This window comes from Paraburkholderia fungorum, assembly GCF_003610895.1.
In the GTDB taxonomy this organism is placed as follows: Bacteria; Pseudomonadota; Gammaproteobacteria; order Burkholderiales; family Burkholderiaceae; genus Paraburkholderia; species Paraburkholderia fungorum_B.
In genome coordinates this window covers 113,263-220,942 of record NZ_MCAS01000005.1, presented here as the reverse complement: position 1 = coordinate 220,942, position 107,680 = coordinate 113,263, and the positions used below count along the sequence as shown (strand labels likewise).

97 protein-coding genes and 2 tRNA genes (1 of these 99 cut by a window edge) are annotated in these 107,680 nt (G+C 61.9%); 49 read left to right on the top strand and 50 right to left on the bottom strand.

The window, feature by feature from the left end:
• The 11 genes from BCY88_RS07250 to BCY88_RS07200 form a co-directional block, all read right to left on the bottom strand.
• A partial coding sequence (locus tag BCY88_RS07250) for a hypothetical protein (protein WP_183081305.1) occupies positions 1–566 on the bottom strand: 566 nt, incomplete at its 3' end.
• A 442-nt stretch (positions 567–1,008) separates the two neighbouring features.
• Positions 1,009–3,168, bottom strand: coding sequence for an ABC transporter ATP-binding protein (locus tag BCY88_RS07245; protein WP_120343592.1), 2,160 nt, complete (start codon positions 3,166–3,168; stop codon positions 1,009–1,011).
• The gene (locus BCY88_RS07240; protein WP_120343591.1) at positions 3,165–4,043 is read right to left on the bottom strand and encodes an ABC transporter permease; all 879 of its coding nucleotides are present in this window, start codon (positions 4,041–4,043) and stop codon (positions 3,165–3,167) included. The genes BCY88_RS07245 and BCY88_RS07240 overlap by 4 nt, the downstream gene beginning before the upstream one ends.
• Positions 4,040–5,050 carry an ABC transporter permease gene (locus tag BCY88_RS07235; RefSeq protein WP_120343590.1) on the bottom strand — a complete coding sequence of 337 codons (1,011 nt, stop codon included), beginning with the start codon at positions 5,048–5,050 and terminating at the stop codon, positions 4,040–4,042. Before BCY88_RS07235 ends, BCY88_RS07240 begins: the two co-directional genes overlap by 4 nt.
• 61 nt (positions 5,051–5,111) lie before the next feature.
• A complete protein-coding gene (locus tag BCY88_RS07230) occupies positions 5,112–6,776 on the bottom strand; it encodes an ABC transporter substrate-binding protein (protein ID WP_120343589.1) in 1,665 nt (554 codons plus the stop codon).
• Between the two features lie 334 nt (positions 6,777–7,110).
• Positions 7,111–8,130 (bottom strand): HoxN/HupN/NixA family nickel/cobalt transporter, encoded by a 1,020-nt coding sequence (locus tag BCY88_RS07225; protein ID WP_120343588.1) that lies wholly within the window; start codon positions 8,128–8,130, stop codon positions 7,111–7,113.
• Positions 8,131–8,148: 18 nt separating this feature from the next.
• Positions 8,149–8,664 (bottom strand): cupin domain-containing protein, encoded by a 516-nt coding sequence (locus tag BCY88_RS07220; protein ID WP_120343587.1) that lies wholly within the window; start codon positions 8,662–8,664, stop codon positions 8,149–8,151.
• Positions 8,665–8,869: 205 nt separating this feature from the next.
• The gene (gene fusA / locus BCY88_RS07215) at positions 8,870–10,975 is read right to left on the bottom strand and encodes an elongation factor G (RefSeq protein ID WP_120343586.1); all 2,106 of its coding nucleotides are present in this window, start codon (positions 10,973–10,975) and stop codon (positions 8,870–8,872) included.
• 310 nt (positions 10,976–11,285) lie between these two features.
• Entirely contained in the window at positions 11,286–11,792 is a 507-nt protein-coding gene (locus tag BCY88_RS07210; protein ID WP_028197905.1) for a DUF192 domain-containing protein, read from the bottom strand.
• 145 nt (positions 11,793–11,937) lie between these two features.
• Positions 11,938–12,135 (bottom strand): hypothetical protein, encoded by a 198-nt coding sequence (locus BCY88_RS07205; protein WP_120343585.1) that lies wholly within the window; start codon positions 12,133–12,135, stop codon positions 11,938–11,940.
• Between the two features lie 454 nt (positions 12,136–12,589).
• A complete protein-coding gene (locus tag BCY88_RS07200) occupies positions 12,590–13,159 on the bottom strand; it encodes a pseudouridine synthase (protein WP_120343584.1) in 570 nt (189 codons plus the stop codon).
• 340 nt (positions 13,160–13,499) lie between these two features.
• Here BCY88_RS07200 and icd point away from each other — a divergent pair, with 340 nt between their 5' ends.
• Positions 13,500–14,756, top strand: a complete 1,257-nt coding sequence (gene icd / locus BCY88_RS07195) for an NADP-dependent isocitrate dehydrogenase (protein WP_120343583.1) — start codon at positions 13,500–13,502, stop codon at positions 14,754–14,756.
• Between the two features lie 260 nt (positions 14,757–15,016).
• Here the strand turns inward: icd and BCY88_RS07190 are convergent, their stop codons facing one another.
• Positions 15,017–15,223 (bottom strand): cold-shock protein, encoded by a 207-nt coding sequence (locus tag BCY88_RS07190; protein WP_007180614.1) that lies wholly within the window; start codon positions 15,221–15,223, stop codon positions 15,017–15,019.
• 558 nt (positions 15,224–15,781) lie between these two features.
• Between BCY88_RS07190 and clpS the strand changes: the two genes are divergently transcribed.
• Entirely contained in the window at positions 15,782–16,096 is a 315-nt protein-coding gene (gene clpS, locus BCY88_RS07185; protein ID WP_028197902.1) for an ATP-dependent Clp protease adapter ClpS, read from the top strand.
• Entirely contained in the window at positions 16,093–18,390 is a 2,298-nt protein-coding gene (clpA, locus tag BCY88_RS07180) for an ATP-dependent Clp protease ATP-binding subunit ClpA (RefSeq protein ID WP_120289911.1), read from the top strand. Before clpS ends, clpA begins: the two co-directional genes overlap by 4 nt.
• A gap of 130 nt (positions 18,391–18,520) precedes the next feature.
• Here the strand turns inward: clpA and dut are convergent, their stop codons facing one another.
• From dut to BCY88_RS07150, 6 genes are all read right to left on the bottom strand, one after another.
• On the bottom strand, positions 18,521–18,967 hold the full coding sequence (gene dut / locus BCY88_RS07175; RefSeq protein ID WP_120343582.1) for a dUTP diphosphatase: 447 nt from the start codon (positions 18,965–18,967) through the stop codon (positions 18,521–18,523).
• 14 nt (positions 18,968–18,981) lie between these two features.
• Positions 18,982–20,001: an LLM class flavin-dependent oxidoreductase gene (locus BCY88_RS07170; RefSeq protein ID WP_120343581.1), complete on the bottom strand. Its 1,020-nt coding sequence runs from the start codon at positions 19,999–20,001 to the stop codon at positions 18,982–18,984.
• Between the two features lie 78 nt (positions 20,002–20,079).
• Positions 20,080–21,294, bottom strand: coding sequence for a bifunctional phosphopantothenoylcysteine decarboxylase/phosphopantothenate--cysteine ligase CoaBC (coaBC, locus tag BCY88_RS07165; protein WP_120343580.1), 1,215 nt, complete (start codon positions 21,292–21,294; stop codon positions 20,080–20,082).
• An 84-nt stretch (positions 21,295–21,378) separates the two neighbouring features.
• Positions 21,379–21,885: a signal peptidase II gene (gene lspA / locus BCY88_RS07160; protein WP_028197898.1), complete on the bottom strand. Its 507-nt coding sequence runs from the start codon at positions 21,883–21,885 to the stop codon at positions 21,379–21,381.
• A complete protein-coding gene (ileS, locus tag BCY88_RS07155; RefSeq protein ID WP_120343579.1) occupies positions 21,885–24,722 on the bottom strand; it encodes an isoleucine--tRNA ligase in 2,838 nt (945 codons plus the stop codon). Before ileS ends, lspA begins: the two co-directional genes overlap by 1 nt.
• Before the next feature lie 169 nt (positions 24,723–24,891).
• Positions 24,892–25,887, bottom strand: coding sequence for a bifunctional riboflavin kinase/FAD synthetase (locus tag BCY88_RS07150; protein ID WP_120343578.1), 996 nt, complete (start codon positions 25,885–25,887; stop codon positions 24,892–24,894).
• 118 nt (positions 25,888–26,005) lie between these two features.
• Here BCY88_RS07150 and purN point away from each other — a divergent pair, with 118 nt between their 5' ends.
• From purN to nadC, 6 genes are all read left to right on the top strand, one after another.
• A complete protein-coding gene (purN, locus tag BCY88_RS07140; RefSeq protein ID WP_120343577.1) occupies positions 26,006–26,659 on the top strand; it encodes a phosphoribosylglycinamide formyltransferase in 654 nt (217 codons plus the stop codon).
• Positions 26,656–27,915: an RsmB/NOP family class I SAM-dependent RNA methyltransferase gene (locus BCY88_RS07135; RefSeq protein WP_120343576.1), complete on the top strand. Its 1,260-nt coding sequence runs from the start codon at positions 26,656–26,658 to the stop codon at positions 27,913–27,915. The genes purN and BCY88_RS07135 overlap by 4 nt, the downstream gene beginning before the upstream one ends.
• A 73-nt stretch (positions 27,916–27,988) precedes the next feature.
• A complete protein-coding gene (locus BCY88_RS07130) occupies positions 27,989–29,344 on the top strand; it encodes a mechanosensitive ion channel family protein (RefSeq protein WP_120343575.1) in 1,356 nt (451 codons plus the stop codon).
• Positions 29,345–29,547: 203 nt separating this feature from the next.
• Positions 29,548–30,744, top strand: a complete 1,197-nt coding sequence (locus BCY88_RS07125; RefSeq protein WP_120343574.1) for a DesA family fatty acid desaturase — start codon at positions 29,548–29,550, stop codon at positions 30,742–30,744.
• Positions 30,745–30,886: 142 nt separating this feature from the next.
• Positions 30,887–32,026 carry a quinolinate synthase NadA gene (gene nadA, locus BCY88_RS07120; RefSeq protein WP_120343573.1) on the top strand — a complete coding sequence of 380 codons (1,140 nt, stop codon included), beginning with the start codon at positions 30,887–30,889 and terminating at the stop codon, positions 32,024–32,026.
• Positions 32,026–32,925 (top strand): carboxylating nicotinate-nucleotide diphosphorylase, encoded by a 900-nt coding sequence (gene nadC, locus BCY88_RS07115; RefSeq protein WP_120343572.1) that lies wholly within the window; start codon positions 32,026–32,028, stop codon positions 32,923–32,925. The genes nadA and nadC overlap by 1 nt, the downstream gene beginning before the upstream one ends.
• A gap of 83 nt (positions 32,926–33,008) precedes the next feature.
• Here the strand turns inward: nadC and nadB are convergent, their stop codons facing one another.
• The 4 genes from nadB to radC form a co-directional block, all read right to left on the bottom strand.
• Positions 33,009–34,607: an L-aspartate oxidase gene (gene nadB / locus BCY88_RS07110; protein ID WP_120343571.1), complete on the bottom strand. Its 1,599-nt coding sequence runs from the start codon at positions 34,605–34,607 to the stop codon at positions 33,009–33,011.
• 259 nt (positions 34,608–34,866) lie between these two features.
• A complete protein-coding gene (rpmG, locus tag BCY88_RS07105) occupies positions 34,867–35,034 on the bottom strand; it encodes a 50S ribosomal protein L33 (protein ID WP_006050116.1) in 168 nt (55 codons plus the stop codon).
• 10 nt (positions 35,035–35,044) lie between these two features.
• A complete protein-coding gene (rpmB, locus tag BCY88_RS07100) occupies positions 35,045–35,278 on the bottom strand; it encodes a 50S ribosomal protein L28 (RefSeq protein WP_007180631.1) in 234 nt (77 codons plus the stop codon).
• A gap of 255 nt (positions 35,279–35,533) precedes the next feature.
• On the bottom strand, positions 35,534–36,286 hold the full coding sequence (radC, locus tag BCY88_RS07095) for a RadC family protein (RefSeq protein WP_310796110.1): 753 nt from the start codon (positions 36,284–36,286) through the stop codon (positions 35,534–35,536).
• 314 nt (positions 36,287–36,600) lie between these two features.
• On the opposite strand from radC, the gene BCY88_RS07090 reads away from it, so the two are divergent.
• The 7 genes from BCY88_RS07090 to BCY88_RS07060 all read left to right on the top strand — a co-directional run bounded on the left by BCY88_RS07090 (position 36,601) and on the right by BCY88_RS07060 (position 43,632).
• A complete protein-coding gene (locus BCY88_RS07090) occupies positions 36,601–37,056 on the top strand; it encodes an FKBP-type peptidyl-prolyl cis-trans isomerase (protein WP_063497119.1) in 456 nt (151 codons plus the stop codon).
• A 2-nt stretch (positions 37,057–37,058) separates the two neighbouring features.
• Positions 37,059–38,018: a 4-hydroxy-3-methylbut-2-enyl diphosphate reductase gene (gene ispH / locus BCY88_RS07085; protein ID WP_120343570.1), complete on the top strand. Its 960-nt coding sequence runs from the start codon at positions 37,059–37,061 to the stop codon at positions 38,016–38,018.
• Positions 38,019–38,560: 542 nt separating this feature from the next.
• Positions 38,561–39,760: a branched-chain amino acid ABC transporter substrate-binding protein gene (locus tag BCY88_RS07080; RefSeq protein ID WP_120343569.1), complete on the top strand. Its 1,200-nt coding sequence runs from the start codon at positions 38,561–38,563 to the stop codon at positions 39,758–39,760.
• 230 nt (positions 39,761–39,990) lie between these two features.
• Positions 39,991–40,941: a branched-chain amino acid ABC transporter permease gene (locus BCY88_RS07075; protein ID WP_120343568.1), complete on the top strand. Its 951-nt coding sequence runs from the start codon at positions 39,991–39,993 to the stop codon at positions 40,939–40,941.
• A 13-nt stretch (positions 40,942–40,954) separates the two neighbouring features.
• The gene (locus BCY88_RS07070) at positions 40,955–42,124 is read left to right on the top strand and encodes an ABC transporter permease subunit (RefSeq protein ID WP_120343567.1); all 1,170 of its coding nucleotides are present in this window, start codon (positions 40,955–40,957) and stop codon (positions 42,122–42,124) included.
• 18 nt (positions 42,125–42,142) lie between these two features.
• A complete protein-coding gene (locus tag BCY88_RS07065; protein ID WP_120343566.1) occupies positions 42,143–42,916 on the top strand; it encodes an ABC transporter ATP-binding protein in 774 nt (257 codons plus the stop codon).
• A complete protein-coding gene (locus BCY88_RS07060; protein WP_120289939.1) occupies positions 42,916–43,632 on the top strand; it encodes an ABC transporter ATP-binding protein in 717 nt (238 codons plus the stop codon). The genes BCY88_RS07065 and BCY88_RS07060 overlap by 1 nt, the downstream gene beginning before the upstream one ends.
• A 127-nt stretch (positions 43,633–43,759) precedes the next feature.
• Here the strand turns inward: BCY88_RS07060 and BCY88_RS07055 are convergent, their stop codons facing one another.
• Both BCY88_RS07055 and BCY88_RS07050 read right to left on the bottom strand, forming a co-directional pair.
• Positions 43,760–44,224: a GNAT family acetyltransferase gene (locus BCY88_RS07055; protein WP_120343565.1), complete on the bottom strand. Its 465-nt coding sequence runs from the start codon at positions 44,222–44,224 to the stop codon at positions 43,760–43,762.
• Between the two features lie 18 nt (positions 44,225–44,242).
• Positions 44,243–45,427, bottom strand: coding sequence for an acetylornithine transaminase (locus tag BCY88_RS07050; RefSeq protein ID WP_120343564.1), 1,185 nt, complete (start codon positions 45,425–45,427; stop codon positions 44,243–44,245).
• Positions 45,428–45,494: 67 nt separating this feature from the next.
• On the opposite strand from BCY88_RS07050, the gene BCY88_RS39525 reads away from it, so the two are divergent.
• Positions 45,495–45,761: a hypothetical protein gene (locus tag BCY88_RS39525; protein WP_147408506.1), complete on the top strand. Its 267-nt coding sequence runs from the start codon at positions 45,495–45,497 to the stop codon at positions 45,759–45,761.
• 40 nt (positions 45,762–45,801) lie between these two features.
• Here BCY88_RS39525 and BCY88_RS07045 read toward each other — a convergent pair whose 3' ends face one another.
• On the bottom strand, positions 45,802–46,833 hold the full coding sequence (locus tag BCY88_RS07045; protein WP_120343563.1) for a CDP-6-deoxy-delta-3,4-glucoseen reductase: 1,032 nt from the start codon (positions 46,831–46,833) through the stop codon (positions 45,802–45,804).
• A gap of 100 nt (positions 46,834–46,933) precedes the next feature.
• Between BCY88_RS07045 and BCY88_RS07040 the strand changes: the two genes are divergently transcribed.
• Positions 46,934–47,965 carry an NAD-dependent epimerase/dehydratase family protein gene (locus tag BCY88_RS07040; RefSeq protein WP_120343604.1) on the top strand — a complete coding sequence of 344 codons (1,032 nt, stop codon included), beginning with the start codon at positions 46,934–46,936 and terminating at the stop codon, positions 47,963–47,965.
• Between the two features lie 18 nt (positions 47,966–47,983).
• Here BCY88_RS07040 and BCY88_RS07035 read toward each other — a convergent pair whose 3' ends face one another.
• Both BCY88_RS07035 and BCY88_RS07030 read right to left on the bottom strand, forming a co-directional pair.
• Entirely contained in the window at positions 47,984–48,172 is a 189-nt protein-coding gene (locus BCY88_RS07035) for a hypothetical protein (RefSeq protein ID WP_120343562.1), read from the bottom strand.
• Between the two features lie 168 nt (positions 48,173–48,340).
• Complete coding sequence (locus BCY88_RS07030; protein WP_120343561.1) at positions 48,341–49,051, bottom strand: pseudouridine synthase; 711 nt, start codon at positions 49,049–49,051, stop codon at positions 48,341–48,343.
• Between the two features lie 94 nt (positions 49,052–49,145).
• On the opposite strand from BCY88_RS07030, the gene BCY88_RS07025 reads away from it, so the two are divergent.
• The 9 genes from BCY88_RS07025 to BCY88_RS06985 all read left to right on the top strand — a co-directional run bounded on the left by BCY88_RS07025 (position 49,146) and on the right by BCY88_RS06985 (position 60,085).
• Entirely contained in the window at positions 49,146–50,417 is a 1,272-nt protein-coding gene (locus BCY88_RS07025; protein ID WP_120343560.1) for an MFS transporter, read from the top strand.
• A 165-nt stretch (positions 50,418–50,582) separates the two neighbouring features.
• The gene (locus tag BCY88_RS07020) at positions 50,583–51,548 is read left to right on the top strand and encodes a MurR/RpiR family transcriptional regulator (RefSeq protein WP_120343559.1); all 966 of its coding nucleotides are present in this window, start codon (positions 50,583–50,585) and stop codon (positions 51,546–51,548) included.
• Complete coding sequence (locus BCY88_RS07015; protein ID WP_120343558.1) at positions 51,545–52,525, top strand: isoaspartyl peptidase/L-asparaginase family protein; 981 nt, start codon at positions 51,545–51,547, stop codon at positions 52,523–52,525. Before BCY88_RS07020 ends, BCY88_RS07015 begins: the two co-directional genes overlap by 4 nt.
• 99 nt (positions 52,526–52,624) lie before the next feature.
• Positions 52,625–54,547 carry a dipeptide ABC transporter ATP-binding protein gene (locus BCY88_RS07010; RefSeq protein ID WP_120343557.1) on the top strand — a complete coding sequence of 641 codons (1,923 nt, stop codon included), beginning with the start codon at positions 52,625–52,627 and terminating at the stop codon, positions 54,545–54,547.
• Between the two features lie 139 nt (positions 54,548–54,686).
• The gene (gsiB, locus tag BCY88_RS07005) at positions 54,687–56,249 is read left to right on the top strand and encodes a glutathione ABC transporter substrate-binding protein GsiB (RefSeq protein WP_120343556.1); all 1,563 of its coding nucleotides are present in this window, start codon (positions 54,687–54,689) and stop codon (positions 56,247–56,249) included.
• A 101-nt stretch (positions 56,250–56,350) separates the two neighbouring features.
• On the top strand, positions 56,351–57,271 hold the full coding sequence (gene gsiC / locus BCY88_RS07000) for a glutathione ABC transporter permease GsiC (protein ID WP_120343555.1): 921 nt from the start codon (positions 56,351–56,353) through the stop codon (positions 57,269–57,271).
• A gap of 7 nt (positions 57,272–57,278) precedes the next feature.
• On the top strand, positions 57,279–58,184 hold the full coding sequence (gene gsiD, locus BCY88_RS06995; protein ID WP_259461271.1) for a glutathione ABC transporter permease GsiD: 906 nt from the start codon (positions 57,279–57,281) through the stop codon (positions 58,182–58,184).
• Positions 58,185–58,198: 14 nt separating this feature from the next.
• On the top strand, positions 58,199–59,242 hold the full coding sequence (locus BCY88_RS06990) for a DmpA family aminopeptidase (RefSeq protein ID WP_120343554.1): 1,044 nt from the start codon (positions 58,199–58,201) through the stop codon (positions 59,240–59,242).
• A gap of 9 nt (positions 59,243–59,251) precedes the next feature.
• On the top strand, positions 59,252–60,085 hold the full coding sequence (locus BCY88_RS06985) for a M55 family metallopeptidase (RefSeq protein ID WP_120343553.1): 834 nt from the start codon (positions 59,252–59,254) through the stop codon (positions 60,083–60,085).
• Between the two features lie 10 nt (positions 60,086–60,095).
• Here BCY88_RS06985 and BCY88_RS06980 read toward each other — a convergent pair whose 3' ends face one another.
• A complete protein-coding gene (locus BCY88_RS06980; RefSeq protein WP_120343552.1) occupies positions 60,096–61,094 on the bottom strand; it encodes an alpha/beta fold hydrolase in 999 nt (332 codons plus the stop codon).
• Positions 61,095–61,308: 214 nt separating this feature from the next.
• On the opposite strand from BCY88_RS06980, the gene BCY88_RS06975 reads away from it, so the two are divergent.
• Positions 61,309–62,694: an amino acid permease gene (locus BCY88_RS06975; protein ID WP_120343551.1), complete on the top strand. Its 1,386-nt coding sequence runs from the start codon at positions 61,309–61,311 to the stop codon at positions 62,692–62,694.
• A 71-nt stretch (positions 62,695–62,765) separates the two neighbouring features.
• Here the strand turns inward: BCY88_RS06975 and BCY88_RS06970 are convergent, their stop codons facing one another.
• Positions 62,766–63,476, bottom strand: a complete 711-nt coding sequence (locus BCY88_RS06970; RefSeq protein WP_120343602.1) for an IclR family transcriptional regulator — start codon at positions 63,474–63,476, stop codon at positions 62,766–62,768.
• A gap of 167 nt (positions 63,477–63,643) precedes the next feature.
• On the opposite strand from BCY88_RS06970, the gene BCY88_RS06965 reads away from it, so the two are divergent.
• The 9 genes from BCY88_RS06965 (at position 63,644) to BCY88_RS06925 (ending at position 73,619) form a co-directional block, all read left to right on the top strand.
• Entirely contained in the window at positions 63,644–64,342 is a 699-nt protein-coding gene (locus tag BCY88_RS06965; RefSeq protein WP_120343550.1) for an RraA family protein, read from the top strand.
• Positions 64,342–65,289, top strand: coding sequence for a hydroxyacid dehydrogenase (locus tag BCY88_RS06960; RefSeq protein WP_120343549.1), 948 nt, complete (start codon positions 64,342–64,344; stop codon positions 65,287–65,289). The genes BCY88_RS06965 and BCY88_RS06960 overlap by 1 nt, the downstream gene beginning before the upstream one ends.
• A gap of 26 nt (positions 65,290–65,315) precedes the next feature.
• Entirely contained in the window at positions 65,316–66,245 is a 930-nt protein-coding gene (locus BCY88_RS06955; RefSeq protein ID WP_120343548.1) for an SMP-30/gluconolactonase/LRE family protein, read from the top strand.
• An 80-nt stretch (positions 66,246–66,325) separates the two neighbouring features.
• Positions 66,326–67,699, top strand: a complete 1,374-nt coding sequence (locus tag BCY88_RS06950) for an MFS transporter (protein WP_120343547.1) — start codon at positions 66,326–66,328, stop codon at positions 67,697–67,699.
• A gap of 57 nt (positions 67,700–67,756) precedes the next feature.
• A complete protein-coding gene (locus BCY88_RS06945; protein WP_120343546.1) occupies positions 67,757–68,905 on the top strand; it encodes a porin in 1,149 nt (382 codons plus the stop codon).
• A 15-nt stretch (positions 68,906–68,920) separates the two neighbouring features.
• A complete protein-coding gene (locus tag BCY88_RS06940; RefSeq protein WP_120343545.1) occupies positions 68,921–69,967 on the top strand; it encodes an amidohydrolase family protein in 1,047 nt (348 codons plus the stop codon).
• 14 nt (positions 69,968–69,981) lie between these two features.
• Positions 69,982–71,256: an MFS transporter gene (locus BCY88_RS06935; RefSeq protein ID WP_404935681.1), complete on the top strand. Its 1,275-nt coding sequence runs from the start codon at positions 69,982–69,984 to the stop codon at positions 71,254–71,256.
• A gap of 102 nt (positions 71,257–71,358) precedes the next feature.
• Positions 71,359–72,684: an MFS transporter gene (locus BCY88_RS06930; RefSeq protein WP_120343543.1), complete on the top strand. Its 1,326-nt coding sequence runs from the start codon at positions 71,359–71,361 to the stop codon at positions 72,682–72,684.
• A 2-nt stretch (positions 72,685–72,686) separates the two neighbouring features.
• Positions 72,687–73,619 carry an amidohydrolase family protein gene (locus BCY88_RS06925; protein WP_120343542.1) on the top strand — a complete coding sequence of 311 codons (933 nt, stop codon included), beginning with the start codon at positions 72,687–72,689 and terminating at the stop codon, positions 73,617–73,619.
• Between the two features lie 179 nt (positions 73,620–73,798).
• Here the strand turns inward: BCY88_RS06925 and BCY88_RS06920 are convergent.
• Both BCY88_RS06920 and hemN read right to left on the bottom strand, forming a co-directional pair.
• Positions 73,799–73,883: transfer RNA gene (locus BCY88_RS06920), tRNA-Leu, on the bottom strand.
• Positions 73,884–73,989: 106 nt separating this feature from the next.
• On the bottom strand, positions 73,990–75,375 hold the full coding sequence (gene hemN, locus BCY88_RS06915; protein WP_120343541.1) for an oxygen-independent coproporphyrinogen III oxidase: 1,386 nt from the start codon (positions 75,373–75,375) through the stop codon (positions 73,990–73,992).
• A gap of 232 nt (positions 75,376–75,607) precedes the next feature.
• Between hemN and BCY88_RS06910 the strand changes: the two genes are divergently transcribed.
• The 3 genes from BCY88_RS06910 to BCY88_RS06900 all read left to right on the top strand — a co-directional run bounded on the left by BCY88_RS06910 (position 75,608) and on the right by BCY88_RS06900 (position 77,536).
• Entirely contained in the window at positions 75,608–75,937 is a 330-nt protein-coding gene (locus tag BCY88_RS06910) for a YkgJ family cysteine cluster protein (RefSeq protein WP_120343540.1), read from the top strand.
• Positions 75,938–76,026: 89 nt separating this feature from the next.
• On the top strand, positions 76,027–76,620 hold the full coding sequence (locus BCY88_RS06905) for a DUF1439 domain-containing protein (RefSeq protein WP_120343539.1): 594 nt from the start codon (positions 76,027–76,029) through the stop codon (positions 76,618–76,620).
• A 79-nt stretch (positions 76,621–76,699) separates the two neighbouring features.
• The gene (locus BCY88_RS06900) at positions 76,700–77,536 is read left to right on the top strand and encodes an undecaprenyl-diphosphate phosphatase (protein ID WP_120343538.1); all 837 of its coding nucleotides are present in this window, start codon (positions 76,700–76,702) and stop codon (positions 77,534–77,536) included.
• Positions 77,537–77,626: 90 nt separating this feature from the next.
• On the opposite strand, the gene trmB is transcribed toward BCY88_RS06900, so the two are convergent.
• On the bottom strand, positions 77,627–78,415 hold the full coding sequence (gene trmB, locus BCY88_RS06895; RefSeq protein WP_120343537.1) for a tRNA (guanosine(46)-N7)-methyltransferase TrmB: 789 nt from the start codon (positions 78,413–78,415) through the stop codon (positions 77,627–77,629).
• A gap of 342 nt (positions 78,416–78,757) precedes the next feature.
• On the opposite strand from trmB, the gene BCY88_RS06890 reads away from it, so the two are divergent.
• The gene (locus tag BCY88_RS06890; protein WP_259461270.1) at positions 78,758–79,171 is read left to right on the top strand and encodes a hypothetical protein; all 414 of its coding nucleotides are present in this window, start codon (positions 78,758–78,760) and stop codon (positions 79,169–79,171) included.
• Between the two features lie 144 nt (positions 79,172–79,315).
• On the opposite strand, the gene BCY88_RS06885 is transcribed toward BCY88_RS06890, so the two are convergent.
• The 5 genes from BCY88_RS06885 to BCY88_RS06865 form a co-directional block, all read right to left on the bottom strand.
• A tRNA-Gly gene (locus BCY88_RS06885) sits at positions 79,316–79,389 on the bottom strand.
• A gap of 212 nt (positions 79,390–79,601) precedes the next feature.
• Positions 79,602–80,507, bottom strand: a complete 906-nt coding sequence (locus BCY88_RS06880; protein WP_120343535.1) for a DUF5677 domain-containing protein — start codon at positions 80,505–80,507, stop codon at positions 79,602–79,604.
• A 276-nt stretch (positions 80,508–80,783) separates the two neighbouring features.
• Complete coding sequence (locus BCY88_RS06875) at positions 80,784–81,347, bottom strand: YggT family protein (protein ID WP_028197817.1); 564 nt, start codon at positions 81,345–81,347, stop codon at positions 80,784–80,786.
• A gap of 216 nt (positions 81,348–81,563) precedes the next feature.
• Positions 81,564–81,884: an EthD family reductase gene (locus BCY88_RS06870; protein ID WP_120343534.1), complete on the bottom strand. Its 321-nt coding sequence runs from the start codon at positions 81,882–81,884 to the stop codon at positions 81,564–81,566.
• Positions 81,885–81,961: 77 nt separating this feature from the next.
• The gene (locus BCY88_RS06865) at positions 81,962–82,900 is read right to left on the bottom strand and encodes a Rossmann-like and DUF2520 domain-containing protein (protein ID WP_120343533.1); all 939 of its coding nucleotides are present in this window, start codon (positions 82,898–82,900) and stop codon (positions 81,962–81,964) included.
• Between the two features lie 768 nt (positions 82,901–83,668).
• Here BCY88_RS06865 and BCY88_RS06855 point away from each other — a divergent pair.
• Complete coding sequence (locus tag BCY88_RS06855; RefSeq protein ID WP_120343531.1) at positions 83,669–83,971, top strand: hypothetical protein; 303 nt, start codon at positions 83,669–83,671, stop codon at positions 83,969–83,971.
• 146 nt (positions 83,972–84,117) lie between these two features.
• Positions 84,118–85,083 (top strand): threo-3-hydroxy-L-aspartate ammonia-lyase, encoded by a 966-nt coding sequence (locus BCY88_RS06850; protein ID WP_120343530.1) that lies wholly within the window; start codon positions 84,118–84,120, stop codon positions 85,081–85,083.
• A 91-nt stretch (positions 85,084–85,174) separates the two neighbouring features.
• Here the strand turns inward: BCY88_RS06850 and BCY88_RS06845 are convergent, their stop codons facing one another.
• Both BCY88_RS06845 and BCY88_RS06840 read right to left on the bottom strand, forming a co-directional pair.
• Positions 85,175–85,852, bottom strand: coding sequence for a LysE family translocator (locus BCY88_RS06845; RefSeq protein WP_120343529.1), 678 nt, complete (start codon positions 85,850–85,852; stop codon positions 85,175–85,177).
• Positions 85,853–85,978: 126 nt separating this feature from the next.
• Positions 85,979–87,547, bottom strand: a complete 1,569-nt coding sequence (locus tag BCY88_RS06840; RefSeq protein WP_120343528.1) for a UbiD family decarboxylase — start codon at positions 87,545–87,547, stop codon at positions 85,979–85,981.
• A 608-nt stretch (positions 87,548–88,155) separates the two neighbouring features.
• Here BCY88_RS06840 and BCY88_RS06835 point away from each other — a divergent pair.
• Positions 88,156–89,334: a lytic transglycosylase domain-containing protein gene (locus tag BCY88_RS06835; RefSeq protein ID WP_120343527.1), complete on the top strand. Its 1,179-nt coding sequence runs from the start codon at positions 88,156–88,158 to the stop codon at positions 89,332–89,334.
• Between the two features lie 124 nt (positions 89,335–89,458).
• On the opposite strand, the gene BCY88_RS06830 is transcribed toward BCY88_RS06835, so the two are convergent.
• The 5 genes from BCY88_RS06830 to BCY88_RS06810 form a co-directional block, all read right to left on the bottom strand.
• Entirely contained in the window at positions 89,459–90,655 is a 1,197-nt protein-coding gene (locus BCY88_RS06830; RefSeq protein WP_120343526.1) for a pyridoxal phosphate-dependent aminotransferase, read from the bottom strand.
• A gap of 139 nt (positions 90,656–90,794) precedes the next feature.
• Positions 90,795–91,229 carry a transcription antitermination factor NusB gene (nusB, locus tag BCY88_RS06825; RefSeq protein ID WP_054037337.1) on the bottom strand — a complete coding sequence of 145 codons (435 nt, stop codon included), beginning with the start codon at positions 91,227–91,229 and terminating at the stop codon, positions 90,795–90,797.
• Positions 91,226–91,732: a 6,7-dimethyl-8-ribityllumazine synthase gene (ribH, locus tag BCY88_RS06820; protein ID WP_006050161.1), complete on the bottom strand. Its 507-nt coding sequence runs from the start codon at positions 91,730–91,732 to the stop codon at positions 91,226–91,228. The genes nusB and ribH overlap by 4 nt, the downstream gene beginning before the upstream one ends.
• 50 nt (positions 91,733–91,782) lie before the next feature.
• Complete coding sequence (gene ribBA / locus BCY88_RS06815) at positions 91,783–92,919, bottom strand: bifunctional 3,4-dihydroxy-2-butanone-4-phosphate synthase/GTP cyclohydrolase II (RefSeq protein ID WP_120343525.1); 1,137 nt, start codon at positions 92,917–92,919, stop codon at positions 91,783–91,785.
• A gap of 146 nt (positions 92,920–93,065) precedes the next feature.
• The gene (locus tag BCY88_RS06810) at positions 93,066–93,944 is read right to left on the bottom strand and encodes a LysR family transcriptional regulator (RefSeq protein ID WP_259461269.1); all 879 of its coding nucleotides are present in this window, start codon (positions 93,942–93,944) and stop codon (positions 93,066–93,068) included.
• A gap of 286 nt (positions 93,945–94,230) precedes the next feature.
• On the opposite strand from BCY88_RS06810, the gene BCY88_RS06805 reads away from it, so the two are divergent.
• The 3 genes from BCY88_RS06805 (at position 94,231) to BCY88_RS06795 (ending at position 97,683) form a co-directional block, all read left to right on the top strand.
• Positions 94,231–95,364 (top strand): C45 family autoproteolytic acyltransferase/hydrolase, encoded by a 1,134-nt coding sequence (locus BCY88_RS06805; RefSeq protein WP_120343523.1) that lies wholly within the window; start codon positions 94,231–94,233, stop codon positions 95,362–95,364.
• Between the two features lie 77 nt (positions 95,365–95,441).
• Complete coding sequence (locus BCY88_RS06800; RefSeq protein WP_404935680.1) at positions 95,442–96,308, top strand: alpha/beta hydrolase; 867 nt, start codon at positions 95,442–95,444, stop codon at positions 96,306–96,308.
• Between the two features lie 4 nt (positions 96,309–96,312).
• Entirely contained in the window at positions 96,313–97,683 is a 1,371-nt protein-coding gene (locus tag BCY88_RS06795; protein WP_120343522.1) for an MFS transporter, read from the top strand.
• 584 nt (positions 97,684–98,267) lie between these two features.
• Here BCY88_RS06795 and BCY88_RS06790 read toward each other — a convergent pair.
• Together BCY88_RS06790 and BCY88_RS06785 are read right to left on the bottom strand one after the other, a co-directional pair.
• Positions 98,268–99,767 carry a hypothetical protein gene (locus BCY88_RS06790; RefSeq protein WP_120343521.1) on the bottom strand — a complete coding sequence of 500 codons (1,500 nt, stop codon included), beginning with the start codon at positions 99,765–99,767 and terminating at the stop codon, positions 98,268–98,270.
• A 293-nt stretch (positions 99,768–100,060) separates the two neighbouring features.
• A complete protein-coding gene (locus BCY88_RS06785; protein ID WP_120343520.1) occupies positions 100,061–101,686 on the bottom strand; it encodes a hypothetical protein in 1,626 nt (541 codons plus the stop codon).
• 327 nt (positions 101,687–102,013) lie between these two features.
• Between BCY88_RS06785 and BCY88_RS06780 the strand changes: the two genes are divergently transcribed.
• Both BCY88_RS06780 and BCY88_RS06770 read left to right on the top strand, forming a co-directional pair.
• Positions 102,014–102,472, top strand: coding sequence for a hypothetical protein (locus tag BCY88_RS06780; RefSeq protein ID WP_120343519.1), 459 nt, complete (start codon positions 102,014–102,016; stop codon positions 102,470–102,472).
• 239 nt (positions 102,473–102,711) lie between these two features.
• A complete protein-coding gene (locus tag BCY88_RS06770) occupies positions 102,712–103,044 on the top strand; it encodes a hypothetical protein (protein ID WP_259461268.1) in 333 nt (110 codons plus the stop codon).
• A gap of 807 nt (positions 103,045–103,851) precedes the next feature.
• On the opposite strand, the gene BCY88_RS06760 is transcribed toward BCY88_RS06770, so the two are convergent.
• The 4 genes from BCY88_RS06760 to BCY88_RS06745 all read right to left on the bottom strand — a co-directional run.
• Positions 103,852–104,487 carry a riboflavin synthase gene (locus tag BCY88_RS06760; protein ID WP_120343516.1) on the bottom strand — a complete coding sequence of 212 codons (636 nt, stop codon included), beginning with the start codon at positions 104,485–104,487 and terminating at the stop codon, positions 103,852–103,854.
• Positions 104,488–104,502: 15 nt separating this feature from the next.
• On the bottom strand, positions 104,503–105,672 hold the full coding sequence (ribD, locus tag BCY88_RS06755; RefSeq protein WP_120343515.1) for a bifunctional diaminohydroxyphosphoribosylaminopyrimidine deaminase/5-amino-6-(5-phosphoribosylamino)uracil reductase RibD: 1,170 nt from the start codon (positions 105,670–105,672) through the stop codon (positions 104,503–104,505).
• Positions 105,673–105,738: 66 nt separating this feature from the next.
• Positions 105,739–107,022 carry a glutamate-1-semialdehyde 2,1-aminomutase gene (hemL, locus tag BCY88_RS06750; protein ID WP_120343514.1) on the bottom strand — a complete coding sequence of 428 codons (1,284 nt, stop codon included), beginning with the start codon at positions 107,020–107,022 and terminating at the stop codon, positions 105,739–105,741.
• A 439-nt stretch (positions 107,023–107,461) separates the two neighbouring features.
• On the bottom strand, positions 107,462–107,680 hold the final stretch of the coding sequence (locus tag BCY88_RS06745; protein ID WP_120343513.1) for a hypothetical protein. The gene runs 396 nt beyond the window's last position; only the last 219 of its 615 coding nucleotides appear in the window; its start codon lies beyond the right edge, outside the window — the gene reads right to left on this strand; the stop codon is at positions 107,462–107,464.

Here is a 107,680-nt window from a genome sequence, read left to right as displayed (position 1 = left end):
CTGCTGCCACCGCCGCTGCTGCCACCGCCGCTGCTGCCACCGCCACTGCTGCCACCGCCGCTGCTGCCGCCACCGCTGCTGCCACCGCCGCTGCTGCCGCCGCCGCTGCTGCCACTACCCCGACCGCCGCCGCCGGCCGCGCCCGAGCCTGCCGCGCCGCCGCCGCCATTGCCATTGCCGCTCGCAGCACCGCTACTGCTTCCCGCGCTCGCTGCTCCGTTGCTGGGGCCGCTGCCGCCGGCATAACGCGTGCAGCCGCCGACACTGGTGGTTATGCAGTTGCGCGGGCTGAACACCACGGCCGCGTCGTCGGCGGCGGTTGGTTCGTCGGGCGCGGTGCCGGTGGCCGCTGCGCCTGCTGCCGCCGCGCCGTCGTCCTGTGCGAGTTGCGTCGCGACGTGCACGCTGCTTGCCGGCTGCGGCGAACCGGCAGACGGCACCCACTTGGGGATCACATCCGTCGAGGCTGAATACGCGACCTGGGTGACGAGCAAAGCCACACCTGCCACGATCGCCGCACTTCGTAGAACCCCGCAGTAGTACTGATTGAATTTTCTGGTTTTCATCACGTCTCTCCCGAGGGAACGCCGACACCTCGCTGCCGTCATTTCCCACGCTGATTCCTCGACGGCGGGCCTGTCTGAACGCGGGCCACACCGTCCCCCCGGACTCTGGCTTGCGGATGCAAGTCAAGCACCATCACTGCCTTCCCGGCTGCGTAGCCGGTGCGCTGACCAGCACTTGAATGCGCGTCAGCCGATACCGTCGCGGTGCGCTTTTCGTCACGTATCGCTCTTGTCATGGCGATTTCCAAAAGCGACGCTTCAGACGATTTCCCGATCTCTTTGGTCCCTGATGTCTGGTCAGTTCTTAGCGATATCCATGCCATTGCCCGCAAAGCCTTGCGGCGACGGGTATCGAATAGGGGGCTGTGATGCCGGCGAGGAAAAAACGCATGAAAACGTTTCGGCGATGAAACGCAGCCCCGAAAAGCCGCCTTATTGCGCGTTATTCGTTGCGCGCGGCGTTTGCCGACCCGTCGATGGAGGCGTTGCCGGCGTCATCGCGCGAGGCGGTTTGCAGCGCGCGCAGTTCGTCGACGGGGATATGGCAGCGGATGCGATGCACGGACGGCCGGGCAGACGCCCCACTGCCGGCTTCGAGGAAGGGTGGGTCTTGCTGCTCGCAGATCGCGCCCAGCTTGCGCGGGCAGCGCGTGTGGAACACGCACCCGGACGGCGGCGAGGCGGCGCTCGGCAGATTGCCGGACAGGCGGATGCGGGTGCGGCCGTCGTGGGCGTCGAGCGTCGGCACCGAAGACAGCAACGCTTCCGTATAAGGATGATGCGGTCCGCCGAAGACCGCGGCGGCCGGTCCGATCTCCAGCAGCCGGCCGAGGTAGAGCACCGCGATGCGATCCGACAGATAGCGCACCACATGCAGATCGTGCGAAATGAACACGTAGCTCACACCGCGCTCGCGTTGCAGATCGGCGAGCAGATTGAGAATCGCGGCTTGCACGGAGACGTCGAGCGCGGAAGTGGGTTCGTCGCAAACAACCACGCGCGGTTCCCCGGCAAACGCGCGTGCGATCGCCACGCGCTGTTTGAGTCCGCCGGACAGTTGGCGCGTGCGTGAGCCGAGATAGCGCTCGGGCAAGCGCACCGCCGCCGTCAAGCTGGCGAGCCGTTCGTCGATCGCGGCGCCGCGCAAGGCGGTGAGGCGCGACAACGCGCGGCCGATCAGCCGCTTGACCGAATGGGCGCGATTGAGCGCCGAGTCCGGATTCTGGAACACGATCTGCAAGGACTTGACCTGCTCGTCGTTGCGTCGCGTGACGCGCGCGGCGAGCGGCGCGCCGTCGAGTTCGAGCACGCTGCCCGCGTCCGGTGTGAGCAGACCGAGCATCAGTTTCGCGAGCGTCGTCTTGCCGCTGCCGGATTCGCCGACGAGGCCGAGCGTTTCGCCACTGGCGAGATCGATCGAGACGCCGTCGACCGCGCGCAGTGGAGCGCCGGATACGTGGAAGGTTTTCGAGAGTTTGTCCGCGCGCAGCACGAGCGCAGGGCGCTCGCGGTCGCGCAATGCGCCGTCATGCAGCGGCAATGCTTCCACGGACGCACGCGGCAGTTCGATTGCGCGCTCGTGATAATGGCAGCGCGACATCTGATCGCCATGCGCGGCGCTCACCCGGTACGGCGGCGGCGCTTCACGGCGGCAGCGCTCGTCGGCGAGGCGGCAACGGTCCGCGTAAATGCAGCCTTGCGTGACCGAACCCGGCAAAGGCAGATTGCCCGCGATGGTATCGAGCCGCTCGGTGTCCTTGCTGCGCCCGGCACCCGGCAAACAGCGCAGCAGTCCAACCGTATGGGGATGACGTGGCCGCGCGAACACGTCCTGGGTCGCGCCTTCCTCGACCAGCTTGCCTGCATACAGCACGCCGACGCGCTCGCACATCCGTCCGATCACCGCGAGGTTGTGGCTGATGAACAGCACCGCGGTGCCGAGTTCCTCGCGCAACTGCGCCACCAGGTCGAGCACCTCGGCTTCGACGGTGGCGTCGAGCCCGGTGGTCGGTTCGTCGAGAATCAGCAAGGCCGGGTTCGAGGCGAGCGCCATCGCGATCACCACGCGCTGCTGCATGCCGCCCGATAACTGATGCGGATAACTATCCATCACCCGTTCGGGCGAAGCAATGCGCACACGCTGCAGTATCTCGACCGTGCGTTGCAGCGCTTCGTCGCGTGAAACCCCGGCCGCTTCGAATGCTTCCGTGACCTGGCGCGCGATCGTCAGTGACGGATTCAAGGCGCGCCCTGGGTCCTGGTAAACCATCGAAATCGCGTTCGCGCGCATCGTGCGCAACGCGTCGGCGTCGAGCTTCTGCACGTCCTGGCCGGCGATGATGATCTTGCCGGCCTTCACCTTGCCGTTGCGCGGCAGATAGCGCAGCGCCGCCATCGCGACCGTCGATTTACCGCAACCCGATTCGCCGACCAGACCATAGGCCTCGCCGCGCCGCACGCGAAACGAGACGTCCTGCAGCACTTCGCGATCGCGTCCGCGCATCCGGTACGTGACACTCAGGCCGACCACGGTCAGCGCATCCGTGCGGTCGCTCTTCGACACGTCGAAGGCCGGGAACGAGGCGGGCGGCGGGCCGTTCATCGGTCGAGCACTCCTTGCACGCTATCGGCGATCAGATTCACGCCGACCACCAGCGACGCGATGGCGCCGGCCGCGAACACGACCGTCCACCATGCACCGCCTGCCATCAGCGTGTACGACTCGGAGAGCGCGAGTCCCCAGTCGGCGGAAGGCGGCTGAATGCCGAAGCCGAGGAACGACAACGTGGCGACCGCGAAAATCGCATAGCCAAGCCGCACGGTCGCCTCCACGATAATCGGCGGCAGCACGTTCGGCAGAATCTCCGCGAACATGATGTACGGCGCGCGCTCGCCGCGCAGTTGCGCGGCGGCCACGTAGTCCAGATGCCGTTCGGCGAACACGGCGGCGCGTACCGTACGCGCGGTGATCGGCGTGAAGGTGATGCCGATCACGAGGATCACGGTGAAGTTCGACGCGCCGACCGCGGCCAGCGCGAGCAACGCGACGATCACGAGCGGCAACGCGAGCACGGCGTCGATCGCGCGGCCCACGACGTTGTCGACCCAGCCCTCGAAGTAGCCGACGATCAGGCCGAGGGCGGTTCCGGCGACCGTGCCGAGCAGGGTCGCGAGCGGGGCGATGGTCAGAATGTCGCGAGCACCGACGATCACGCGCGAAAACACGTCGCGGCCGAGTTGATCGGTGCCGAACCAATGCGTGCCGTCGGGCGGTGTCAGCGAGTTGAGCGGATCGGAGGCATACGGGTCGATCCGCACGATCCATTGCCCGGCGATCGCGCAGACGACCCACCAGCCGACGATCAACACGCCGACCACGAACGTGGGCGAGCGCAGCAGCACACGCAACTGGTCGAAGCGCGGCTCGGCAGCCGCGCGTGGCGCGGGCGGCGTGGCCGGCGGAACGATGCTGCTCATTCGGCGCTCCTCACCCGCAATCGCGGATTGAGCAGGACGTGCAGCGCATCGGCGACGAGATTGGCGACGGTGTAGACCACGCCGATCGTCAGCACGCCCGCTTCGAGCATGGGAAAGTCCTTGGCCTTGGCCGCGTTGTAAATCAGCGAGCCGATGCCTTGATAGTGGAACAGCGTCTCGACCACCACGAGACCGCCGATCATATAGCCGAGTTGTGTCGCGGCCACGGTGATGGTCGGCAGCAGCGCATTGCGCAAGACGTGCCGCCAGATCACGGTACGGCGCGGCAAGCCCTTGAGGATCGCGGTGCGGGTGTAATCCGCGTCGAGTGCTTCGACGGTGCCCGCGCGGGCCATCCGCGCGATGTAGCCGAAAAACACCAGCACTAGCGGCAGCACCGGCAGAATCAGATGCCGCAACTGTTCGAGCGCGCTCGCTTCGGGCGGATACGACGCTTCGATCGGCAGCCAGCGCAGCCACACGCCGAACACCAGAATCAGCACGATCGACGAAACGAATTCCGGCACCACGGTGGCCGACAAACCGGCGATGCTGATGGTGCGATCGAGCCAGCGTCCCGCATGCATCGCCGACCACACACCGCCCGCAATGCCGAGCGGCACGACGACGATAAACGCGAGCAGGCCGAGCTTGGCCGAATGCGCCAGTGCCTCGGCAATAAACGGTCCGACCGGTTCGCGGTATGCATAGGAGAGGCCCATGTCGCCGCGCACGAAATGCGAGATCCACTCCACGTATTGCGTCATGAGCGGGCGGTCCGCGCCAAGCTGGTGATTGAGCGCGGCGACCGCGCGTGCGTCGGCGAGCGGCCCGAGCACCGCACGGCCGATATCGCCAGGCAGCAACTGCCCACCCGCGAATACGATCACCGACAGCAGCCACAGCGTGATCAGCGACAAACCGAGCCGGGTCGCCAGAAATCGCACGACGCGCCCGGCGTTGCCGCTCGAGACCGGGGACGCGGAAGGGGTCACCGTGGTCGACATCGTGAACTCCTGCCGAAGAAGTGCCGTGCACTCAAGCTTGCACTCAACCGTGCGCTCGACATCACGCGCTTAACACCGCGCGATCGAAATAAAGCTGCGCGAGTGCGGTGAAGCGCACGCCATTTACTTCCTTACGCATCGCGATCAGTTGATCGTAGAAGAACGGGATGATGACGGGCGTTTCGTCGAGCAACAAGGTCTGGATCTGTCCGGAGATCTTTCGCTGCGTGCCCAGGTCGATCGCCGCGACGAACTGCGCGACCAGTTGATCGTATTGCGGGTTCTTGAAATGCGCGGCATTCCACGTGCCGGTGCTGGTGAGCGGCGCATTCAGGAACACGTTCGGCACACCGCGGTGACCGTAATCGGTGATGCCGAGCGGCGAGTCGAGCCAGTCCGATTTGCCCGGCGTGCCCGCGCCGTAGTACAGCGACTGGCTTTCCACTTTCAGATTGATGCGCACGCCGATTGCCTTCGCCGCGTTCTGCACGACCACCGCGAGATCGGGAATCTCCATGTACTTTTCGGTGGTCAGCGTGACGTCGAAACCGTTCGGCACGCCCGCTTGCGCAAGCAGTTGCTTCGCTTTCGCGATGTCGATCCTGCGTTGCGCAACGCCTGCGTCGGAAGACGGAAACACCGGCGCGAACGGGCTGTCGTTGCCGAGCTGCGCGCGGCCCTTGAACAGACCTCGCACGAGCACGTCGCGATCGAGCGACAACGCCAGTGCCTGCCGGACGCGCTTGTCCTTGAACAGGGGGCTGTCGTTGCGCATGTGAATCTGGCGATGCGCGCTCGATTTCACGCCGACCGCTTTGTAGTCCGGATTATTCAGGATGCCGGCACCACCCTGCACGGTGAACGTACCCATCACGTCGGCCTGACGACCTTGCAGCGCGAGCAATTGCGCCTGTTCGTCGGCGTAGAACGAGAACTGTACGCGTTGTGGTAACGCTTTATCGCCCCAGTAATCGGGATTGCGCACGAAAGACGCGCCAACCTTCGCCTGATACTTCTCGAGCTTGAACGGACCGGTGCCGATGAAGCTCTTTTCGTAACCGCCCGCATAGTTCGCGGGCAGGATCACGGCGTTGTAATTGTCCGAAGAAACGTAGTAGGGGAAGTTGCCGTTCGGCGCGTCGAGATGGAAGGCAACCGTGTGTTCGTCGACTACTTTCGCGCCGCCTTTGGACAGCACGCCCTTGAGCACTGAGAGCGCCGCCGAACCGCTTGCCGGATCGGCGAGACGATCGAAGGTGGCGACGACGTCTTTGGCGGTGAATGCCTGGCCGTCGTGGAATTTGACGTTCGAGCGTAGCTTGAAGGTCCACACATCGCCTTTGTCGTTCGGTTTCCACGACAAGGCAAGCGCCGGCTTCAGCACGAGCTTTTCGCCGTCGTCGTCGATCAGGAATTCACCGGTCTGATTGAGCAGCGCGAGACTCGCGGCATCGGTCACCGTGAGCGGATCGACCGCGCCGGCCGGCGTCAGGTGAGCCACGCGGATCGTCTGGTTAGAGGGGCCCGGCGTGCCTTGCGCGCGCGCGAGCGGCGCATTCAGTACGCCGCCGCCAGCCAGTGACAAACCGATCACGCCGGCATAGCGCAGCAGATCGCGGCGCGTGATACGGCCGGCGATGAATTCGTCGATGGCGTGATTGCCGTAGGCGTCGGCGGTGCGGCGGGCCAGGTCGAGTTCGGGAAGTCGATCCGCGGGAGTCTTCATTGATGGAGTGTCCAGTCCGTTCTGCTGTCGGTTCTGAAGGGCCGCGCCGGATGCGCGCGACGGGGCGGCTGATTGCCATGACGAAAAACTGCCATGAGCCGCCATGCTGAAATGCGGTTTCAGTGTAAGCGATTGCCCACTGGTTCGGAGCGCCCGCCGCGCGCTCCGGTTCCGGATCGCGGATAAAAGGGCCGGTGTGTGTCGTCGCCACAACGCTCGGTGGCCTGTGTCGCGAGAAGCGCACGAAAGTGCAGGATGCCGCAGCGCGGGAATCGCTGCGTCGTCGTCGGCTTCGTGGAAACGTTACCGATCACGCCACGCAAGCGGGTTGGATTTACCGCGCAACGGTGCGGGGGCGGCGCCAGCGATGGAGCAGCACCGAGCCGATCCAGCAGGCCACGAAGGTGGCGACGATGCCGTAGCCCAGTTCGCCGAAGCGCTCGTTGAGGCTCGCCACCGCGTCCCATACGCCGCCGTTCAGACCGAGCTTGTCCGATAGCAGCCCCAACGCTTCGACGCCGCCAATGACAATCGCCACCACCGCCGAAACGAACGTGATGCTCGCGTTGTAGTAGAGCTTGCGCTTCGGGTCGTCCATGGCCCAGCCGTAAGCGTGGACCATCAGCACGTTGTCGGTCGAATCGACCAGCGTCATGCCGGCGGTGAAGAGCGCGGGGAACACGAGGATCGAATACAGCGGCAGACCTTTGCCGGCCTCGGACGCGGCAATCGCCAGCAGGCCGATCTCGGTCGCGGTGTCGAAGCCGAGGCCGAACAGCACGCCGACCGGGTACATGTGCCAGCTTTTCGTCACAAGCCGGAACATCGGCCGCAGCGCGCGCGACAGCAGGCCGGCGGGCGCGATGCCGGCCGCGGTTTCAGCAGCGAGTTCGCCGCCGCGCTGGACGTGGCGATAGCGGCGCCACACGTCGCGCAGAATCACGAGGTTCACGCAGGCCAGCACCAGCAGAAACACGGCCGACACGATGGTGCCGATCGTACCGCCCACGGCCTTGAAGGTTTCGAAGCGGTCGTGCAGCGAATGCGCGGTCCAGGCAATGCCGGCCGTTGCCAGAATCACGATCGTCGAATGGCCCAGCGAGAACGACAGGCCTACGCCGAGCGGCCGCTTGCCCGCCTGCATCAGCTTGCGCGTGACGGCGTCGATCGCGGCGATGTGGTCCGCGTCGACCGCGTGACGCAGACCGAAACCATACGCGAGCAACGCCGTGCCGAGCAGCAGCGGATAGTGGCGAAACGCGATCAGCGCCCACGCCCATGCACCGAGATTGGCGGCGATCAGTACGGCATAGAGCGTGATGAGGCGAGGGCGCAGCGAGGCGGTCGGCGTCATGAGTTGCGTGAGAAAAGTTTAGTGATCGTGCGGATGCTTGTGAATCGGATCGACCCAGAAGACCGTTTCCGGCGCCTCCACCGCGTCGATATTCAGATTCACCACCACCGCTTCATTGTCGCTGCGCACCAGCACGCACTCGAGCGGCTCGTCGGTGCTCGCGTTGATTTCCTGATGCGGCACATAGGGCGGCACGAAGATGAAGTCGCCTGGGCCCGCCTCGGCCGTGAACTCCAGATGCTCACCCCAGCGCATGCGTGCCTGGCCGCGCACCACGTAGATCACGCTTTCGAGTGCGCCGTGATGATGCGCGCCAGTCTTTGCATTCGGATGGATCGTCACGGTGCCGGCCCAGATTTTCTGTGCGCCGACGCGCGCCGCGTTGATCGCCGCCGCGCGATTCATGCCCGGCGTTTGCGCGGTATTGCTGTCGAGCTGGTCTGCCTTGATGACCTTGACGCCGTGCTCGCGCCAGTCGACCGGCGCCGACGCATGCTCGTCCTTGTAATGCGGGTGTTCGTGATCCTGGCTCATGGTGTGCCTCCTCGTGGGCGGGCGTCCGGGTGCTGGGCGCGGTGCCTTGCGGCATTTTTGCACGTTCAAAAACGTGTGTGTTGCCTGCGGCCGCGGGCGGTTTTGTGGGCGAAAAAAAAAGCCCATCCACAGGGGACGGGCTTTTTGCTGTCTGCTTTCATGGCTTAGCAGGCCGCAGCACATCGCGTGCGGCAACCTGCGGCGCTTACTTCTGCTTTGCGTTGATCACGGCTTCCGCGACGTTGCTCGGCGTTTCCGCGTAGTGCTTGAACTCCATCGTGTAGGTCGCGCGGCCTTGCGTGGCCGAACGCAGCGACGTCGAATAGCCGAACATTTCCGCGAGCGGCACTTCGGCACGCACCAGCTTGCCGCCGCCCCCGGCGATGTCTTCCATGCCTTGGACCATGCCGCGGCGGCTCGACAGATCGCCCATCACGTTGCCCATGAAGTCTTCCGGCGTTTCCACCTCCACCGCCATCATCGGTTCGAGCAGCACGGGCCTCGCCTTGCGCATCGCGTCCTTGAAGGCCATCGAACCGGCCATACGGAATGCGTTTTCGTTCGAGTCGACGTCGTGGTACGAACCGAAGGTCAGCGTCACCTTCACGTCGACCACCGGATAGCCTGCCAGCACGCCGGCTTTCAGCGTTTCCTGAATGCCCTTGTCGACCGCCGGAATGTATTCGCGCGGAATCACACCGCCCTTGATAGCGTCGACGAATTCGTAGCCCTTGCCTTGCGGCGCAGGTTCGAGCGTGATCACCGCGTGACCGTACTGGCCGCGCCCGCCCGACTGCTTGACGAACTTGCCTTCGACATCCTCGATCTTGTTGCGCACCGTTTCGCGGTAAGCCACCTGCGGCTTGCCGACGGTCGCCTCGACGCCGAACTCGCGCTTCATGCGGTCGACCAGAATCTCCAGGTGCAGCTCGCCCATCCCGGAGATGATGGTCTGGCCGGATTCTTCATCCGTCTGCACGCGGAACGACGGGTCTTCCTGCGCCAGACGATTGAGCGCGATGCCCATCTTTTCCTGGTCGACCTTGGTCTTCGGCTCGACGGCCTGCGAAATCACCGGCTCCGGGAAAATCATCCGCTCGAGAATGATCACGTGCTGCGGATCGCACAGCGTGTCGCCAGTAGTCGCTTCCTTCAGGCCGACTGCCGCGGCGATGTCGCCCGCGTAGACTTCCTTGATTTCCTTGCGCTCGTTCGCATGCATCTGCAGGATCCGGCCGAGGCGCTCCTTCTTCTCCTTGACCGCGTTGTAGACGGTGTCGCCCGAATTCACCACGCCCGAATAAACGCGGAAAAAGATCAGCTGGCCGACGAACGGGTCGGTCATGATCTTGAAGGCGAGCGCCGAGAACGGATCGTCGTCGCGCGGATGACGTTCGATCTCCTTGTCGTGTTCGTCGTGACCCGTGATGGCGGGCACGTCGACCGGCGACGGCAGATAGTCGATCACCGCGTCGAGCATGGCCTGCACGCCCTTGTTCTTGAACGCGCTGCCGCACAGCATCGGCACGATCTCGTTGGCGATGGTGCGCACACGAATGCCGTGCTTGATTTCCTCCTCCGTCAGCACACCGCCATGCAGGTACTTGTCGAGCAGTTCCTCGCTCGCTTCAGCGGCGGCCTCGACCATCTTGTCATGCCATTCCTTCGCGGTATCCGCGAGTTCGGCCGGGATGTCGCGGTATTCGAACTTGATCCCCTGGTTTTCTTCGTCCCAGTAGATCGCCTTCATCTTGACGAGGTCGACCACGCCCTGGAAATGATCTTCCGCACCGACCGGAATCTGGATCGGCACGGCGACACCCTTCAGGCGATCGCCGATCTGCCGCTGCACGCGGAAGAAGTCCGCGCCCACACGGTCCATCTTGTTGACGAACGCAATGCGCGGCACCTTGTACTTGTTCGCCTGGCGCCACACGGTTTCGGATTGCGGCTGCACGCCGCCGACCGAGTCGTACACCATGCACGCGCCGTCGAGCACGCGCATCGAGCGTTCCACTTCAATCGTGAAGTCGACGTGGCCCGGAGTGTCGATGATGTTGATCCGATGTTCGGGATAGTTGCCGGCCATGCCCTTCCAGAAGGCGGTGGTGGCCGCCGACGTGATGGTGATGCCGCGCTCCTGCTCCTGTTCCATCCAGTCCATCGTGGCAGCACCGTCGTGAACCTCGCCGATCTTGTGGGTCACGCCTGTGTAGAACAGGATGCGTTCAGTAGTGGTGGTTTTGCCGGCGTCGATGTGAGCGCTAATGCCGATATTCCGGTAGCGCTCGATGGGAGTCTTGCGGGGCACGTGAACCTCCTTGAAATGGCGCGCCTGAAACGCTTGCCGGGCAACAGTCTGTGCCGCCCGGGGAGCCTCTTTGCTGCTTTGCTAAGAATACTAGGATAGCGCGTCGGCCTGTCTTTTGCAGGAATCTTGCCAGCCGCGCGTGATGGCCTGCTGGTATGGCTCCCGGCGCGGCGCGGATCGCTTTCGCGCCATGTTGGGCATTCTTAGGCCTACGTGGAACGCAAAAAAGCCGGCGCCTCGCGAAAGGCACCGGCTTTTCCGGAAAGCGGCCGCTGAAGACGCGGCAGGGTATCGCCGTGGCGGCGCGCGTTTACTGCGCGGCCGGCAACCCCTGGATTTTCATCCCCGGCTTGATGCCTTTCGACGAGAACCAGCCCTTGCTCATTTCCAACGCATACACGCCGTTGTTCTTCGGGCAGTGATTGTTGGTGGTTTCGGCCTGCATTTCGTCGATGTCGGTGACCGTGCCGTCGGCGCGCATGAAAGCGATCGACAGCGGGATCAACGTGTTCTTCATCCAGAAGCAGTGCACGGCGTTTTCATTGAAGACGAACAGCATGCCTTCATTCGGCGCAAGCGTCGTGCGATACATCAGGCCTTGTTCGCGGTCCGCGTCGTTGGCGGCGACAGCTGCGTCGATCACGAACATGCCCGCCGTCAGCTTCGCGCGCGGGAAGTCGCCGGGCTGTTTCGCGCCGGCCGGCATCTGTTGCGCATGAGCGGGGGCAGCGGTGGTCGCGGCGAACGAAATCGCGGCGAGCGGCAGTGCAACGGCAACAGCGAAACGCGCAATCAACGAGCGCATGGGAAATCGCACGGCATGACTCCTTGCTGGAAATTAACCCGCGAATGTTACGCGAGCGCGTCAAAAACAAAAAGGCAGATCGCCTTGCGGTGATCTGCCTTTCAACGCCGTAAGAACGGCAATGAAGCGTGTTCTTGACTGCGTTTTTACGACAAACTTACTCCGATGCGCCCGAAGCTGCAGCAGCAGCTGCTGCCTTCTTGTGCGACTTCTTGTGCGACTTCTTGTGTTCAGCCTTCTTTGCCGACGAAGCAGCTGCTGCCGGAGCTGCCGAAGCTGCTGCCGGTGCCGAAGCTTGTGCGAATGCTGCCGTTGCGAAGAGGCCAGCGACCAGAGCGGCGATCAGTTTGTTCATTTTGTAAATCCTCAGCTTGAGTTAATTAACCAAATGACCCGGTTATATGTAGAGTCATGTCGGTAAACGTGCCATCCACCTTTCGGTTGACAGCCGCATCGACATTTTTTTCGACGCGTCTGCTTAGCGCTCAGACTGCCTGTACTCGCCGCGCAAGCGGCTTGTGCAAAGGCTCTTAAGGCTGAATGCCGGATAGCTTTGGGCGGCATCTGCGTCGAATAACGCGTGAGCTTGCGCGCTGGTTGACGTGTTTTTTGTGGAAAATTTATATGCCGGCGTGCTGATGCAAATGAATGGCTGAGCAGTGGTCGCGAGCGCAATTGTTTCACGCGGTTTTACGTTGGTTTCACGCGCTATTTTTGTTTGCGGATACAACGAGTTAGCCTTTTCTCCGCGGGTGCGGAAACGATCTCGATGCGAGTTCGCCGCGGCAATGGCGCGCAGCCAGGCAGCATCAGACCACGCCGTCCCATGGCGCGTTCAGCGGTAACTCAACACTCTCTCCTGGCTGCAGTCCGAGCGAAAAAATATCGAGTGCGCCGATACCGGCGCGTACGAGACGCAACGTCGGAAAACCGACCGCAGCGGTCATGCGTCGCACCTGACGGTTCTTGCCCTCGGTAATCGACAACTCGATCCATGTGGTCGGAATCGCGGCGCGATAGCGGATCGGCGGTGTGCGTGCCCAGAGCGAGTCGGCAGGCTCGACGTACTCCGCGCGGCAGGGCCGCGTCACGTAATCGCCGAGATCGACGCCGCGCGCGAGCTTCTTCAGCGTGGCATCGTCCACCGCACCTTCTACTTGCGCCCAATAACGTTTGACCAGTTTGTGGCGCGGTTCGGCGATGCGGGCTTGCAGCGCGCCGTCATCAGTGAGAAGCAACAGTCCTTCACTATCGGAATCGAGCCGGCCCGCCGGATAGACGCCGGGCACTTTCACCCAATCGGCCAGCGACGCCCGTGTTTCGTGCGGCGAAAACTGACAGATGGTGCCGAACGGTTTGTTCAGGGCGAGAAGTCGCATAAGGGAATCGAAGAAGGTCGGTCGGCGCGGGCCGCGGTGGTGGCGTGCCACACAAACCGGGCGGGGCGCTGGCCCAATAGTAAAGCGCGGAATAATAATGCATAATCAGTTTCAGTAAATCAGTTGTCTTATATAAGACATAAGAGTAAAGCGTCTTGCCGGTTTTGATTTTCGACAATGTTGGAAAACCCCGAGCCGCTCCGGCCTCGTTGCCGCGCCGGCGTGGGCTAGAATAGGCGACCAGGCCGCTCGCGGGCGTCCGGCATAGCGCGTAGCGAGGAGCACCCAGTTTCCGCAGTCTCCCATCAGCTTTCAGCACAGCCTTCACTGGAGTCCGATCATGCCGTATCAGCACATCAAGGTTCCGACCGGCGGTGACAAGATCACCGTCAACGCAGATTTCTCGCTCAACGTTTCCGACCAGCCGATCATTCCGTATATCGAAGGCGACGGCACGGGCTTCGACATTACGCCGGTGATGTTGAAAGTGGTGGATGCGGCGGTAGAAAAAGCCTATGCGGGCAAGAAGAAAATCCACTGGATGGAAATCTACGCCGGCGAGAAATCGACCAAGGTGTACGGCCCGGACGTGTGGCTGCCGGAAGAAACGCTGCAGGTGCTGAAGGAATACGTCGTCTCGATCAAGGGGCCGCTCACCACGCCGGTTGGCGGGGGCATCCGTTCGCTGAACGTCGCGCTGCGCCAGGAGCTCGATCTGTATGTTTGCCTGCGCCCGGTGCAGTACTTCAAGGGCGTGCCTTCGCCGGTGCGTGAGCCTGAGAAGATCGACATGGTGATCTTCCGCGAGAACTCGGAAGATATCTATGCCGGCATCGAATGGCCTGCCGGCTCGGAAGACGCGAAGAAGGTCATCAAGTTCCTGCGCGAAGAAATGGGCGTGAAGAAGATCCGCTTCCCGGAAACCTCGGGAATCGGTGTCAAGCCGGTGTCGCGTGAAGGCACGGAGCGCCTCGTGCGCAAGGCGATCCAGTATGCGATCGACAACGATCGCCGCTCGGTCACGCTCGTGCATAAGGGCAACATCATGAAGTTCACGGAAGGCGCTTTCCGCGACTACGGTTATGCGCTGGCGCAGAAGGAATTTGCCGCGGAACTGATCGACGGCGGCCCGTGGATGAAGATCAAGAACCCGAAAACGGGCGGCGACATCGTGGTGAAAGACGTGATCGCCGACGCGTTCCTGCAGCAGATCCTGCTGCGTCCGGCCGAATACGACGTGATCGCCACGCTGAATCTGAACGGCGACTACGTTTCGGACGCGCTGGCCGCGCAAGTCGGCGGTATTGGGATTGCGCCGGGCGCGAACATGTCGGATTCGGTCGCCATGTTTGAAGCCACGCACGGCACGGCCCCGAAGTACGCCGGCAAAGACTACGTGAATCCGGGTTCGGAAATTCTCTCGGCTGAGATGATGTTGCGTCACATGGGCTGGACTGAAGCGGCCGATCTGATCATCAAGTCGATGGAAAAGTCGATTCTGCAAAAACGTGTCACGTACGATTTCGCGCGTTTGATGGAAGGTGCGACACAAGTGTCCTGTTCGGGCTTCGGTCAGGTCTTGATCGGAAATATGTAAGCGATTCGCACCGGCCTGTCCGGCTTGAATCGAAAACCCCGGCGCCGCGAGGCGGCCGGGGTTTTTTCATGGCCGCTAACAGGTGCGCATCGAAAGCGTTCGGAAAGGAATGCGGGTATCCATTATCTGGGACATTCGCTCAATCGATGTATCGGGCCGCGGTGGCGATTCACTTCAAGGTGCGAATCGGATTAGAACGACTCGCCAAAAAAAGAAACCCGGCATTGAGCCGGGTTTCAAAGGACGGGTAACGAACAGTTTCAGGCAGGTGCCTGGATGTTCGATGCCTGTTTGCCTTTCGGGCCTTGCACGACCTCGAAGGTTACTTTTTGACCTTCCTTGAGGGTCTTGAACCCATTCATCTGGATGGCCGAGAAGTGTGCAAACAGATCCTCGCCGCCTTCGTCAGGCGTGATGAATCCGAAACCTTTTGCGTCATTGAACCATTTGACCGTACCAGTTGCCATTCCAACTTCCCCTGTAACTCATGTCACTACCACGAGCCCTCGAAAAGCTCGACGGCCGCACGATGCAGCCGCTCCCTCCTCACAAGCTCACCAACGGCATTTTTTCGAAATTATGGCGCAGTGAAAAAAGTGCCAGCTTGATTGTTGAGGCTCTTTATTCGAGTGTCAAGAAAATTTTGAGACGTCGTTGTCGTGTTGCAAACAGGCGTTTCCAGGGTTTTTCCGGCTTTTGTTTTGTTATGTGCGGTTGCCCGAGCGGGGTGTCTTGAAAAGTCGCATAATCGACTCACATGCAGTTCTGCGGGTCGTACAAACTACCGGTACAGGCCGGGCGAGCAGCTTCAGCCAGTACTGGCAGGTTGTGCGATACTCGATCCGACTGCGGCGCAGCACGACTGCGACGCTTCACAGGATAGGGGCCGGCTCCGCAATCGGCTCGTCGAATGACGCAACGCCGTGGGGGTAATTACCCATCAGGCGGTGGCGAACGGGCTCACCGGCCGGTATGCCGGGTTTTGACAGGATTGCGGGCCTGTCCTAGTTGTTTAGAATGGGTGTATGGCGATTATCCCGGACAAGCAGGACAGCACCGTACTGGAGCGGCAGGAGAAAAAGCTCAAGCCGCCATCCATGTACAAGGTGGTGCTGCTGAATGACGACTTCACGCCAATGGAATTTGTCGTGATGATCGTGCAGGAATATTTCAATAAAGATCGTGAAACCGCAACGCAGGTGATGTTGAAGGTGCATCGCGAGGGCAGGGGAGTTTGTGGGGTCTATACGCGGGACATCGCGTCGACCAAAGTCGAGCAAGTCGTTACCCACGCACGGCAGGCCGGGCATCCGCTGCAGTGTGTGATGGAGGAAGCATGATTGCCCAGGAACTGGAAGTCAGCCTGCACATGGCGTTCATGGAAGCACGCCAGGCGCGGCACGAGTTCATAACGGTCGAACACCTTTTGCTGGCACTGTTGGACAATCCAACGGCTGCGGAGGTGTTGCGTGCATGCGCGGCCAATATCGAGGATCTGCGCCAGAACCTGCGCAATTTCATTCATGACAACACGCCTACCGTGCCTGGCACGGACGACGTCGACACGCAGCCCACGCTGGGTTTCCAGCGTGTGATCCAGCGCGCGATCATGCATGTGCAGTCCACCTCGAATGGCAAGAAGGAAGTGACCGGCGCGAATGTGCTGGTGGCGATCTTCGGCGAGAAGGATTCGCATGCGGTGTACTACCTGCAGCAGCAGGGCGTGACGCGTCTGGACGTGGTGAATTTCATCTCGCATGGCATCGCGAAGACCAGCAGCACGGACGCCGCGAAAGCGAGCGACGCGAATGCCGAGTCCGACGAGGCCGCCGCGCAGAAGGAAACGCCGCTCGCCCAGTTCACGCAGAACCTGAACCAGATGGCGAAAGACGGCCGCATCGATCCGCTGATCGGGCGCGAGTCTGAGGTCGAGCGCGTGGTGCAGGTGCTATGCCGCAGGCGCAAGAACAATCCGCTGCTGGTCGGTGAGGCCGGGGTGGGCAAGACCGCGATCGCCGAAGGGCTCGCCTGGCGCATTACGCGCGGCGAAGTGCCGGATATCCTGGCCGATGCGCAGGTGTATTCGCTCGACATGGGCGCGCTGCTGGCCGGCACCAAGTACCGCGGTGACTTCGAGCAACGTCTGAAGACGGTCCTCAAGGAATTGAAGGAGCGTCCGCACGCCATTCTGTTCATCGACGAAATTCATACGCTGATCGGCGCGGGCGCCGCATCGGGCGGCACGCTCGACGCATCGAATCTGCTGAAGCCGGCGTTGTCGTCGGGCACGCTCAAGTGCATCGGCGCCACCACGTTCACCGAATATCGCGGCATCTTCGAAAAAGACGCGGCTTTGTCGCGCCGTTTCCAGAAGGTCGACGTGACCGAGCCGACCGTCGAGCAGACGGTGGCGATTCTGCGCGGGCTGAAGTCGCGTTTCGAAGAGCACCACGGCGTGAAGTATTCGTCGGGTGCGCTGTCGGCGGCGGCTGAGTTGTCGGCGCGCTTCATCACGGATCGTCATCTGCCGGACAAGGCGATCGACGTGATCGACGAAGCAGGCGCGGCGCAACGCATCCTGCCGAAGTCGAAGCAGAAGAAAACCATCGGCAAGAACGAGATCGAAGAAATCATCTCGAAGATTGCACGCGTCCCGCCGCAAAGCGTGTCGCAAGATGATCGCAGCAAGTTGCAAACGCTGGATCGGGATCTGAAGAGCGTGGTGTTCGGGCAAGACCCGGCTATCGACGCGCTGTCGGCCGCGATCAAGATGGCGCGTGCGGGCCTCGGCAAGCTCGACAAGCCGATCGGTGCGTTCCTATTCTCGGGCCCCACGGGCGTCGGCAAGACGGAAGTGGCGAAGCAGCTGGCGTTCACGCTAGGGATCGAGCTGATCCGCTTCGACATGTCGGAGTATATGGAGCGTCATGCGGTGAGCCGGTTGATTGGCGCGCCGCCGGGCTATGTCGGTTTCGACCAGGGTGGTTTGCTCACCGAAGCTGTCACGAAGAAGCCGCATTGCGTGCTGCTGCTCGACGAAATCGAGAAGGCGCATCCGGACATCTACAACGTGCTGCTGCAGGTGATGGACCACGGCACGTTGACGGACAACAACGGCCGCAAGGCGGATTTCCGCAACGTCATCATCATCATGACGACGAACGCGGGCGCCGAGGCAATGGGCAAGTCGGTGATCGGTTTCACGAACCGTCGGGAAACCGGCGACGAAATGGTCGACATCAAGCGCATGTTCACGCCGGAGTTCCGTAACCGTCTGGACGCAACGATCAGCTTCCGCTCGCTCGATGAGGAAATCATCATGCGCGTGGTCGACAAGTTCCTGATGCAGCTGGAAGACCAGTTGCATGAGAAGAAGGTCGATGCGCTCTTCACCGACGCGCTGCGTGCTCACCTCGCCAAGCACGGTTTCGATCCGTTGATGGGCGCGCGGCCGATGCAGCGTCTGATCCAGGATACGATCCGCCGTGCGCTGGCCGACGAGCTGCTGTTCGGCAAGCTGATGAACGGCGGCCGCGTGACGGTCGACGTGGATGCGGAAGACAAGGTGCAGTTGACCTTCGACGAGCATCCGGCGCCGCGCAATCCGAATCCGGAAGCGGTCGAGGTCGAGTAAATTTCAGGCGTTACGGCTGGCAGAAAAAACGGCGCGGGTTTAAACCCGCGCCGTTTTTTTATGGCCATTTCAGTTCGCTTCGACCAACAGCCCTCAGTCTGCAGTTGGCGACCCGGAGCCGATTACGCACTCAATGCTTGCCGGTGCTCCCGAAGCCGCCCGCACCACGCTCGCTGCTTTCGAAATCGTCGACGATATTGAATTCGGCCTGAACCACCGGCACGATCACGAGTTGCGCGAGGCGCTCCATCGGATTCAGCACGAACGTGGTCTCGCCGCGGTTCCACGTCGAGATCATCAGCTGACCTTGATAATCCGAATCGATCAGGCCGACTAAATTGCCCAGCACGATCCCATGTTTATGACCCAGCCCCGAGCGCGGCAGAATCAACGCCGCATAACCCGGATCGCCGACGTGAATTGCCAGACCCGTCGGTACCAGCGCGGTTTCGCCGGGTTTCAGCGTCAACGGTTCGTCGAGGCAGGCGCGCAGGTCGAGGCCCGCGCTGCCGGTGGTGGCGTAGGCCGGGAGTTGTTCGCGCATGCGCGCATCGAGGATCTTCAGGTCGAGTTTCATGCAGGTTCGAAGGGTTAGGGAGTAGAGGCCGGGCGTCCGGTTTGGAACGCGTCGGCGAGAAGTTCATAGGAGCGCAGCCGGGCGCGGTAGCTGCCCGCTACGGTGAGCACAATCAGTTCGTCGGCCTGGAACTGTTCCTGCAACGCATGCAGCCGCTCCGTGACGGTTTCCGGCGTGCCGACGATACTGCGCGGCTTCTCGCGGTCGATCACCAGACGCTCGCGCTCGCCGTATTCCTGAGCGAGGCCCTGTTCGACGGTTGGGATCGGCGCATTCAGGCCGTAGGCCATTTGCACGCGACGCAGGTCGACGGCTTTTTCCAGATCGGCGGCTTCCTGCTCGGTGTCCGCGCAGATCACGAATACGGCTGCGGCCAGATAGGGCTGCTGCGTTTCCAGGCTCGCTTTGAAGCGATCACGATAAGCATGTGCGACCTGATGCCCAAAATGCGCGTTGATGAAATGCGCAAACGCAAAGCGGATGCCGAGCTGTGCCGCGAGCAGGCCGCCGAATTCACTCGAGCCAAGCATCCACAGTTGCGGACGCGTGGCAATCTGCGGTTGCAGCAACACGCCGTGCGCGAGGTGATCTTCGGGCAGCGTGCCGTGCATCAGGCCGACCAGATCGGCAACCTGTTGCGTGAAAATGTCGCCGCGATTGTAGGCGCCGGCCGCGACCGCTTGCGCCGTGCGCATGTCGCCGCCGGGGGCGCGCCCTACGCCGAGATCGATGCGATTGGGAAACAGCGCCTCGAGCATCATGAATTGCTCGGCAACCTTGAACGGGCTGTAGTACGGCAGCATGACGCCGCCGGAGCCCACGCGGATGCGTTTGGTGATGCTGCCGAGGCGCGCCAGCATCACCTCGGGGCAGGGATTCGACACGCCGCGCAAGCCGTGATGCTCGGCGCACCAATAGCGCGTGTAACCGAGGTCGTCGGCGAGCTGCGCGAGTTCGAGGGTGGCGGCGATGGCGTCCGCCACTGAGTGTCCGTCGATCACGGGCGTTTGATCGAGCACGGAAAGTAGCGTCATGTCAGTACTGCTCCAGATACAGATAACCCGGTGCGCTGGAGGCGCAGGCGGCGAGCCCGGTGGCCGCCGCGTGCGGCCTTAGCGGATCCGACTTGCGTCGGGCAGACGTCGGGCAATTTCCACGATCAATGCGCGCGCGAGCGTCTGCTTGTCGGCGCGCGGCAGCTTTGTGGCGCCGCCTGCTTCGAACAGGATGACTTCGTTGTCGTCGAGACCGAACGTCAACGGGCCGAGATTGCCGATCAGAAGCGGCACGTTCTTGCGCAGGCGCTTTTCTTCACCGTGCACTTCGAGGTCGCCGCTTTCCGCTGCAAAGCCGACTGCGAAAGGCGGATGCGGCAGCTTGGCCACGGACGCCAGAATGTCCGGATTCTCGACGAAGGTGAAGGTGGGCAGCGCGCGCTCCGCGGTCTTCTTGATCTTCTGTTCGCTCACGTGATCGACACGCCAGTCGGCCACTGCGGCCACGCCGATAAAGATGTCGGCGTCCGCGACCGAGCGCATCACCGCGTCGTGCATTTGCCGCGCCGTTTGCACGTCTTCGCGGAACACGCCCCACGGCGTGTCCAGCGCGACGGGGCCGGCGATCAGATGCACGTCGGCACCCGCTTGTTGCGCGGCGCGCGCCAACGCGAAGCCCATTTTGCCGCTCGAACGGTTGGTGATGCCGCGCACCGGATCGAGCGGCTCGAAGGTCGGCCCGGCGGTCAGCAACACGCGACGCCCGGACAGGATCTTGGGCGAGAAGAACGAGGCGATCGCCTCAAACGTGGCGGCGGCTTCCAGCATCCGCCCGTCGCCGATTTCGCCGCACGCTTGCGGGCCTGAATCGGGGCCGAGTACTTCAATGCCGTCCGCGCGCAGCTGCGCAACGTTGCGTTGGGTAGCCGGGTTTTGCCACATCTGCCGGTTCATCGCCGGCACGACGAGCAGCGGACAATCACGCGCGACACACAGGGTGGAGAGCAGATCGTCGGCCATGCCGTGCGCGAGCTTGGCGAGGAAATCGGTGGAGGCGGGCGCAATCACGATCGCGTCGGCTTCACGTGACAGATCGATGTGCGCCATGTTGTTCGGCACGCGAGCGTCCCACTGGCTGGTGTAGACCGGCCGGCCGGACAGCGCCTGCATCGTGACGGGGGTGATGAACTGAGCGGCCGCTTCGGTCATGACGATCTGGACGGTCGCGCCGGCCTTCGTCAGGAGCCGTGTGAGCTCGGCGATCTTGTAGCAGGCAATGCCGCCCGTCATGCCGAGGACGAGGTGTTTTCCTGCGAGTTCTGCGGTTGCCAACGAAAGCCTCCGACAAAGCGTGGTGGCGGGCAGCGGTGCGGCTGCCGCACCGTTAGCCGCCTACGAATCGGCGCTGAAGCGCCGTTAGCGCGAGCCGCGTACGCGCCGCAACTCGTCGAGCACGAGCAGGATCGCGCCGATCGTGATCGCGCTGTCGGCGAGATTGAACGCCGGCCAGTGCCATGCGCGCACGTGGAAATCGAGGAAATCGATCACATGCCCGTATGCGAGCCGGTCAATCACGTTGCCGAGCGCACCGCCGAGAATCAGCGAGAGCGCCGTGCAGAACATCTTCTGTCCGCCGTGACGCTTGAGCAGATAGCAGATCACAAGTGCCGCGACCACGCCGAGCGCGGTGAACGCCCAGCGCTGCCAGCCGCCCGCCATCGCGAGGAAGCTGAAGGCGGCGCCCCGGTTGTACACGAGGATCAGGTTGAAAAACGGCGTGACCTCATGCGGAACACCGTAGGCAAACACCTTCTGGATCGCGATCTTGGTGAGCTGATCGAACAGGATCACGATCAGCGCAACGCCAAGCCAGGGCGCCAACGAACTGTTTCCGGACGACGCTTTCGACACGGTTCTTGCCATTATGCCGCGCTCCTCGTTTCGCCGTTGCCGAACAGATTGCTGAAGCAGCGGCCGCACAGCGTGGGGTGCTCGGCATTGGCGCCGACGTCCGCGCGGTAGTGCCAGCAGCGCTCGCACTTCAGATACTTCGAGGCGATCACTTCGACACCTTCCTGCGCTTCGCTGTCGACCTTCACGACGTTCGCCGCCGAGGTGATCAGCACGAACTTGAGGTCGTCGCCGAGGCTCGTGAGCGCGTCGTAGCGCGCGCCGCTTGCACGGATTTCGACGTCCGCCTGCAGCGACGAACCGATCAGGTTCGCGACGCGTGCTTCTTCCAGCGCCTTGGTCACGTCGCTACGTGCTGCGCGCAGCAGCGTCCATTTGTCGAGCAGATCGCCGGCTTGCGGCACTGCCGGGAACGCGTGATACGTCTCGGTGAAGATCGTTTCGCTGTCCGGCTGGAACACTTTCCACGCTTCTTCCGCGGTGAACGACATGAACGGCGCCATCAGACGCAGCAGGCCGTGCGCGATGTGATACAGCGCGGTCTGCGCCGAGCGGCGCGCGACCGAGTCGGCCGCCGTGGTGTACAGACGGTCCTTCAGCACGTCCAGATAGAAGCCGCCCAGGTCTTCCGAGCAGAACGTCTGCAACTTGGCGACCACCGGGTGGAATTCGTACTTGTCGTAGTGCGAGAGGATGTCGTTCTGCAGATTCGCCGACAGCGCCACAGCGTAGCGATCGATCTCGAGCCAGTCTTCGACCGGACGCGCGTGTTGCGCGAAGTCGAAGTCGGACAGGTTCGCGAGCAGGAAGCGCAGCGTGTTGCGGATGCGGCGATAGCTTTCCGTCACGCGCTTCAGGATTTCTTCGGAGATGGCCAGCTCGCCCGAGTAATCGGTCGAGGCGATCCACAGACGAATGATTTCCGCGCCGAGGCGGTTTGCCACTTCATGCGGATCGATACCGTTGCCGAGCGACTTGCTCATCTTGCGGCCTTCGCCGTCGACGGTGAAGCCGTGCGTGAGCAGCGCGTTGTACGGCGGGCGGCCGTCGAGCATCGAAGCGGTCAGGAGCGACGAGTGGAACCAGCCGCGATGCTGGTCCGAGCCTTCCAGATACAGGTCGGCCGGGAATTGCAGTTCGTCTTTGTGCGAGCCGCGCAGCACGTGCCAGTGCGTGGTGCCCGAATCGAACCAGACGTCGAGCGTGTCGCGGTTCTTTTCGTACATGTTGGCGTCGTCGCCGAGCAGCTCGCGCGGGTCGAGCGTTTGCCACGCTTCGATGCCGGCCTTCTCGACGCGTTGCGCGACTTCTTCGAGCAATTCCAGCGTGCGCGGATGCAACTCGCCGGTTTCCTTGTGCACGAAGAACGCCATCGGCACACCCCATTGGCGCTGGCGCGACAGCGTCCAGTCCGGGCGATTCGCGATCATGCTGAACAGGCGCTGCTTACCCCACGACGGATAGAAGGCGGTGTTCTCGATGCCTTCGAGCGCGGTTTCGCGCAGTGTCTTGCCGGAGTCGTTCGGCTTCACGTCCATACCGGCGAACCATTGCGAGGTCGCGCGGTAGATGATCGGCGTTTTGTGGCGCCAGCAGTGCATGTAGCTGTGCCGATAGTTCTCGGTGCGCAGCAGCGAGCCGGCTGCCCGCAGGGCTTCGACGATCTGCGGATTGGCCGCCCAGATCGACAGGCCGCCGAACAGCGCGAGCGACTCGATGTAACGGCCGTCGCCCATTACCGGGCTGATGATGTCCGAATCCGCCATGCCGTGCGCCTTGCACGACACGAAGTCTTCCACGCCGTAGGCCGGCGACGAGTGGACGACACCCGTGCCCGATTCGGTGGTTACGTAGTCGCCGAGATAAACCGGCGCTGTGCGCTTGTAGGCCGGATGCGCAGCGGCGAGCGGATGATTGAAGCGCAGGTTGACGAGCTTCGCGCCCGGCGCGGTTGCGATGATCGCGCCTTCCAGTTCGTACTGTTTCAGGCACGCTTCAACCCGCTCTTCGGCGAGGATCAGCAGGCCGCGCGGCGTGTCGACCAGCGCGTAGACGATTTCCGGATGCAGGTTCAGCGCCTGGTTGGCGGGGATGGTCCACGGCGTGGTGGTCCAGATCACGATGCCGCCTTCGTTGCGCGGCAGCGAAGTCAGGCCAAAAGCCTGCGCGGTCTTTTCCGGCTCCGCGAAGCTGAACAGCACGTCGATGGTCGGATCGGTTTTGTCCGCATATTCCACTTCCGCTTCGGCCAGCGCCGAGCCGCAGTCGAAACACCAGTTGACCGGCTTCAGCCCGCGGAATACGTAGCCCTTCTCCAGGATCTTCGCGAGCGCGCGGATTTCGCCGGCCTCGTTGGTGAAGTTCATCGTCTTGTACGGGTTGTCCCAGTCGCCTAGCACACCCAGGCGGCGGAAGCCGGCCTTCTGCTTTTCGATCTGTTCGGTCGCGTAAGCGCGCGCCTTCTGCATCACTTCGGCGGCCGGCAGCGACTTGCCGAACTGCTTTTCGATCTGGATTTCGATCGGCATGCCGTGGCAATCCCAGCCCGGCACGTAGGCCGCGTCGAAGCCCGCCAGATTGCGGGCCTTGACGACCATGTCCTTGAGGATCTTGTTCACCGCGTGGCCGAGGTGGATGTCACCGTTGGCGTACGGGGGGCCGTCGTGCAGGATGAACTTCTTGCGGCCCTTGCTGGCAGCGCGGATCGTCTCGTAGACCTTGCGTTCCTGCCATTCCTTGACCCATTGCGGCTCGCGCTTGGGCAGGTCGCCACGCATCGGGAACGGCGTGTCGAGCAGGTTGACCGGATAGCGTGACTGCGGTTTCGAATCGGCTTTCTTATTGCTCATGATGAGGTCGCGGTGAATTCTTTCTAAGCGCAGCGAAGCTGCGGATTGCGCATGAAGCGCGGGGCGTGGGGCGCGCCCGGCAGGCATGTCGCGTGATCCACGGACGCCCTTCGATGCGCGCGGCGGTGGGTACATGCAGCGCTCAGCGCGCTGGCATGTACCGCGGCGGCTATCTAATTCGGTCGGTGGCCGAGGTGGCGAAACCGGTGGAACGGCTGCCCGGCGTGCCGGCGCCGACAGCCGCGAACCACGCGCGCGCATTGGCGACGTCGCGCGCGATAGCGGCGGTCAGCGTTTCGAGGTCGACGTACTTTTCCTCGTCGCGCAGCTTTTTCAGGAATTCGACGCGCACGAGCTTACCGTACGCATCGCCGTGCCAGTCGAGCAGGTGCACTTCGAGCAACACGCGGCCGGAATCGTCGACGGTGGGGCGCAAGCCGAGGCTGGCGACGCCGGGCAACGGTTCGTCCGCCACGCCATGCACGCGCACCACGAAAATACCGGCCAGCGCCGGGCGCTTGTGCGCGATCGGCAGATTGAGCGTGGGAAAACCGAGGTCGCGGCCGAGTTTCATGCCGTGGACGACGTGGCCGCTGATCAGGTAGTCGCGGCCCAGCGCGGCACGCGCGGAGTCGAGATCGCCGGCCACCAGCGCCGTGCGCACGCCCGAGCTGGAAATACGCGCGCCGGACGGATCGGCCACGGTGGCCATCTGCTCGACTTCGAAACCGTACTGCTGGCCAGCGGCCTTGAGCGAGGCGAAATCGCCCGCGCGCTTCGCGCCGTAGCGGAAGTCGTCGCCGATCATGACCCAGCGGGCATGCAGCCCGTTGACGATGATCCGTTCGACAAACGTATCCGGCGACTGGCTCGCGAAGGTGTGATTGAAATGCTCGACCACGACCCGGTCTACGCCGTTAGTGCGCAGCGCCTCGAGCTTGTCGCGCAACATGGCGATACGGGGCGGCGCGCCGGCCGGATTGAAGAACTCGCGCGGGTGCGGCTCGAAGGTCATCACGCAGACGGGCAGGCCGCGTGCATCGGCTGCGGCCCGGACGTGGGCGAGCAAAGCCTGATGGCCGCGGTGGACACCGTCGAAGTTGCCGATAGTCAGTGCGCAGGGCGCACGGCTTTCAGCATTGGGAAGACCGCGGAAGACTCTCACGATAGCGGGTTTGAGGTAGGGCGGCCGGGGAGCCGCAAAACAAACGATTATAAACGCTCAGCGCACGAGACGGCGGCGCGTCGCCGTTTCAGTGTCCCCCGAATGATAAAATCCGCGGATGAAAAAACTCGTCATCCTGATTTCCGGACGGGGAAGCAACATGGAAGCTATAGTTCGCGCCTGCGCGGACGAGGGCTGGGCGGCGCAAGTCGCCGCCGTGATTGCCAACCGTCCTGACGCTGCGGGCCTTGCGTTCGCGGCGTCGCACGGCATTGCCACGGCGGTGGTCGACCATCGCCAGTTTCCCGATCGCGAGAGCTTCGACACCGCGCTGGCGCGCGAAATCGACAGCTTCGCGCCCGATCTGGTCGTGCTCGCCGGCTTCATGCGGGTGCTCACGCCCGGTTTCGTCGACCGTTACGCCGGGCGCATGCTGAACGTGCACCCGTCGCTGCTGCCGAGCTTTCCGGGCCTGAAAACCCATCAACAGGCGCTTGACGCCGGCGTGCGCTTGCACGGCGCGTCGGTGCATTTTGTCACGTCGCAGCTGGATCACGGGCCGATCGTCGCGCAGGCGGCTGTCCCCATTGAGGCTGGCGACACCCCCGCCATGCTCGCGGAACGCGTGCTGGCAACCGAACACATTATCTATCCACGCGCGGTGCGCTGGTTCGTCGAAGGGCGTCTTGCTCTCGACGGCTTGCGCGTCACGCTTACGCCGCCGGAGCCGCAATGGCTCTTTGCCGGTCACACCGCCGGAGAGGGCGCATGAGATTACATGGTTTTTTGATTGGACAAACTGAGACTTTGCTGGCTGAAGTCCTGAAACTCAACGGCCCGGCCGACGCTACGACGAGCCGTTTCTTCCGCGCGCATCCCAAGCTCGGGCACGGCGAGCGCGGCGTGATCGCCGAGGCGGTCTTCGCGGTGCTGCGCCGCCGGATGGAATTCGCCCACCTCGCCGAAGGTGGCGCGGGCAGCCCGGCTCGCCGCATGGCCTTGCTGGGACTGATGCAGACGGCAGGGCGCACGGCCCTCAAGCCGTTCCTGTCGGACACCGAGTCGCACTGGCTCGAACACGTTTCGAAGATTGACCCGGAGAGCCTGCCGCTGCGGATTCGCCTGAATCTGCCCGAGTGGATCCACCAGGCGCTGTCGAAGCGTTTCGAACCCGCGGAACTGGCGCAACTGGCCGCCGCGCTGAACTATCCGGCGCCGCTGGACCTGCGCGCGAACCCGATCAAGGCAAGCCGCGACGACGTGCTGAACGCGCTGTCGAAGGCCGGCATCGAAGGTGGCGCGACGCCTTTCGCACCGTTCGGCGTGCGGGTGGTCGGCAAGCCGCCGCTCACCAAGCTCGACGCGTTCCAGCATGGCTGGGTCGAAGTTCAGGACGAGGGAAGCCAGTTGCTGTGTTCGCTGGTCGCGCCCAAGCGCGGCGAAATGATCGTGGACTTCTGCGCGGGCGCGGGCGGCAAGACGCTGGCGCTGGGCGCGGCGATGCGCTCCACCGGGCGTTTGTACGCCTTCGACATCTCCGAGCGGCGCCTTGCCAAGCTCAAGCCGCGCCTCGCGCGCAGCGGGCTGTCGAACGTGAATCCGGTGCTGATCGACAGTGAGCACGACGCCAAGATCAAGCGCCTGGCCGGCAAGATCGACCGGGTGCTGGTCGACGCACCGTGCAGCGGCCTGGGTACGCTGCGCCGCAACCCGGACCTGAAGTGGCGCCAGTCGCCGGAATCGGTGGCCGAGCTGGCGCCGAAGCAATTGTCGATTCTGGCCAGCGCCTCGCGTCTGGTGAAGAAGGGCGGCCGTCTCGTCTACGCAACCTGCTCGATTCTGGAAGCGGAAAACGAAGCTGTTGTGCAGCAGTTCCTCGCTGCCCACCCGGACTTCGCTTTGGTGCCGGCGCGCGACGTGCTCGCCGAGCAGCGCATCGATCTGGAAATGGGCGATTACCTGTCGCTGTGGCCGCATCTTCACGCCACCGACGGTTTCTTCGCGGCCGTGCTGGAACGCCAGAGCTAAACGCAGCAGGCTACTCGCGCGGCGCACCGGGTTCTTTTCCTGAACCCGGTGCGCCGGCGATTTCGGCGACATCATGCTAAACCGTATTTTTCCTCACATGTTCGGCGACCTCGCGCGTGACTTCGGGCAACCGGTCATGCTGTGGCAGGTCGGCGTGCTGCTTGGGACGCTTGCCGTCGCGTGGCTGCTCGCGCGCCTCGTGCGCCGCACGCTCGACCTGCGGCGCCAGACGCGTTACCAGACTCTGCGCTTCGGCGCGGAAAGCCTGAACCGTGCCTTCTTTCCGCTGATCGGCGCGGCGCTCGTCTGGCTGGCGCAGGCGATCACCGGCCAGTTCATGCACACCGCGCTGCTCGACCTGGCGCTGGTGCCCCTGTTCGGCATCGGCCTGATTTACATCGTGTTTTTCTTCGCGCGGCGGGTTTTCAGCCACGACGGTGCGAATCATCCGTGGCTGTTCCTGGTCGAGAAGATCGTCTCGCTGGTCGTCTGGGCCGGCATGATCCTGACCGTGATGGGCATTCAGGACGACGTGATTGCCTGGATGGGCAGCGTGCGCTTCAGGGTCGCGAATGCGCACATGACGCTGCTCTCGCTCACCACGGGTCTCCTATGGGTGTGCGTGACGATGATCGTCGCGATGTGGCTCGGCGCCACTTTCGAAGACCGGCTGATGCGCTCAAAGACGCTCGACGCCAACCTCAAGGTGGTGGTGGCGCGAGTCGGCCGTGCCGCGTTCGTGCTGGCGGCGATACTGATCAGCCTGTCGCTGGTCGGCATCGACATTACCGTGTTGGGCGTATTCGGCGGCGCGCTCGGTGTGGGGCTTGGGTTCGGGCTGCAGAAGATCGCCAGCAATTACGTCTCGGGCTTCATCATTCTGATCGACCGCTCGCTGCGCATTGGCGACACGATCAACGTCAGCGGCCTGCAGGGCATGGTCACGCAGATCCGCACGCGTTATACCGTGGTGCGCGGCCTGGACGGCATCGAAACGCTGATCCCGAACGAAAAGCTGATTACGGACGTGGTGCAGAACCAGTCCTCCTATCAGACGCGCGGCCATGCCAAGCTGGCCGTGCAGGTCGCCTACTCCTGCGACGTCGAGCAGGCAATGGCGCTGCTCGCCGAGGCCGCGCAGGGCGTTGCGCGCGTGCTGCAGGAACCGGCGCCTACGCCCTATCTGGTGAGCTTTGGCGCCGACGGCATCAATCTCGAACTGGGTTTCTGGATCGAAGACGCGGCGACGGGCACCTCGGGCGTGCGCTCGGCGGTGAATCGCAACATCTGGCGTTTGTTCTCTGAACACGACATCTCGATTCCTTTCGCGCAACGCGAAGTGCGAATCGTCGGCAACGTGAGCGACGCAATGCCGCAAGCGGTAACAATGACCGCTCCTGCGGCCAATCAGGCCGACAGCGCCCGCTGACGGGCACCTGGCACCCGCTGGCAGGTCTGAAAATGACCTCCGGCGTGTTCTATTCCGTTGATGCCACACAAAAAATCCCTATTTGTTACAAACACTTGGAACGCTTCAAGTAGAATATCGTCCAATCCCGTTGTATGCTTTCACTTTCTTGACATGCGTATTTTGCGTGTGTCTGGCGTCTCTTGTTCCACAGGTAAATTGCCTTGTTGAATTCCTTGCTCGATTTCCTTGCCCACGGTCTGCTGCACTTCTCGTGGTGGCAACTTGTGCTGTACACGCTGGTCGCGACGCACATCACGATCATTGGCGTAACGGTCTATCTGCATCGCTGCCAGGCGCACCGCGCGCTGGAGCTGCATCCGGTCGTCAGTCATTTTTTCCGTTTCTGGCTGTGGATGACCACGGGCATGTTGACCGGCCAATGGGCCGCGATTCACCGTAAGCACCACGCCAAGTGCGAGACCGAAGAAGATCCGCACAGCCCGCAAACGCGCGGCATCTGGAAGGTGCTGCTCGAAGGCGCGGAACTGTATCGTAGCGAAGCCAAGAATGAAGAAACCATGCGCAAGTTCAGTCACGGCACGCCGAACGACTGGATGGAACGCAACGTCTACACCAAGTACCCGATCCTCGGCGTGAGCCTGATGATGGTGCTGAACGTCGCGCTGTTCGGCGTCGTCGGCCTGACCATCTGGGCTGTGCAAATGGTGTGGATTCCGTTCTGGGCCGCCGGTGTCGTGAACGGCCTTGCGCACTGGTGGGGCTACCGTAACTTCAACTCGTCGGATGCCAGCACCAACATTTTCCCGTGGGGCATCATCATCGGTGGTGAAGAGCTGCATAACAATCACCACACCTACGCGACGTCGGCCAAGCTGTCGAACAAGTGGTATGAGTTCGACATCGGCTGGATGTACATCCGCATCATGTCGGCGTTCCGTCTGGCCAAGGTGAAGAAGGTCGCGCCTACGCCGCGTCTCACCTCCGGCAAGCTGGTGCTCGATCAGGATACGTTGCAAGCCGTGCTGGCAAACCGCTATGAAGTGATGGCGCGTTACGGCAAGGCGCTCAAGCGTGCTTACCGCCAGGAGCTGGCACATCTGAAGGAAGTGGGCGCGCGCGAGAAGTATCAGGTCATGCGCGGCGCGCGTAGCTGGTTCCACAAGGAAGAGGCGGGTCTCGACGAGCCGCAGAAGCGTCAGTTGCCGCAAATCTTTGCGAACAGCCAGAAGCTCAAGACCTACATCGACATGCGCAACGAGCTGGCAGCAATGTGGGAGCGCTCCAATGCGTCGCGCGATCAACTGTTGATTCAGTTGCAAGACTGGTGTCATCGCGCTGAGCAGAGCGGTATCAAAGCGCTGCAGGAATTCGCAATGCGTCTGCGTCGCTATGCTTGATCGTATGCCCGATCGCGAAATCTATTAAAATTTCGTTACGTCACAAAACCCCGCGTTGGCGGGGTTTTGCTTTTTGGGCCGCGGTAATTTCAACGACACGCGATTGATAGTCCGCGGCGGCAGAGCGAAGGCAGAGGAGATCATGGATCAGCAGACGATCAGGGCCGTCGAATACGACCGCCCACTGGCGCAGGGCATGACCTGCGGGATCGGGCAGGCGTGGGCGAAGGTGCCCGACGTGCCGTCGGCGGAGCAGAGGGTGGCGCTGAAGGAACGCATCCGCGCATTGCTCAAGCGCGAAAAAGCCGTGCTCGTCGCGCACTACTATGTCGACGCAGAGCTGCAGGAACTCGCCGACGAAACCGGCGGCTGCGTGGCTGATTCGCTCGAGATGGCGCGTTTCGGCCGAGATCATGAAGCGCAAACGCTGGTGGTGGCGGGCGTGCGTTTCATGGGCGAGACCGCGAAAATCCTGAGTCCGGACAAACGCATTCTGATGCCCGATCTCGACGCGACCTGTTCGCTCGACCTCGGCTGTCCGGTCGATGAATTCTCGGCCTTCTGTGACGCCCATCCGGATCGCACGGTGGTCGTGTATGCGAACACCAGCGCGGCGGTTAAGGCGCGTGCGGACTGGATGGTGACGTCGTCGATCGGGCTGGAGATCGTTGCCGACTTGCACGCACGCGGCGAAAAGATCATCTGGGCGCCGGACCGGCACCTTGGCAGCTATATCCAGAGCAAGACCGGCGCGGACATGCTGCTGTGGCAGGGTTCGTGTCTCGTGCACGACGAATTCAAAAGCATCGAACTCGATCTGTTGCGCGCCGAATATCCGGGCGCAAAAGTGCTGGTGCATCCGGAGTCGCCTGCCAACGTAGTGGCGCAAGCGGATGTGGTGGGTTCGACAACCCAGTTGATCGATGCCGCGCAAAAACTCGACGCGACGCATTTCATCGTGGCTACCGATCTCGGCATTCTGCACAAGATGCAGCTTGCTGCGCCCGGCAAGACCTTGATCGCCGCGCCCACGGCCGGCAACAGCGCGACCTGCAAGAGCTGCGCGCATTGCCCGTGGATGGCGATGAACGGCCTCGCCAATCTGGCTGACGTGCTCGAGCGCGGTCACAACGAAATCTTCGTCGACCGGGCGATTGGCGAGCGTGCCCGTCTACCGATCGACCGGATGCTCGACTTCGCGGCGCGTCACAAGAAACGCGTGCAAGCCAGTGGCGACCTCGCGCGTGACGCGCAACTGTATTCGAACGTGGGAGCGGCGTAATGGGGGCGGTGGAACACAATCAGGCCGAGGCGGTGTCGCCGTTGTTCGCGGAGATTCAGGCACAGTACGGCGCCGCATTCGATGCGGCGTTGGCGCGCAACGTCGCTGACGCGCTCGCCGAAGATGTTGGCGCGGGCGATCAGACCGGCCGCCTCGTTCCCGCGGACGACGTGCGCGATGCGCGCATTATTGTGCGTGAAGATGCTGTGCTGTGCGGTGTGCCCTGGTTCAACGCGGTGATGCGCCAGCTCGATCCGCGCATCGGCGTGCAGTGGCGTTATCGCGAGGGTGATCGTATGACGGCGGATACGCCGGTTTGCGAGTTGCACGGTCCTGTTCGTGCGCTGTTGACCGCTGAACGCAATGCGCTGAATTTCCTGCAACTGCTGTCGGGTGTGGCGACTGCGACGCGCCGCTATGTTGACGCGATTGCTCACACTCAGACGCGTGTCCTCGATACGCGTAAGACCTTACCGGGCTTGCGGCTCGCGCAGAAATACGCGGTGCGCGTGGGCGGTGGTGCGAATCAGCGGCTTGCGTTGTATGACGGTATTCTGATCAAGGAAAACCACATCGCCGCAGCGGGCGGTGTTGGCGCCGCGATGGATGCGGCGCTCGCGCTGAACGCGGGCGTGTCGATCCAGATCGAAGTGGAAACGCTGGCGCAGTTGGAAATCGCCTTGACGCATCGCGCGAAATCGGTTCTGCTGGATAATTTTTCGTTCGATGCGATGCGCGACGCGGTGCGTATTACCGCCGGGCGGGCAGTGCTGGAGGTGTCGGGTGGCGTGAACTTCGAGACGGTGCGGACTATTGCGGAAACGGGTGTCGACCGCGTGTCCATCGGTGCACTGACCAAAGATGTGCGCGCGACGGATTACTCCATGCGGATCGTCTAAGCTGTACACCCACGCTGTTCTCAATCCATGAAAAAGCCATCGCCGGGAAACCGGCGATGGCTTTTTCACTGCAGCGTTGCAAGTCACACGTTGCGGTTACGCACGTGCTCTGGCGACAGGACCGTTGGCAGCGCTTTAGGCAAAGTGGCCGGCCAGTCGCGGCTGAAGTGCAGGCCGCGGCTCTCGCGCCGTGAGCGGGCGCCTTCGACAATCAGCGACGCCACGTCGACCAGATTGCGCAGTTCAAGCAAATCGCGGCTGACCTTGAAATTCGCGTAATACTCGTGGATCTCGTCGCGCAGCAGGGCGAGCCGATGCTTGGCTCGCATAAGCCGCTTGTCCGTGCGCACAATGCCCACGTAGTTCCACATGAGGCGGCGCAGCTCATCCCAGTTGTGCGCGACGACCACTTCTTCGTCTGGATCGGACACGCGGCTTTCGTCCCAGTCCGGCAGCGGGGCGTGAACCGCGGCGCTGAAACCTTCTTCCTCAATGGCCTGCGCAGCGGAACGTCCGATCACAAGACACTCGAGTAAGGAATTGCTTGCAAGCCGGTTTGCGCCGTGCAGACCGGTGCATGACGTTTCCCCGACCGCGTAGAGGCCTGCCAGATCGGTGCGGCCTGCCAGATCCGTCACGACGCCGCCGCACGTGTAGTGCGCGGCAGGCACAACCGGAATGGGTTCCTTCGTGATGTCGATACCGAATTCGAGGCAGCGGGCCAGAATCGTCGGGAAGTGTTCACGCAGGAATTCCGGCGACTGATGGCTGATGTCGAGATATACGCAATCAATGCCGCGCTTTTTGATCTCGAAGTCGATTGCGCGCGCGACGATGTCGCGCGGCGCGAGTTCGGCGCGCTCGTCGTGGTTCGGCATGAAGCGCGTGCCGTCGGGCAGCTTCAGAATACCGCCTTCGCCGCGCACCGCTTCCGAGATCAGGAAGGACTTCGCATAAGGATGGAACAGGCAGGTTGGATGGAACTGGATGAATTCCATGTTCGACACGCGGCAGCCAGCGCGCCAGGCCATCGCGATACCGTCGCCAGTCGCAGTGTCGGGGTTGGTGGTGTACAGATAGACCTTGCCGGCGCCGCCGGTTGCGAGCACGGTATGCGGCGCTTCGATCGTCACGGTGCGGCCGCTTTGCAGATCGAGTGCGTACAAACCGTGGCAGCGACGGCCGGGCAACCCGAGGCGATCGGATGTGATCAGGTCGATCGCGTAGTGGTCTTCGAGCAGGGTAATGTTGGGATGACGGCGCACCAGTTCGCTGAGCGTGGCGACCACGGCATGGCCAGTTGCATCCGCAGCGTGAATGATCCGGCGATGACTATGGCCGCCTTCACGTGTCAGATGAAAGCCGAGTTCGGCCGCGTCGTCTTTGGTGAATGGCACGCCTTGCTCAATCAGCCATTCGATCGCGGCGCGCCCATGCTCGACGATGAAGCGTGTTGCCGTCTCGTCGCACAAACCGCCGCCGGCTATCAGCGTGTCGCGCACGTGGTTTTCGATGCTGTCCGCTGAGTCCAGTACCGCGGCGATCCCGCCTTGCGCCCAATCGCTCGCGCCTTCGGTCATCGATCGCTTGGCGACCACCGCAACCCGCCGGGACTGCGCGAGATTGAGCGCGACGCTCAAACCTGCCAGACCGCTACCGACAATCGCTACATCGAATTCCATCGCCCGCATCTCCATCTTTCGTTTTGCCATGACGCCGTGCCGTCCGCACGCCGCTAAAACGAGAAAGGATACGCGCCACAACGAGTGAGGGAAAGCTGGCCGAACAGGATAGGACTGTCCTGATAGGAAAAGAGCAGCTAAAGAACAGCTAAAGAACAGCTGGATAGTGCGATGATGGAGTTCGGAAAACAAAAAAGCCCTGCACGAATGCAGGGCTTTTTTGCAAGTCTTTTTGCCTTCGTCAGGCAGGAGCCAAGATTTATTTAATCTTGGTTTCCTTGTAGTCAACGTGCTTACGGACGACCGGATCAAATTTCTTGATCAGCATCTTTTCCGGCATGTTGCGTTTGTTCTTCGTCGTCGTGTAGAAGTGACCCGTGCCTGCGGTCGATTCCAACTTGATCTTGTCGCGTGCGCCTTTCGCCATGATTTACTCCTTAGGCTTCACCGCGTGCGCGCAGATCTGCGAGCACAGCGTCGATACCGTTCTTGTCGATCAGGCGCAGGCCGGCGTTCGAAACGCGCAGACGCACCCAACGGTTTTCGCTTTCCACCCAAATACGGCGGTTTTGCAGGTTCGGCAGGAACCGGCGCTTGGTTTTGTTGTTCGCGTGGGAAACGTTGTTGCCGCTCATCGGCGCTTTCCCAGTTACTTGGCATACGCGTGCCATGAGAGCACTCCTAATACGCTAATTCTGAGTTCGAACGCCGTGAAAGTTTCCCGAAAAGAGCCGCGCTTTGGAGTTCATTGAAGAGTTCATTGAAACTCGGAGGCACGTTTCCTTTCCGGAACGCCTTGGTGGCTTCGGAACAGGGGGTTGGAAATAGGCAAACCGGAATTCTAGCAGAAAAAAAGCCGCAAAATCAAACCTTATTTGCGATGCCGAACGCGGCTTGCCGTTATCGGACCCCAGGTTCGGACCATTTCAAGGCCAGCCGGCGCGGGCAAACGAGTAGGTACTGTCGGTGCCGATCACCAGATGATCGATCAGCTTCACGTCGATCAGCGCAAGGGCGTCGCGCAGCGTATGCGTCAACCGGCAGTCGCTCGCGCTTGGCTGGACGGCGCCGGAGGGGTGATTATGCGCGACGATCAGGCTGGCGGCATTCAGACTGAGAGCACGCCGCACGATCTCGCGCGGATAGACCGCCATGCGTGTGAGCGTGCCGTGTGCGCTTTCTTCACAGGAGATCAGCCGATGCCGGGCGTCGAGAAAGAGCGACACGAAGACCTCCTGCGTCTTGCCGCCTATATGCAGGCGCAGATAGTCCTGTACGGCCTCTGGCGAGTTCATCAGTGAACGATCACGCATTTTATCGACCAGCGAGCGCCGTGCCATCTCCATGATGGCGAGCAACTGTGCCTTCTTTGCCGGACCGATGCCGCGCAGGCCGTTGAAGTCCGAATAGGTGGCGTCGAGCATGCTCCGTAGCGAGCCGAACCGTTCGAGCAGGGTCTGCGCGACGTTGAACACATCGTGGCCGGGCAGGCCGGAGCCGAGCACGAGCACGACCATTTCGGTGTCGGACAGCACGCGCGGCCCCTGTTCGATCAGGCGCTCGCGCGGCATGTCGCTTTTAAGCCATTTGCCGCGTACGCGCTGTCGGGCGGGCGGCCTGGCGGCGTTCGCGGCAGTCTCGGCAATGCGAACGGCCGGATCGGCTTTGGCATGGTTCAATGCGGCACAAGCGCTCGGTGACGCCGGGGCGGGCGCCTTTGCAGCGCGCGCGGCCGGCGCTGGCGGGCTTGCATCGCGTGCCGCTTTGTCTATCGTGCAGGCGTAATCAGCCATATCAGGTACGTATCCTCCAGTTCGGTTCGGGGCGGCGCGCGGTGCCCGGCCGTGCCGCGATGCGTGCGACGGACCCAAGCCGCCGCCGGCTATGTGGCTTACAATAGGCGCTTTGCGCACGGCACCACGACGGTTTGCCACACGCGTCGACTGCGCCCGCGGCGCACGCGTGCAGCGCGCTTCGACTGAGCGAGCATTGCATGAGCATCATCGACATTTCCGAAGTGAAACCCGGTTCACATGTGACGCTTCACTACCGGCTTTCTCTTGCCGATGGCGCCGAAGTCATCAATACGTTTACTGACCGGCCGGCCACGCTGCTGCTCGGTGCGGGCCAACTGGCGCCGCCGCTGGAAGATATTCTGCTGGGTTTGAAGGTGGGCCACCATTCGACCTTTCAGCTAACGCCGGATCAGGCGTTCGGTCCGCGCAATCCGGAGCTGATTCAGCGGGTCTCGCTGGCCACGCTGCGCGAAAACAGCATGATCGGCGAGGATTTTTCGCCGGGTGATCTGGTCGAATTCAACGCGCCGGGCGGCGGTCGCTACGCCGGCGTCCTGAAAGAAGTCGGCGAAACGTCGGCGCTGTTCGATTTCAACCATCCGCTTGCCGGCCAGGCGCTGGCGTTTGAAGTGAAAATCATCGGGATTCTGTAAACATGAGCATCACGGATACGACTCTTGCCGAAGCCGAGATCCTGCTGGCACAGCCGCGTGGGTTCTGTGCCGGTGTCGATCGCGCCATTGAAATCGTCGAGCGGGCCATCAAGCTGCACGGCTCGCCGATCTACGTGCGCCACGAAATCGTCCATAACGCCTATGTCGTCGAGGACTTGCGCAAGAAGGGCGCGATTTTCATCGAACAGCTGGAAGAAGTGCCGGCCGGCAATACGGTCATTTTCAGCGCGCATGGCGTGTCGAAAGCGGTGCGCTCGGAAGCCGAGTCGCGCGGCCTGCGTGTGTACGACGCCACGTGCCCGCTCGTGACCAAAGTGCATATCGAAGTCGCGAAGATGCGCCAGGACGGCTTCGACATCGTGATGATCGGTCACAAGGGCCACCCTGAGGTCGAAGGTACGATGGGGCAGGCCGGCGAGGGCATGCATCTGGTGGAAGACATCGAGGACGTGCAGGCTTTGCAACTGGCCGACCCCGAGCGGATTGCATTCGTCACGCAAACCACGCTGTCGGTCGACGATGCGGCCCAGATCATCGCGGCGCTGAAATCGAAGTACCCGGCGATCCGCGAGCCGAAGAAGCAGGACATCTGCTACGCCACGCAGAACCGTCAGGACGCGGTCAAGTTCATGGCGCCGAAATGCGACGTCGTGATCGTAGTCGGCAGCCCGAACAGTTCGAACTCGAACCGCTTGCGCGAGCTGGCCGAAAAACTTGGCGTGCCTGCCTATATGGTGGACTCGCCGGATCAGATCGATCCGGTCTGGGTTGAAGGCAAGCGCCGGATCGGCGTGACGGCGGGTGCCTCGGCGCCGGAAGTGTTGGCACAAGCGGTAATCGGCCGGTTGCGCGAACTCGGCGTGCGCAATGTGCGCGCGCTCGAAGGCATCGAAGAAAACATCGCGTTTCCGCTGCCGCGCGGGCTGGGTCTGCCCGCCTGACGATTAGCCGACGTTTCTGAAAGAAAGGCGCGCCCAAGGGCGCGCTTTTTTTTCGTCCGCAGATTCGTGGCGCTGCCGAAAATAAAGTGCCAGATCACTGAACCAGACCTTTTTGAGTGTGTTTCCACACGAATTCTTTTGAATTCTGATTTGGCATTTAATCATCTTTCCAGCGATGTGGCCCCGTTTAAACCGTACCAAACGCGTTGTGTCGATTTTTGACGCACTAAAATAGTGCGCATGCATGGGTCTCAATGGAAACGTAATACTTAACGCGAACCACGGTGCAATCAGGGATCGGGCCAATTCGCTGCAACACTTGATGCCATTGGGCGCAGCGGTGGTGCAACTGGTGCACGAAAAATAGTCGCAACCCGGTTGCGCCTGCAATGAAATTTCTCTCTCAAAATAAGGTTGCAATGCAGGAAAACCCCACCGTTTCAACAATATTGCGCGTCGCATAATTGGAGTTACAATGCGCGCGTTCTCAAGGCCTCCGGGTCCCGAACAACGGATTTTGCAAGGCGCGGGAGACCTACTTAATGCGAGTCAAATTTGCTTACACCGTGTCCATCGTGACCGCGGTTGCGATGTTGACCGCATGCGGCAAGAAACAGGACGGTGAGGCGGGAGCCGGTGCATCGGCTGCCACAGTGGCAGCGGCTCCGGCGAGCGAAGCGATTGTCGTGAAGATCGGTCATGCGGCCCCATTGACAGGCGCGATTGCACATCTCGGTAAAGACAATGAAAACGGCGCGCGTTTGGCGGTCGAGGAAATCAACACGCAGGGTTTGACTATCGACGGCCACAAGATCCAGTTGGAACTCGACGCGCAAGACGATGCGGCAGACCCGAAAACGGGAACCGCGGTCGCCGAGAAGCTCGTCGAGGATCACGTCGTCGCCGTGGTCGGGGACCTGAATTCAGGCGTCTCGATTCCGGCTTCGAAGATCTATAGCGATGCCGGGATCGTGCAGATCTCGCCCTCGTCGACCAACCCCGGATATACGCAGCAAGGTTTCAAGACGACTTACCGGGTCGTCGCGACGGATGCCCAGCAAGGGCCGGCACTGGCCAACTACGCGACGAAGGTACTCGGCGCGAAACGTATCGCGATCGTCGACGACTCGACGGTATACGGTAAGGGGCTGGCCGACGAGTTCGCGAAGACGGTACAGGCGAGCGGGGCGAAGATCGTCGCGCGTGAAGCCACGAATGACAGGGCTACGGAGTTTCAGGCCGTCCTTAAAAAGATCAGGAGTGTTCAGCCGGACGTGATTATGTTCGCCGGAATGGACGCGACGGGCGGGCCGTTTACCAAACAGGCGGCGGCGCTCGGTATCAGGGCAAAAATCCTTGGCGGCGACGGTGTGTGTACCGACAAGGTGGGTGAGCTGGCGGGAACCGCCGTGCAAAACCTGGTCTGTTCGGAGGCGGGACTCGCGCTTTCGAAAATGGACAAGGGAGCGGACTTCGAAAAGAAGTACGTGGACCGCTTCCACACGCCGGTGCAGATTTACGCACCGTTCACGTATGACGCTGTATACGTGATTGTCGATGCAATGAAGCGCGCTAATTCGATCGAGGCGCCCAAGGTGCTGGCTGCGATGCCGTCCACCGATTACAACGGGGTAATCGGCCACATCGCATTCGACGACAAGGGTGATTTGAAAGAGGGCGCTATTACGCTTTACGACTTCAAGGACGGCAAGAAAGCGGTCCTCGACGTCGTGAAGATGTGATGACGGGACGTACAGCCTGACGGCACCGAAACCACCCAACGGTGCCGTTTTTGCATCCGCCATTGGCGAGTCCCCGGCTGCATCACAGTCGTAGGACGAACCGGGCGGCGGATAACCCTTACCGGTCTTTTACATCAGTACCCGCAGTGCCGTTGAGATTGGCGTACCGCATCACCGCCCACCGGCTGATGAAGAACGCGAATCCAGTCGCACGGGCTAAGGAGCATTAAATGGATATCTTCATCCAGCAGGTCCTCAACGGGCTGGTGCTTGGCAGCGTTTACGCCATCATCGCACTGGGCTATACGATGGTTTACGGCATCTTGGGCATCATCAACTTCGCGCATGGCGATGTGTTGATGGTGGGCGCGATGGTTGCGCTCTCAGCCATAGGCGTGCTTCAGAACCACTTTCCCGGCCTCGGCAATGTGCCGACGCTCGTTATCGCGCTGATCATCGCGGCAGTGGTTTGCTCGCTGGTCGGCTACACGATCGAGCGCGTGGCCTACCGGCCGTTGCGTAAAGCGCCGCGTCTCGCCCCGCTGATCACCGCGATCGGCGTGTCGATCCTGCTGCAGACCCTCGCGATGATGATCTGGTCGCGCAACCCGCTGCCGTTCCCGCAGCTGTTGCCCACTGACCCGATCAACGTGATCAAGGCCACCGACACGACGCCGGGCGCCGTGATATCGATGACCGAAATCGTGATCATCGTGGTGGCGTTCCTCGTGATGGGCGGCCTGCTGCTGCTGGTTCACAAGACCAAGCTCGGCCGCGCGATGCGTGCCATCGCCGAGAACCCGGGCGTTGCCAGCCTGATGGGCGTGAACCCGAACTTCGTGATTTCGGCGACCTTCATGATCGGCTCGGCGCTGGCCGCTCTCGCCGGTGTGATGATCGCGTCCGAATACGGTAACGCACACTTCTATATGGGCTTCATCCCAGGGCTGAAGGCCTTTACCGCGGCGGTGCTTGGCGGGATCGGCAATCTCGGCGGGGCGATGGTGGGCGGCGTGCTGCTCGGCCTGATCGAGCAGTTGGGGGCGGGGTATATCGGCAATCTCACAGGCGGTGTGTTCGGCAGTAACTATCAGGACGTGTTCGCATTCATCGTGCTGATCATCGTGCTGGTGTTCCGTCCGTCGGGCCTGCTGGGCGAACGTGTTGCGGATCGAGCATAAGGAGTAAACAGACATGACCTCAATTCAACCGATCGAGCCGTCCACGACGCTCATCCCCGAAAAGAACATGACCAGGACGCTGACCGTCGGCATCATCACCGCGATCTTCGTGATCGCGGCGCCGATGATCATCGGCGCGGCCGGCGGCAACTACTGGGTCCGCGTGCTCGACTTCGCGATGCTGTATGTGATGCTCGCGCTGGGCCTGAATGTCGTGGTCGGTTTCGCCGGCCTGCTCGACCTGGGCTACATCGCGTTCTACGCAATCGGCGCTTATGTTGCCGCGCTGCTGAGCTCGCCGCACCTGACCACGCAGTTCGAGTGGATCGCGCATCTGTTCCCGAACGGCCTGCATACGCCGATCTGGATCATCGTGCCGATCGCGATGGCGCTCGCCGCCACCTTCGGCGTGCTGCTCGGCGCACCGACCTTGCGTCTGCGTGGCGACTACCTCGCTATCGTGACCCTGGGTTTCGGGGAAATCGTGCGGATCTTCATGAACAACCTCGACCGTCCGGTGAACATCACCAACGGGCCGAAGGGGATCACGGGGATCGACCCGGTGTCGGTGGGCGGCTTCAGTCTCGCGCAGAGCCACTCGCTGTTCGGCTTCCAGTTCCCCTCGGTGTACTCGTACTACTACCTGTTCGTGTTGTGCGCGCTGTTCGTGATCTGGACCTGTACGCGTTTGCAGCACTCGCGGATCGGCCGTGCATGGGCCGCGATTCGTGAAGACGAAATCGCCGCCAAGGCAATGGGCATCAACACCCGTAACGTGAAGCTGCTGGCATTCGCCATGGGCGCGTCGTTCGGCGGCCTGTCGGGCGCGATGTTCGGTTCGTTCCAGGGCTTCGTGTCGCCGGAATCGTTCACGTTCTGGGAATCGGTCGTGGTGCTGGCGTGCGTGGTGCTGGGCGGTATGGGCCACATTCCGGGCGTGATTCTCGGTGCGGTGCTGCTCGCCGTGTTCCCGGAATTCCTGCGCTCGACGATGGGCCCGCTGCAGAACGCGATCTTCGGCCATGAAATCGTCGATACCGAAGTGATCCGTCAGTTGCTGTACGGCCTCGCGATGGTCGTGATCATGCTGTACCGCTCGGAAGGCCTGTGGCCGTCGCCGAAGCACGAAGACAAGATTGCGAAACTGGCGAAGCGCAGCGGCAAGAAGCCGGTGCGGGCGTAACGGACAAGGTGAATAACTATGAGCGATAACATTCGACTGTCCGTCAAGGGCGTGAACAAGCGCTTCGGCGGCCTGCAGGCACTGTCCGACGTCGGTCTGCAGATCAAGTCAGGCCAGATTTACGGCCTGATCGGTCCGAACGGCGCCGGCAAGACGACTTTCTTCAACGTGATCACGGGTCTGTACACGCCGGATTCGGGCGAGTTCAAGCTCGACGGCACGGAATACACGCCGACCGCCGTCTATCAAGTGGCGAAGGCGGGGATTGCGCGTACGTTCCAGAACATCCGTCTGTTCGGCGGCATGACCGCGCTGGAAAACGTGATGGTCGGGCGACACGTGCGCACGAAGCACGGCTTGCTGGGCGCGGTGTTCCAGACGCCGGCCGAGCGCAAGGAAGAGCGCGAGATCAAGGAGCGTGCGATCGAACTGCTGGAATACGTGGGCATTGCGCAGTACGCGGACTACACGTCGCGCAACCTGTCGTATGGCCACCAGCGCCGTTTGGAAATCGCGCGCGCACTGGCAACGGATCCGAAGCTGCTCGCGCTGGACGAACCGGCGGCCGGCATGAACGCCACGGAAAAGGTCGAGCTGACCAAGCTGCTCGACAAGATCCGCAGCGACGGCAAGACGATTCTGCTGATCGAGCACGACGTGAAACTCGTAATGGGTCTGTGCAACCAGATGACGGTGCTCGACTACGGCAAGGTGATTGCGCAAGGTCTGCCGTCAGACGTGCAGAAGGATCCGAAGGTGATCGAAGCTTATCTGGGTGCGGGGGTCCACTAATGGCTACAGCAATGTTGAAAATCAAGGGCCTGCAGGTCAATTACGGCGGCATCCAGGCAGTCAAGGGCATCGATCTCGAAGTCGCGCAGGGCGAACTGGTCACGCTGATCGGCGCGAACGGCGCCGGCAAGACCACGACGATGAAGGCGATCACGGGTCTGAAGCCGTACTCGGCAGGCGACATCGAGTACATGGGCCAGTCGATCAAGGGCATCCCGGCGCACGAACTGCTCAAGCGCGGTCTGGCGATGGTGCCGGAAGGCCGGGGCATTTTCTCGCGCATGTCGATCGTCGAGAACATGCAGATGGGGGCTTATCTGCGCAGCGATACGGACGCCATCAAGGCGGACGTCGACCGCATGTTCGGCTTCTTCCCGCGCCTGAAGGAACGTGCCACGCAATACGCGGGCACGCTCTCGGGCGGCGAGCAGCAGATGCTGGCGATGGCGCGCGCGATCATCAGCAAGCCGAAGCTGTTGTTGCTGGATGAGCCGTCGATGGGTCTGTCGCCGATCATGGTCGAGAAGATCTTCGAAGTGGTGCGGGCGATCTCGGCCGAAGGCATGACCGTGCTGCTGGTCGAGCAAAACGCGCGTCTCGCGCTGCAGGCGGCGAACCGCGGCTACGTGATGGACTCGGGTCTGGTGACGATGTCCGGCGACGCGAAGCAGATGCTGGATGATCCGAAGGTGCGGGCTGCGTATCTGGGTGAATAAGGTAGGTGCGGCGAGTAAGCAGGCTGGGTAAATAAGCTGTACCAGGGTCGCTTATAAGTCACAAAAAAGGCCGCATGCGCTTCAATCGCGCATGCGGCCTTTCTCTATTCAGACGCTTGCTTTATGTCTACGCTGCCGGCATTTCCGCCAGTTCGCCAAGACGTTTGCCGAGACTGATCACGGGATCCGCGCGATAACCGAGTGCCTCGTAAAACGCGCGCACCTCGGCCTTCGCGGACAGCACCTGCAGGTTCAGCTTCGGGCAGCCACGTTCGGTCAACGCGGTTTCGACATGCGCGACCAGCCGCGTGCCGATGCCGTGCCGGCGCAGCGATTCGTCCACCGCGAGCGAATACAGCCAGCCTCGGTGTCCGTCGTAGCCACCCATCACGGTGCCGACGACGCGCTCGCCGAACACCGCGACAAAGAACAGTTCCGGTTGCGTCGCCAGCTTGTTGGCGATCGACAGATGCGGATTGCGCTGTGGCCTTGTCACGTCCCGGTACTCCGGAAACGCTTCCAGCCATAGCGCGATCACGGCATCGGTGTCGCTCGCTTCGAAGCGGCGGATCGATATCGTCCCGGTCGTCATACGCGCTTTCCTGGGTGATTACAGCGTGTCGAGAATCGAACGCAGCATCGCCATCATCTGGTCGATTTCTTCGTTCGTGACGTTCAGCGCCGGCATGAAGCGCAGCAGGTTCGGACGCGCCGCGTTGAGCAGCAGGCCGTCGGGTTGCATCAGGCGCGCCTTTTCGACGATCTGATTGCCGATGTCCTTGCCGAGCAGCAGGGCGCGCAGCAAGCCTTCACCGCGCTCTCCTTCGAAGCCGCGCTCTGCCGACAGTTCGAGCAGCTTGGCGCGCAGATATTCACCGCGCGCACGCACGTCTTCGAGGAAGCCCGGCGCGACCAGTTGCGAGATCACCGAGTAGCCGACCGCGGTCATCAGCGGATTGCCGTTGTACGTACCGCCCTGGTCGCCTGCCTCGAACACGGCGATTTCAGCCTTCGCAAGCAGCGCCGCGAGCGGCACGCCACCGCCGATGCCCTTGCCCAGCGTCATGATGTCGGGTTCGATGCCCGACAGTTCGTAGGCGAACAGCGTGCCGGCACGGCCACAACCGCTTTGGACTTCGTCGACGATCAGCAGCAGGTTGTGTTCTTTGGTCAGCGCGCGCAGTTGCTGCATGAACTCGCGGGTCGCGGGAATCACGCCGCCTTCACCCTGAATCGGCTCGAGCATCACCGCAACGGTCTTCGAGTTGATCAGCTTTTCAACCGACGCGATGTCGTTCAGATCCGCCTTCGGGAAGCCCGGCACCTGCGGAGCGTAGATCGTGTCCCAGCCCGGCTTGCCGCTCGCGGACATGGTGGCGAGCGTGCGGCCGTGGAAGCTGTGATCGAACGTGATGATTTCGAACGCGCCGTCCTTGAACTTCTTGCCCCACTTGCGCGCGAGCTTGATCGCGCCTTCGTTGGCTTCGGCGCCGCTGTTCGCGAAGAACACCTTGTCGAAACAGCTGTGCTGCGTGAGCAGGCCCGCGAGTTTCGCCATCGGTTCGTTGTAGAAGGCTGGCGACGGATTGAGCAGCAGCTTCGATTGCGTGTTCAGCGCTTCGATCATGCCGTCGTTGCAATGGCCGAGGCTGTTGACCGCCCAGCCCTGGATGAAATCCAGATATCGCTTGCCGTTATTGTCGTAGAGCCACGAGCCCTTGCCGTGCGTGAAAACGATTTCGGGCCGGTTCGTGATGTACATCAGCGACTCGATCGGGTACTCATTGAAATTCATGACGGCAAGCTCCAGACAGCGGGGTGAAGGGTGAGTGAGCGGTCGGCCTCAAATGAAGCAGCGGCCAGTGAAAACAAAAAAAGCAAACAAAAAAGCCACGGCATGCCGTGGCTTTCATGATTCGAACTGCTTGCGCCTTTGTGCGGCGCGAATCCGTGACGAAGCCAGCGGCACCCCTAAGGGAGCGGCGAGCGGCGACGTCGAAGTTCGGATTGGATGCGGTTCATGCGCGAAAGAATACGACAAGAAAAGCGCTGGTGTAAACCATGAATTTGCACAAATTCGCGTCAACGCGGATTTATGCGAGTCTGCCAGCGTGCCTGTTTCGTTTTGATGAATGGGTTGAAAGGCGTGCAGTCAACCCATTCACCGCGTCAAACCGCGTTCGCCAGATCCGCTGCGCTGGTGAAGGAGTCCGCGTAGAACTCGTCTTCCGGCAGACCGTGGTGCTGGGTGAAATCGCGCTGAGCCGACTCGACCATCACCGGTGCGCCGCACGCGTACACCTGATACGGCGACAGGTCCGGCAGATCCTCGATCACCGCGCGATGCACGAAGCCGACACGGCCCGTCCACGCATCGCTTGCGTCCGGTTCCGACAGCACCGGCACGAACTTGAAGTTCGGAATCTCGCGAGCCCACTGCTCGGCCAGATCGAGCAGGTACAGGTCTTTCTTGCGGCGCGCGCCCCAGTAGAGCGTCATGGGGCGGTTCAGATTCTTGAACACCGCGTGTTCGACAATCGCCTTCAGCGGCGCGAAGCCCGTGCCCGAGGCCAGCAGCACGATCGGCTTGTCCGAATCTTCGCGCAGGAAGAAGGTGCCGAGCGGCGCTTCGAAGCGCAGGATGTCGCGCTCCTTCATCGCATTGAAGACGTGATCCGTGAACGCGCCACCGGGCATGTGACGGATGTGCAATTCGATCGGGCCTTCCGTGTGCGGCGCGCTTGCCATCGAATAGCTGCGGCGCTTGCCGTCCTTCAGAATGAACTCGAGGTACTGGCCGGCCAGATATTGAAGACGTTCGTTGGCGGGCAGTTGCAGCTTCAGCACGACGACGTCGTCGGCCTTGCGCTCGATTGCGTTCACACGGCACGGCAGTTTCTTGACCTGCACGTCGCCCACGCCGGCCACTTCGCGGATATCCACTTCGAGATCGGAGCATGCCGTCGCGCAGCAGAGGAGTGCCATGCCGCGGGTTTTCTCGTCGTTCGACAAAGCCGACGACGAATGCTGTCGCTGTTCGACCTGACCGCTGATCACGGTGCCTTTGCATGAGCCGCAGGCGCCGTTCTTGCAGCCGTACGGCAGGCCGATGCCTTGCCGCAAGGCGGCGATCAGGACCGGTTCGTCCTGTTCTACCTGAAACTGCCGGCCGCTTTGCCGGAGCGTGACGTTAAATGCCATAGAGTGAGTGTTCGAAATCGAAAAAGTCGGTAATCGTTATCGGACCCGCTGGTTCAACTGTGCGGTACCTGCCGCGCTTGACGGCTACAATGCGTCCACCATGAAAGCGACACGAAATTTACGCCGGCCGCGCGTATTGATAGTTGGCTGCGGTGACGTTGGTATGCGTTGCGTGCCCTTGCTGCGGCCACGCGCGCATGTTTTCGCGCTCACCAGCCACACCGAACGCGGTGCCGAATTGCGTGCCGCCGGGGTCACGCCGCTCGTCGGCGATCTCGACGAGCGCCGCAGCCTGAAACGGCTTGCCGGTCTGGCGCAAACGGTGCTGCATCTCGCCCCGCCGCAAAAAACCGGCGACGACGACCGCCGTACCCGTGCGTTGCTCGCGACGCTGAGCGCACGCCGCGATCGGGCACTGCGTGCCGCGCGCGGCGCGGTGGCGCCGGTGGGGCGGCTACGCCGCGGGTTGCGCAACATGAGCGCCTCGTGGGCTGAATCTGAAGCAGCCAATATTGTACCCGAGAGGGTACGCTGGGCCGCCGCTGCGCAGGCGCCGGTGAAATTGGTGTACGCGAGCACGACAGGCGTCTACGGCGACTGCGGCGGCGCATGGATCGACGAGACGCGCGCGCCTCGTGCAGCTAATGCGCGTGCCAAACGCCGTGTGTCGGCCGAGCGCCAATTGCGGCGCGCCACCGCGCGAGGCGTGGTGGCGGCCAGCATCGCGCGAATTCCTGGCATCTACGCGAGCAACCGCCTGCCGCTCGCACGGCTGGAAAAGCGCACCCCCGCTTTGATCGACGCTGACGACGTCTACACCAACCATATCCATGCCGACGACCTGGCCGCGATCCTCGTGCGCCTCGCCACGCACGGGCGGCCGGGGCGCGTGATCCACGCGTCCGACGATACGTCGCTGAAAATGGGGGAATACTTCGACGTGGTGGCCGATGCGTTCGGCCTCGAGCGCGCGCCGCGTATCACGCGCGCGCAGGCGGAGCAGCAGATCGAACCGACCTTGCTGTCCTTCATGCGCGAATCGAGGCGCCTGATGAACCGGCGCCTCAAAGCGGAACTGCACGTGCGCCTGCGCTATCCGAGCGTCGAGGATTTTCTGCGCCCGGCGCCATAGGCGCTCGCCTTCGCAGGCTTACGTCAGCGCCGGCAACGCCTCCAGCAACAGGAAACACAGCATGGCGCCGATCAGCGCGCCGATCAGGTTCGGATGATATTTGTGCCGCAGCCGCATCATGACCAGCAGTCCGCCGATCAGAACCAGGCCGAGACACACGAAAGCGATCATCACGTATGTGATCGAGATGGTGTCGTAGGTGACCATGGCGCCCCTCCTTGAACCCTTTGTAGTCTTTGTTTAAACGAGTATAGGGCGACTTGTAAGGAAGAGCATGCTGCGCCGCAGCGTGTAATCGGGTGTTTTCCAGGGCCCGCGTGCGGGCGCGCACACGATTCTTCTGACGCATCAAGGCCTTGAAAGGGTCCTACCGGTTTACCCGCTCCGTAGAGATCCGAGGTCGGTTTCGTCCAGCCATTGCCATGCGCCTTCTGCGAGCGTTGCGGGCAAGGCGAGCCCGCCGATCCGCTCGCGATGCAGTGCCTCGCAGCGGTTGCCGGCTGCCGCGATCATCCGCTTGACCTGGTGATACTTGCCTTCCATCACGGTGAGGGCGAGCGCATGCTCGCCGCGCGCCTCGGCGTCGACGGCGACGATCGGCCTGGGCTCGCCGTGCAGCAGGACCCCATTGCGCAAGGCACTCAACTGGGCGTCGTCGATGGGATGCCGCGTGGTCGCGACGTACAGCTTCGGTACTTTGCGTTTCGGCGACGTGAACATGTGAACGAACTTGCCGTCGTCGGAGAGCAGCAGCAGGCCGGTGGTGTCCTGATCGAGCCGGCCCACGCATTGCACGCCGCGCTCGGCGAACTGCGGCGGCAGCAGGCTGAACACGCTCAGATGATGCTGCGGATCGCGCGAGCATTCGTAGCCGGCGGGCTTGTTCAGCAGCAGATAGGCGTGCTCGCGATACGGCCAGACGGCGTCGTCCACGCTGAAGCAGAACGTGCCGTCATCGGTCGGAAAATCGGCGTCGGCATCGGTGCAGACTGAGCCGCCGATACTCACGCGGCCGTCGCCGATCAGCGCCCGGCATTGGCGGCGCGAGCCGAAACCTTGGGTGAAGAGGATGCTTTCGAGATTCATGGCGAGCGAAGAATAACACCGCAAGAAGCGGAGCGCCGCACAGCGCCATAGCGGCGACGATGGTCTCCCCACGTTACATCGCAGGAGTTCATCGATGCCCGCCTCATCCTCGTCGTCGTCATCCTCGTCGTCTTCATCCGCGGTTCGATTGCCCGCCGCATTCCAGCGGCTCGCCTGGTCGAATCTGGTCGCGCAATCCGCCGAGCAGATCAGTCTCGCCGCCGCGCCGCTCGTTGCCGTGTTCGCGCTCGGCGCCGGCGCGCGCGAGACCGGCCTGTTGCAGTCGGCGCAGACGCTGCCGTTCCTGTTGTTGTCGATTCCGCTCGGCGTCTGGGCGGACCGCCGCTCGCGCCGCACCTTGATGACGCTCGCCGAAAGCGTTCGCGTAGTCGCGATGCTGTGCGTGCTGCTGCTTGTGATGACGCACTCGCTGAGCTTGCCACTGCTCGCCGCGCTCGGCTTCATTGCCGCAACCGGCACGGTGGCGTACAACGTCGCCGCGCCTTCGCTGGTGCCCGCGATCGTGCCGCGCGAGGCCTATGCCCAGGCGAACGGCCGGCTCGAACTGGCGCGCAGCGTCGCGTATTCGGCGGGGCCGGCGCTTGGCGGATTGCTGGTCGGCTGGATCGGCGCGGGCTGGGCGTATGGCTGCGCGGCCGGGCTATCGGCGCTGGCCGTCGCGTTGCTCGCGGGGCTGCGCGAACCGCCGAGAGCGGCCACGTCCCAGCGGCACTTTCTGCTGGAACTGCGCGACGGTACGCGCTTTGTGCTGCACGACGCGCTGCTGCGTCCAATGCTCGCCACCGCGATCTTCTTCAACCTCGGTTTCTTCGTGCTGCAAGCGGTGTATGTGCCATACGCCGTGCATCGGTTGGGATTGAGCGCCTCGATGGTCGGTGTGACGCTCGGTGCGTACGGCGTCGGCATGGTGTGCGGCGCGCTCGCCGCACCGGCCATCGCGCGGCGCCTCGCGTTCGGCCGTGTGCTGATCATCGGACCGTCGTGCGGTTTGCTCGCCTCGCTCGTGATGGTGGCGACGATCGTCACGCCGTCGTTCTGGCTGGCGATGCTGAGCTTCTTCCTGCTCGGCGCCGGACCGATTCTGTGGGTGGTCGGTTCCACCACGCTGCGCCAGGCAATCACGCCTCAACGGATGATGGGGCGCGTCTCCGCGCTCAACAGCACGGCGACCTTCGGCGCGCGGCCGCTGGGCGCATTGCTCGGTGCGGCGATCAGCGCGCGCTGGGGGATGGATGCCTGTCTGGTCGCGGCGGCAGCGGCCTTCCTCGCGCAGGCGTTGATTATCGTGATGTCGCCGGCGGCACGGCTTGTGGACATTCCCGAGGGCGCCGCGGCCGCGCAATGAAAACTGGTTTTCATCGAACGATCGCGTTGCGCGCCGGCGATGCGCGAGTTTATCCGTGGAAACCCTCGAAAATGAAAATGAATTTTTTTCCTGACAAATTCTATGTAAATATACTTTCATTCATTTTGATTACAGCCGCTGCGCTGCAGCGGCCGGCCCGCTTGCATGATTCATCACTCGTCCCTTGCTGCCAACCCGGCCGAACAGGCCATCGCCGCGCGCATCGCCGCAGCCATGCCGACCCTCACGCCGATCCATCGGCGCATGGGCGAGTATGTGCTGGCGAATCTGTTCCGCGCGGCGACCATGCGGATCGACGAACTGGCGAGCGTGGTTGGGGCGTCGGTGGCGACAGCGAATCGCTTCGCCCGCGCGCTCGGTTTTGACGGCTATCCGCAGTTTCGAGAATCGCTGGTACGCGGCTTCGAAGCGACGCTCGCGCCGGTCGAGCGGCTGCGTAGCGCGCAGGAATCACTTGCTTCCGGCGACGATCTGATCGACGCGTCGCTCGAGCAGGCCGTGACCAATCTGCAATCCACGCGCGCCGCGATCGACAGCGCTGCCGCCGAGGCCGCCGTGGAAGCGATCGTTTCCGCGCGTCGCGTCTTCGTGCTCGGCGCGGGGTCGAGCGCGTTTCTCGCCGGTCTGATGGAACACGGCCTGATGCCTTATCACGACAACGTGCAGTCGCTCGCGTTGGTTGGCGGACCTTCGCATGCCGCACGGCGTCTGTTTGCTTCGAATGAAGGCGATCTGGTGATCGGCATTGTCTTTCCGCGTTATGTCGAAGACACGATCGAACTCGCCCGGCGCGCAGCGAGTCGCGGAGCACGTGTACTTGCACTGACCGACGGCCCGCACTCGCCGCTCGCGCAATTCGCCGATCTCGCGCTCTATATCCGCTCCGAGCGGCGGCTCGCGGCCAATGCCGATGCGGCCGTGCTGGCCGTGATCGAAGCGCTGTGCGACGCGATTGCCTACCGGGCGAAACGCTCGGTGAAGGCCGCCGCCGAGGTCACCGAATTCGTGCTGCCCTGGCTCACCGATCCGCAGGCCGCGGTCGCCAGCACTCGCGAGCTGCCCGTGCGCACCTCCATCCGTACTACTCGCACTATCAAAGCCAAGAAATGAACTCCAACGCAGTCATTGCCATTCACGGCGGGGCAGGCACGATCCTGCGCGCGTCGATGTCGGCCAGCGCCGAAGCTGATTATCACGCCGCCTTGCATGCCGTACTGAGCGCGGGCCAGCGGGTACTCGCCGACGGCGGCAGCGCGCTCGAAGCCGTCAGCGAAGCCGTGCGTCTGCTCGAAGACTGCCCGCTCTTCAACGCGGGTCGCGGCGCGGTCTACACGGCGGCCGGCACGCATGAACTCGACGCGGCCATCATGGACGGCAGCACGCTCGAAGCGGGCGCGATCTGCTGTGTGACGCGCTTGCGCAATCCGATTCTGGCGGCGCGCCGTGTGCTCGAACGCAGCGAACATGTGCTGTTTACCGGCGCAGGCGCGGAAGCGTTCGCCGCGGCGCAAGGACTCGAATTCGTCGAGCCCGAGTATTTTCATACCGAAGCGCGTCATCGCCAATGGCAACTCGCGCGCGCTCAGCAAGGCGTCATGCTCGATCACGACGGCGCGACGCTGGCTGCAAAGAACGACGATCCCACGCCGCACGAGCCGATCGATCCGAATCGCAAGTTCGGCACCGTGGGCGCGGTCGCGCTCGACCAGCATGGCCACGTGGCGGCTGCCACGTCGACGGGCGGCGTCACCAACAAGCAGGTCGGCCGGGTCGGCGATACGCCGCTGATCGGCGCGGGCTGCTATGCCGACGACGCAACCTGCGCGGTTTCGACCACGGGCTCCGGCGAGATGTTCATGCGCATGGTGGCCGCGTACGACGTCGCGGCGCAGATGGCGTACCGCAATGTCTCGCTCGAAGAAGCGGCGCACGACGTAGTGATGAACCGTTTGCCGAAGATCGACGGACGCGGCGGTCTGATCGCCGTCGATGCGCGCGGCAACGTCACGCTGCCGTTCAATACCGAGGGCATGTATCGCGGATTCGCACGCATCGGCGAGACGCCGGTCACGGCGATCTATCGCTAGGGCGATTGCGTTGCGCCGTGGCCCGAACGGCCGCCTGAATTCCCGTTTGAATTTTCGCCTGAACCACTGCTAGCCGCGTCCGAAACAAAAGGAACCATCGTGCCGACTTCATCGCACACAACCCGTCCGCTTATCGAAACCTTGCCGCCGCAACGCGTGCTCGCGGTCGACGATCTGTCGGTCGCGTTTCGCAGCGGCGACAAGACCTTCAACGCGGTGCGCAATCTGTCGCTGACGGTCGAGCGCGGCGAGACGCTGGCGATCGTCGGCGAATCGGGTTCGGGCAAATCGGTGACATCGCTTGCGTTGATGCGGCTGGTCGAGCATGGCGGTGGGCGCCTTGCCGGCGGCAGCATCGCTTTCCGGCGCCGCGACGGCAGCGTGCTCGATCTTGCGAAAGCGTCGTCCGGCACGATGCGCGCGATTCGCGGCGCCGACATCGCGATGATCTTCCAGGAGCCGATGACTTCGCTCAATCCGGTGTTCACCGTGGGCGATCAGATCAGTGAGGCGATTGCCCTGCATCAGGGCAAGAGCCGTTCCGCCGCGCACGCCGAAACGGTGCGTCTGCTCGAACTTGTGCGCATTCCGGAAGCACGCCGGGTGGCGGCACGTTTTCCGCATCAGCTATCGGGCGGGATGCGCCAACGCGTGATGATCGCGATGGCGCTGTCGTGCAAACCCGCACTGTTAATCGCCGACGAGCCCACCACCGCGCTCGACGTCACGATCCAGGCGCAGATTCTGCAATTGATTCGCGGTCTGCAGGACGAGATGAACATGGGCGTGATCTTCATCACGCACGACATGGGCGTGGTCGCCGAAGTGGCCGATCGCGTGCTGGTGATGTATCGCGGTGAGAAGGTGGAAGAGGGGGCGTCGGATACGCTGTTCGCCGCGCCTTCTCATCCCTATACGAAGGCCCTGCTCGCCGCGGTCCCGCGCCTTGGCGCAATGGAGGGCACGGATCAACCCGCCAAGTTTCCGATTCTGACTATCGAACAGGCAGCCCTGAATGGCACCGATGAAGCCGTGCGTCCCGCCGCGGTTGTCGCCGCAGAAGCGCAACCGGTGATCCAGGCGAGCACGCCGCCGATTCTGCGCGTGCGCGATCTGGTCACGCGCTTTCCGGTCAAGAGCGGTATGTTCGGACGCCTGACAGGCCGCGTGCATGCGGTTGAGAAAGTGAGCTTCGATCTGCGTCCCGGGGAGACCCTGGCGCTGGTCGGCGAATCGGGTTGCGGCAAATCGACCACGGGCCGTTCATTGCTGCGCCTGGTCGAAAGTCAGAGCGGTTCGATCGAATTCGACGGCAAGGAAATCAGCTCGCTCACCGGTCCTGCGCTGCAAGCGCTGCGCCGCGATATCCAGTTTATTTTCCAGGACCCGTTCGCTTCGCTCAATCCGCGTCTGACGGTGGGCTTCTCGATCATGGAGCCGCTCCTCGTGCACGGCGTTGCTCAAGGCGAAGAAGCGCAGGCGCGTGTTGCGTGGCTGCTCGACAAGGTTGGCTTGCCGCGTGAAGCGGCGCGCCGCTATCCGCACGAATTCTCGGGCGGGCAACGGCAGCGTATCGCGATTGCGCGTGCTCTGGCATTGAATCCGAAGGTCGTGATCGCCGACGAATCCGTCTCCGCACTGGACGTCTCCGTGCAGGCGCAGATCGTCAACCTGATGCTCGATCTGCAACGCGAACTCGGCGTGGCGTATCTGTTCATTTCGCATGACATGGCCGTGGTCGAACGCGTCAGCCATCGCGTGGCGGTGATGTATCTCGGCCAGATCGTCGAGATCGGTCCGCGCCGCGCGGTGTTCGAAGCGCCGCAGCATCCCTATACGAAAAAGCTGATGGGCGCGGTGCCGGTCGCCGATCCGGCACGCCGTCACGCGAAACGCATGCTCGCCGCCGACGAGATTCCGAGCCCGATTCGCGCGCTGAACGATGAACCCGTTGTGGCGCCGCTAATTGCGGTGGGACCGGATCATTTCGTGGCTCAGCATCGGGTCGGCGGCGCGTACTAGACGCGGATGCAAGTTTGAATGCGGATCTGGGTGCACGTTAATACGCAGACCCGATCGAAGTGCCAGACCTGAAGTAAAACCAAGCAATTTTCTCTCGCAGCACATAACCCTGTTTCAATTCGCAGCCTGGAGCAACCTCATGAACCTGCTGGTCCCGTCTTCTCCGTTTCGTTTGCGCGCGCTGGTCAGCGGCGGCGCGGTGGTGTTCGCGATGCTCGCGGGCAGTGTGGCGCACGCCGATACCACGGCCGTGATGGCCGTTGCATCGACCTTCACGACGCTCGATCCGTATGACGCGAACGACACGCTCTCACAAGCCGTCGCCAAGTCGTTCTATCAAGGTCTGTTCGGTTTCGACAAGGACATGAAACTGGTCAACGTGCTGGCCGACAGCTACGAAGCGAGTCCGGATGCCACGGTCTACACCTTCAAGCTGCGCCATGGCGTGAAGTTCCAGGACGGCACCGACTTCAACGCAGCTGCGGTGAAAGCGAACTTCGACCGCGTGACCGATCCGGCGAACAAGCTCAAGCGCTACAACATGTTCAACCGGATCGAGAAGACCGAAGTGGTCGATCCGTACACGGTGAAGATCACCCTGAAGGCGCCGTTCTCGGCGTTCGTCAACGTGCTCGCGCATCCGTCGGCGGTCATGATTTCACCTGAGGCGCTGAAGAAGTATGGCAAGGACATCGCGTTCCATCCGGTCGGCACAGGTCCGTTCGAGCTGGTGAAGTGGGACCCGGCAGGCGACCTGACGGTGAAGAAATTTGCCGGCTACTGGAAGAAGGGTTATCCGAAGATCGATGCGATCGACTGGAAGCCGGTGGTGGACAACAACACGCGTGCTGCGTTGATGCGTACCGGCGAAGCGGACTTCGCGTTCCAGGTGCCGTTCGAGCAGGCCGCACAGTTGCAGTCGAGCCCGAAGGTCGATCTGATCGCGTCGCCGTCGATTATCCAGCGTTATATCAGCCTGAACGTCAATCAGAAGCCGTTCGACAATCCGAAAGTACGTGAAGCGTTGAACTACGCGGTCAACAAGGACGCGCTGACGAAGGTCGCGTTCGCCGGTTACGCGACGCCGGCTGACGGCGTGGTGCCGCAAGGCGTGGACTACGCGGTGAAGCTCGGCCCGTGGCCGTACGATCCGGCAAAGGCCCGCGAACTGCTGAAGGAAGCGGGTTATCCGAATGGCTTCGAAACAACGTTGTGGTCGGCGTATAACTACTCGACCGCGCAGAAGGTGATCCAGTTCGTGCAGCAGCAACTCGCGCAAGTCGGTATCAAGGCGCAGGTCGAAGCGCTCGAAGCCGGTCAACGCGTCGCGAAGGTGGAAAGCGCGCAGGACCCGGCAACCGCGCCAGTGCGGATGTACTACGCCGGCTGGTCGTCCTCGACAGGTGAAGCGGACTGGGCGATTACGCCGCTGCTCGGGTCGGTCTCGTTCCCGCCGAAGATGGTCAACACCGCCTACTACAAGAACGATACGGTCGACAGCGACCTGAAGCAGGCGCTCGAAACCACCGACCGCACCAAGAAGGCCGCGCTCTACACCGACGCGCAAAAACGCATCTGGGCCGACGCGCCGTGGATCTTCCTCGTCAAGGAGAAGGTCGTGTATGCGCGCAGCAAGCGTCTGTCGGGTGCCTATGTCGCGCCGGACGGCTCGTTCAATTTCGACGAGATCGCGATCAAGTGATGAGTTGACCGCCCGGTGCCGCGTGTTCGAAACACACACGCAGCCCGGGCAGCCGCTTTTCGACGAATCTTCGTTGCCCGCCTCATTGCCGGATTGGTTTCATGCTGAACTTCCTCGTCAAACGTATCTTTGGCCTGCTGCCGACGCTCTTTATCGTCGCCGTGCTGGTGTTCCTGTTCGTGCATCTGTTGCCCGGCGACCCGGCGCGTCTTGCGGCCGGTCCGGAAGCGGACGAAGCGACCGTTGCGCTGGTGCGCGCCGATCTCGGCCTCGATAAGCCGATGCCGGAGCAATTCGCCAACTTCTTCGTGAAGATCGCGCACGGCGATTTCGGCACGTCTACGCGCAGCAAGCGGCCGGTCAGCCAGGAAATCGGCGAGCGCTTCATGCCGACGCTGCTGCTCACGCTCGCCAGCATGGTGTGGGCGGTGGTGCTCGGCATGGGTATCGGCATCGTCTCGGCGGTGTGGCGCAATCGCTGGCCGGACCGGCTCGGCATGACGCTCGCGGTGTCGGGTATTTCGTTTCCCGCGTTCGCGCTCGGCATGCTGCTGATGGAGATCTTTTCGGTGAAACTCGGCTGGCTGCCGATTGTCGGCGACGGGTCCTGGCAGAGTTACGTGCTGCCCTCGCTCACGCTCGGCGCGGCCGTGGCGGCGGTGATGGCGCGCTTCACGCGTGCTTCGTTCGTCGAAGTGATGAACGAAGATTTCGTGCGCACCGCACGTGCGAAGGGTGTGCCCGAACGGCTCGTGATCGTCAAACACTGTCTGCGCAACGCGATGATTCCCGTCATCACCATGATGGGGCTGCAATTCGGCTTTCTGCTGGGCGGCTCGATCGTGGTCGAAGTGGTGTTCAACTGGCCGGGGCTCGGACGCCTGCTGGTGGACGCCGTGGCGATGCGCGACTATCCGGTGATTCAGGCCGAAGTACTGTTGTTCTCGCTTGAGTTCATCATCATCAACCTGGTTGTGGACGTGCTGTATGCCGTCATCAACCCGACTATCCGTTTCAAGTGAGGCCCGCATGAGCATCTCTGCTACCGAGGCGAATGCGGCCAAGGCCGCCCTCGTAGAAAGCGCGATCCGCACGCCGTGGAGCGAGTTCTGGCGCAAATTCCGCAAGCAGCATGTGGCGCTCGCCGCCGGCATCTTCGTGCTGCTGCTGATCGTGGTCGCGATTCTCGCGCCGCATATCGTGCCGTACGATCCGGAGAATTTCTTCGACTACGACGCGTTGAACGCAGGGCCTTCGGCCGCGCACTGGTTCGGCGTCGATTCGTTGGGCCGCGATATTTTCAGCCGCATTCTGGTGGGGTCGCGTATTTCGCTCGAGGCCGGCTTTCTGTCGGTCGCGATCGGCGCGGTGATCGGCACGTTCTTCGGTTTGCTGGCCGGGTACTACGAAGGCTGGTGGGACCGCATCACCATGCGTGTGGCCGACGTGCTGTTTGCCTTCCCGGGCATTCTGCTGGCGATCGGCGTGGTTGCGATTCTCGGCAACGGCATGATCAATGTGATCTGCGCAGTGGCGATTTTCAGCATCCCGGCGTTTGCGCGGCTCGTACGCGGCAATACGCTGATGCTCAAGCAACTCACCTATATCGAAGCGGCCCGCAGCATCGGCGCTTCGGACTGGACCATCATCGTGCGGCATATTCTGCCGGGGACGATTTCGTCGATCGTCGTGTACTTCACGATGCGCATCGGTACCTCGATCATCACGGCGGCGAGCCTGTCGTTTCTCGGACTCGGCGCACAACCGCCGACGCCGGAGTGGGGCGCGATGCTCAACGAAGCGCGCGCCGATATGGTGACCGCGCCGCATATCGCGCTGTTTCCGAGTCTGGCGATTTTCCTCGCCGTGCTGGCATTCAATCTGCTCGGCGACGGTTTGCGCGATGCGCTCGACCCGAAACTCGACCGGCCATGAGTCCGACTGGAACTATGAGTAGCAACGCACCGCACATCGGCGTGCTGCCGAGCGGCCCGCGTGGGTCGCTCGCCGACGTGGAGGGCGTCACGGTCGGACACTGCACGTTGGACGATGGCGCTCTCCAGACCGGCGTCACCGTGATTCATCCGCATTCCGGCGATCCTTTTCTCAACAAGGTGCCGGCTGCGGTTTCGGTGATCAATGGGTTTGGCAAGAGCATCGGACTCGTGCAAGTCGAAGAACTCGGCGTGCTGGAAACGCCGATTGCACTGACCAATACCTTCGGCGTCGCAGCGGTCGCGCAAGCGCAGATTCGTGCCGCAATCCGCGTCAATCCGCAAATCGGACGCGAATGGTCGACGGTCAATCCGCTTGTGTTCGAATGCAATGACGGATACCTGAACGACATTCAGGCTTTGGCGGTAAGCGAGCGGCATTACAACGAGGCGTGTGAAGCGGCAAGCGTTGATGTCGCGAGCGGCTCGGTCGGCGCAGGCCGCGGCATGTCGTGTTTCGATCTGAAGGGCGGAATCGGCAACGCATCGCGCGTGGTCGACGTAGCAGGGCAGCACTATGCCGTCGGCGCGCTGGTGCTGGCGAATTTCGGACGCCTGCCGATGCTGACGATCGACGGCACCCCACTCGGTCGCGTACTGGCCGAACGCGCGGCCAAAGTCACCTCGAAACCCGAGCAAGGCTCGATCATCATGATCGTCGCCACCGACGCGCCGCTCGATGCTCGCCAGCTTAAACGTCTGTCGTTGCGTGCCGCAGCCGGTCTCGCACGAACCGGTTCGGTGTACGGCCACGGCAGCGGCGATATAGCGCTGGCGTTCTCAACGGCCTACACCGTGCCGCACGAATCCGACTTTGTCACGCTGCCTCCCTTGCTCGCCGATGCACGCCTCGATCCGCTATTGCGCGCCTGCGCGGACAGCGTCGAGCAGGCAATCGTCGATGTGCTTTGGAGCGCGATGACCGTCACGGGGCGCGACGGTCATCGTCGCCTATCGCTGCACGACACCGCCCCTGATCTTGCCCAACTTCTCAAGTAAGCATCCCTGATGAAAGTTCTGATTTCCGCCGATATCGAAGGCGTGGCCGGCGTGTTCCATCCCGAGCAAACGCGCGCGGGTAACGGCGAATACGAAGCCGCGCGCCGCTGGATGACACTCGAAGCCAATGCCGCGATCGAAGGCGCGTTCGCGGGTGGCGCGACTCACGTGTGGGTCAACGATTCGCACGGCGGCTTTCGCAATCTGCTGCCCGATCTACTCGACGCACGTGCCCAGGTGGTGCTCGGCAAGCCGCGCACACTCGGCATGATGGCTGGCCTCGAGTACGGCGCGGCGCTGGTGTTCATGATCGGCTATCACGCCCGCTCGCAAACGCACGGCATTCTCTCGCATACGATCAATAGCTTCGCGTTCACGCGTGTCCTGCTGAACGGCGCCGAAGTCGGCGAGGCCGGATTGTATGGCGCGCTGGCGGAAGAATATGGCGCACAGGTAGCGCTTTTATCCGGCGACGATGTATTCGCCGAGGAAACCGCGCCGCGCTTTCCTCGCGCGCGTTTCGTCGTGACCAAGAGCGCCACGGGACAGTCGAGCGGCGTGACGCAAACGCCGGCGAGCGCCCGTGATGCGATTGAAAATGCGGCACGTGAAGCGGTGCGGCGTTACATCGGGGAAGGCCACGCGCCTCAAGCCACGCGCGCTGCCGTGCGGCCCGTCGAATGCGAGCTGCGTGTACAAACTACCGCGCTTGCCGATCTGTTCTGCCAATGGCCGACGCTTACGCGCGTCGACGCCGTCACGTTACGCTTTAGTGCTGAGTCGGTGGAGCATGCCGTGCGCATGTTGAACTGCCTGTCGGCAATGTCGTTCATGCTGCGCTGAACGGTCTGCTTTACTGTTGCCGGCTCAATTCCCGCGCGGCGCGATCGATCACATCCGCCACAGCGCCCGCGTGCGATACCGGCACGAGATGGCTCGATGCGATCGGCACGATCTTCGCCTTCATCCGGTCGGCCATGAATTTTTCGACGGCGGGTGATAGCGCGCGGTCTTTGGTGGTCAGCACGTACCACGAAGGTTTCTCCTTCCATGCGACCTGGCTGACCGTTTCGCTGAAGACCGTTGCCGCGATCGGGACTTGTGCCGTGGCCAGTACGCGCGTGAGGTTTTCGGGCACGTCGGCAGCAAAGTCGGCGTGGTATTTCGTGCGGTCGAGCCACAGGAAACCCGTCGGGTCCGCGACGATGCCTTGACCCGCAGGCATCGTCGGGGCGCGCTTCATCAGGTCCGCTGTCGTTTCATGCAGGTCCGGCGCAATCCCCGCCACGTAGACGAGACCCGCGACGTTCGGCGCGTTCGCACCGGCTTGCGTGATCACGACGCCGCCCCACGAGTGGCCCACCAGGATGGTCGGGCCATCCTGGCGCGCGAGCACGCGGCGGGTGGCCGCGACATCGTCGGCGAGCGACGTGAGCGGGTTCTGCACTGAACTCACGTGATAACCCTTCTGCTGCAGCTTCGCGACGACACCGTTCCAGCTCGACCCGTCGACGAACGCGCCATGCACCAGCACGACGTTGCGCACGGGACCGGTCATTGGCGCTGCGGGAGGTGGGGTAGGCGTGGTATTAGCGGCGGCTTTTGGGGCGGCGGGTGCGGGGGGCGTGGGGACCGTCGCAGCAGGCGTAGCCGGCACCGCGGGCACAGCCGGTACGACGGCCGGCTCCGCGGGTGGCGGGGGCGGCGCTTCCGGTGCGCTCGACTCCATGCCGGGTGTGTCAGCCGGTTCGGCGGCGGGTTCTGCCGGCGGGGCCGCGGTTTGCGCGAGCGCGCCCGCCCCGGCGAAGCAGAGACACAAAACAGCGGCGCAAAGCAGGCGTTTGGGCGACATGTTGAATCTCCGCAGGCTGAGACCTCGACTAGGGCAACATACCGAAGCGCTCCGCTAGTGACAATCACTATCCTTGCCGTTAAGTGCGGCGCAGAACCAAGCGCGGGTTGCTCCCAATATTGAGTGAATATCGGTCGCGGTAAAATTTTCGGTTCTGCCGGAGCAGGCCATAAGTCTGATCGGGTGCTCGATATCCATACACTGGGGCGCAATTTTGAATAGTGCACAGCAGCAAGACGGCCTGAAGCGCGGGCTTAAGAATCGTCACATCCAGCTGATCGCGCTGGGCGGGGCGATCGGCACCGGCTTGTTTCTCGGCTCCGCCAGCGTGTTGAAGGCAGCCGGGCCGTCCATGATTCTCGGCTACGCGATCGGCGGCATCATCGCTTTCATGATCATGCGCCAGCTTGGCGAAATGGTCGCGCAAGAACCGGTTGCCGGTTCGTTCAGCCACTTCGCGTACAAATATTGGGGCGACTTTCCCGGCTTTCTGTCCGGCTGGAACTACTGGGTGCTGTACGTGCTCGTGAGCATGGCCGAGTTGACCGCAGTCGGCACCTACGTGCATTTCTGGTGGCCAGGCGTACCCACATGGGTCTCGGCGCTGGTGTGCTTCGCCCTCATCAACGCGATCAATCTCGCAAACGTCAAAGCGTACGGCGAAACCGAATTCTGGTTTGCGATCATCAAGGTGGTGGCGGTGATCGGCATGATCCTGTTCGGCGGCTATCTGCTGATCAGCGGCCATGGTGGGCCGCAAGCCTCGATCACCAATCTCTGGGCCGACGGCGGATTTTTCCCGCATGGTTTCCATGGCCTGTTCATGATGCTCGCGGTCATCATGTTTTCGTTCGGCGGCCTCGAATTGATCGGCATTACGGCGGCTGAAGCGGCTGATCCGCAGAAGAGCATTCCGAAGGCCGTGAATCAGGTGATCTACCGGATTCTGATTTTCTACATCTGCTCGCTGGCTGTGCTGCTCTCGTTGTACCCGTGGAATCAGGTGGCGGCCGGGGGCAGTCCGTTCGTGATGATCTTCTCGCAGATCGGCTCGACGCTGACCGCGAATGTGCTCAACGTGGTGGTGCTGACCGCGGCGCTCTCGGTGTACAACAGCGGCGTGTATGCAAATAGCCGCATGCTCTACGGTCTCGCGGAACAGGGCAACGCACCGCGTGCGCTGATGAAGGTTGATCGGCGCGGCGTGCCGTATATGGCGATTGGTTTGTCGGCGCTCGCCACATTCACCTGCGTGATCATCAACTATCTGATTCCCGCCGAGGCGCTCGGTTTGCTGATGGCGCTGGTGGTGGCCGCGCTCGTGCTGAACTGGGCACTGATCAGCCTGACGCACCTGAAGTCGCGCAAGGCGATGCTGGCGGCGGGCGAGACGCTCGTGTTCAAGTCGTTCTGGTTCCCGGTCAGCAACTGGATCTGCCTTGCCTTCATGGCATTGATCCTCGTGATTCTGGCCATGACGCCGGGCCTCTCGGTCTCGGTGTGGCTCGTGCCCGCGTGGCTCGTTGTGATGTGGGCCGGCTATGTGTTCAAGTGCCGGCGTGCGGCGCTGCATGGCGGTGCGCGGGTGGCTGGGCAGTAAGACATGCAGGCGGCGTGAGGGCGCGAATTTGCGCCCTCACGCCGTTCGGAAGCCAGCGATCTATTCTCTCTTCAGGCGCCGTACATCCTTTCGCAAAACGCCGCACTCGCGCCAAGCTTGCGCGACAGCTCGGATGCCGCATCCAGCTGAGGACGGTCGAGCTCGTTCGATGCATGTGCGGCTTCGAGCCGCGAGGCCGCGCCCGACAACGTCAGTGCCGCCTTGAACTTGTCACCCTCGCCGAACACCGGTGTAGCAAATGCGGCGGTGTGCTGGTCGCGTGCGCCGGAGGTGAAGGTCGGCAGCGACGGCGGGGTTTCGTACAGCGGTTCCTTGAGCCCCCAGTATCGCAACACGCGGCTGATCGCCGTGTCGTCGAGCGGAAGTGCGGTTCCTGGTAGACGGGTCTCTCTGAGCCCTTCCGACGGCTCTGCTCTGAAAAGACAGAGACGCTGGCCGTGGTCGATAACGTAGTACGATGCGCTCTCCCGTGTCTCGGCTGCCAGCTTATGCAGTATCGGTTCAACGAGCGACGAAAGATGGAAGGACTGCTCGTACAGTTTGCCGAGATAGAGTACCCGCGGGCCAAGCGAATAAAGCCCCGCTTCTGAGCGCACGACGTAGTTCATCCGCTCCAGCGAATTCATCAATCGATACACCGTCGTCTTGTGCATACCGGACGATTGTGCGAGCGCAGCTAGCGCAAGTGCCTCCGCCCCTGGCTTGAAACAGTCCAGCAACGACAGCGCCTTCTCAACGGCCGCTACTCCTTCATTTCCCACATTCATCTCCCGTTCGTTCTTTCCAGAAGATTGTACACAGTAAAACGATGGTTTACACCGTAAAAGGGTAAACGCCAGTGGAAATTCGCCATCTTTGCAAGTTATAGTAATTTCACACAGTACACTATAGTTGTACATAGTACAACGCAACTTGCAGAGGTAACGTTATGAGCACCCCTTCGAATGGTTCATCGTCCATTGCTCGCGACATCGAGCGCGTGTCGCCCGAGCTCGTCGCAGAGGCGGCGAAGTTCCAGGCAGCCATCCTCGCGGACGTCGCCGGGCGTCGCGGCACGCTGAATGGCCGGGTCAAACCGCTGTCGCCCAAAATGAAGGTGGCGGGTCCGGCCATCACCGTTGAAGTGCGTCCGGGCGATAACCTCGCCATCCACGCGGCGCTCGCCATCGCAAAACCAGGCGACGTGATTGTGGTCGACGGCAAGGGCGACCAGACCTGCGCGCTGATTGGCGAAATCATGGCCACGCAGGCGCATGCGACCGGCATCGCCGGCTTCGTTATCGATGCGGCTGTGCGCGACTCGCATGAACTCGTGCACGGCGACTTTCCGGTCTTTTCGGCGGGCCTCAACCCATGCGGCCCAACCAAGAGCGTCGCGGGTCGCGTGAATGCTCCCATCTCGGCGGGTGGCACGACCGTCAATCCTGGCGATCTCGTCGTGGGTGATGCCGACGGTGTTGTTGTCGTACCGCGCCACGAGGTGCCGAGGATTCTCGAACTGGCGCAGAAAAAGGTGGATGCGGAAGCGAAGCGCATCGCCGCAATCAGGAACGGTGACACCCGCGCGACGTGGCTCGAAAAGGAATTGCGGGCAGTCGGCATGCTCGCGGAAGGCGAGGCACTGTGATGCAAGCGAACCAGCAAAAGCCAGTCGTTCTGGTTACCGCTGCCGACCTTGCGCCAGAGGCGCTCGAGATGTTGAACAGCTTTGAAGTGGTGTTCACGGGAAAGCAGCCTGCCGAGGACGAGATCGTCGCGCTCTGCGCTGCCCGCCGGCCGGTCGCCATCATCGTTCGCTACGGCAAGGTGACCGCACGAATCATGGACGCCGCCGGCCAGCTTCAGGTCATCTCGAAGCATGGCAGCGGCATCGACGTGATCGACCAGGACGCGGCCGCGCAGCGCGGCATTGCGGTACGTGCGGCAGTTGGTGCGAATGCGGCGGCTGTCGCCGAACATGCGTGGGCGCTGATTCTTGCGTGTGCGAAGTCAGTGACGCAACTGGACGTCCGCATGCGCGCAGGGCATTGGGATAAGGCGACTCACAAGTCGGTAGAGCTGGACGGGCGTACGCTGGGTCTCGTCGGTCTCGGCTCGATCGGGCGGCGGGTCGCAGCCGTGGGCGCCGCATTCGGCATGAAAGTTATCGCGCATGACCCGTTCGCGAAGGAAGCCCCGCAGGGCGTGACACTGGTCGAACTCGATGCGCTGTACGCCGGCTCCGACGTCGTCTCGCTTCATTGTCCGTTGACGCCGGAAAATCGCCGGATGCTGAATCGTGAGACGTTTGCGCGCTTCAGGCGCGGCGCGATTCTCGTCAATACGGCGCGTGGCGGTCTCATCGACGAAGCCGCCCTCGTCGAAGCACTGGCCGAAGGCCAATTGCGTTGCGCCGGTCTCGATAGCTTCGATGTCGAGCCGATGTCGAATCCGCATCCATTCCAGTGCGTCTCCAATCTCATTCTCTCGCCGCATATCGGCGGCGTAAGCGATGCCGCTTACGTGAACATGGGAAAGGGCGCCGCGGCCAACGTACTGGCCGTACTCGAAGAGCGGGCTCGCACAGCAGCCTGATTTGTCCCGGAAGCTGGAGGTCCGACATGTTTTTCCTCAACTCACCTGAAGTGCGCCCGGCGGAAGTCTTCACGCGCATGCCCGAGAAATACCGCAAGCCGAACGTCCAGACGGATTGGGCGAGAGCGAACCGCGCCGGACAACGCACCGACTCGTTTCTCGAAGGGCCGGTATGGAGTCCGGACGGATTTCTTTACGTGACGGACATTCCTCACGGCCGGGTGTTTCGTATTGCGCCTTCGGGTGAGTGGGAGCTCGTCGTGGAGTACGACGGTGAGCCGAACGGAATGAAGCTTGCCGACGACAGTCATCTGCTCATCACCGACTATCGCAACGGACTGATGCTGCTCGACATCGAAAGCGGTGAAATCCGGCCCTATCTTGAGCGCCGAAATTCGGAACGCTTTCGGGGTGTCAACGACCTGAGCTTCGATTCCGCGGGCAACCTGTACTTCACGGACCAGGGCCAGACCGGCCTGCATGACCCGACGGGCCGCGTGTACCGGTTGAGCCCGGACGGCAGGCTCGACTTGCTGCTCGGCAATTGCCCGAGCCCGAACGGACTCGTGCTCTCACCGGACGAGAAAGTGCTCTACGTCGCGATGACGCGCGGCAACTGTGTGTGGCGCGTGCCGCTCCAGGCCGACGGCTCGGTCAGCAAGGTCGGCCAGTTCTTCACTTCGTATGGACCGAGCGGCCCCGACGGTTTGACTATCGACACGGAAGGCCGCCTCTTTGTCGCCAACCCGGGTCTTGGCCGCGCCTGGGTTCTCAATCACCGTGCGGAGCCCGTTGTTGTCCTGACCAGTCCCGAGGGTGCCTCGCTGACAAACCTCTGTTTCGGTGGGGCCGACATGAAGACGCTGTTCATGACCGAATCAGTCAGCGGCACGGTCCTCGTTGCCAGGATGGACGTTGCAGGTGTGTTCCCAAAGCAGGCGCGGTCCCGCATCTGACACGCGAACCGGCGCGGCGGGATTGACCGCGAAACCCGATTACGAGTCGCGTTCCATGAAGCGCGACGGAGGAGCACATCATGCAGATTTCCCACACGCTGAGCGGCGTGGCACGAAAGACAGATACGGAGCACGGTGCCGAAGCCGCCGCGTTGTCGGACGAGCATGCCGCGAGCGAGCGCACGCTCGCCAAGGTGTTTCGCCGCATCCTGCCGTTCATTTTCGCGTGCTACGTCATCAGCTACCTGGATCGCACCAACGTGGGCTTCGCCGCGCTCACGATGAACCGTGATCTCGGTCTGACTGCGGAGCAGTTCGGGTGGGGTGCAGGCCTCTTCTTTATCGGGTATTTCATCTTCGAAATACCGAGCAACCTGATTATGCAGAAGGTCGGAGCGCGCGTATGGATTGCGCGAATCATGATTACCTGGGGTGTGTTTTCGATGCTGACCGCGTTCGTGGTCGGCCCGAAAAGTTTTGCTGCAGCCCGCTTTCTGCTGGGTATCGCCGAGGCCGGTTTTACCCCTGGCATCTACCTGTACTTCACACACTGGTTTCCCGGCAAGTGGCGAGCGAAGGTCACGGCGGCATTTCTTGTCGGCATCCCGGTCGCGAACATGATTGGCTCGCCGATTTCGGGCGCGTTGCTTCAACTCGGCGGCATGCATGGATTGCGCAGCTGGCAATGGCTTCTGCTGATCGAAGGCTTGCCCGCCGTCATGCTCGGCATCGCCTGTCTGTTCGTGCTGGCTGATCGCCCCGAAAAAGCGAAATGGCTAAGCGACGAAGAGAAGGCGATTCTGGCGCGCCGTCTCGCTGCGGAGCAGAGGGGGATCGAGACAAAACACGGCGCGAAGCTGCGCGATGCGATGACCAACTGGCGGGTGTTCGTTCTCGCGTTCGTCAATTTTTGCGGCATCGTCGGCTCCATCGGGGTGGGCCTCTGGATGCCGCAAATCATCAAACAGTTCGGCGTCAGCCATGCGGCGGTTGGCGGACTGACAGCGGTGCCTTATGCCATTGGTGCCGTGGCGATGCTGCTGTGGGCCCGGCTGGCTAACCGCGTGAGCAATCGCATTCCGTATGTCGCGGGCGCGCTCGTCATTGCGGCAGTCGCGCTGACGGCCAGTGTGATGACCGATGTTCCCGCGCTCAAGCTGATCGCATTGTGTTTCACAGTGAGCGGAATTCTCGCGTTTCAAGCCACTTACTGGGCGATCCCCTCGAGTTTTCTGACCGGCCGCGCGGCTGCCGGCGGACTCGCGCTCATCGTATCGGTCGGCAATCTTGGGGGATTCGTCGGTCCCTCGATGATCGGTCTTATCAAGCAGATGTCGAACGGCTTCACCGCGCCGCTGATGGCGGTATCCGCCGTGCTGTTGGTAGGGGCCGCGACGATTGCCTGGCTCGGCGACCCCGGTGCGGGGACCGAAGAAGCAGTAGCGGGCCACTGAAGATCCGACTGCGAAAAGCTTCAACTCAACACACTAAAAATCAGATCTGGAGACTCCATGCTGTTCAAGAAAATCAATAAAACCTTTCGCATCAAGCCGCTGTTTGCCTTCGGCGCGACGGCAGCTGTCGGGATGTCGCTTGCTGCCACGTCCCATGCGCAGAGCAGCGTGACGCTGTACGGCATCGTCGACGTCGGCTTCGAGCACATCAACAATACGGCCACGGGCGGCGGCCAGACTCGCGAAGTGTCCGGCAACCTGTCCGGTTCCCGCTGGGGCATGAAGGGCGTCGAAGACCTCGGCGACGGGTTGTCCGCCATCTTCCTCCTTGAAAACGGCTTCAACGTCAACGACGGCACTACCGGACAGTCGACCAAGGGTATCGGTGCCAATGCGGCGACGACTTCGCGCCTGTGGGGACGCCAGGCATTCGTCGGTCTTGCCGGCAAGGGCCAGCAACTCAGCTTCGGCCGTCAAAATTCGCTGCTGTATGACCAGGCTGTGCCATTCGACCCGATGGGAGCTTCGTCACGCTACTCGACACTGTCGCTCGACTACGCGATGGCTGCACGGATCGACGATTCCGCCAAATACGTGGGTACGTTCGGCCCCGTGACGGCCGCCGCCATGTACAGCACGCGCTACGACACCGGTTACGGCGCCGAGGTGCCGGGCGCTGAAATCACCGGACGGTTCTACAGCGGATCGCTGACATACGGAGCCGGTCCGCTCGCCGCGAGCGTGTCGTTCGAGCAGCGCAACAGCAACACGTTCGCTACCAACACGGCGAGCGAGAGGCGGGTCACTGCTGCCGCGACGTATGTGATCGGCAACGTGAAGGCATTTGCCGGCTATCGCTTCCTGCGTGCGTCGAATGCGTTTCTTCCTGCTAACCCCATCGTCACCGCGAACGGTGCCACCGCAGGCTACGCCAACATGTACTGGACCGGCGCGCAGTATCGCGTGACACCCGCGCTTCAGCTCACCGCGGCGGCTTACTACCAGGATGTGCATGCGAGCAGCGCCGATCCGTGGATAGCCGTGCTCAACGCCGACTACTCGCTCTCCAAGCGTACCGACGTGTACGCGAGCGCCGCGTTTGCCCGCAACAGGAGCGGTTCGGCGCTCGGCGTCAACGGCTATGGCACCGTGGCGGCAGGGTACAACCAGACTGGCGTCACCCTCGGCATGCGCCAGAAGTTCTGACACCTGGAGCCATGGATGCAAATCGTGAACGCCCCTCATCTCCCTGTCAGACCCGATTGGCTTGCTCTGCGCGATGAACCGGTGCTGCAACCGGACTGGCCTGTTGTCGACGCCCACCATCATCTCTGGGACCGTCAAAGCGGACGCTATCTTGCGCACGAGTTTCTCGAGGATACGGGTTCAGGCCACCGGGTCGTTTCGACGGTGTATGTGCAGTGCCGCTCAATGCTGCGGGCTGACGGTCCCGTCGAGATGCGAGCGGTCGGCGAGATCGAGTTTGCGAATGGCGTCGCTGCGATGAGCGCGAGTGGCGCGTATGGACAGACGCGATGTTGCGAAGCGATTGTCGGGGGCGCCGATCTGTCGCGCGGCGATGACGTTGCGCCTGTGCTCGAAGCGATGCTGGAGGTGTCGGGCGGCCGGTTGCGGGGTATTCGTAATCCGCTCGCGTGGCATGAAAGCGAGGCGGTGAGATCGAGTCCCGTGACGCCGCCGCGTGACCTGATGCGGGACGCCGGATTCCGTGCGGGGGTGGCGACATTGGCGAGATACGGCTTGTCGCTGGATGCGTGGGTCTATCACACGCAACTCGATGAGCTCTACGCGCTTGCCTGCTGCGTGCCCGACGTCACGGTTGTCATCGACCATTTCGGTGGACCGGTCGGGGTCGGGCCGCACGCCGGGCACAGCGTGGAAGTGCTGGCCGCCTGGCGCGGCAGCCTGCAGCGTCTCGCGGCGCTGCCGAACACCCGCATGAAGCTCGGCGGCGCCGGCATGCCGGTCTTCGGTTACGACTTCGCCAGTGCCGCGTTGCCGCCGTCGTCGCAACAACTCGCTGACGCGTGGCGACCTTATTTCGAGGTCTGCGTTGACCTCTTCGGCGCTGAGCGCTGCATGTTCGAAAGCAACTTCCCCGTCGACAAGGGCATGTTCAGCTATCGCGTTCTGTGGAACGCGTTCAAGCGGCTTGCCGACCACGCATCCGAGGCTGAACGTAAAGCGCTTTTCAGCGGCACAGCGATACGAACCTACCGTTTGCGTGGAGCAGGAGACACAGTATGAAATCATCCATCAGCATGGCGGCGCCCGACACCGCCCGGGCGCCGGACGCCGAAGCGCGCCGTTACCGCAGTATCACGCGCCTCGAGTGGCGCTCACTGACGCTCGCCGGACTCGGATGGACGTTCGAGAGCTACGACTCCTTTCTGTTATCCCTGCTGCTGCCGGTCCTCGCGCTTCAGTTCGGTTTGTCGAAGGCCCAGCTTGGGCTCTTCACCAGCATCACGGCGGCGGGGCAAATCATCGGCGGAATCATTTTCGGGTGGGTGTCCGACCGTCTGGGCCGGGTAAGAACGGCCCTGCTTTGCATTGGCGTCTACTCGCTCTTTTCGGGGCTGCTGTCCATTGCGCCGGATGAACACTGGTTTGCGGTGTTGCGGTTCTTCGGTGCGCTTGGGATGGGCGGCATGTGGACCTCGGGTGCGGCGCTGGTCGCCGAAACGTGGCACGCGAGCCGTCGCGGCAAGGGCGGCGCGCTCATGCAGATGGGGCTGCCGGTCGGGGCGATTCTCGCCATTACGATTGCCGGCATTGTCAGCAGCGCTTACGGCGGCCTCGCCGGTAACGGATGGCGGCTGCTGTTCCTGATTGGCGCATTGCCGTTCTTCATTCTGTTCTTCGTCGCACGGAAGACGCCGGAGTCCGCCATCTGGCTGGAGCGCCGGGCGTCGAAAAAGCAGGTGAACGCTGCCGTGCCGGCATCGGCGCCCACAGCCGGGGTGAACGTGCGCGGACTATTGCTCGCGTTCACTTTCATCTTCTTCCTGCAGTACCTGTACTGGGGTGTGTTCACCTGGACGCCGACGTTTCTGCTGACGGTCAAGCATCTGGACTTCGTCCATAGCCTGAAGTTTGTCTTCGCGCTTCAATTCGGCGCGATTGCCGGCTTCCTGCTGTTTTCCGCGCTGGTCGACCGGCTGGGACGACGTCCGATGTTCCTCGCCTATCTGCTGGTCGGCGCTGTCGCCGTGGGCGTGTACATCGTCTCGACCAATCCTTTCGCGCTGATGGTCGCCATTTTTCTGACCGGCTTCGGCGTGAATGGCATCTTCGCGGGCGCGGGTCCATTCCTCGCCGAGGTGATCGGCAATACCGCGTCACGCGGGTTGCTGATGGGGCTCGCTTATAACGGCGGCCGGCTCGGCGGTTTCATTGCGCCGCTCGTCATCGGTGCGCTGGCGTCGACGGCGGGAGGCTTCACCCTCGGTCTTGCGACGACCATCGTTGCCTTCGTCGCGGCTGCAATCGTGGTTCTGCTCGCGCCGGAAACGCGCGGCAAGGCGCTCGAATGAGCGCCGTTGATCAACGAGCGGGCCGCTACGCGCGTGCACTCCCGGCGCTAGTTGAAATTCAGAAAGCAGCGCTTAAGCGCACAATAAATGTTGGAGACATACATGCAACCTGCTAACGACACCGCACCCTCCGCCATTGAGCGGCAGACGATCCGAAAGGTCGTCTTGCGGCTCGTCCCTTTCCTGATGGTGTGTTACCTGCTCGCCTTTATCGACCGGGGCAATGTCGGGATGGCATCCCTTCAGATGAACCACGACCTTGGTATGTCGGCGAAGGTATTCGGCTTCGGCAGCAGCCTGTTCTTTGTCTCGTACTTTTTTTGCGAGGTGCCGAGCAATCTGGCGCTCGAGAAGTACGGCGCGCGAGTCTGGATTGCCCGCATCATGATTACGTGGGGCATTGTTTCGGCAGCGACCGCGCTGGTGCATAACGCGACTTCGTTTTACATCCTGCGCTTTCTGCTCGGTGCGGCCGAGGCCGGTTTTTTTCCGGGCGTGCTGCTTTACCTCTCGTACTGGATTCCCGCTACCTATCGCGCTCGCATTGTCGCCACGTTCATGGTCGCCATTCCGGCGGCGAGCTTCATCGGATCGCCTGTGTCGGCATTGCTTCTCCAGATGGATGGACTCGCCGGCCTGCGCGGCTGGCACTGGCTGTTCCTTCTTGAGGGCGTCCCCACGGTTCTGCTCGGCGTTGCCTGCCTGTTCCTGTTGACGAACAAGCCGGAAGACGCGAAATGGCTCAATGACGACGAGCGCAAATGGCTCGTGAGCGCGCTGAGGAGCGAACGCAAAGCGCCCAGAAAAGTCCTGTCCATGCCGTTGACGAAGCTGTTCCGCAACCGCTACGTGTTGTGCCTCGCGCTCGTCGATACGTGCGCGTCCGCCGCGGGTAGCACGCTCTCTGTCTGGCAGCCGCAGTTGCTCAAATCGTTTGGTCTCACGGTGATGGAAACCGGATTGCTGAACTCGGTTCCTTACGCGGTTGCGTCCATTCTGATGGTGGTTTGGGGACGGCGCTCCGACCGCCTTGGCGAACGCCGCTGGCATACCGTGGTGCCGATGCTGCTGATTGGCGCTGGACTGTTCGCGACTTCGCTCAGTGGGTCGCTGCTGCCGACGGTTTGCATGCTCTGCGCGGTGCTGGTCGGCGCCTATTCGTTCAAAGGCCCGTTCTGGGCGCTCGCTACCGACATGCTATCGAACAGCGCTGTCGCTGCAGGACTCGCGACGATCAATGCCATAGCGAATCTGCTTGGTGGCGGTCTGATGGTCAATGTCTATGGCGTGGTCAAGGATGCGACGGGCAGTTATGCGCTTGCGCTCATGCCGCTCGCCGTCCTGACGCTCGTGAGCGTCGCGACCTTGCTGCTGCTCACTCGCACCGATCCTTCAAAACAACTGACCAGCAAGACGGAGACTGTCTGAACATGCCGAACAGGAAAAGACGCGAATTCCTGCACTATGCAGGCGCGGCAATGACGGCCTGTGCGCTGCCGCGCTGGGCCAGCGCCGAGGAAACGTGGTCGAGCGGTACCGAACTGCCTTCGTTCAAATTGCCTGAAGGCGCGATCGATTGCCACATGCATATCTACGACGACCGGTTTCCGGTCGCACCCGGCACGACGCTGCGTCCACCCAATGCGACTGTCGAGCAATACAGGCTGGTGCAGAAACGCCTGGGTGTGCGCAGAAACGTGGTGGTGACCCCATCGACCTACGGGACGGACAACCGGTGCACGCTGGACGCGTTGAAGCGGTTCGGCACGAACGCGCGGGGTGTGGCGGTTGTCGATTCGGCCGTCAGCGATGATGAACTTCGAAATCTCCACAGCGGCGGTATTCGCGCGATTCGCTTCAATCTCAGCTATCCTGGCGCGACGACGCTCGACATGCTCGCTCCGCTGGCAGCCCGGATTTCAGCGTTTGGCTGGCACATCGAACTGGTCGTTCAAGGCGCACGGTTGCCGGAACTGGAGCGTCATCTCGTGGCGTTGCCGTGCCCGCTGGTGATCGACCACATCGCACATGTTCCGCAGCCAGGCGGCTTGTCGTCAGACGCTTTTCGTACCGCGGCGCGGCTGGTCGAGAAGGGCAGGACGTGGATTACGTTGTCTGGCCCCTATGTGGACAGCAGGGTGGGAGCGCCGGCCTACGACGATATCGCGCCGGTTGCCCGGGCATTGATCGGCATGGCGCCGGAGCGGATGCTCTGGGGCACGGACTGGCCGCATCCGACCGAGAAGTCTTCGAAGCCCGACGATGCGCATTTGCTGGACCTCTTCGCCAGCTGGATTGGACGGCCGGATTGGCAACAACTGGTGTTTGTGAGCAACCCGTCGAAGCTCTATGGCTTTTCATGAAAAGGGCCGTGAGATTCTGAGGCGCGCTTGAAGGTGCGCTTTAGGGTCCGCTTTAGGGTCCGCTTCGGAGCGCGTGAGGGCGGACTTGAGCGTGCCGCCGCGAGTTGTCAGGGGGCTCGGCGCTAGAAGGGCAAATGCAAAAAGCCGCCCAGTAAGGCGGCTTTGCGTTTTGTGTCGGATGGTGCCCAGGGCCGGAATCGAACCGGCACGCCTTGCGGCGGGGGATTTTGAGTCCCCTGCGTCTACCAATTTCACCACCTGGGCAGGTCCTGCAGCGCACGCGTCAGACTTTGGCGCGCGGCGAAGACGCAGATTATGGCCGAAAATTCGACGGCGAGCAAGTCGCCGGCCTTCTTCGCATGCCCGGCCGTCAAACGGTGCGTGAAAACCGTTCGAGCGCCTGCTGGCCGAGATAGCGGTCGAACACCATCGCGATATTGCGCACGAGCATGCGGCCGGCCGTCTGCACTTCGAGCTTGCGGCCGCTCACTGACACGAGGCCGTCCTGCTCGAAGCCGCGCAAGCGTTCCAGCTCCGGCTCGAACGTATTGGAGAAGCGGATGCCGTAGGCGGCTTCGAACTCGTCGAAACGCAACTCCAGATTGCACATCAATTGCGTGATGACATCGCGACGCAGACGGTCGTCAGCAGTGAGGCGTACACCACGCGTGATCGCGAGTTTGCCGGCATCGATTGCCGCGGTATAGCCGGGCAGGTCCTTCGCGTTCTGCGCGTACACGTCGCCGACCTTGCCGATCGACGATGCGCCAAAGCCGATCAGATCGCATTCCGCGCGCGTGCTGTACCCCTGGAAATTCCGCTGCAATGTACGCTGCGCCTGTGCGCGCGCGAGTTCGTCGGTGGGCAGCGCGAAGTGATCCATGCCGATGTAGACATAGCCTGCGTCCGTGAGCCGCTCGACCACGCGTTGCAGGATGGCGAGCCGCACGGCTGGGGACGGCAGCGTGGACTCATCCATCTGCCGTTGCATCTTGAAGAGTTGCGGCATGTGCGCATACGCGAACACCGAGAGGCGGTCGGGCGCGAGTTCGATCATCGTGTCGAGCGTGCGGCTGAAGCTTTCGACCGTTTGATGCGGCAGCCCGTAAATCAGATCGACGCCGATCGAGTGGAAGCCTGTATCGCGCGCGGCCTGCATTACCGACACGGTCATATCGAGCGGTTGAATGCGATTGATCGCCTGCTGCACCACCGGATCAAAATCCTGCACACCGAGACTGAGCCGGTTAAAGCCTAGCTTGCGCAAATGCGCAATGGTCTCGGGCGATGCTTCGCGCGGATCGACTTCGATTGAATATTCGCCTTCGATATCGGGCAGCAAGACGAAATGCTCGCGGGCAGCGGCCATCAGCTCCGCCATTTCGTCGTGCGATAGAAACGTGGGCGTGCCGCCGCCCCAGTGCAATTGCGACACAGGGCGCCGCGTGTCGAAACACTGCGCTTGCAGCGCCATTTCTCGCTTCAGACGGTCGACGTAAGGACGCGCGTGAGCGCGGTTCTTCGTGGCGACCTTGTTGCAGCCGCAGTAGAAGCACACGGTGTCGCAAAAGGGGATGTGGAAGTACAGCGACAGGTCGGTGGAGGCGGCGCCTGGATCGGCGGCGGCGCGTAAATAGTCGGCGGGATCGAACGCGTCGCGGAACTGCAAGGCGGTTGGATAGGACGTATACCGTGGACCGTTTGCGTTGTACTTGGCGAGCAGGTCAGGGCGGAATAGCAGGTTGGCGGTGGTCATAAGGCGCTCGGGTTTGACAGCCACCCTTGAAGAGGCACGAGCCGGCGGATTCTCGGGACCGGATCGAACTGCGCAAACGCCTCTTGAGCGTGGCCTTTCGTATCCATCAAGTTTACGCGGGCGGCCTCCGGCCGGATTGTGTAAAAAGGTCGCACGCGACGCGATGGCACAATGCGGGTCTGGCGTTGCGTGGTGCGGTGTGCTGCCTGTTTTCGAGTTCAGGAAAAATGTCGTGAGTGATGTGTCGAGCAGCGTTCTGAAGTGCGAGTCCCCGTTCAATGTGAGCGGTCACGCTTGCCGCCCCGATTGCGGCGCGTGCTGTATCGCGCCGTCGATTTCGAGCCCAATCCCGGGCATGCCGAATGGCAAGCCGGCAGGTGTGCGCTGCGTACAACTCGGCGACGATCTGCGCTGCGCGATCTTCGGTCAACCGGAGCGGCCGGCGTGTTGTTCCGGTCTGCAACCGCAGACGGACATGTGCGGCGCGAGCCGCAATGAAGCGCTCGCGTGGCTCGCCCAGCTGGAAATACAGACTCAACCGCAGCCGGCGGTGCCCCGCTAGCGCCTACGCGATTGCGCCACGCCATCCGTTCAGACAGACACGACTTAACGTAAAAGCATGCTCGAGAAGGTTTCCACAGGAGATTTCGCATGACTCGACCCGCTGCGCCGACCCGGCGCCGCTTCCTGCTTGCCGCGCTGACAGGCGGCAGCGCGCTTGGCATCACCGTGTCGCTGGCAGCCTGTGCGACACCGATCTTTCCGTTCATTCCCTCGCACTACACGTTCTCGCAGCAGCAGGTGCAGGACGCGGTGCAGCGCAAATTTCCGTATCAACGTACGGTTTCGCAGGTGTTCGAAGTCGCGCTGACTAATCCGGTGGTCGGCTTCCTGCCGGACGCGAACCGCGTTTCGGTGAAGCTCGATGCGCGGCTCGCGAGTCCGTTCATGCAGCAGCCGGTCGACGGCGTATTCACGCTGTCGAGCGAACTGGCTTACGACGCTGCCAGCAAATCCGTCGTGCTGAAGTCGCCGAATGTCGATAACGTCAGCGTGAGCGGGCAGGCGCAGGCCTACACGCAGCAGATCAACGCCGCGGCGGCCGTGCTTGCCACGCAATTGCTGACCAACTACCCGATCTACACATTCAAGCCTGAACAGTTGCAATTTGCCGGAGTGAATTACGAACCCGGTACAATCACGATCCTTACAAACGGCATACGCGTACAGATCGTCGAAAAATGACGGTGCGCGCGGCCGGCAGGGCCGCGCGCACCGTGCGGGCCCTGTTCGTTCCGACTATCTACAGCGATGAGGGTCACGGATGGACTGGCTAATGGCTTGCAAGGCGCTGATTCTGGGCGTCGTTGAGGGGTTGACGGAATTTTTGCCGGTATCGAGCACCGGCCATTTGATCGTCGCGGGCAGTCTGCTCAATTTCACGGATGAACACGCGAAAACCTTCGATGTCGTGATCCAGCTCGGCGCGATTCTGGCCGTGTGCTGGGAGTTTCGCCGCCGCATCGGCAGCGTGGTGGTCGGGTTGCCCAGCCGGCCCGACGCAAGGCGCTTCACGCTGAACGTGATCATCGCGACGATTCCAGCGGTCGTACTCGGCCTGCTGTTTGAGAAGGCCATCAAGGCGGCACTGTTTTCGCCTGTGCCGGTCGCGTTCGCGCTGGTGGCGGGCGGGGTGGTGATCCTGTGGGCGGAAGCGCGCCAGCGCGCGCGGGGCGACGCGGCGGCGCGCGTTCAGCACGTCGACGACCTGAGCCCGCTGGATGCGCTGAAAGTCGGCCTCGCTCAATGTTTCGCGCTGATTCCTGGCATGTCGCGCTCGGGATCGACGATCATCGGCGGGATGCTGTTTGGCCTCGAACGGCGTGTTGCCACGGAGTTTTCCTTCTTCCTCGCGATTCCGATCATTTTCGGCGCGACGGCTTATGAGCTCTACAAAGACTGGCATCTGTTGTCCGCCGACGCGCTCGGCAGTTTCGCGCTCGGTTTCGTGGCCGCCTTCATCAGCGCTTTCGCCTGCGTGCGCTGGCTGCTGCGCTATATCTCCGCGCACGATTTCACCGTATTCGCGTGGTACCGGATCGGCTTCGGCCTGTTGATCCTGCTGGTCGGTTATAGCGGCGCATTGAGCTGGGCGGACTGAGTTTCTACCGGTTTTCTGAAGCATGAAAAAAGGTCCGCCATTACGTTGGCGGACCTTTTTCTTATTGCGAGCGAGCTATGGCGTGTGGTTTTACGCCGTGCTGCGCTTCCTGTACACCAGATCCCACACGCCATGCCCAAGCCGTAGCCCGCGGCGTTCGAACTTCGTCACCGGACGATACTCGGGACGTGGCGCGTAGCCGTCGGCGGTGTTTTCCAGGGCGGGATCGGCGCCCAATACTTCGAGCATCTGCTCGGCGTAGTTTTGCCAGTCGGTCGCGCAATGCAAATACGCGCCCGGCTTCAGACGCGAAACCAGCAACGCGACGAACTTCGGCTGGATCAGCCGGCGCTTATGATGACGCGCCTTGTGCCAAGGGTCCGGAAAGAAGATATGAACACCGTCGAGGCTGTCCGGCGCAATCATCTGCTCGAGCACTTCGACCGCGTCGTGCTGAATGATGCGGATATTCGAGAGCGCCTGCTCGCCCATCAGCTTCAGTAGTGCGCCGACTCCAGGCTCGTGCACTTCGACGCCCAGGAAGTCGTCGTCGGGACGGTGTGAGGCGATCTCCGCCGTGCTTGCGCCCATCCCGAAGCCGATTTCCAGCACGCGCGGCGCTGCACGGCCGAACACGCTGTTCCAGTCGGGTTCCTGCGGTGTGAAGGGCAGCACGAAACGGGGACCGAGATCGTCCATCGCGCGGCGCTGGCCGGTCGACACGCGACCCGCACGCGTGACAAAGCTGCGGATGCGGCGTCGATGCAAGGCTTCTTCTGGCGTCGCGCCGGCATCGGCGTCGGCCGGCTGGTCTTCGGCTGCGGTGGAGGGCGGCGGGAGTTGGTCCGGCAGGCCGGCGTCGTTTGGATCGTGGATCATTGTCGATGCTGCTACAAGGGTGAGGGCTTGGCGGCTTGCCCGGCGCGTCGCGAGGCGCCTTTTGCGCTTGCGCGGCACGGGCCGCGGTTCGCTCGAATCGCTATGCCTTGCCGCCGTCACTACAAAAAAGCCGCCTTCATGGGAGGCGGCTCGTGCTGGATTCTGCTGACGGCTCAGCAGGAAGGTGGAGCAGGCGTTGCGAGTGCGCGTAAGGTAGCACACCGCAAAAGGGTGCGTCCAGACGGTGGTGGACGTGAAGGGGGTCCGAAATCGGCATCAGGATTACGTTTTCATAACCGTGATTGCGATTCGTATGATTTAATCTTGTTGTAAGCCATTCTTTTGCAACGGTTATCAAAACGAAAATCCATTATGGGCAAATACGCACACAATCATCGTCAGGCAAAACCGGCCAAAGCGGGTTGGATCGCGGTCGATCCGACTGCTGTTCCGACTACTTCTCAGAATGCACTTCGCAAAGCCATGGCCATTGAAGGCGTGGCGCTCACGCAATACAACGATTTGCTGTGGATCATGGCGCAGGAGTCTGGTGGCGCGGTGGACCGGCGCGACGGGAAGTTGGCCACGCGTGGCATGTATCAACTGCTGCCGTCTCAATGTGGATTGAATCCGAATGGTGAAAAATCGTTCGGTAATGCAATCGAGGAATGCCAGGGTGGGATTCGCTACATTCTTGGCCGGTATCACACTGCAGCGTCAGCGCGTCTGGTGTGGGAAGCGAACCACTGGTGTTGAATACCGAATGCCGTGCGGCCTCATCGCGCGTTTGAGCGACTTCCTGAATGACAGACGGGGAGTGGGCAGCAGGCGGGGAACGCAGGAGATTCGGATTCTTTCGTGAAGCCACCATGGGCAATCGCCGGGCTGGCTGAAAGAATCTGGAGCGGGCGATGGGAATCGAACCCACGGCTCTAGCTTGGGAAGCTAGGGTATTACCATTATACGACGCCCGCAGAGCTGAGTATTTTACAGGGGTTTCGGCGGTTTGGGGAGCCGGGATCGTGGTGGGTGGCGTGAAAAATGCATGTGTTTTGGTGTATTTCGATGGCATCGCTGCCTCGCAGCGGAACGACGTTGTTCGCAGCCGTCATACGAGACCGTCAAGTGGATCGTGCAACGCGGACGGTCTTGCGAGTATCCTCGTCCGACCCACGGTCCTGGATCATCAGGTGGGGGCAGCGCTATCGGTAATCGAGCTTGGGTAAACAGTTAGCAGGTCTGAAATGGTATCGTCATTCATCGACCTGGTAATTTTGTTAACTATTTCTGCCAATTTTTCTGCTTTGATCTCCATTTCTTCATTTTCTATATATCTTGAAAGTTGATATATGGCCTCTACGTAAAATGTGAGAACGCTTGCGCATACGTAGACAGAGAAAGACATCTTGTCGGAAAATACCGAGCGAATTGAAAGAGACCGAATCTCGGTGTCATCACTATTGGCGAGGAGAAGATTAAAGATATCTTCTCCGAGCGTATGCACGGAGTCCGACGCCGGAGTGAACAGGTCGTGGTAGAAGTGTTCGAACCCCAGAGCTTGAAAGCGGCGCCGTGCATCCGGCCATGGATTAGCCTTTTCTACACCAGGAACCAGTTTCTCCGTCACATTGAGATGGTGCAGACGTGCTTTTGCAACTTCGATTCCTTCAGTGTTTTTAGTACCCTGTAGATAGCTATGCCATTTCTTTGCCCGCTCACGCGCGCCGAAGAAATGTTGCTTTAAAAGAGACATTGCACGACCATTGGTTGGATCGTCGACGATATAGATGAAATTTATACTGTGTTCGAGTGCTATTCTGGCGAGAGCCTCCGCCGCGCTGAAGCGTTGCTCTTCCAGATTGGCGATCATGCTCTCGTTAATTTCGTCGATGGCCGTTAGTAGAACGAGGAATTCGATTTGTTTTAAAGCGGAATTTTTGGAATAAAAGTCGTTTTTTATTATATCTTCGAATATCTCTTTGAGTGAGAGTTGTACTTCTTTTAGCTTTGATGTGTGATGGAAGTGCTTTGCGTGCTTCGCTTCATGCTCCGCCAGAAAAGCATCGTGGATAGTTTTTGTGCTTGTGGCCATGTCTCGACTAATTAATTTTGATGACCGCTGAGAATAGCTCGGTGACGCACGGAAAGCGAGCGGATCGAGCGTAAGGATAGCCAGCAAAACTGGAGCAAGCGGCGAGAGTTTGGCGCCCGCACCATTGGGAATCGCCCGATAGGTGTCGTCCAGGATTTCTCCGGGAGCTATATTCGCGGGAACGAGTTAATCAGGGACTCCATTTCCCACTCGGGAAGGGGCGGTTGGCGCAAATCACGCCACCGCCACCTTGCCCGAAACCGCAAGCCGTCCCGTTCAGATCACAAAGTAAGTCAACTGAACCGCCGCACGCGTCACCACCATCAGCAACACCTGCACGATCACGAACAGCAGAATCGGCGAGAGGTCGAGGCCGCCGAGTTGCGGCACCACGCGGCGCAGCGGATTCAGGAACGGCGCGGTCAGCTGGTACAGGATCGGCATGGCCGGCGAGCGCGGATTGAGCCACGATAGCAGCGCCATCAGGATCGTCATCCAGATGATCAGATTGAGCGCCCACTTGATAACCGTCAGCACCGCGACGATCAGCAGGGTCGGCACCAGCGTGAGCGGATCGGCGCCGGTGAGCACCACCATCAGCACCACATAAACGATTGCGGCAATCAGCGCTGCGGCGAGGCTCGCCCAGTCGATGTTGCGAGTGCTGTGCAGAACGTGCCGCAAGGGCAGCACGATCCAGTTGGTGACCTGCAGCACGGCGTTCGTGACCGGGTTGTACGGCGGCATGCGCACGACCTGCAGCCATGCGCGCAGCAGCAACGCGGCGCCGAACAGCGTGAAGACTGTATTGAGCAGAAAACGGGCGATATCGCCAAACATCTCGTGTCCTTATCCTTCGAATGGCGGCTGCCGATCAGCCGCGGGGTGCCGGCGCGGACCGATCGGTGCGCCGGCGTGTTTATCCGGATTGCCTGCGCCGTTCCCATGCGAGGGCGCGTATGCGTCCAGGTGGGGACGCAGTAGATCTATTTCCAGACGTCGAGTGAGACTAATCGGCACACTGTATGCTGACAAGCCACACGCGGCCATGGGATATCACACAGAAATCTTGATTTCGCTGATCAGAATCGTGCCGTTGCCGCCGTCGGTGTAGTTCGGAATGTCGGCAAGCAACTGCTCCGAGGCCTGCTTGAAGACCCTGTAGAAGTCGTCCGCGCTCTCGAACAGGAAGTGGCCTGCGGCGACGTACGGTGGCGGCGTTCCCGGCGGGCCGGCATTGATGCCGACGTCGACTGACCAACCTTTCAGCGAAGGTCCGAACAACCTGGCCGCGAGCGGCATGTGCGTGACGCAGTAATAGTCCACGTCGAAGTGGCCGTTTTCCCGATACGGATAGAGGATGCTGACCTTGATCATTGTGCGTTCTCGTCTGTTGGTCCCGAAGCGCAGCGCAGGCGGATTGCGCGCGGCGCCGGACGTCACATTATCACGGCTTACTTGACGCTTGCACCTGCTGCGGCCTGATTCAGCGAGCGGTTGAGCGATTCTTCCACGCTCTGGGCAATCGCCTCGATCGCCGCGGGCGGTTTGGCGCGCCGTTCGGCCAGTCCGACCGCGCGCCGCGTCAGCAAACCGTACAGCGCGGCATGGTCGCCGCCAAGGCCTTCGAGCAACGCCAACTGCTTTTCCACAACGCCCGTGTCGCCGCGCGAGACGGGGCCGGCAAGCGCGTTGGGCAGGCCCTTGTCGCGCGCGGTTTCGATGGTGCCGGAGAGCATCGGCAGCAGCGCGCGCAGCGCGTCGTCTTCGGCAAAACCCAGCGTGCGCCATAGTGCGACGCATTCGGCGAGGCTGCACAGCGCGAAGCTGGCGGCGTAATGCGCGGCAGCGTGGTACAGCATGCGCCCGCCCGCCGGAATCGACAGCGGATGGCAGCGCAGGGCGAGGGCCAGTGCCGTCAGCGCGTCCTTGAGCGCGCCGTCGGCCTCGATCGTCACCGAGCAACCGGCGATCCGGTCGAGGTCGGCGAGATCGCCGCTAAAGAGGTAGAGTGGGTGAAAGCCACCGATCGAAGCACCCTGGTCGCGGGCTGCGGCCAGCAAGTCCACTGGCGAGGCGCCGCTGCAATGCACGAGCGCTTTGCAGCGTGGCGAGCCTGCTGTGTCGGCCGTGAACCGCAGTGTGTGCGCTGTCGTACCGATGCTGTCATCGGGAACCGCTAAAAAGACGATATCGGCGACATCGACGGCCTGTTGCGGGTCGTCGAATGCCGAGCAGGATTCGATTTGACTGGCGAGCCGGCTGGCGGAGGCTGTCGTGCGGCTCGCCACCGCCGTGACGGGATAGCCGGCGCGTGAAAAGCTCAGCGCGAGACAGCGCGCGAGCCGGCCCGCGCCGATGAAGCCGAGGCGCGGCAGAGAGGGCTGGGACATGGTCACCTGCTCCAGACGGGATGCTTGAACGGGAAAGCAGAAGTATCGCGCATCCGTCAGGCAGTAGGGTGTCTCGCTGCGGGCATTCCTCTGATCAGTGCGCGGGCGATATGACGCGTCCGGTCGGTCATGCAGCGGAGCGCGCCCCGCAGGTCTGAAAACTGCTCACAATTTCTTTCATGAGCTGGTTTGGTAGTTGCTGTTCTGGGTTTTTCGTCTCGCAGTCAGATTCGGGAGGTAACGATGAATATTTTTTCTTACCGAAAGCACTTGCGGTTCTTGACGCACTCGCAGCGCCGTCGCTGGTGGGACCAGAAGAAGCGCTTGACGCCACGTGTGTGCATCAGCGGTGCGTATGTCCCGCCGAACGTCTCCCGAGAATTCGCCTATGTGAAGGTAGGCTGAAGCCACTGTCTGCTCGTAGGTAAGAAATGCCCGACGCAATCGCGCCGGGCATTTTTCATTTGGGCCGTCAGGATTGAAGCTAATTTGTAATTAAAGATTACCGGCAAATGCATGCCTGATGCGCCTGACGCAGCAAGACCGTGGATTTTCGTCCGCCCGACCGCTGGCAAACCCTTAGTTGTCAGTCTGTTACATCCGGCGCCCGGACGGCGCCGCGCCGATGCAAATTCCCGCCCATTGCCACCGATTGCAATTTGCAACAAATGCGCACATCTATGTACGGGCTTTTTCGATACATTGAATTCATAGCATGCAGGGCATGCGAAGTCGGCGACCTTAGTGGGCCGCGCCAGGAGAACAAAAGTGAAAAAGATCGTTCCGTTTGTCGTTGCCGCCGCGCTCGGCGTGGGGTTCGCTACTGCTGCAGAGGCGCACGTTTCCGTCGGTATCGGTATTGGTATTCCGGTCGCCCCGGCATATCCGGTTTATGCTGCTCCGCCGCCGGTCTACTACGCACCGCCGCCGCCTCCGCCGGTCGTGTATGCGCCTGGCTATTACGCGCCGCCGGCAGTCGTGGTGGGCGGGTATTACGGCGGCTATGGCCGTCCTTATTATCATCATGGCTACTATCGCGGTTACTACGGCCACGGCTACTATCGCCGCTAATCGCAGCAAGAGCACGGAATGTATTGACGGCGTAACGCCGGCTTGATCGCCGGGTTACGCCGTTCGTGTTTTTACCGCGGCATACCAAAGCACCGGCGAAGCTGGGAGAATGGCTCTTTCGCCACCGCTTCTGGAGAGTTTTGCCGATGCAAGTGCTTCCCGCCCCCACCTTCGATGACGTACTCGACGCCGCTGCGCGTCTGGATGGCGTCGCCCACCGTACCCCCGTTCTAACGTCGAGCACGTTCAATGAACGCACGGGTGCGTCGGTATTCTTCAAGTGCGAAAATTTTCAGCGCATGGGCGCGTTCAAGTTTCGCGGCGCCTACAACGCGATTTCGCATTTCGACGCGGAGCAACGCAAAGCGGGCGTGTTGACCTACTCGTCGGGTAACCACGCGCAAGCGATCGCGCTATCGGCGCGCCTTGCCGGAATTCACGCCACGATCATCATGCCGCACGACGCGCCCGCCGCCAAAGTCGCGGCGACCAAGGGGTATGGCGGCGAAGTGATCAGCTACGACCGCTACACCGAGAATCGCGAAGAGATCGGCCGGCGGCTCGCCGAAGAGCGTGGCATGACGCTGATTCCGCCGTACGACCATCCGCACGTGATCGCGGGGCAGGGCACGGCGGTGAAGGAGCTGATCGAAGAAACCGGTCCGCTCGACATGTTGTTCGTATGCCTTGGCGGCGGCGGACTTATCGGCGGCAGTGCGTTGTCGGCGGCGGCGTTGAGCCCGGGGTGCACCGTGATCGGCGTCGAGCCCGAAGCCGGCAACGACGGCCAGCAATCATTGGCTCGCGGCGAAATCGTCCATATCGACGCACCGCGCACGATTGCTGACGGCGCTGCTTCCACGCATCTCGGCGACTACACGTTCGCGATTATTCAGAAGCTGGTCTCGCGGATCGAAACGGTCAGCGACGCACAGTTGATCGAAACCCTGCGGTTCTTCGCACAGCGCATGAAGATCGTGGTCGAGCCTACTGGCTGCCTCGCGGCGGCGGCTGTGTTCAATGGCATCGTGCCGGTGAAGGGCAAGCGCGTGGGTGTGGTGGTGAGCGGCGGCAACGTCGATCTGGCGAAGCTGGCGCAATATCTGGCCTGATGGCTTTTTGACGCGCGAAGCAATGCAACGCAATGCTCGCTGCGTTCGTGGACATTGACGGAAAACGGCTCGCCTTGGCGAGCCGTTTTTTCTAGCTCACCGCCTGTGCGGTCTGCACGATCAGATCGCGATATCCGTTCACGATCACGCTATACGAGAAGTACGCAAACAGCAGCGCCGACAACACGTGGCACGCACGCAGCAAACCGGTGCCGGCGCGTTTGCGTCCGTGGCTGCCGAGTCCGCAGATGAAGATCGTCCAGCACAAGCCGCCCAGAAAGAAGCCGCCGAGAAATACAGGGGCAGTCGTCGCACTGGTGGCGCCGGCTTTCGCGATTAGCGCACCGCCCACAGCGGCGAACCATAGAATTGCCGATGGCGACGACATCGCCAGCAACATGCCGCGCAAGAAACCGCGCCGCGCGGAAAGATGCGGCGCATTGGCGTCCGCTTCTCCGGCAACGGCAGGCGCCGAAGCCGGGAACAGTGCTTCACGCGCCATCTTCCATGTGAGAAACAGCAGGATCGCCGCGCCGCCGATCCACACGACCCAGCGTACCGATTCGAACTGCAGCAGCGCGGCCATTCCCGCGAGCGCGAGCGCCGCGTAAACCAGATCGCCGAAACAGGAACCGAGGCCCAGCCAGAAGCCTGGTTTGAAGCCGTGCGACAGCGTCAGCGAAATCATCGCGACGTTGACCAGACCAATATCCAGACACAACGACAACGACAGGAAAAAACCATCCGACATCATTGAAAAGGCATGCATCCGCGCAACTGCTCCATCAGTTTTGTTATTCAGACTTGTTCGAGCTGGAGCGATCCGGCGTGTGACGGGAGCGCTTCGATGCCGACAGAATCAGGAAATTCAATGGCGTGATTCGAGGCCGCTCTGTTACAGCCCCAACTCGCTCCACAAAGTGTCGATGCGCTGTTTGACCGCGCTGTCCATCTCGATTGGGCGGCCCCATTCGCGATCGGTTTCGCCTGGCCATTTGTTGGTTGCGTCGAGTCCCATCTTCGATCCGAGACCCGCTACCGGTGAGGCGAAATCGAGGTAATCGATCGGAGTGCGATCGACCAGCACGGTGTCGCGCGCCGGATCGATACGCGTGGTGATGGCCCAGATCACTTCTTTCCAGTCGCGGATATTCACGTCCTCGTCGACCACCACGATGAACTTCGTATACATGAATTGCCGCAGGAAGCTCCACACGCCGAACATCACGCGTTTGGCGTGGCCGGGGTAGCTTTTCTTCATCTGCACGATCGCCATCCGGTAGCTGCATCCTTCGGGCGGCAGATAGAAGTCGGTGATCTCGGTGAACTGCTTCTGTAACAGCGGCACGAACACTTCGTTGAGCGCGACGCCGAGCACGGCGGGCTCATCGGGCGGTTTGCCGGTGTAGGTGGAGTGATAGATCGCGTCGCGCCGCATCGTGATGCGCTCCACCGTGAAGACGGGGAACCACTCCTGTTCGTTGTAGTAGCCGGTGTGGTCGCCGTAGGGGCCTTCAAGCGCGTGCTCATAAGCCGCGGATGCGCCCTTCGCCGGACGCGGCGGCGCGCCTGCGGGGGCGGGCGAGGGCGTGCCCTCCTGCGGATAGATGAAGCCTTCCAGCACGATCTCCGCGCGCGCGGGCACCTGCAAGCCGTCGACCCCCGGCGTGATGCACTTCGCGAGTTCGGTGCGGCCGCCACGCAGCAGCCCGGCGAACTGGTATTCGGAGAGTGTGTCAGGCACCGGCGTGACCGCCCCGAGGATGGTCGCCGGATCGGCGCCCAGCACAACCGCCACGGGATACGGTTTGCCCGGATTTTGCAGCGCGAACTCGCGGAAATCGAGTGCGCCGCCGCGATGCGCGAGCCACCGCATGATCAGTTTGTTACGGCCGATCAGTTGCTGGCGATATATGCCTAAATTTTGTCGGCTCTTATTTGGGCCTTTTGTGACGGTCAGGCCCCATGTGATCAGCGGCCCTGCGTCGCCCGGCCAGCAGGTCTGAATCGGCAGCTTTGCGAGGTCGACATCATTGCCTTCCCAGACGATTTCCTGGCAGGGCGGCGCGCTCACCGTTTTCGGCGCCATGTCCCACACCGCCTTGGCGAGTGAGAACAGCTTGCCCGCGTCCTTGAGTCCCTTCGGCGGCTCTGGTTCCTTCAATGCGGACAGCAGGCGGCCGACGTCGCGCAGCGACTCCAGCGCTGCGCCATCGCCTTCGCCCGCTTGCGCATCGATTCCCATGCCGAGTGCGACCCGGCGCGGCGTGCCGAACAGGTTGCCAAGCACCGGGAACGCATGCTGCTGTTGGCTCTCAAACAATATCGCCGGACCGCCGGCGCGCAGTACGCGGTCGCACAGTTCGGTCATTTCCAGGACGGGCGAGACGTTTTGCGAGATGCGGCGCAGTTCGCCGATCGTTTCGAGACGGCCGACGAAATCGCGCAGGTCTTTGTATTTCATCTGGTGCGGTAGAGAGCCGCGCTAGCGGCAAAAAGGTAGGGCGCGGCGGAATTTCACGGCGCCAGAACGATTGTCGATTTTACCTGTGTTGGCATGCGCACGTAGATTGGCCAAATCGCCTGCTTCGGACGGTGTAATTGAGATAGCTCAAGAGGCGCGCGCCGCGCGGTTTTGAACGGACTGAACACTGTTCATTATTACAATTAGTTATACATTTGCCTATCTATAGTGTTGACGATCTATAAAACCCTGCATAGAATCCGTCCACATTGGTTGCAGGGCGTGAACCTTTTTACCACTGCCCCCGGTCCCTTTTGACGCAACGCGTCACCGTTTACCGACCCCCTGCACGGTATCTGACGGCCTTACTGAAGTCCTCGCCAGCGCCAACTGACGCTGGTTTTTCGCGTGGGAGCCTCCGCCTGCATGTTTTTTTGGCATGCCGCGGACATCTTTTGAAGATGGCTCCCCACAAACGGTATGTACCGTTTTCCCGACGTCGCTGCTGCCCTAACCAGACAGAGCGCGCGATGTCTTGATTCTGCGAACGTGTGTTACCGCCTGTTCAAGTGGCGGGGTTCGTGGATCATGCAACATGGGAGATCTGAATGAACGCCTGGTTATCGTGGCGTCCCGATGAACGTATCGCGCAAGTTGTGCGTGGTGCGTTGCGACGCGGGACGCGAATGAGTCATCACCTGTTCAGCATCGTCGGCGGTATCGCTGTCGTGCTGGCACTCGCACTGTGGCTGATGCCCACCTGGCGCGGCACCCTTGCCGCCCGGTTGATGCCGGTCATTTCTGCCGCTGTGCAGGCCGGTCCCGCCCGTCTGCTGCAGGGCCACCCGCTGCCGGCTTTCGGGCCGCCTGGGGCGTCTTCTGACGACTCGCTGTCCGCCAATTCGACTGGCAGCGACGCCGCTAGCGGCGCAAACAGTGGCGCCACCGTCAGCAACACCAGCTACGACGGCGCCTTTGACGGCAGCGGAACGTCCGGTATGGGCGTGGCGGCCTTGAACGGCCTCGACCCGCGCACCATGCAGAGCGTCTCGGCGCTGGCCCGGCTGATCCCGGCGCAACGCGTCTCGGCCGACGCACGCGACGATCGCGTGCTGGTCTCGACCCGCGAGCAGGATCTGGTTGCGTCCTACCTGGCGCGGCGCTATCGCGTCGCTCAGGAGCCCGTTAGCGAACTCGTGAAGGCTGCGTTCGACACCGGCCGCGAAGTCGGTCTCGACCCGCTTCTCCTGTTGTCCGTGATGGCCATCGAATCGGGCTTCAACCCCTACGCCGAGAGCGGTGTGGGCGCGCAGGGCCTGATGCAGGTGATGTCCAAGGTTCACTCGGACAAATTCCAGTATTTTGGCGGGCAGAGTGCCGCGCTCGAACCGGTTGCGAACATCAAGGTGGGCGCGCTGGTGCTGAAGGATTGCATCGCACGTGGCGGTTCGCTGCCGGGCGGCCTGCGTCTCTACGTCGGCTCGACCTCGCAGGACGACGGCGGCTACGGCGCCAAGGTGATGGCCGAGCGTGGTCGTCTGCGCGATGTGGCGCGCGGCCGCAAGGTGCCGATCAATGCACCGCAGGCTCCGGTTATCACGGCGTCGAACACGGCGCCGGCGACGGCTGCTTCGGCTTCGGCCAACGGCAAGCGCGTGCAGATGACGCTCGATGCCGGTCATCCGCTGAGCGCGGCAACGCCGGTGAAAACGCCGGTGTCCGAGCAGGATGACGCCAGCTCCAATGCACCCAAGCACGTGGCATCGGCTTCGGAGTTGGGCGCGTAAGTCTGGTGTAACCCTTGGTTCACCGGGCACGAATGCTTGCAGGTACAAAAAAGGACACCCACGAGTGTCCTTTTTTCTTTTGCGGCTGCTCACATCACAAGCGGCAGCCCGTATGCCGGCAAGCTCAGTGCCGGCCGAAGAGCTTCGCTAGCCGCTCGACTGCTTCTTCCAGTTTCGGCAAGGCGGTTGCATACGATAGCCGGATGTAGTCCTTCGGTGCGTGCGTGCCGAAGTCCATGCCTGGCACCAACACCACGCCCGCGTCGTGCAGCATCGCCTTCGTTAGCGCCGCGCTGTCACCAGCAGCCTGATGCGCGACCGTGCGGCAGTCGGCATACACATAGAACGCGCCGTCAGGCATTACCGGCACCGAGAAGCCCAGCGATTCGAGCGCGGGTGCAATGAAGTCGCGGCGGCGCTTGAATTCGAGGCGGCGCGCTTCGTAGATCGCGATCGTTTCCGGTTCGAAGCAGGCCAGCGCCGCATGTTGCGCGAGCGCCGATGCGCAGATGAACAGGTTCTGCGCAAGTTTTTCGAACGCGCCGACCATGTGCGGAGGCACCACCAGCCAACCCAAACGCCAGCCGGTCATGTTGAAATACTTCGAGAAGCTGTTGACGGTGATGACGTCGTCACCGAACGAGAGCGCCGAGACAGGCTTGGCGTCGTAGCTCAGGCCCTGGTAGATTTCGTCGACGATCGTAAAGCCGCCACGCGCACGCACCGTTTTGACGATGCGTTCAAGCTCGGCGGGTTCGATCGACGTGCCGGTCGGGTTCGACGGCGACGCCAGCAACACGCCGCGGGTGCGTTCGTTCCAGAGGCGCTCGACGTCGGCGGCGGTCAGCTGGAAGCGCTCGGCCGGCCCGCTCGGCACCATGACCGGCTTGCCTTCGGCTGCTATCACGAAGTGACGGTTGCAGGGGTAGCACGGGTCGGGCATCAGCACTTCATCGTCGCGATCGACCAGCGCCGCGCAGGCGAGCAGCAGCGCGGCGGATGCGCCGGCGGTGACGACGATTCGCGCCGGATCGACGCTGACGCCGTAGGCCGCGGCGTAATGCGCCGAGATCGCCTCGCGCAGCGCGTGCAAACCGAGTGCACTGGTGTACTGCGTGACACCGCGGCGCAGAGCGCTCGCGGCCGCTTCGATGACCGGCTCGGGCGCGGTGAAATCGGGTTCGCCGATACCCATGTGAATGATGTCGCGCCCGTCGCGCTCGAGCAGCACGGCTTCCTTGGCCAGTTCCATCACATAGAACGGCTGGATGGCGTCGACGCGGGCTGCAAGCCGCACCAAGGGTTCGGTCACGGAGTTCATACGATCAAATCCAGTTCAGAAGCAAAAGCGGGACGGCGCACGGCACATGGTTCATGTGCGCTGCGGCGTCCTTGCAAGCGCCCGGCGGTATGGGGCTGCGGCATGGAGCAGGCGCGTGACGAGGCCACGCGCCTCATTCTCAATGCTTGCGGGCTGCCTGTGTTTCCGCGGCGCGCAGTTGCGCCGACAGTTTGTCCAGCACGCCATTCACATACTTGTAGCCGTCTGCTCCACCAAATGTCTTGGCGAGCTCGACCGCTTCGTTGATGACCACGCGATAGGGAATGTCGACGTGATTCTTCAACTCGAATGCTGCGACCAGCAGCACAGCGCGTTCAACCGGCGAAAGCTGGTCGATCGGCCGGTCGAGACACGGTGCGATATCCGCGGAAAGCGCTTCCGAATCGCGGATCACGCCGTGCAGGATGGCGTCCAGATGTTCATGGTCGGCCTTGTCGAAGCCTTGCGCGCCGCGCAGCTGCGCGTCGATTTCACCACCGGGCGAACCCGACAGCAGCCACTGATAAAGCCCCTGCGTGGCCAGTTCGCGGGAGCGTCGGCGTGCGCTCTTCATGCCTCTTCCTCTTCTTCGTCTTCTTCTTCGTCGTCACCGCCGAGTTGTTCGAGCGCGACGGCGAGATTAGCCATTTCGACGGCTACGCGTGCTGCGTCACGACCCTTCTCGGTCATGCGCGCGACGGCTTGCTCGTCGTTTTCCGTTGTCAGCACGGCGTTCGCGACCGGAATGCCGAAGTCGAGGCCGATACGCGTGATGCCAGCGCCGCTCTCGTTCGACACCAGTTCGAAGTGGTACGTCTCGCCGCGAATCACCGCGCCGAGCGCGATCAGTGCGTCGAATTGCGCGCTTTCGGCGAGCTTTTGCAACGCCAGCGGGATTTCCAGCGCGCCCGGCACGGTGACCAGCAGCACGTCTTCGCCAGTCACGCCGAGGCGTTCGAGTTCTTCGATGCACGAATCCGCGAGACCGTTGCAGACGGGTTCGTTAAAACGAGCCTGAACGATGCCGATACGCAGTCCGTCGCCGTCGAGATTCGGTTGGTATTGTCCGATTTCCATGTGAATTCCGTAGTGTTTTGAGTTGGCGCCTAAGCGCGTGAATGGTCGGATCAGCCTTGTTGCGGCGGCTGTGCGGTGCTGCCCGGCATGGGTACGAAGCCGGTGACTTCGAGGCCGTAGCCTGACATGCTGCCCAGCTTGCGCGGGTTCGACAGCACCTGCATCTTCCCGACACCGAGCTCGCGAAGAATCTGCGCGCCGATGCCGTACGTCTTGAAGTCGACCGGCCGGCGTTTGAGTGCCTCGGCCTTCTCTTTCGAGTCGAACGCCTTGAACACGTCGACCAGATGCTCCTTCGAATCGCCGCAGTTCAGCAGCACGATCACACCGAGGTCGCGCTGGGCGATTTCTTTCATGGCCGCGTCCAGCGTCCACGAGTGAGTCGACTTGCCGACTTCGAGCAGATCCAGCATCGACAGCGGTTCGTGCACGCGCACCAGCGTCTCCTGCTCCGGGTTGGGCGTACCGCGCACCAGCGCGATGTGCGGCTGGCCGCTCGGCTGGTCGAGATACATCACCGCGCGAAACGCGCCGTGCGCGGTTTGCATGGTGCGCTCGCAAATCCGCTCGACGATCGATTCGGTCTGGCTGCGGTAGTGGATCAGATCCGCAATGGTGCCGATTTTCAGGCCGTGCTCGCTGGCGAACTCCAGCAGGTCCGGCAGGCGCGCCATCGTGCCGTCGTCCTTGATGACTTCGCAGATCACCGCGGCCGGCGTGAGGCCTGCCAGCGCGGTGAAATCGCAGCCGGCCTCGGTGTGGCCGGCGCGCACCAGCACGCCGCCGGGCTGCGCCATGATCGGGAACACGTGTCCCGGCTGCACGATGTGCTCGGCCTTGGCGTCCGCCGCGACTGCCGTGGCGATGGTGCGGGCGCGGTCGGCCGCCGAAATACCCGTGGTCACGCCTTCCGCCGCTTCGATGCTGACGGTGAACGCCGTGCCGTACTGCGTGCCGTTGCGGTAAGTCATGAGCGGCAGGTTCAGCAGCTTGCAGCGTTCCTGCGTGAGCGTCAGGCAGATCAGGCCGCGGCCGTAGCGGGCCATGAAGTTGATCGCTTCCGGCGTGACGAATTCGGCGGCGATCACAAGGTCGCCCTCGTTTTCGCGGTCTTCTTCGTCGACGAGGATCACCATCCGGCCTGCTTTCAGTTCGGCAATGATCTCTTGAGTGGAGGCGAGCGTCATGTTGGCGGAGTTTTTCGGAGAAAGCGCGTATTTTACGCCACGCGCGCCCTCAAGTCGCCTGGGCCGGACGGTATAGGCCGTTTGGCCGACTGGTGTGGCGCCGCCCGGGGCCGGTATGCTCGATGAAACGATGAACTTGACGCCGGCTAGCCGGCCAGCGCGGACAGTAACTGGTTCTTGACGATCGCGGTCGCCAGCGGCTGGCGGCCAAACTCGTACCAGCCAATGTGCCGGCGCCATGTGGTGCCGGGAATCGGTTTTGCGTACAGCAGCGGGTCGTCGTCCCACGCCGCGTGCCGCAGGCGCGGCACGATCGATATCCCTACGTTTTGCCGCACCAGATCGGCAATCGCGGCAATCGAGTTCATTTCCAGCACCAGATTGACCTCTACGCGCAAGCGGCGCAGCAAGCTGGTGACATGCGCACCGGTGAGCGATGCCGCTTCGAAGCCGATGAACGGAAAGCGCTTGAGCAGCGAGGCCACCGGCGCGTCAGCCGGTGCAATCGCCGGATTGGCCAGCAGCACGAGGGGTTCGTCGTACAGACGCTCCCACAATTCGGGCAGCGTGGTCGCCCTCGGCTCGCTGATGATCACCGCCGCGTCGATCTCGCCGGCGCGCACCTGGCGTTCCAGGTCCGGGGTGCTGCCATGCGTGAGGCGCACGTTCAGGCCAGGGTAAGAGACCTTCAGGCGGATCACGTTGGCGGCGAGAAAGCCCATCGAAGAAACGGTCGAACCTATGGTGATCGAACCTTCGAAGCTGCGCTGGTCGGCCACGCCGCGCAGCAGCGAGTCGTAGGCGGCGACTACCGCGCGCGCCTGCTCGATGATCGAGCGGCCGGCGTCGTTCAACTGGATGCTGCGTCCGCTGCGGTTGAACAACTGCCGCTGGCATACGCGCTCCAGCGTACGCATCTGCGCGCCGACGGCCGCGTGCGTGAGCGCCATGCGATCGGCCGCGGCCGCCATGGTTCCGTGTTTCTCGATCGCGAGAAACGTCCGGAGCATACGAATTTCACTCATGCAAAAACCTCCTGAAGGGCTGCCGGGAAGGGGGCAAACGACGCGCCTTCCCGATGTCGCCGCGCGTTGTATAGCCACATAATACGAAAAAAAATCTTTCCTTTGCGACAAGAAAATAACGCTTTTTATTTTATTTCTCACGCCCGAGAATCGTTTCATCAAGTCGAACCGACGCCAGCGGCGCTCACGCGTAGCAAACCGGGCGCAGTGCCCGCAATTGGCCCCCATCGCTACCTTTGACGCGTTTGACTGACTCGGTGCTTTCCAGGGTGAGGAGTCCCATACGATGTCGCAAATCCAGCAATTTCCTTTTGTCAGTGTGTCCGGCAAGCCGTATGAGCGCGGCGTGCAATACGGCCGCGCAGTGGCCGCGCGCGTGCATCTGAGCGCTTCCCGATACGGGCAGACGCTGCGCAAAATCGGTTACAGCGAAGCGTCGCAGCTGGCGCTGATCCGCTCGCTCGAACAGGCTATCGGTGAGTTTCAGCCGGCGTATCTTGAAGAAATGCGGGGTATTGCCGCCGGCGCCGAGGTCTCTTACGAGGACGTCGTGATGATCAACGCCCGCACCGAGGTGCTGGCGAAGGCGCGGGTGGAGAAGACGATGCCGGCCGACGCCGAGGACGAAGACGGCTGCACCGGCGTGCTGGTGTTGCCGTCGCGTTCGGCGACCGGGCAGTTGATTCACGCGCAGAACTGGGACTGGAAAGCCGATTGCGTCGATACCGGTATCGTTTTGCGTGTGCGCAACGACGACGGTCCCGACTTTCTGACCTTCGTCGAGGCAGGGGGCCTCGCGCGCAGTGGGCTGAATGCCGCCGGCGTGTCGATCACGGCGAACTATCTCGAATCCGACCGCGACTATACCCAGCTCGGTGTGCCGCTTTCGCTGCTGCGCCGGCGTGTGCTCGAAGAACCCGTGTTCTCCAACGCGCTGCGCGTGATCGCCACGACGCCGAAATCGTGCTCGAACAACATCATGCTCGGCATGGCCGAGGGCTTCGGCATCGATTTCGAGTGCGCGCCCGACGAGGCTTTCCCGATCTATCCGGGCGACGATCAACTGATCGTGCACGCGAATCACTGGATGAGCCCGGTCGCCCGCACCAAGCTGCGCGACACGGGTTGCGAGAACTCGCCGGACAGCTATTACCGCGACTGGCGCGTGCGCCAGCTGCTGAACGCAGCACCCAAGGTGGACCGTAACGCGGTCAAGGCCGCGTTGTTCGATGCGTTCGGCACGCCTTACTCGGTATGCCGTCCGCCGCGCATGGGTACGCGCCACACGATGACAGCGACGGTTGCGATGATCGTCATGCATCCGGGCAGCGGTGAGATGGATGTCGCGCCACTGCCTGCACTCAATCGGATCTTCACCCGTTACAGCCTCGCCCACGAGCCGCTGCACGAAGCAGCGTGAACGGCCGTTGCCCGCGCGCGCCCCGCACCCGGCTGGGCGCCCACGATATGTTTGAGTCAGTGTTGGAGGAATGACAGATGTTCGATATTGCCCAGAAACCGTCCAGTCCCGGTCATGAGAAAGCAAAGGCGCTGTACGACCTGGACTCGACCACCGTATATGCCAGCCGGCACGATCCGCGCTTTCCCTATGCGTTGTATGTGCCGCGCGAAATACTGGAGTCCGACAACGATGTCGAGCTGGTCGTCGTGATGCATGGTACGGGGCGGCAATTCACGCAATACCGCGACGCGTTCGCTCCATTTGGCCGCTGGAACCGCTGCATCGTGCTGTGTCCGCTCTTTCCGGTGGGCGTGCTTGGCGATGACAACCGCAACGGCTTCAAGCGTCTGATCGAAGGCGATATCCGTTACGACAAGGTGCTGCTCGACATGGTGAGCGAAGTCGGCGAGCGCTACGGCAAGCGTTTCGACAAGTTCGCGCTGTTCGGCTATTCAGGGGGCGGACAGTACGTCAACCGCTTTGCCTATGTTCACCCCGAGCGTCTGTGGGCCGCGTCGATCGGCGCGCCGGGCAACGTTACCGTGCTCGATCAAACGAAGGACTGGTGGCTGGGTGTCGGCGGCTTCGAGCGGCACTTCGGCAAACCGTTCGACGCTGCAGCGTTAAAGCGCGTTCCGGTGCAGATGGTGGTGGGCCGCGCGGATCTCGAAACCTGGGAAATCACGGTGTCCGAGGACAGCCCGATGTACCTGCCGGGCATCAACGACGCGGGCGCCACGCGCCGGGATCGGCTCAGGACGCTCAAGGCATCGTTCGAGGCGGCCGGCATCCCGGTGCGCTTTGACGAACTGGACAATATCGCCCACAACGGCATGCAGGTCGTCGAGGTGGTTCAGGATTTCTTTGCGCGGATACTGCGCGAGATGCGCGTCGGGGAATAAAAATATGCAAACCGACAGCGAGGAGACAAAAATCCGGAAAGTCATCGTTTCGACCGTGCTTGGTGGCACGTTCGAATGGTTCGACTTCATGGTGTACGGCTATTTTTCGGGCATGATCGCGCGGGCGTTTTTTGGCGGCGCCGGTCGCGATGAGTCATTGCTGCTGACGTTCGCGACGTTTGCGGTCGGATTTCTGGTGAGACCGATCGGTGGCGTCGTAATGGGTATGTACGCGGACCGTGCCGGCCGCGTCAAGGCGCTGTCGTGGATCATGGTGGCGATGTCGGTGGGATCGTTGCTGCTGGGGCTTACGCCGGGCTCCGCGACACTGGGGCTCGCCGCGCCGATCCTGGTGGTGATCGGCCGGCTCGTGCAGGGCTTCGCGGTCGGTGCGCAATTTGCACTGTCGTCGGTGACGATTTACGAAGTCGCGCCCCCGGGCAAGAAGATGTTTTACGGCAGTTTCAACATGCTGTCGTTGGGCATCGCGGCGATGTTGTCCTCGGGGTGCAGCTATTTGCTCTCGAAGCATCTGTCGCACGCCGAGATGGCGCAATGGGGATGGCGCGTGCCGTTCCTGATCGGCGCACTGGTCGGGCCGCTGGGTTTTTACATCCGGCACCACGTCGCGGAGTCGGACGAGTTTCACCGGATGCAGCAACGCCCGGCCGCTCGGGCACCCTTGGGCCAGCGCATGCGCGAGTTCATCCGCGAGAATGGAGACGCGCTCGTCTGCGCCATGGGCGTGATGATTGCCGGTACTTCGCTCAACTACGTATGGAATGCGTATTTGCCGAATTATGCGCAGTACCAGTTGCATCTGTCGTTGAGTTCTTCGCTGCAAGCGGTGTTCGTCACGAGCATCATGGCGTGCCTGCTCTCGCCGGTGTTCGGCAAACTGGCAGACCGTATCGGCGCTTACCGGCTGTTCTGCTTCTTTATTGCCGGCTGGTTGACGTGTGTCTTTCCGCTGTTCTGGTATCTGCTGGATTCGCCGACAGAAACAAGGCTAATGGTGGTGCAGCTGATTGGCATGCTGTTCGTGACGCTGCAAGGGGCGGCGCATCCGGGGATGCTGGTTCAGATCTTCACGGTGCAGGGCCGTTCGACCGGTGTGGCGATCTCGTATAACACCGCGGTGATGCTGTTCGGCGGCCTGTCGCCTTTGTACATTTCGGTGGTGGCGCGGTTCACGGACGCCCATTTCATCCCGCCGAGCTATCTGTTCGGCACCAGCTTGCTGGCGATCACGCTCGTGCTGATTTCGCGCACGGGGCGCAGGGTGTTGAAAGAGGACCGCCTGGCGCGGCGAGGCGGTGCTGCGTTGGCCGCCAACTGTGCCGGGTCGAGTGAAGCGGAAGCGAGGCGGACCTGAACGGGCGCGCGGCCTGATTGAACGGTAGGCGAGATGCGGCGGGGCGGAACTGCCGCATTCCAGGATCGTGGCGGTGTGGTCGTCGTGCGTGCGTATTGACGTGGCACACATGGGACTCACCGTCACCCAATCGTGGATTCACCGGCTTTTAGCGAAGCCACGACAAGACCGTGGATTCGCCGGAAGTCACATTACTTCAAAGATTGCTGGCTGTCCTGCGACGTGCTGAGCATCCGCTCCACGTATCGCGCGATTATGTTGAGTCTGGCTGGAAACGCTTGCTCAGTATGGCAATGTTGCTCAACGACGGTCAGAATACCGTCAGAAATACCGTCATGTATCGGTGGTTATGAGCGGGCCTTGAGAGACGGTTGGAAGCAGGCGCACGTTTTGCGAGTTATAACTGCCCAAGGTATTTCGTCGTTGATTCAGTGTTAGGGCGGGTGCAGCAATGCGGCGTTCCGACTTTATCGCGCATCCCGCCCGTTCGGTAGCCGCTGGCGCCGTGGTGCGAACATTCACCAAACTGGCTTGGCGCGCCGAGCGTTCGCAGTCGTCGCTTCTTAGTTTACGTTAGAGCACCTTCAGATACTTGCGTCCACAGTACCGTCCTCGCGTCGCACAAACGGCTTAGCTTCAAACTCGACCGATGTGTCTGCTAGCATGCGGCGATATGTACCAATTGCGAGCCCAATTGTATTGGTTTGGGAACCGCTTAGACTTTTGAGAGTGCGCCAGCACCAGCGAAGTCCGGATAATTGTTTCACCACATCAGACTCGACCACTACGTCGTGTGTGTTGTTCGGATCAAGTAACAGCATGCGGAATGCGCCGAGATATATGTAGCCCTTTGCAGCGTGCCTCCAAATGTTGTGAAGTTTGATCAGTTCAACTGAAGCGACTTCGGGCGGAGGAGGGGCCACTTCGACCGCCTCGGAAAGCGCGGTCAGTAGCTCGGGGGAGAATGCGATACTTTGAAGTGTGCGTTCCAGCATGTCCGCAGCTTCATCCGTCGGACTGTGGGAAAAGACTCGGGTAACGAGTTCTACCACCGCGATGCAGTATGCCAAGGCCTCAATGCACCAATCAAGATGCATCCGCACCTCACCGTCGCGTCGTTTTTTTTGTTCCTCAGGTTCCGCAGCGTTCCAATGATTGACAGAGGAAAATACGCTTGAGGCGTACAGGCCGTTGGCGGAAAGACTGTAAAGCATATTCGCGTGATGGTTCACGTCAATGGACGCCGACGACCGTTTGTTATCTTCGACGGCAGGCGCTTTGAATTTCGCTGCGATGAGCGGTATGAACCGTTTCAGACTTTTGATAATGTCAGGAATGCGTAGCCCGTCCTGACCACCAGGATGTATGGTTTCCATGAACGATTGCAAGTCCACCATATCGGCCTGAATCTGTGCACTTATCTGGACGGTTCTGCGCTCGATGCCAAAAATCGGTCTATCCGCATCGGGAAGTGAGGCAAGTCCGATTTCAAATCGTCGATGATCCTCGGTTACGTCGATCCACTCATCTCCATCGCACGCTTTCTGTAGGTTGACTGGAAGCGTCCAGCGTGGCGGAATATTCGCGATTGGAAAGTTGGCTCGCTCATATATTTGCGAGACAAGTTGCGAACAATACGAATGTGAGTGCAGCTTGCGCTTCCACAGAGTCAGGATCACCTTATAGTTATATCGCTGCTGGAAATGCCACTCGGCGGCCCGTTGCAACGCTTCGTGCGCGGTTCCCTTTTGCTCGCCCGGTGAGAGGCGTCGTCTCACAACCTTAAGCAGTGCGCGCGACGACAACTGATAATCTTCCGCGGGTACGAAATCAACACCACCACGGGGCATGGAATGCAGATAGAGGCCCGGCGCCACGACAATCAACACATGCGATGGAATTGACTTCCATCCGCCATGTCTGCCTAACAAGACCGAAGGGCAAAACATGCTTTGCGCGAGGCGCATCGGGATCGATGATCCGTTGCGAATGAAAATGATGTCACCTGGCTGCTGCAAGTGCCGGAGCTCGTATAGCAGCTTGAAGCGCTTATCGCGCTCCTTGAACTTTTTATTGTTTCTCACGAGTTATCGCAACTCGAGCGACGGCGAGCGTCGGTCGGAGGTTAAGTTTCGGTCCCGAATGATAACAATGGGCGTTGCTGATCCGCTCTCGCGTTACCAGATCACTCCCTTCTAAGGACTCTGTTACGCGCGGTCTGGGGTTGGCGAGATTGCGTAACGCGGCGTCCGCTCCCGTCATGAAGCTGTGCGCACATAGCGCTCGATGAACTCCTTGCGCTTGCTGAAGAAGCTCTCGGACTGTACGCGGAATGTTTAGCTAGTCACCCTACCGCTTATGGCGGGGGAGCACCGGCTCAAAGCTGCGCTGACTCATAGCTGTGCATATCCAGTTGGTTCAGTCTAGGTTCGTCTGCCAGATAGCTGTAGTGAGCGCCTGTGAGATTCGATCCTGTCGACACCTTTGCCGATATGAATTGTCCATTTGGCGCACGCCAGATTGCGGTTAGAGTGCTCGAAACAATTGTTAAGCGGATGCCGCCAACTACTGCTCCTGGAGTGAGCTTTGTTCCTCCATCCACTTGAAGCCATCCTGTCGCGGGAAGCGTCAATTGAATGGACGCAAGGTAATTTTGCCCGTCAGCGACTTCCAGCGCGGAAACCAAGGTCGAGAGCATGTTGATGTTGTTGCCACTGTTGGATAGCACTGCGGTCAACAAGGTATCGTTTTCGAAATACGCTTTCGGTCGATCGAGTCGATTCAGTCGAGTTGAGGTCTTGGTGGCATGCTCCCACTCGACGGTCTCAGGATCAGCGCCGAATCTGGATATCCGAAGCACCGCGCCATTTCTCACGGCGTCGTACAGTACTCCGGCGGCGGCGGATTGTACGGCGGGGTTCGACGCTGGATATGGGGATCCGCTTGCAGGAATGGTCGCATTGCTTAATGCGACCATTGTCGCCGCGAGCGAAGTCGCGATCACGGGATAATCCGGGTTTCCTTTCAATCGAAGTCCGTCGAGCCACTTCCTGAGATCAGGATGGAGCGGATCGTTGGTCGCCAGGTAATCTGCTGCTGCCCGCTGATTTCCAAATTCTTGACTGCTCAACATCTTGATAGCGTATGGCTCAGCACTGTCCCGCGTGTGGCGGGCGACGTTCTTGAATGCATATAGTGCCCACTCGTCTGGAATGTCTTTCTTATCGAGCACAGCCAGGCTTGCGCCGAGTAACGCTTGTTCGCGCCATAGATTTTCGAAAATGATGTAACGCTTGCGCTCTGAATATTTTCCATCTTGCAATACGGCATTGATTACCTGTCCCAACTGAAGATCATTGTCGTATCCCGCGAACAACCCCTTCGATGCCTCGATTAGCCGAGCGGCATCCTGAAAAGAGCTGTCGCTTGTCTCAGGATTCAGCATGACTTGGCAAAGCCGGCTCTTCTCGTCCGCAGAGAGTTCGACTCGGGAAAATGCCGGTTGATTTCCATAGGTCTGGCGATCGAGCTTGATGGAAAGCGCGTCCACCACCGCGTCGTTGCGCAACTTCTCGAGCGTAGCTTTGACAGGGGAGTTCGGCATAGAGACTGACATCCACTCCCTGACCTTGGCATCTACGAACGCGGTCGTGCTGCTCTTCAACGAGCTATATCCAACAAGGCCTGATCCCACGATGACTGGAATCGCCAGCGCGCCGATTGCAATTACGACGTTGCGTGCCTCGGTAAAGACAGATAGGGTCCGTTGGACGGCCAACTCCCCGATCTCCTTCTTCGCATTCGCGATCTCGGTCGCGACAGATATTTTGGTGTCCGTGAGGTTGTTCTTTGCTTCGTCGACTACCGCAAGGATTTCCTTCGAACGGCTTTCAAATCTGCCAGTAATGGCTTCCACTGTCCTTGTGGTTCGCTCAAGATGCTCGTCGAGAAGCTTCTTTATTTCACGCTCTTGCAACAAAAGATCCAGCGTCTTATCGGTCATTTTCCCCTCGTTTGTAATTCGCATTCTTTGGTCTGTGCCGCTGACAATCGCTTTTGGTCTTCGACAGTCGCCCTGATGTCGGGATGCGTCGGAGGTTTTCAAGAGGTGAGATAGCATCAGGCCTCGAATGCCAGCGAAATTTGCATGCCTGACCGAAGTTATTTGGCGATTGAGGACATGATTTGACTCTTATGAAATAACAATACGACCGAAAATCAGCCAAAAACCGGTTTTCGGCTCGCCGCTCGCGCCGCAGCGCATGCCTGAGCAAATCCGCCGGAATGTCGCGGGATTTCGCTTCGAATTCTTCTCCCTGATCCACCCAGAATGTTCGATGCCGCTAGGCAGGCGTTGCTGCGCGCTCCTTTTTTCATTTTCAGGAGCTGGTCCATACCTGTGATTCCAACCCCAGTCGAGAGCACCCCGACAACGTTCACGCCTGCATTTCCGTTTGTCGCGCAGACCAACGACTTCGATGACGTCTTCGCGTGCGCCGCGATGCTGTCCGGTAAGACAATCGAGCAGATGCGCGAAATCGCCATCGCGAAGACAAAGTTTCCCGCGCGAGGTCCGTACTACCTTGGCGAGACGCAGATTGCCGCGCTGCTTGCCCAACTGGTGGGGTTCGTCGGGACCGTGTACAAGGAGCTTTCCCGCGTGGCGGATATCCCGGATGTGGGATTGATCACGGTTAACTACAACCCCGAGATGGAACTCGGGCGACACGTCCTCTTCCATCGGGCAAAGGCGAGCCACGCCTCCGACCATGATCGAGTACGCGCTTGATCCGGCGCCGTTGTGGAAGCCAGCCGACCGCGTTCGCACCAGCTTCAAGAAGATTGCGGGTCATTGGGCAATCGGCATTCACGCGATGTACACCAAAGCCGGGGGCCGGCAAGTAATCAGGCCAGTCATCAACGGTTTACCCCTGCGGGTCGTACCGAAAGCCAGAGCGTCAAGCATCTGGCTTTTCGCGTTTTCAGGGGCGCCGTAATCGACACCAGCCAGTATTCAGGGAGATTCAGATGAACATGGATAACAGGACACCGGAGCGTGGCACGGCAACATGCCGCATCCTGCAAACATCATCACCGCTGTTCCGGCTCGGGCAGATCGTGGCCACGCGCGGGGTTTTGAAGCATCTCGAACGCCACAGCATTCAAGTCGATCCGTACCTGCACCGCCACGCGCTCGGCGACTGGGGTGACGTCCCTCCCGAAGATGCCCTCGCCAATGAGAGAGCCGTGACCCACGGCGCAGGCATCCTGTCGTCGTATGAAGTCGCGGGCAAACGGGTGTGGCTGGTCACTGGGGCCGACTGCAGCGCGACAACGCTATTGTTCCCGTCGGGGTATTGACCATGCCGTTCATCCCCGCCGCCGTCACCATGATTGGAGACGGCTTGGTACCAGCATTCCGACGCGTGCAGCAAAGCGGCGACTTCGACTGCCCGTTCGCGGTATTCGCCATGATCTGCGGCACGACCTTTGGCGCTGTGCATCACCTAGCTGTCGAGCGGCTTCATCACCCGGAGTACGGTCCCTACCGGATTTACCGGCAAACTGATCGCGAACCTGCTCGCACACCATGGCTACGACAGTGGCATGTACGAGGAGCTGGCGTCGGTCAGTGACGTACCCGATCTGGCAGTTGCCCTCGTGGACTACGACGATCACGCCAACCTCGGGCGGCACGTGCTGTTCCACCGCGCTTGTGCCAGTCACGACCCACGCATCGAGGCTGCGGACGTGGCCCAGAATGCGACGGGCGCGGCTATGACGAGGACTTGGAGGAGGGGTGGGTGCTGGACTGGAAGATTGTCGGTGAGCTGAGACGGCGACTCCAGTCCTAACGGGTAGTCCCGCTGCGTGACGGATAGCTGATGTGGCGTTCGACTTGCAGCTTTTCAATGGCGAGCGATATACGTAGGAAACCACTGAAATCCGCGAATTGTCCGCGCTGCCCGATCTCAGGGCATCACCGCCGATCCCAATGCCGGCGGCAGACAGCGGGTTTAGGTGCTCCTGGGAGGCTTTTTTCGGGAGGCGTGACGGTATACTTGGCGCAAAAAACGACGGTATACCGTCAAGTATACCGTCACAATACCGTAGATTTGGCTGGATCTGGCCGGACGACCGTAGACAGTCGGTTGGCTAAAAACGTAGTTATTTCAATGGGTTATGGCCATCCTGCGACGTGCTGAGCATCCGCTCCACATACCGCGCAATCAGGTCGATCTCCAGATTGACCGGTGAACCTTCGCGCAAATTCTTCAGCGACGTCACCTGCACGGTGTGCGGAATCAGGTTGATCGAAAACTCGCAGCCGTCGTCGCGATCTTTGACCGAGTTGACGGTCAGGCTCACGCCGTTGACCGTGATCGAGCCTTTATAAGCCAGATAGCGGCCGATCTCGCGCGGCGCCAGCACGCGCAGTTCGTGCGATTCGCCGACCGGAGCAAAGTGCGTGACCGTGCCAAGGCCGTCCACGTGACCGGAGACGATATGTCCGCCGAGCCGGTCATGCGCACGCAGCGCTTTCTCGAGATTGACTTCGCCCGGATCACCCAGGCCTGCCGTGCAGTTCAGGCTTTCACGCGACACGTCGACTTCGAACGAATGCGCCGTTTTTGCCACGACCGTCATGCAGGCGCCCTGGATCGTGATGCTGTCGCCGAGCTGGACGTCTTCGAGATCGAGACCGCCGGCTTCGACGTTCAGGCGCACGCCCGCGTCCCCATCGGTGCCGAGGGGTTTGACTGATTCGATGCGGCCCACTGCCGCGACGATTCCTGTAAACATCGTGCTAATCCTTGATCAATTCGAAGTTGGTTGGGGTGCGGGCCCGGTCCCGGCTTCGCTTGCCGGTTGCGGCACCGAGCGGGGCACGAAGCGCGCGAGAATCCGCAGATCGTCGCCGATCCGGTCGACCGCGTGGAAATTCAGTTGCGTGCGACCTTCGAGCGTTTCCGGCGCGCTCAGATTGAACATGCTCATCGAATCCATGCCGAGCAGGCTGGGCGCGAGATAGACCAGCAGTTCGTCGACGCAGCCTTCGCGCAGCAGCGAGCCGTTCAGCTTGTAGCCAGCCTCGACGTGCAGTTCGTTCACGTTACGCTCGCCGAGCACTTTCAGCATGGCAGGCAGATCGACTTTGCCCGCCGCGTTCGCCAGTTGCACGATCTCCGCGCCGCGCTCGCGCAGCGCGCTGGCACGTTCGGCATGGCGCTCATCGAGGTTGCCGCAGAAAATCAGCGTAGGTGCGCCGGCCAGAATCTGCGCCCCGGGCGGCACGTCGAGCTGGCTGTCGATCAGTACGCGTTGCGGCTGGCGCGGTGTATCGACAGCGCGCACGGTCATGCGCGGATCGTCTTCCCTGACGGTGCCGATGCCCGTCAGAATGGCCGACGCCCGGGCGCGCCACGCGTGACCGTCGGCGCGCGCCGTTTCGCCGGTAATCCATTGGCTGATGCCCGATGGCAGGCCAGTGCGGCCGTCCAGCGAGGCGGCCACTTTCATGCGGACCCAGGGGCGGCCGCGCGTCATGCGCGACACGAAGCCGATGTTCAGTTCGTGCGCTTCGTTGGCGAGCAGCCCGCAACGCACCTCGATGCCGGCGTCGCGCAGCATCTTGAGGCCACGTCCGGAGACTTGCGGATTGGGATCTTCCATCGCCGCGACCACGCGCTCGACCTGCGCTTCGATCAGCGCATTCGCGCACGGCGGCGTGCGGCCGAAATGGCTGCACGGCTCGAGCGTCACGTAGGCCGTGGCGCCGCGCAGATCATGGCCGCGCGAACGCGCGTCTTTCAGCGCGCGCACTTCGGCATGATCCTGGCCGGCCGGTTGCGTGAAGCCTTCGCCGATCACCTCGCCGTTCTTGACGAGTACGCAGCCGACGCGCGGATTCGGGTCGGTCGTGTACATGCCGCGCTTGGCCAGCGCGAGCGCGCGTTCCATATGGACGAAGTCGGTTTGCGAAAACATCGGTATCCGGTCGGGTGCGGTGGCTAGGCAGTATTGGGTTTCGGCGGGTTCCGTGTCGCGCCGGTCTCAGGCCGCGAGCGAGGCGAACGCGCCGCGCGCCGCATCGATCGTGGCATCGATGATCGCGTCGTCGTGCGCGATCGAAACAAAGCCCGCTTCATAGGCCGACGGCGCGAAGTACACGCCCGCGTCGAGCATCTTGTGGAAGAACGCATTGAAGCGCGGCACATCGCTCTTCGTGACTTCGGCGAAGCTGGTCGGGACCGACTCGGTGAAGTAGAGGCCGAACATGCCGCCGAGCGAATCGGCCGCGAACGGCACCTTCGCTTCGCGCGCGACGTTGGCGAGGCCTTGCGCGAGGCGCGTAGTGCGCGCCGTGAGCGTGTCGTAGAAGCCCGGCGCCTGGATCAGTTGCAATGTCTTCAGGCCCGCGGCAACCGCGATCGGATTGCCCGACAGCGTGCCCGCCTGATAGACGCCGCCAAGCGGCGCGAGGTGAGCCATGATGTCGCGCCGGCCGCCGAAGGCCGCCGCCGGCATGCCGCCGCCGATCACCTTGCCCAGGCACGTCAGGTCCGGCGTGATGCCGTAGACCTCTTGCGCGCCACCCAGGGCGACGCGGAAACCGCACATCACTTCGTCGAAAATCAGTACCGAGCCATATTCGGTACACAGGCGCCGCAAGGCTTGCAGGAATTCGGGCGTGGCGCGCACGAGGTTCATGTTGCCGGCCACCGGCTCGACGATCACCGAGGCGATCTCGTTGCCGAACGCCTTGAACGCTTCTTCGAGTTCCGCGACGTTGTTGTACTCGAGCACCGTGGTGTGTTTGGCGATATCGACCGGCACGCCCGCCGACGTCGGATTGCCGAACGTGAGCAGGCCCGAACCGGCTTTGACCAGCAGGCTGTCCGCGTGGCCGTGATAGCAGCCTTCGAATTTGACGATGCGGCTGCGGTTCGTGAAGCCGCGCGCGAGACGCAGCGCGCTCATGGTCGCTTCGGTGCCGCTCGATACCATGCGGACCTGTTCGATCGACGGCACCAGCTTGCAGATTTCTTCGGCGATTTCCACTTCCGATTCGGTTGGCGCGCCGAAGGAGAAGCCGTTGGCCAGTACCCGCTGGACGGCTTCCAGCACTTCCGGGTGCACGTGGCCGAGGATCATCGGGCCCCACGAGCCGATGTAGTCGGTATAGCGTTGGCCGTCCGCGTCCCAGAAGTAAGGGCCTTGCGCGCGCTCGATGAAGCGCGGGGTGCCGCCTACGGACCGGAAGGCGCGGACCGGGGAGTTCACGCCGCCGGGGATGGTGCGCTGGGCGCGCTCGAAAAGGGTTTCGTTTCTGGACATGGCGATGGATGGGATCTGGTTGCGCAGCGGCTGTGGTTCTCGCGCTTCGCGCGGCGCCGTCTGGTTGGTGGGGAAATTGTACCGGAGTCGGGGGGAAGGGGTTTTGGGCTTGTTTCTGTGTTTTTTGCCGGAGGCTTTGGTTTTGGCCTTTCCTTGTTTTCTTAGTGGTCCGGTTTGGCTGTGCGCCTATGGCGTTGGCCTTTCCTTGCTTTGTTATTGGATTATTAGTGTTGCCCCTGTGCGGGGCGGCACCTACTTTTCTTTGCCTGCCGCAAAGAAAAGTAGGCAAAAGAAAGCGGCTCACACCGCCAGCTCATAAGCGGGTCCCCCGCGCAGCCACGGTAGTGGTGCATCTGGAATCTGTGCTCCCGCACATTCGGCGTCAGTGACACAGCAGTCATACTTCCGGCGGCGCTGCGCGCGCCGTAGCGGTACTTCATCAACCCCTGGGCGGGGTCTGGGTCTTGTGTGTGCGTTTCGTTGCCGGTTTCTTCTTCTCCGGCTCCGGCTTTGTCCTCGCGCGACTTTCTGCCGCGGTTTTTTCCGCTGCCGCTTTGTGAGCAGTTACCTTGCTCGAGCGAATGAGGCCCCGTGGCTCGTCGAGTTTCGGTGGCTTGCGCTTGCCCGTGAGTTCGGCCCAGCGCTTTTCCAATGCGCC

Bases quoted from the DNA above. Each gene is read 5' to 3' on its own strand.
- BCY88_RS07245 (WP_120343592.1), bottom strand. From the start codon at position 3,168: ATGAACGGCCCGCCGCCCGCCTCGTTCCCGGCCTTCGACGTGTCGAAG.
- BCY88_RS07240 (WP_120343591.1), bottom strand. From the start codon at position 4,043: ATGAGCAGCATCGTTCCGCCGGCCACGCCGCCCGCGCCACGCGCGGCT.
- BCY88_RS07235 (WP_120343590.1), bottom strand. From the start codon at position 5,050: ATGTCGACCACGGTGACCCCTTCCGCGTCCCCGGTCTCGAGCGGCAAC.
- BCY88_RS07230 (WP_120343589.1), bottom strand. From the start codon at position 6,776: ATGAAGACTCCCGCGGATCGACTTCCCGAACTCGACCTGGCCCGCCGC.
- BCY88_RS07225 (WP_120343588.1), bottom strand. From the start codon at position 8,130: ATGACGCCGACCGCCTCGCTGCGCCCTCGCCTCATCACGCTCTATGCC.
- BCY88_RS07220 (WP_120343587.1), bottom strand. From the start codon at position 8,664: ATGAGCCAGGATCACGAACACCCGCATTACAAGGACGAGCATGCGTCG.
- BCY88_RS07205 (WP_120343585.1), bottom strand. From the start codon at position 12,135: ATGAACAAACTGATCGCCGCTCTGGTCGCTGGCCTCTTCGCAACGGCA.
- BCY88_RS07200 (WP_120343584.1), bottom strand. From the start codon at position 13,159: ATGCGACTTCTCGCCCTGAACAAACCGTTCGGCACCATCTGTCAGTTT.
- icd (WP_120343583.1), top strand. From the start codon at position 13,500: ATGCCGTATCAGCACATCAAGGTTCCGACCGGCGGTGACAAGATCACC.
- BCY88_RS07190 (WP_007180614.1), bottom strand. From the start codon at position 15,223: ATGGCAACTGGTACGGTCAAATGGTTCAATGACGCAAAAGGTTTCGGA.
- clpS (WP_028197902.1), top strand. From the start codon at position 15,782: ATGGCGATTATCCCGGACAAGCAGGACAGCACCGTACTGGAGCGGCAG.
- clpA (WP_120289911.1), top strand. From the start codon at position 16,093: ATGATTGCCCAGGAACTGGAAGTCAGCCTGCACATGGCGTTCATGGAA.
- dut (WP_120343582.1), bottom strand. From the start codon at position 18,967: ATGAAACTCGACCTGAAGATCCTCGATGCGCGCATGCGCGAACAACTC.
- BCY88_RS07170 (WP_120343581.1), bottom strand. From the start codon at position 20,001: ATGACGCTACTTTCCGTGCTCGATCAAACGCCCGTGATCGACGGACAC.
- lspA (WP_028197898.1), bottom strand. From the start codon at position 21,885: ATGGCAAGAACCGTGTCGAAAGCGTCGTCCGGAAACAGTTCGTTGGCG.
- ileS (WP_120343579.1), bottom strand. From the start codon at position 24,722: ATGAGCAATAAGAAAGCCGATTCGAAACCGCAGTCACGCTATCCGGTC.
- purN (WP_120343577.1), top strand. From the start codon at position 26,006: ATGAAAAAACTCGTCATCCTGATTTCCGGACGGGGAAGCAACATGGAA.
- BCY88_RS07135 (WP_120343576.1), top strand. From the start codon at position 26,656: ATGAGATTACATGGTTTTTTGATTGGACAAACTGAGACTTTGCTGGCT.
- BCY88_RS07130 (WP_120343575.1), top strand. From the start codon at position 27,989: ATGCTAAACCGTATTTTTCCTCACATGTTCGGCGACCTCGCGCGTGAC.
- nadA (WP_120343573.1), top strand. From the start codon at position 30,887: ATGGATCAGCAGACGATCAGGGCCGTCGAATACGACCGCCCACTGGCG.
- nadC (WP_120343572.1), top strand. From the start codon at position 32,026: ATGGGGGCGGTGGAACACAATCAGGCCGAGGCGGTGTCGCCGTTGTTC.
- nadB (WP_120343571.1), bottom strand. From the start codon at position 34,607: ATGGAATTCGATGTAGCGATTGTCGGTAGCGGTCTGGCAGGTTTGAGC.
- rpmG (WP_006050116.1), bottom strand. From the start codon at position 35,034: ATGGCGAAAGGCGCACGCGACAAGATCAAGTTGGAATCGACCGCAGGC.
- rpmB (WP_007180631.1), bottom strand. From the start codon at position 35,278: ATGGCACGCGTATGCCAAGTAACTGGGAAAGCGCCGATGAGCGGCAAC.
- BCY88_RS07090 (WP_063497119.1), top strand. From the start codon at position 36,601: ATGAGCATCATCGACATTTCCGAAGTGAAACCCGGTTCACATGTGACG.
- ispH (WP_120343570.1), top strand. From the start codon at position 37,059: ATGAGCATCACGGATACGACTCTTGCCGAAGCCGAGATCCTGCTGGCA.
- BCY88_RS07080 (WP_120343569.1), top strand. From the start codon at position 38,561: ATGCGAGTCAAATTTGCTTACACCGTGTCCATCGTGACCGCGGTTGCG.
- BCY88_RS07075 (WP_120343568.1), top strand. From the start codon at position 39,991: ATGGATATCTTCATCCAGCAGGTCCTCAACGGGCTGGTGCTTGGCAGC.
- BCY88_RS07070 (WP_120343567.1), top strand. From the start codon at position 40,955: ATGACCTCAATTCAACCGATCGAGCCGTCCACGACGCTCATCCCCGAA.
- BCY88_RS07065 (WP_120343566.1), top strand. From the start codon at position 42,143: ATGAGCGATAACATTCGACTGTCCGTCAAGGGCGTGAACAAGCGCTTC.
- BCY88_RS07060 (WP_120289939.1), top strand. From the start codon at position 42,916: ATGGCTACAGCAATGTTGAAAATCAAGGGCCTGCAGGTCAATTACGGC.
- BCY88_RS07055 (WP_120343565.1), bottom strand. From the start codon at position 44,224: ATGACGACCGGGACGATATCGATCCGCCGCTTCGAAGCGAGCGACACC.
- BCY88_RS07050 (WP_120343564.1), bottom strand. From the start codon at position 45,427: ATGAATTTCAATGAGTACCCGATCGAGTCGCTGATGTACATCACGAAC.
- BCY88_RS07045 (WP_120343563.1), bottom strand. From the start codon at position 46,833: ATGGCATTTAACGTCACGCTCCGGCAAAGCGGCCGGCAGTTTCAGGTA.
- BCY88_RS07040 (WP_120343604.1), top strand. From the start codon at position 46,934: ATGAAAGCGACACGAAATTTACGCCGGCCGCGCGTATTGATAGTTGGC.
- BCY88_RS07035 (WP_120343562.1), bottom strand. From the start codon at position 48,172: ATGGTCACCTACGACACCATCTCGATCACATACGTGATGATCGCTTTC.
- BCY88_RS07030 (WP_120343561.1), bottom strand. From the start codon at position 49,051: ATGAATCTCGAAAGCATCCTCTTCACCCAAGGTTTCGGCTCGCGCCGC.
- BCY88_RS07025 (WP_120343560.1), top strand. From the start codon at position 49,146: ATGCCCGCCTCATCCTCGTCGTCGTCATCCTCGTCGTCTTCATCCGCG.
- BCY88_RS07020 (WP_120343559.1), top strand. From the start codon at position 50,583: ATGATTCATCACTCGTCCCTTGCTGCCAACCCGGCCGAACAGGCCATC.
- BCY88_RS07015 (WP_120343558.1), top strand. From the start codon at position 51,545: ATGAACTCCAACGCAGTCATTGCCATTCACGGCGGGGCAGGCACGATC.
- gsiB (WP_120343556.1), top strand. From the start codon at position 54,687: ATGAACCTGCTGGTCCCGTCTTCTCCGTTTCGTTTGCGCGCGCTGGTC.
- gsiC (WP_120343555.1), top strand. From the start codon at position 56,351: ATGCTGAACTTCCTCGTCAAACGTATCTTTGGCCTGCTGCCGACGCTC.
- gsiD (WP_259461271.1), top strand. From the start codon at position 57,279: ATGAGCATCTCTGCTACCGAGGCGAATGCGGCCAAGGCCGCCCTCGTA.
- BCY88_RS06990 (WP_120343554.1), top strand. From the start codon at position 58,199: ATGAGTAGCAACGCACCGCACATCGGCGTGCTGCCGAGCGGCCCGCGT.
- BCY88_RS06985 (WP_120343553.1), top strand. From the start codon at position 59,252: ATGAAAGTTCTGATTTCCGCCGATATCGAAGGCGTGGCCGGCGTGTTC.
- BCY88_RS06980 (WP_120343552.1), bottom strand. From the start codon at position 61,094: ATGTCGCCCAAACGCCTGCTTTGCGCCGCTGTTTTGTGTCTCTGCTTC.
- BCY88_RS06965 (WP_120343550.1), top strand. From the start codon at position 63,644: ATGAGCACCCCTTCGAATGGTTCATCGTCCATTGCTCGCGACATCGAG.
- BCY88_RS06960 (WP_120343549.1), top strand. From the start codon at position 64,342: ATGCAAGCGAACCAGCAAAAGCCAGTCGTTCTGGTTACCGCTGCCGAC.
- BCY88_RS06955 (WP_120343548.1), top strand. From the start codon at position 65,316: ATGTTTTTCCTCAACTCACCTGAAGTGCGCCCGGCGGAAGTCTTCACG.
- BCY88_RS06950 (WP_120343547.1), top strand. From the start codon at position 66,326: ATGCAGATTTCCCACACGCTGAGCGGCGTGGCACGAAAGACAGATACG.
- BCY88_RS06945 (WP_120343546.1), top strand. From the start codon at position 67,757: ATGCTGTTCAAGAAAATCAATAAAACCTTTCGCATCAAGCCGCTGTTT.
- BCY88_RS06940 (WP_120343545.1), top strand. From the start codon at position 68,921: ATGCAAATCGTGAACGCCCCTCATCTCCCTGTCAGACCCGATTGGCTT.
- BCY88_RS06935 (WP_404935681.1), top strand. From the start codon at position 69,982: ATGGCGGCGCCCGACACCGCCCGGGCGCCGGACGCCGAAGCGCGCCGT.
- BCY88_RS06930 (WP_120343543.1), top strand. From the start codon at position 71,359: ATGCAACCTGCTAACGACACCGCACCCTCCGCCATTGAGCGGCAGACG.
- BCY88_RS06925 (WP_120343542.1), top strand. From the start codon at position 72,687: ATGCCGAACAGGAAAAGACGCGAATTCCTGCACTATGCAGGCGCGGCA.
- hemN (WP_120343541.1), bottom strand. From the start codon at position 75,375: ATGACCACCGCCAACCTGCTATTCCGCCCTGACCTGCTCGCCAAGTAC.
- BCY88_RS06905 (WP_120343539.1), top strand. From the start codon at position 76,027: ATGACTCGACCCGCTGCGCCGACCCGGCGCCGCTTCCTGCTTGCCGCG.
- BCY88_RS06900 (WP_120343538.1), top strand. From the start codon at position 76,700: ATGGACTGGCTAATGGCTTGCAAGGCGCTGATTCTGGGCGTCGTTGAG.
- trmB (WP_120343537.1), bottom strand. From the start codon at position 78,415: ATGATCCACGATCCAAACGACGCCGGCCTGCCGGACCAACTCCCGCCG.
- BCY88_RS06880 (WP_120343535.1), bottom strand. From the start codon at position 80,507: ATGGCCACAAGCACAAAAACTATCCACGATGCTTTTCTGGCGGAGCAT.
- BCY88_RS06875 (WP_028197817.1), bottom strand. From the start codon at position 81,347: ATGTTTGGCGATATCGCCCGTTTTCTGCTCAATACAGTCTTCACGCTG.
- BCY88_RS06870 (WP_120343534.1), bottom strand. From the start codon at position 81,884: ATGATCAAGGTCAGCATCCTCTATCCGTATCGGGAAAACGGCCACTTC.
- BCY88_RS06865 (WP_120343533.1), bottom strand. From the start codon at position 82,900: ATGTCCCAGCCCTCTCTGCCGCGCCTCGGCTTCATCGGCGCGGGCCGG.
- BCY88_RS06850 (WP_120343530.1), top strand. From the start codon at position 84,118: ATGCAAGTGCTTCCCGCCCCCACCTTCGATGACGTACTCGACGCCGCT.
- BCY88_RS06845 (WP_120343529.1), bottom strand. From the start codon at position 85,852: ATGCATGCCTTTTCAATGATGTCGGATGGTTTTTTCCTGTCGTTGTCG.
- BCY88_RS06840 (WP_120343528.1), bottom strand. From the start codon at position 87,547: ATGAAATACAAAGACCTGCGCGATTTCGTCGGCCGTCTCGAAACGATC.
- BCY88_RS06835 (WP_120343527.1), top strand. From the start codon at position 88,156: ATGAACGCCTGGTTATCGTGGCGTCCCGATGAACGTATCGCGCAAGTT.
- BCY88_RS06830 (WP_120343526.1), bottom strand. From the start codon at position 90,655: ATGAACTCCGTGACCGAACCCTTGGTGCGGCTTGCAGCCCGCGTCGAC.
- nusB (WP_054037337.1), bottom strand. From the start codon at position 91,229: ATGAAGAGCGCACGCCGACGCTCCCGCGAACTGGCCACGCAGGGGCTT.
- ribH (WP_006050161.1), bottom strand. From the start codon at position 91,732: ATGGAAATCGGACAATACCAACCGAATCTCGACGGCGACGGACTGCGT.
- ribBA (WP_120343525.1), bottom strand. From the start codon at position 92,919: ATGACGCTCGCCTCCACTCAAGAGATCATTGCCGAACTGAAAGCAGGC.
- BCY88_RS06810 (WP_259461269.1), bottom strand. From the start codon at position 93,944: ATGAGTGAAATTCGTATGCTCCGGACGTTTCTCGCGATCGAGAAACAC.
- BCY88_RS06805 (WP_120343523.1), top strand. From the start codon at position 94,231: ATGTCGCAAATCCAGCAATTTCCTTTTGTCAGTGTGTCCGGCAAGCCG.
- BCY88_RS06800 (WP_404935680.1), top strand. From the start codon at position 95,442: ATGTTCGATATTGCCCAGAAACCGTCCAGTCCCGGTCATGAGAAAGCA.
- BCY88_RS06795 (WP_120343522.1), top strand. From the start codon at position 96,313: ATGCAAACCGACAGCGAGGAGACAAAAATCCGGAAAGTCATCGTTTCG.
- BCY88_RS06785 (WP_120343520.1), bottom strand. From the start codon at position 101,686: ATGACCGATAAGACGCTGGATCTTTTGTTGCAAGAGCGTGAAATAAAG.
- BCY88_RS06780 (WP_120343519.1), top strand. From the start codon at position 102,014: ATGTTCGATGCCGCTAGGCAGGCGTTGCTGCGCGCTCCTTTTTTCATT.
- BCY88_RS06770 (WP_259461268.1), top strand. From the start codon at position 102,712: ATGAACATGGATAACAGGACACCGGAGCGTGGCACGGCAACATGCCGC.
- BCY88_RS06760 (WP_120343516.1), bottom strand. From the start codon at position 104,487: ATGTTTACAGGAATCGTCGCGGCAGTGGGCCGCATCGAATCAGTCAAA.
- ribD (WP_120343515.1), bottom strand. From the start codon at position 105,672: ATGTTTTCGCAAACCGACTTCGTCCATATGGAACGCGCGCTCGCGCTG.
- hemL (WP_120343514.1), bottom strand. From the start codon at position 107,022: ATGTCCAGAAACGAAACCCTTTTCGAGCGCGCCCAGCGCACCATCCCC.